General features: G+C 64.2%; 82 protein-coding genes, 1 tRNA gene and 1 pseudogene. 38 read left to right on the top strand and 46 right to left on the bottom strand.

What is annotated here, in order from left to right; translation table 11 throughout:
• The first annotated feature begins 245 nt into the window (after positions 1-245).
• Complete coding sequence (locus tag CAG33_RS24855; RefSeq protein WP_085583951.1) at positions 246-470, top strand: hypothetical protein; 225 nt, start codon at positions 246-248, stop codon at positions 468-470.
• 25 nt (positions 471-495) lie between these two features.
• On the opposite strand, the gene CAG33_RS24850 is transcribed toward CAG33_RS24855, so the two are convergent.
• The 10 genes from CAG33_RS24850 to CAG33_RS24805 form a co-directional block, all read right to left on the bottom strand.
• Positions 496-762, bottom strand: coding sequence for a hypothetical protein (locus CAG33_RS24850; protein ID WP_085583949.1), 267 nt, complete (start codon positions 760-762; stop codon positions 496-498).
• Between the two features lie 95 nt (positions 763-857).
• Complete coding sequence (locus CAG33_RS24845) at positions 858-1103, bottom strand: hypothetical protein (RefSeq protein WP_085583947.1); 246 nt, start codon at positions 1101-1103, stop codon at positions 858-860.
• Positions 1104-1337: 234 nt separating this feature from the next.
• A complete protein-coding gene (locus tag CAG33_RS24840; protein ID WP_085583945.1) occupies positions 1338-1568 on the bottom strand; it encodes a hypothetical protein in 231 nt (76 codons plus the stop codon).
• Between the two features lie 131 nt (positions 1569-1699).
• On the bottom strand, positions 1700-1930 hold the full coding sequence (locus tag CAG33_RS24835) for a hypothetical protein (RefSeq protein WP_085583943.1): 231 nt from the start codon (positions 1928-1930) through the stop codon (positions 1700-1702).
• A gap of 91 nt (positions 1931-2021) precedes the next feature.
• Positions 2022-3056: a DNA topoisomerase IB gene (locus CAG33_RS24830; RefSeq protein ID WP_085640899.1), complete on the bottom strand. Its 1035-nt coding sequence runs from the start codon at positions 3054-3056 to the stop codon at positions 2022-2024.
• A 74-nt stretch (positions 3057-3130) separates the two neighbouring features.
• Complete coding sequence (gene modC, locus CAG33_RS24825) at positions 3131-4210, bottom strand: molybdenum ABC transporter ATP-binding protein (RefSeq protein WP_085640897.1); 1080 nt, start codon at positions 4208-4210, stop codon at positions 3131-3133.
• Positions 4211-4213: 3 nt separating this feature from the next.
• Positions 4214-4894 (bottom strand): molybdate ABC transporter permease subunit, encoded by a 681-nt coding sequence (gene modB / locus CAG33_RS24820; RefSeq protein WP_085583937.1) that lies wholly within the window; start codon positions 4892-4894, stop codon positions 4214-4216.
• Positions 4895-5662 carry a molybdate ABC transporter substrate-binding protein gene (gene modA / locus CAG33_RS24815; RefSeq protein WP_085640896.1) on the bottom strand — a complete coding sequence of 256 codons (768 nt, stop codon included), beginning with the start codon at positions 5660-5662 and terminating at the stop codon, positions 4895-4897.
• A gap of 166 nt (positions 5663-5828) precedes the next feature.
• A complete protein-coding gene (locus tag CAG33_RS24810; protein ID WP_085640894.1) occupies positions 5829-6893 on the bottom strand; it encodes a nitronate monooxygenase family protein in 1065 nt (354 codons plus the stop codon).
• 95 nt (positions 6894-6988) lie between these two features.
• Positions 6989-9436, bottom strand: coding sequence for an autotransporter (locus tag CAG33_RS24805; protein ID WP_170930060.1), 2448 nt, complete (start codon positions 9434-9436; stop codon positions 6989-6991).
• Positions 9437-9610: 174 nt separating this feature from the next.
• On the opposite strand from CAG33_RS24805, the gene CAG33_RS24800 reads away from it, so the two are divergent.
• Together CAG33_RS24800 and CAG33_RS24795 are read left to right on the top strand one after the other, a co-directional pair.
• Complete coding sequence (locus tag CAG33_RS24800; protein ID WP_085583931.1) at positions 9611-10594, top strand: MDR family oxidoreductase; 984 nt, start codon at positions 9611-9613, stop codon at positions 10592-10594.
• Positions 10595-10655: 61 nt separating this feature from the next.
• The gene (locus CAG33_RS24795) at positions 10656-11114 is read left to right on the top strand and encodes a GyrI-like domain-containing protein (RefSeq protein ID WP_085640892.1); all 459 of its coding nucleotides are present in this window, start codon (positions 10656-10658) and stop codon (positions 11112-11114) included.
• Here CAG33_RS24795 and ada read toward each other — a convergent pair.
• The 5 genes from ada to CAG33_RS24775 all read right to left on the bottom strand — a co-directional run bounded on the left by ada (position 11111) and on the right by CAG33_RS24775 (position 14251).
• Positions 11111-12178, bottom strand: a complete 1068-nt coding sequence (gene ada / locus CAG33_RS24790) for a bifunctional DNA-binding transcriptional regulator/O6-methylguanine-DNA methyltransferase Ada (protein WP_085583926.1) — start codon at positions 12176-12178, stop codon at positions 11111-11113. The genes CAG33_RS24795 and ada overlap by 4 nt on opposite strands.
• 72 nt (positions 12179-12250) lie before the next feature.
• Complete coding sequence (gene alkB / locus CAG33_RS24785; protein ID WP_085640905.1) at positions 12251-12928, bottom strand: DNA oxidative demethylase AlkB; 678 nt, start codon at positions 12926-12928, stop codon at positions 12251-12253.
• A 5-nt stretch (positions 12929-12933) separates the two neighbouring features.
• Positions 12934-13650, bottom strand: a complete 717-nt coding sequence (locus tag CAG33_RS24780) for a 2OG-Fe(II) oxygenase (RefSeq protein WP_085640890.1) — start codon at positions 13648-13650, stop codon at positions 12934-12936.
• Between the two features lie 92 nt (positions 13651-13742).
• On the bottom strand, positions 13743-13913 hold the full coding sequence (locus CAG33_RS28600; RefSeq protein WP_170930059.1) for a hypothetical protein: 171 nt from the start codon (positions 13911-13913) through the stop codon (positions 13743-13745).
• Positions 13914-13948: 35 nt separating this feature from the next.
• Positions 13949-14251, bottom strand: a complete 303-nt coding sequence (locus CAG33_RS24775) for a DUF1883 domain-containing protein (RefSeq protein WP_085583922.1) — start codon at positions 14249-14251, stop codon at positions 13949-13951.
• A 212-nt stretch (positions 14252-14463) separates the two neighbouring features.
• Between CAG33_RS24775 and CAG33_RS24770 the strand changes: the two genes are divergently transcribed.
• Both CAG33_RS24770 and CAG33_RS24765 read left to right on the top strand, forming a co-directional pair.
• Positions 14464-14820 carry a hypothetical protein gene (locus CAG33_RS24770; RefSeq protein ID WP_085583919.1) on the top strand — a complete coding sequence of 119 codons (357 nt, stop codon included), beginning with the start codon at positions 14464-14466 and terminating at the stop codon, positions 14818-14820.
• 70 nt (positions 14821-14890) lie between these two features.
• Positions 14891-15121 carry a hypothetical protein gene (locus CAG33_RS24765; protein ID WP_085583917.1) on the top strand — a complete coding sequence of 77 codons (231 nt, stop codon included), beginning with the start codon at positions 14891-14893 and terminating at the stop codon, positions 15119-15121.
• Positions 15122-15123: 2 nt separating this feature from the next.
• Here CAG33_RS24765 and CAG33_RS24760 read toward each other — a convergent pair whose 3' ends face one another.
• The gene (locus tag CAG33_RS24760) at positions 15124-15414 is read right to left on the bottom strand and encodes a hypothetical protein (protein ID WP_085633680.1); all 291 of its coding nucleotides are present in this window, start codon (positions 15412-15414) and stop codon (positions 15124-15126) included.
• A 142-nt stretch (positions 15415-15556) separates the two neighbouring features.
• Entirely contained in the window at positions 15557-15745 is a 189-nt protein-coding gene (locus CAG33_RS24755) for a hypothetical protein (protein WP_085583913.1), read from the bottom strand.
• 224 nt (positions 15746-15969) lie between these two features.
• Between CAG33_RS24755 and galU the strand changes: the two genes are divergently transcribed.
• Together galU and gorA are read left to right on the top strand one after the other, a co-directional pair.
• Positions 15970-16809 (top strand): UTP--glucose-1-phosphate uridylyltransferase GalU, encoded by an 840-nt coding sequence (galU, locus tag CAG33_RS24750; RefSeq protein ID WP_085583911.1) that lies wholly within the window; start codon positions 15970-15972, stop codon positions 16807-16809.
• 132 nt (positions 16810-16941) lie between these two features.
• The gene (gene gorA, locus CAG33_RS24745) at positions 16942-18300 is read left to right on the top strand and encodes a glutathione-disulfide reductase (RefSeq protein WP_085640888.1); all 1359 of its coding nucleotides are present in this window, start codon (positions 16942-16944) and stop codon (positions 18298-18300) included.
• Here gorA and CAG33_RS24740 read toward each other — a convergent pair.
• Positions 18297-19313: a DNA-binding protein gene (locus CAG33_RS24740; RefSeq protein ID WP_085640886.1), complete on the bottom strand. Its 1017-nt coding sequence runs from the start codon at positions 19311-19313 to the stop codon at positions 18297-18299. The two genes, gorA and CAG33_RS24740, sit on opposite strands and share 4 nt — an antisense overlap.
• Before the next feature lie 177 nt (positions 19314-19490).
• On the opposite strand from CAG33_RS24740, the gene CAG33_RS24735 reads away from it, so the two are divergent.
• The 3 genes from CAG33_RS24735 (at position 19491) to ahpF (ending at position 22828) form a co-directional block, all read left to right on the top strand.
• Positions 19491-20429 (top strand): site-specific integrase, encoded by a 939-nt coding sequence (locus tag CAG33_RS24735; RefSeq protein WP_139833036.1) that lies wholly within the window; start codon positions 19491-19493, stop codon positions 20427-20429.
• 138 nt (positions 20430-20567) lie between these two features.
• A complete protein-coding gene (gene ahpC / locus CAG33_RS24730; protein ID WP_085583902.1) occupies positions 20568-21131 on the top strand; it encodes an alkyl hydroperoxide reductase subunit C in 564 nt (187 codons plus the stop codon).
• Between the two features lie 134 nt (positions 21132-21265).
• Positions 21266-22828: an alkyl hydroperoxide reductase subunit F gene (gene ahpF, locus CAG33_RS24725; RefSeq protein WP_085583900.1), complete on the top strand. Its 1563-nt coding sequence runs from the start codon at positions 21266-21268 to the stop codon at positions 22826-22828.
• 63 nt (positions 22829-22891) lie between these two features.
• Here the strand turns inward: ahpF and gloA are convergent, their stop codons facing one another.
• A complete protein-coding gene (gloA, locus tag CAG33_RS24720; RefSeq protein WP_085583898.1) occupies positions 22892-23413 on the bottom strand; it encodes a lactoylglutathione lyase in 522 nt (173 codons plus the stop codon).
• Positions 23414-23552: 139 nt separating this feature from the next.
• Between gloA and CAG33_RS24715 the strand changes: the two genes are divergently transcribed.
• On the top strand, positions 23553-24071 hold the full coding sequence (locus CAG33_RS24715; protein ID WP_085583987.1) for a DUF4946 domain-containing protein: 519 nt from the start codon (positions 23553-23555) through the stop codon (positions 24069-24071).
• A 206-nt stretch (positions 24072-24277) separates the two neighbouring features.
• Here the strand turns inward: CAG33_RS24715 and CAG33_RS24710 are convergent, their stop codons facing one another.
• The 3 genes from CAG33_RS24710 to CAG33_RS24700 form a co-directional block, all read right to left on the bottom strand.
• Positions 24278-24643 (bottom strand): histone-like nucleoid-structuring protein, MvaT/MvaU family, encoded by a 366-nt coding sequence (locus CAG33_RS24710; protein ID WP_085583896.1) that lies wholly within the window; start codon positions 24641-24643, stop codon positions 24278-24280.
• 235 nt (positions 24644-24878) lie between these two features.
• A complete protein-coding gene (locus tag CAG33_RS24705; protein ID WP_085640882.1) occupies positions 24879-26414 on the bottom strand; it encodes an EAL domain-containing protein in 1536 nt (511 codons plus the stop codon).
• 103 nt (positions 26415-26517) lie between these two features.
• Positions 26518-27390 carry a LysR family transcriptional regulator gene (locus tag CAG33_RS24700; protein WP_085583892.1) on the bottom strand — a complete coding sequence of 291 codons (873 nt, stop codon included), beginning with the start codon at positions 27388-27390 and terminating at the stop codon, positions 26518-26520.
• Between the two features lie 76 nt (positions 27391-27466).
• On the opposite strand from CAG33_RS24700, the gene CAG33_RS24695 reads away from it, so the two are divergent.
• Both CAG33_RS24695 and hppD read left to right on the top strand, forming a co-directional pair.
• Positions 27467-28414 (top strand): DMT family transporter, encoded by a 948-nt coding sequence (locus tag CAG33_RS24695; RefSeq protein ID WP_085640880.1) that lies wholly within the window; start codon positions 27467-27469, stop codon positions 28412-28414.
• A 246-nt stretch (positions 28415-28660) separates the two neighbouring features.
• On the top strand, positions 28661-29737 hold the full coding sequence (gene hppD, locus CAG33_RS24690; protein ID WP_085583888.1) for a 4-hydroxyphenylpyruvate dioxygenase: 1077 nt from the start codon (positions 28661-28663) through the stop codon (positions 29735-29737).
• A 177-nt stretch (positions 29738-29914) separates the two neighbouring features.
• On the opposite strand, the gene rarD is transcribed toward hppD, so the two are convergent.
• The 3 genes from rarD to CAG33_RS24675 all read right to left on the bottom strand — a co-directional run bounded on the left by rarD (position 29915) and on the right by CAG33_RS24675 (position 33053).
• Positions 29915-30796 (bottom strand): EamA family transporter RarD, encoded by an 882-nt coding sequence (gene rarD / locus CAG33_RS24685; protein ID WP_085640878.1) that lies wholly within the window; start codon positions 30794-30796, stop codon positions 29915-29917.
• Between the two features lie 275 nt (positions 30797-31071).
• Entirely contained in the window at positions 31072-32085 is a 1014-nt protein-coding gene (locus CAG33_RS24680; RefSeq protein ID WP_085640876.1) for an aldo/keto reductase, read from the bottom strand.
• A 68-nt stretch (positions 32086-32153) separates the two neighbouring features.
• Entirely contained in the window at positions 32154-33053 is a 900-nt protein-coding gene (locus CAG33_RS24675; protein WP_085583882.1) for a LysR family transcriptional regulator, read from the bottom strand.
• Between the two features lie 100 nt (positions 33054-33153).
• Here CAG33_RS24675 and CAG33_RS24670 point away from each other — a divergent pair, with 100 nt between their 5' ends.
• Complete coding sequence (locus tag CAG33_RS24670) at positions 33154-33864, top strand: SDR family oxidoreductase (RefSeq protein WP_085583880.1); 711 nt, start codon at positions 33154-33156, stop codon at positions 33862-33864.
• Entirely contained in the window at positions 33861-34226 is a 366-nt protein-coding gene (locus tag CAG33_RS24665) for a hypothetical protein (protein WP_085583878.1), read from the top strand. Before CAG33_RS24670 ends, CAG33_RS24665 begins: the two co-directional genes overlap by 4 nt.
• Before the next feature lie 72 nt (positions 34227-34298).
• Here the strand turns inward: CAG33_RS24665 and CAG33_RS24660 are convergent, their stop codons facing one another.
• Entirely contained in the window at positions 34299-35609 is a 1311-nt protein-coding gene (locus CAG33_RS24660) for an MFS transporter (protein WP_085583876.1), read from the bottom strand.
• A 170-nt stretch (positions 35610-35779) separates the two neighbouring features.
• On the opposite strand from CAG33_RS24660, the gene CAG33_RS24655 reads away from it, so the two are divergent.
• The 4 genes from CAG33_RS24655 (at position 35780) to CAG33_RS24640 (ending at position 41433) form a co-directional block, all read left to right on the top strand.
• Positions 35780-36889 (top strand): sugar diacid recognition domain-containing protein, encoded by a 1110-nt coding sequence (locus tag CAG33_RS24655; RefSeq protein ID WP_085583874.1) that lies wholly within the window; start codon positions 35780-35782, stop codon positions 36887-36889.
• Positions 36890-37148: 259 nt separating this feature from the next.
• Positions 37149-38291, top strand: coding sequence for a glycerate kinase (locus CAG33_RS24650; RefSeq protein ID WP_085583871.1), 1143 nt, complete (start codon positions 37149-37151; stop codon positions 38289-38291).
• Positions 38292-38578: 287 nt separating this feature from the next.
• Positions 38579-40204 carry a methyl-accepting chemotaxis protein gene (locus CAG33_RS24645; protein WP_085583869.1) on the top strand — a complete coding sequence of 542 codons (1626 nt, stop codon included), beginning with the start codon at positions 38579-38581 and terminating at the stop codon, positions 40202-40204.
• A 41-nt stretch (positions 40205-40245) separates the two neighbouring features.
• Positions 40246-41433: a pyridoxal phosphate-dependent aminotransferase gene (locus CAG33_RS24640; protein ID WP_085583867.1), complete on the top strand. Its 1188-nt coding sequence runs from the start codon at positions 40246-40248 to the stop codon at positions 41431-41433.
• Between the two features lie 181 nt (positions 41434-41614).
• Here CAG33_RS24640 and CAG33_RS24635 read toward each other — a convergent pair whose 3' ends face one another.
• The 6 genes from CAG33_RS24635 to CAG33_RS24615 all read right to left on the bottom strand — a co-directional run bounded on the left by CAG33_RS24635 (position 41615) and on the right by CAG33_RS24615 (position 47101).
• Positions 41615-42592, bottom strand: a complete 978-nt coding sequence (locus tag CAG33_RS24635; RefSeq protein WP_085640903.1) for a D-glycerate dehydrogenase — start codon at positions 42590-42592, stop codon at positions 41615-41617.
• 21 nt (positions 42593-42613) lie between these two features.
• On the bottom strand, positions 42614-43912 hold the full coding sequence (locus CAG33_RS24630; RefSeq protein ID WP_085583865.1) for an MFS transporter: 1299 nt from the start codon (positions 43910-43912) through the stop codon (positions 42614-42616).
• A gap of 59 nt (positions 43913-43971) precedes the next feature.
• Positions 43972-44994 (bottom strand): sugar kinase, encoded by a 1023-nt coding sequence (locus tag CAG33_RS24625; protein WP_085640874.1) that lies wholly within the window; start codon positions 44992-44994, stop codon positions 43972-43974.
• Positions 44987-45769 (bottom strand): TIM barrel protein, encoded by a 783-nt coding sequence (locus tag CAG33_RS24620; RefSeq protein ID WP_085640872.1) that lies wholly within the window; start codon positions 45767-45769, stop codon positions 44987-44989. Before CAG33_RS24620 ends, CAG33_RS24625 begins: the two co-directional genes overlap by 8 nt.
• Positions 45766-45930 (bottom strand): hypothetical protein, encoded by a 165-nt coding sequence (locus CAG33_RS28595; RefSeq protein ID WP_170930058.1) that lies wholly within the window; start codon positions 45928-45930, stop codon positions 45766-45768. Before CAG33_RS28595 ends, CAG33_RS24620 begins: the two co-directional genes overlap by 4 nt.
• A gap of 142 nt (positions 45931-46072) precedes the next feature.
• Positions 46073-47101 carry a LacI family DNA-binding transcriptional regulator gene (locus tag CAG33_RS24615; protein WP_085633707.1) on the bottom strand — a complete coding sequence of 343 codons (1029 nt, stop codon included), beginning with the start codon at positions 47099-47101 and terminating at the stop codon, positions 46073-46075.
• 227 nt (positions 47102-47328) lie between these two features.
• Here CAG33_RS24615 and CAG33_RS24610 point away from each other — a divergent pair, with 227 nt between their 5' ends.
• The 3 genes from CAG33_RS24610 (at position 47329) to CAG33_RS24600 (ending at position 52737) form a co-directional block, all read left to right on the top strand.
• Positions 47329-48120, top strand: a complete 792-nt coding sequence (locus CAG33_RS24610) for a hypothetical protein (protein WP_085583857.1) — start codon at positions 47329-47331, stop codon at positions 48118-48120.
• Positions 48121-48198: 78 nt separating this feature from the next.
• Complete coding sequence (locus tag CAG33_RS24605) at positions 48199-50208, top strand: hypothetical protein (protein ID WP_139833035.1); 2010 nt, start codon at positions 48199-48201, stop codon at positions 50206-50208.
• A gap of 201 nt (positions 50209-50409) precedes the next feature.
• The gene (locus tag CAG33_RS24600; protein ID WP_085640868.1) at positions 50410-52737 is read left to right on the top strand and encodes an autotransporter outer membrane beta-barrel domain-containing protein; all 2328 of its coding nucleotides are present in this window, start codon (positions 50410-50412) and stop codon (positions 52735-52737) included.
• A 75-nt stretch (positions 52738-52812) separates the two neighbouring features.
• Here the strand turns inward: CAG33_RS24600 and CAG33_RS24595 are convergent, their stop codons facing one another.
• From CAG33_RS24595 to CAG33_RS24575, 5 genes are all read right to left on the bottom strand, one after another.
• Positions 52813-53262, bottom strand: coding sequence for a hypothetical protein (locus CAG33_RS24595; RefSeq protein WP_085640866.1), 450 nt, complete (start codon positions 53260-53262; stop codon positions 52813-52815).
• 276 nt (positions 53263-53538) lie between these two features.
• Complete coding sequence (locus tag CAG33_RS24590) at positions 53539-54180, bottom strand: DUF1345 domain-containing protein (RefSeq protein ID WP_085583849.1); 642 nt, start codon at positions 54178-54180, stop codon at positions 53539-53541.
• 274 nt (positions 54181-54454) lie between these two features.
• On the bottom strand, positions 54455-54877 hold the full coding sequence (locus CAG33_RS24585) for a hypothetical protein (RefSeq protein ID WP_085583847.1): 423 nt from the start codon (positions 54875-54877) through the stop codon (positions 54455-54457).
• 330 nt (positions 54878-55207) lie between these two features.
• Positions 55208-58303, bottom strand: a complete 3096-nt coding sequence (locus CAG33_RS24580) for an efflux RND transporter permease subunit (protein WP_085640864.1) — start codon at positions 58301-58303, stop codon at positions 55208-55210.
• A 15-nt stretch (positions 58304-58318) separates the two neighbouring features.
• The gene (locus tag CAG33_RS24575; RefSeq protein ID WP_085583843.1) at positions 58319-59476 is read right to left on the bottom strand and encodes an efflux RND transporter periplasmic adaptor subunit; all 1158 of its coding nucleotides are present in this window, start codon (positions 59474-59476) and stop codon (positions 58319-58321) included.
• A gap of 259 nt (positions 59477-59735) precedes the next feature.
• On the opposite strand from CAG33_RS24575, the gene CAG33_RS24570 reads away from it, so the two are divergent.
• Both CAG33_RS24570 and CAG33_RS24565 read left to right on the top strand, forming a co-directional pair.
• Entirely contained in the window at positions 59736-60437 is a 702-nt protein-coding gene (locus tag CAG33_RS24570) for a response regulator transcription factor (RefSeq protein ID WP_085583841.1), read from the top strand.
• A 4-nt stretch (positions 60438-60441) separates the two neighbouring features.
• Positions 60442-61743, top strand: coding sequence for an ATP-binding protein (locus tag CAG33_RS24565; protein WP_085583839.1), 1302 nt, complete (start codon positions 60442-60444; stop codon positions 61741-61743).
• A 221-nt stretch (positions 61744-61964) separates the two neighbouring features.
• On the opposite strand, the gene pncA is transcribed toward CAG33_RS24565, so the two are convergent.
• The 4 genes from pncA to CAG33_RS24545 form a co-directional block, all read right to left on the bottom strand.
• Entirely contained in the window at positions 61965-62591 is a 627-nt protein-coding gene (gene pncA, locus CAG33_RS24560; RefSeq protein ID WP_085633713.1) for a bifunctional nicotinamidase/pyrazinamidase, read from the bottom strand.
• Between the two features lie 52 nt (positions 62592-62643).
• Complete coding sequence (locus CAG33_RS24555) at positions 62644-63402, bottom strand: anti-sigma factor (protein ID WP_085583835.1); 759 nt, start codon at positions 63400-63402, stop codon at positions 62644-62646.
• Complete coding sequence (locus CAG33_RS24550) at positions 63399-63884, bottom strand: sigma-70 family RNA polymerase sigma factor (protein WP_085583833.1); 486 nt, start codon at positions 63882-63884, stop codon at positions 63399-63401. Before CAG33_RS24550 ends, CAG33_RS24555 begins: the two co-directional genes overlap by 4 nt.
• A 62-nt stretch (positions 63885-63946) precedes the next feature.
• Positions 63947-64480 carry a tetratricopeptide repeat protein gene (locus CAG33_RS24545; protein ID WP_085583831.1) on the bottom strand — a complete coding sequence of 178 codons (534 nt, stop codon included), beginning with the start codon at positions 64478-64480 and terminating at the stop codon, positions 63947-63949.
• A gap of 143 nt (positions 64481-64623) precedes the next feature.
• Between CAG33_RS24545 and CAG33_RS24540 the strand changes: the two genes are divergently transcribed.
• From CAG33_RS24540 to nudC, 3 genes are all read left to right on the top strand, one after another.
• Complete coding sequence (locus CAG33_RS24540; protein WP_085640862.1) at positions 64624-65397, top strand: class I SAM-dependent methyltransferase; 774 nt, start codon at positions 64624-64626, stop codon at positions 65395-65397.
• 220 nt (positions 65398-65617) lie between these two features.
• Positions 65618-66430: a crotonase/enoyl-CoA hydratase family protein gene (locus tag CAG33_RS24535; RefSeq protein WP_085640860.1), complete on the top strand. Its 813-nt coding sequence runs from the start codon at positions 65618-65620 to the stop codon at positions 66428-66430.
• Between the two features lie 6 nt (positions 66431-66436).
• Positions 66437-67267 carry an NAD(+) diphosphatase gene (gene nudC / locus CAG33_RS24530; RefSeq protein WP_085634133.1) on the top strand — a complete coding sequence of 277 codons (831 nt, stop codon included), beginning with the start codon at positions 66437-66439 and terminating at the stop codon, positions 67265-67267.
• Here nudC and CAG33_RS24525 read toward each other — a convergent pair.
• Complete coding sequence (locus CAG33_RS24525; protein ID WP_085583823.1) at positions 67235-68014, bottom strand: TSUP family transporter; 780 nt, start codon at positions 68012-68014, stop codon at positions 67235-67237. The two genes, nudC and CAG33_RS24525, sit on opposite strands and share 33 nt — an antisense overlap.
• A 256-nt stretch (positions 68015-68270) precedes the next feature.
• Complete coding sequence (locus tag CAG33_RS24520) at positions 68271-69428, bottom strand: MalY/PatB family protein (RefSeq protein WP_085640858.1); 1158 nt, start codon at positions 69426-69428, stop codon at positions 68271-68273.
• A gap of 406 nt (positions 69429-69834) precedes the next feature.
• Between CAG33_RS24520 and fdnG the strand changes: the two genes are divergently transcribed.
• The 8 genes from fdnG (at position 69835) to CAG33_RS24475 (ending at position 82948) form a co-directional block, all read left to right on the top strand.
• On the top strand, positions 69835-72900 hold the full coding sequence (fdnG, locus tag CAG33_RS24510; RefSeq protein ID WP_139833034.1) for a formate dehydrogenase-N subunit alpha: 3066 nt from the start codon (positions 69835-69837) through the stop codon (positions 72898-72900).
• Positions 72901-73836 carry a formate dehydrogenase subunit beta gene (gene fdxH / locus CAG33_RS24505; protein ID WP_085583815.1) on the top strand — a complete coding sequence of 312 codons (936 nt, stop codon included), beginning with the start codon at positions 72901-72903 and terminating at the stop codon, positions 73834-73836. It begins immediately after the preceding gene.
• Entirely contained in the window at positions 73833-74486 is a 654-nt protein-coding gene (locus CAG33_RS24500; protein WP_085583813.1) for a formate dehydrogenase subunit gamma, read from the top strand. The genes fdxH and CAG33_RS24500 overlap by 4 nt, the downstream gene beginning before the upstream one ends.
• 3 nt (positions 74487-74489) lie before the next feature.
• Positions 74490-75416, top strand: coding sequence for a formate dehydrogenase accessory protein FdhE (gene fdhE, locus CAG33_RS24495; RefSeq protein ID WP_085640856.1), 927 nt, complete (start codon positions 74490-74492; stop codon positions 75414-75416).
• A 51-nt stretch (positions 75417-75467) separates the two neighbouring features.
• The gene (gene selA, locus CAG33_RS24490) at positions 75468-76880 is read left to right on the top strand and encodes an L-seryl-tRNA(Sec) selenium transferase (protein WP_085640853.1); all 1413 of its coding nucleotides are present in this window, start codon (positions 75468-75470) and stop codon (positions 76878-76880) included.
• The gene (gene selB / locus CAG33_RS24485) at positions 76877-78796 is read left to right on the top strand and encodes a selenocysteine-specific translation elongation factor (RefSeq protein ID WP_085640851.1); all 1920 of its coding nucleotides are present in this window, start codon (positions 76877-76879) and stop codon (positions 78794-78796) included. The genes selA and selB overlap by 4 nt, the downstream gene beginning before the upstream one ends.
• Before the next feature lie 7 nt (positions 78797-78803).
• Positions 78804-78899: transfer RNA gene (locus tag CAG33_RS24480), tRNA-Sec, on the top strand.
• 221 nt (positions 78900-79120) lie between these two features.
• The gene (locus tag CAG33_RS24475; RefSeq protein ID WP_085640849.1) at positions 79121-82948 is read left to right on the top strand and encodes a hypothetical protein; all 3828 of its coding nucleotides are present in this window, start codon (positions 79121-79123) and stop codon (positions 82946-82948) included.
• A 155-nt stretch (positions 82949-83103) separates the two neighbouring features.
• On the opposite strand, the gene CAG33_RS24470 is transcribed toward CAG33_RS24475, so the two are convergent.
• From CAG33_RS24470 to CAG33_RS28850, 3 genes and pseudogenes are all read right to left on the bottom strand, one after another.
• On the bottom strand, positions 83104-84135 hold the full coding sequence (locus CAG33_RS24470; RefSeq protein ID WP_085634050.1) for an NAD(P)-dependent alcohol dehydrogenase: 1032 nt from the start codon (positions 84133-84135) through the stop codon (positions 83104-83106).
• Between the two features lie 140 nt (positions 84136-84275).
• Positions 84276-84782 carry a GNAT family N-acetyltransferase gene (locus tag CAG33_RS28855; protein ID WP_256576753.1) on the bottom strand — a complete coding sequence of 169 codons (507 nt, stop codon included), beginning with the start codon at positions 84780-84782 and terminating at the stop codon, positions 84276-84278.
• 3 nt (positions 84783-84785) lie between these two features.
• A pseudogene (locus tag CAG33_RS28850) lies at positions 84786-85343 on the bottom strand (HD domain-containing protein); the annotation flags it as partial.
• A gap of 191 nt (positions 85344-85534) precedes the next feature.
• On the opposite strand from CAG33_RS28850, the gene CAG33_RS24460 reads away from it, so the two are divergent.
• From CAG33_RS24460 to CAG33_RS24450, 3 genes are all read left to right on the top strand, one after another.
• Positions 85535-86509, top strand: coding sequence for a quinone oxidoreductase (locus CAG33_RS24460; RefSeq protein WP_085640845.1), 975 nt, complete (start codon positions 85535-85537; stop codon positions 86507-86509).
• Positions 86506-87432, top strand: a complete 927-nt coding sequence (locus CAG33_RS24455; protein WP_085640843.1) for a LysR family transcriptional regulator — start codon at positions 86506-86508, stop codon at positions 87430-87432. The genes CAG33_RS24460 and CAG33_RS24455 overlap by 4 nt, the downstream gene beginning before the upstream one ends.
• A gap of 82 nt (positions 87433-87514) precedes the next feature.
• A complete protein-coding gene (locus tag CAG33_RS24450) occupies positions 87515-87859 on the top strand; it encodes a cupin domain-containing protein (protein WP_085640901.1) in 345 nt (114 codons plus the stop codon).
• The last annotated feature ends 9 nt before the right edge of the window (positions 87860-87868 follow it).

Below are 87868 nucleotides of genomic sequence, written 5' to 3'. Positions count from 1 at the left end.
GGGTGGGTGGGGATAAGCAGGCATGGCGGCATCTCCAGATGAACGACGGGACTTGACGATCCGTTCAATTGGGAGCCGGGCGGCGTGAATTAAGTTGAGAATTATTGGCAAAACAGCGACGGACGGTCGAGATGCAGTCCTGGGCTTTAGCGGATGCCGGAAAGCGAACACCGCACGTCGTGCATCGGGAACACCTGCCTCTGCTCGTGCCTCAACCGGTGAAACGGGCACAAGAGGGCAAGGCAATGTTCGATGAAACCAACAGAAAGAAAGCCATGGCCGAATGGCTGCACATGCTGCGTGAGGCAGAGATCAGGATGTCCGCACAGGAGCAGTATGACGAGCTGCTGAAAATGGCCGACGCCATGCAGGCAGAGGGATTGATCACCGGCCAGGAGTGGCGGCAGCTGACGCGCGATGCCGGGGTGGTCTTCGCCCAGACCCGAACGGATCTCGGCGGATGGGCCTAGGGCGGCAGCGGCAGGACGGTCTGACTCAGCTTCCGTCCTGCTGACTCCCTTCGTCCGACGATTCGGCGTCCTTTTTCTGGGCGTCCGGGTCGGCTCCCGAGTTCGATCCCGAGGCTTCCTCGCCTTTCTTATCGGCTTTGTCGTCCCCGGCAGCCGAGCCGCCTTGGTTCAGGCCCGGCACGGCGCTGGGGGGAACGGCGGATTCTTGAGCGGCTTTCTCGGCCGCCATCGCGAACAGCGGGCAGGACGACAACAGACCGGCCAGCGTCAGCACCGTGATTTTTCTGTTCATGGGGCACCCCTTTTTTTCAGCCTCGGGCATACCGCGTTGGAACGCCGGGCGAAGGCAAAGGTGCGGGTCGGCTGACCGGCGGCAGGACGCAACCGTCAATGGAGATGGGAGGTTTGCCGCGACAGGACCATTTCCTGGAGGATTTCCCGGGCCAATCTGGTGATACCGGCGTCGTCCCGGTACTTCGCTCGGTCGATGCTGGCGATGGTGAACTGGTGGCCGTCCGGCCCTGTCACCTCGACGGACAGGCTGCCGTCCTCGTTGATCGAGCAGGCGACGGCGCACTGCGGGAGGCGATCCAGCAGCACGCTTTCGAGTTCATTCTTGTTCAGGGTGTCCATGTTCCGTTCATCTGCGCTGCCCACGGCAAGGTAAGGCTAGACGCTGAGGGGGCGATGTAAAGAGTGGCGCAATGATTCCATCGGGCCGGCCCATTTCGGCCGACCGTGCAGCAACAGCCGCGCTGCCTGGGCGGTCATGACCGCCGCCAAGCCATAAGGGTGCGGGTGTTGCCCCCGGGCTGACAAATTGCGCCGCCCGGTCAGGCATCCACGGGCGACATCTACACGCCCGGATCACCTGAATCGTGGCAACGGCCGATCCACCGGCTTGAGCGCCGAGAGGGTGCTGCGGATCAGCGGCGTGTCCTTCTCGATGTCGTTCAGACGGTCGCGGATGCGCAGGGCGGTGGGGTGGCCGCCTTGGTGGTCGACCCAGTCGGCGATCTCTTTGCAGGCCGCCGCCAGGCGCGCCTGCCGCGCGTCGAGCAAGGTGAGGAGGGTGGTGATGGACTCTTTTTCGGACATGGAGCACCTCCGTTCATGAAACCGCTGCGCAGCAATGGAGAGTCAGCAAAAAAGCCCGCGACGCGCGAGCTCTCCGCCATGGGGCGCCGCTCCTTCAGCTGGTTTCAGTATAGACCCGCAAACGGGCGGCATCAGCCGCGGTTCTGGCGGGCCGGTAACGGTGAACTGGCTGCGTTGAGCCGGCGGCATTCGCGCCGGGCGTCTTCCTCAAGGTCGTAGCCGTCGCCGATGAATCCGCCGGTGCGCGTGTCGCAGATGCGGAACCAGCCGATGGCCTCGGCGGGTTCGTGCAGGCTTTCCCCGGCGCGCCGACCGTGGATGATGATCCGGTTGCAGCGCTTGACGATGAAAATGTCTTCCATGGCGTCACCACAGCGAATTCGTGTCAGATCAACTATAGAACCCTGTGCCGAACGTGCAAAAGACGGACAGGCCGGTTCGTCGGCCAGCGGCTCAAACCGCCTCCGTCATGCCTTCGTGTTCCAGGAACATCGCCAGCGCGACCTCATCGGCGCGCAGGCCCTTGCGCACCCGCGGGCGCGGCAGCCCGTTCAGTTCGCCGAGCATGAACCGCTCGATCAGCGCCGGGTGGATGTAGCACTTGCGGCACACCGCCGGCGTGTTGCCCAGCGCGCGGGCGACTTGCTTGATCATTTCCACGACTTGACGTTTGGCCTCGGCTTCGGACTCCCACCGCAGTTCACGCAGGATCGCCAGCGCCAGGGCGCTGCCGGCCCAGGTGCGGTAGTCCTTGGCGGTGAACTCCGCGCCGGTCAGGGCTTGCAGGCAGGCATTGACGTCGGAGGACGTGACGGTGTGCCGCTCGCCGTTTTCGTCCAGGTACTGGAACAGGTTCTGGCCGGGCAGCTCAAGGCAGCGTCGGACGATTCGCGCCAGGCGCCGGTCCCTGACGGTGATCCGGTGCTCGATGCCGCTCTTGCCGCGGAACTGGAACAGGATCGCGCTGCCGTTGACCTCGACGTGCCGGTTGCGCAGGGTGGTCAGGCCGAACGAGCGGTTGTCCCGGGCATACTGCGCATTGCCGACGCGGATCAACGTGGCGTCCAGCAGCGTGATCACGGTGGCCATGACCTTGTCGCGGCTGAAGCCGGACGGCAGCAGCATGGCTTCCAGCCGTTTGCGCAGTTTCGGCAGCGCCAGGCCGAACGCGCGCAGGCGCCCGTACTTGTCGGCGTCGCGCACTTCCCGCCAGCGCGGGTGGTAGCGGTACTGCTTGCGGCCCCGGGCATCGCGTCCGGTGGCTTGCAGGTGGCCCTTGGCGTCGGGGCAGATCCACACGTCAAGGTAAGCCGGCGGTATCGCCAGGGCGTTGATCCGGCGGATCTCGTCGGCATCGGTGATGCGCCGGCCTGCCGGGTCGAAGTAGCAGAACGTGCCGCGCAGCTTTTTGCGGGTGATGCCGGGGCGGCTGTCATCAACGTAATGCAGGTCAGGGGGCAATGTGTCGGTTGGCACGGTCTCGGCCATGGCGGGCTTCCTGGTGACGGGTCAAGGGCTGTCATGGCGATTGACAGCGGGCCCCGTCCGTCGTGCCCGGCCGTTTACGCCAGCACAGCGACGGCCTTGATCTGCGCCCACAGCCGTTGGCCGGGGTGCACGCCCAGCTGATCCCGGGAAAACCGCGTGATCCGCGCCAGCAACGGTGTGCCGCCGGCGTTCAGGCGGATCAGGACGTGCGCGGCGTTGTCCCCGGCCAGTTCGCTCACCACCGTGACCGGCAACCGGTTGAGGATGCTGCTGTGCTCCGGATCCTCTAGCGCGAGGCTGATGTCCCGGGCCTGCACCTTGCAACGCAGCGGCTGGCCGATGTCCATCGGCGCATGGGCCACGCGGATGTTCATCCGGGTGTTGGGCAACTGCAGGCTGAGCAATTGGTAGTTGGCGTCGTAGGCACTCACTTGGCCTTCGATCACGACGCCCGCATCGTCGCCCTGGGCCAGCGGCAGGTCGAGGCGGGCCAGGGTCTCGCCGATCGGCCCGCTGGCCAGGGCCCGGCCGTCGCTGAGCAGCACCAGGTGATCGGCCAGCCGCGCCACTTCGTCCTGGGCATGGCTGACGTACAGCACCGGAATGTCCAGTTCGTCGTGCAGGCGTTGCAGGTAAGGCAGGATTTCGTTTTTGCGCTGGCTGTCGAGGGCGGCCAAGGGCTCGTCCATCAACAGCAACTTCGGGCTGGTCAGCAGCGCCCGGGCGATGCCGACGCGCTGGCGTTCACCGCCGGACAGGTTCTGCGGATGCCGATCCAGCAAGTGGCCGATCCCCAGCAGTTCGGTGGCCTGGCGCAGATCGACCCGGCGCAGCGGCCGGGCGATGCGCTTGAGGCCGAACTGCAGATTGGCCAGCACCGACAGGTGAGGGAACAGGCTGGCCTCCTGGAACACGTAGCCCAGCGCGCGCTTGTGCGGGGGCACGAACAGGCCGTTGTCGCTGTCCTGCCAGACTTCGTCGTTGATCCGGATGAAGGCGTTCTCGGCGCGTTCCAAGCCTGCGATGCAACGCAGGCAGGTGGTCTTGCCCGACCCGGACTGGCCGAACAGCGCCGTCACACCGCGGCCGGGCAAATGCAGGTCGACGTCCAGGCTGAAGCCTGCATAGGAGAGGTTCAAGCGCGCATCGATCATCCGTCAGCTCCAGCCGGCGCGGGTCTTGCGGCTGGAATAGAGCGCCAGCAGCACCAGGAACGAAAACACCAGCATGGCCCCGGCCAACCAATGGGCCTGCGCATATTCCATGGCCTCGACGTGGTCGTAGATCTGCACCGAAACCACGCGGGTCTTGTCGGGAATGTTGCCGCCGATCATCAGCACCACGCCGAATTCGCCGACGGTGTGGGCAAACCCGAGGATCGCGGCGGTGATGAAGCCAGGGCGGGCCAGCGGCAGGATCACGCTGAAGAACGTGTCCCAGGGATTGGCGCGCAAGGTCGCGGCCACTTCCAGCGGGCGGGTGCCGATGGCGGAGAAAGCGTTCTGCAGCGGCTGCACCACGAACGGCATGGAATACAGCACCGAGCCGACCACAAGGCCGGTGAAACTGAACGTCAGGGTGCCGAACCCCAACCATTGGGTGAACTGGCCGATGAAGCCGTTGGGCCCCAGCGCCAGCAACAGATAGAAGCCGATGACGGTCGGCGGCAGCACCAGGGGCAGGGCCACCACCGCACCGACGGGACCGCGCAGCCAGGAGCGGCTGCGCGACAGCCACAGGGCGATCGGCGTGCCGACCACCAGCAGGATCGCGGTGGTCAGGGACGCCAGTTTCAGCGTTAGCCAGATCGCCGCGAAATCGGCGCTCGTCAGCGACATTTACAGCTGATAACCGTAGGACTTGATCACCGCAGCGGCTTTCGGGCCTTTGAGGTAATCCACCAGGGCCTTGGCGGCGGCGCTGTCCTTGCCTTTGTTCAGGATCACCGCGTCCTGCTTGATCGGATCATGCAGGCTGGCCGGAACGATCCACACCGAACCGCTGCTGACCTTGCCGTCCTTGTAGATCTGCGACAGGGCGACGAAGCCCAGTTCGGCGTTGCCGGTGGACACGAACTGATAGGCCTGGGTGATGTTCTGGCCTTCGACGATCTTGGCCTTGGTGGCCTCGGTCAGTTTCAGCTTCTCCAGCACCTGGGTCGCGGCCAGGCCGTAAGGCGCGGCTTTCGGGTTGGCGATGGACAGGTGTTGGTACTCGTTCTTCTTCAGCACGTCACCCTTGGCGTCGACGTAACTTTCCTTGGCCGACCACAGCGCCAGGGTGCCGACGGCGTAGGTGAAGCGCGAGCCCTTGACCGTGTCGCCTTCTTTTTCGAGTTTTTCCGGCGTGGTGTCGTCGGCGGACAGGAACACTTCGAACGGCGCGCCGTTCTTGATCTGGGTGTAGAACTGGCCGGTGGCGCCATAGGCGGCCACCAGTTTGTGCCCGGTGTCTTTCTCGAAATCGGCGGCGATGGCCTGGATCGGCGCGGTGAAGTTCGCCGCGACGGCCACTTGCACTTCATCGGCCTGGGCGGCGCCCACGGTGAAGACGGCGATCAGGGAAGCCAGGCAAGCGGGGGCAAGACGTGAGGCACGAATGGTCATGTAACAGCTCCGTGGTTGGCGTGTGCAGTGGGCAGTGGTTGTTGGAGGGGGACTGCGCCGATGCGAGGGGGATTCGCTATATAGTCGACTATATAGCGAAATGCCTCCAAACGGAATGCGTGATTCGGTGCCGGGCGAAGGGTTGGAGCCTCCGCCCGCCCCCGGATCACCGGCCTGCCAGTTTCGCCAATGCGCCTTCGGCCAGTTGCCGGGTCAGCTCGGCGGTGCCGATCTCCCGCCCGAGCGTGAACGCCTGGCCGGCCCACAGGTTGCTGAACTCCGCTTCGGCCTTGGCCCGCAGCGGCATCAGCGCACCGCCGGCCAGCGGAAACGCCGGCGCCATGGCCGACATCGGGCCCACTTCGCGCATCACCCGGTTGAGGATGCCCCGGGCCGGGCGGCCGGTGAACAGGTTGGTGATGGCGGTCTCGCTTTCCTTGGCGGTGCGCAAGGCCTTGTGGTGCGAGGCGCTGATCCTGGCCTCCGGCGTGAACAGATAGGCGGTGCCCACCTGCGCCGCCGAGGCGCCCAGCATGAAGGCGGCGGCAACGCCCCGCGCGTCGGCAATCGCGCCGGCGGCGATCACCGGCACGTTCACCGCGTCCACCACTTGCGGCACGAGGGCGAAGGTGCCGACCTGGCTGCTCAGGTCATCGCTGAGGAACATCCCGCGATGGCCGCCGGCCTCGTAGCCCATGGCGATGATCGCATCGCAGCCGTTCTGTTCGAGCCAGACGGCCTCATCGACGGTGGTGGCCGACGACAGGATCTTCGCGCCGGTGGCCTTGACCCGGTCCAGCAGCGTTTTTTCCGGCAGGCCGAAATGGAAGCTCACCACTTCAGGCTTGAACTCTTCCAGCACCTCGCACGCCGCCGCATCGAAGGGGGCGCGGTTGGAGACCGGGGTCGGTGCGTCGAAATCGACGCCCAGTTCGCGGTAGTAGGGCTCAAGCAGGTTTTTCCAGTCCCGGGCGCGCTGCTCGTCGGGGGCCGGCGGCTGGTGGCAGAAGAAGTTGACGTTGAAAGGCTTCGACGTGCCTTGGCGGATGTTTCTCAGCTCTTCACGCAACTGGTCGATGCTCAGCATCGCGGCAGGCATCGAGCCGAGGCCGCCGGCGTTGCAGGCGGCGATCACCATGGAAGAGTTGGTGGCGCCGGCCATCGGGCCCTGGATGATCGGCAGTTCGATGCCGAAGAGGTCAAGAATGCGGGTGTCTGGCCATTGGCTCATGGAAAGGGTTCTCCGAACGACAAAACGGGCAGGGACGGCAGAGCCGGTTTTGTACCAGCAAAACCGGCTGCAAGGCCAGCCGGGATTTGCGGCCCTCAGCGTCGGTGGAACCCGCCGCCACCGCCGCCGCCGAACGAACGGTTCATGACCCGCGAGGAATCGTGGAATTCGTTCAGGCGCTGATTGCCGAAGTTGCGGGCGGCGGACTCGCGGTTGAGGTTCTGCAGTTGCGCCGTGTTGTTGACCGGCGCGCGGGTGGCGCCGCCCTTGACCATCGATTGCCAGCCGTCGTCGGTTTTCTTGTAGACATTGCCGTCGTGCCCGGCATACACGTTGTCGCCGATGCGCGCAGCGCCGCCGTCGCGCCCGCGGATCCCGCCGTACTGGGTGGTGTTGCCGGTGTTGGGGTTGTACACGGCGCCCCGGCTGGCGGTGACCTGGGTGCCGGTGCGCGCATTGCCGGCCGTAACCCGCTGGCCGGCGATGGCGCCGCCCTCGGGGCCCACCGCCGCGCCGCTGCGCCCGGCGGCGTAGTTGCCGGTGTAGACGTTGTGCACCGCGCCACGCTGGCCTGCCGCCGAGACGCCGGTGCGCGAGTTGTAGGAGGCCCCGACCTGTCCCGCCCAGCGGTTGCCGGTCCAGGCGTTGTAGCCGCCGCCGTAGCGGCTGACCGTCGCCCGGTCGCCCCATTGCCTATAGATATTGCCGGTGGTGCCCGCCCAGCCGCCCGGGCCCCAGGCTACGGCGCCGCCACGGTAGCCGTAGGCGGCACCACCCCAGGCCAGTGGCGCCGGATACAGGTGCGGGCCCCAGGCATAGCCCCAGCCGTAGTTGCCCCACCACGGATAGGCGCCCCAGCCCCAGCCCATCGCCACGGTGCTGCCGCCCCAGCTCCAGCCGAAGCCGAAACCGAAGGTCCAGCCGGTCCACGGTGTGTAGCGGATGGCGACGCCGAATCCGTACGTCACCGGCGGCCCGTACCACACGCTGCCGACCCAGGGCGTGTACGGATACCCCGTGCCGTAGACCACCACGCCGGTGGCCGGATCCAGCGTGGAGCCCTGGTAGCCGGGGGTGTAGCCGACGACCACGGTGTCGCCGCTCGATTCGTAGACTTTGACGTAGGTGAGGTAGTGCATGGGCGAACTGGGCGGGATCGAATAGATCACCGCCGGCACTGACCCTGCGACCGTCCACGGCCCGTTGACGCCGGTGGCCGTGAACCAGATGCCGTTCTCCACGGCGTACCAGCTGTTGGCGTCGACCCGGATGATCGGCGTGGCGCTGTTGATCACATATTGCAGCGGGGTGCCGGTGATGGCCTTGAGCTGAGGTTCGCCGTCGAAGGCGGGGGCGGTCATCTTGACTGCGCTTTTCTTGATCGCCGAGGTCTGCGGGATGGTCGCGGCGATGGCCGCTTCCTTGGCCTGCGGCGTGCCGGCCACCGAGGCCTTGACGTTTTCTTTCGGGCTGTCGTCGGGAATGTTGGCGAAGTCCGCCGGCAGCTTGTCGGCCGGGGTAAAGGTCCAGGGGCCGTTCATGTCGGCGGCGCGGAACCAGCGTCCGGAAATCAGCACGTAGCTGTTCTGGTCACCGATCTCCTTGAAGATGTGCCCGGTGGTGTTGCTGACATACAGCAGGCGCGTGCCCTGGATCGGCTGCCACTGCGCGGCGCCGTCGGTGACGATCAGTTCGGTCGGCATGGTGGCGACGAAGATTTTCGGCTGCGGCGGTTTGGCCAGGCTCGGCGCCTTGCCCTTGGGATCGCCCTGGCCGGTGAGCAGGTCCACCTGGCGGCTGTCGATCGCGGCTTTCTTGGCCTTCTCCAGGTCGGCGGGCGGCGAGGGGAGGCGCGAATAGTCGCCGTTGAACCGGTCGGCGGCCATCCAGCCGTCGAACACATGCAGGTAATGCTTGCCTTGATCGTCCTTGAGCAGCAGCGGCCGGGTGTTGATCACCCGTTGCAGGCCGGTGCCTTCCACCGGTCGGTAGGCCGGTTCGCCGTCGATGTACACCAGCAGCGCCGGGACGTCCGAGCTGAGGATGGCGGGCGGGGTGTTCTCCAACGGCGCGGCGTCGGCCTTCTGCTCGGCGGCCAGCACCCCGACGGCGGCCTCCAGTTGATCGAGGGAAATGGTTTTCTTGCGGTTGGCGGCATCCTTCTGCAGCGCCGCGACCCAGGTGTCGGCCTGGCTCGCGTCGGCCGGAAAATCGGCCTTGATGAGGTTGTACTGATCGAGGGCGACCCAGCGCGTGGCCTTGTCCACCAGCGTGTGGGCGCTGAACTGGACGATGCCGTAGATGGATTTGCCGTCGGCGCCGGTGGCCTCGACGGCGGCGCGGGCCTTGAGGGTGTAGCCGTCCCAGCTGTCGAGCTGCGGCTGATAGACCGTCAGCTTGGCGTTGCCGCTGGTGATGACCTGCGGCCATGTCGGCTCGACCGTGGAGGTGTCCGGGCCTTTGGCCGCGGGCGCGGCCCAGACGCTACCCCAGGTGAACAGGCAGAGCATCAGGCAGGCAAACAACCGGCGGAAAGGGATCATGGTCAGTTCCATCGACGGGGCCTTAACGGGCGAAGGCGATCGTCGAAAAAGCATAGCCGCCCGCGATGGAATCACCCGGCGGATTCGCCGATTGGCGGAAAGTCGTGTGTGGCAATGTGTTGCAGTGTGGTATTTGAATGCCACGACCCCGAAACCCTTCCCAGCGAGGCAGTCATGTTCAACGGCATTCTGATCGACAAAGACGACAGCGGTTACCGCGCCAGCCTGCAATCCCTCGAAGACGGACAACTGCCGGACGGCAATGTGACGGTGCGCGTGGCGTACAGCACGCTGAACTTCAAGGACGGGCTGGCGATCACCGGCAGCAGCCCCGTGGTGCGCCAGTTCCCGATGGTGCCGGGGATCGATCTGGCGGGCACCGTGGAGGTCAGCTCGCACCCGGACTACAAGGCCGGCGACCCGGTGCTGCTCAACGGCTGGGGCGTGGGCGAAAGCCATTGGGGCGGCCTGGCGCAGAAGGCGCGGCTCAACGGCGATTGGCTGATTCCGCTGCCGAAGGCGTTTTCCGCCGCGCAGGCCATGGCTATCGGCACCGCTGGCTACACGGCCATGCTGTGCATCATGGCGCTGGAGCGCAACGGCGTGACGCCGGCGCAGGGCGAGGTGCTGGTGACGGGCGCCAACGGCGGAGTCGGCAGTTTCGCCATCGCCTTGCTGAACCGGCTCGGGTATCGCGTGGTGGCGTCCACCGGCCGTGTCTCCGAGCACGAATACCTGAAACGGCTGGGGGCCGGCGAGATCATCGACCGGGCGACCTTGTCCGAGCCCGGGCGGCCGCTGGCCAAGGAGCGCTGGGCCGCCGTGATCGATTCGGTGGGCAGCCACACCTTGGCCAACGCCTGCGCCAGCACCCGCGCCGAAGGCACGGTCGCCGCCTGCGGACTGGCCCAGGGCATGGATTTCCCGGCGTCGGTGGCGCCATTCATCCTGCGCGGCGTGACGCTGGCCGGGATCAACAGCGTGACCCAGCCCAAGGCCCGACGGATCGAAGCCTGGAACCGCTTGGCCAAAGACCTGGACTTCGCCCTGTTGCCGCTGATCAGCCACGAGATCGCCCTGAGCGAGGCCATCGCCGCAGCCCCCAAACTGCTGGCCGGCCAGTTGCGCGGACGGGTTGTGGTGGACGTCAATCGCTGACACAGTAAGCGCCTTCACGGCCCTGCGGGGCCGCGTTCAGGCACATGGAGCGGCGCACTCAATGGATCTCAAGCAACTTTACGTCAATGGTTTCACGGTCGCGGGGCTGCGGGTGCGTACCACCAACCTCGCCGAACAGGGCGGGCACACCGCGAAGATCGCCCCGATGTGGGGGCGTTTCCATCAGGGAGGGCTGGCCGCCGTCATCCCCGGTAAGCAGACCGAATCACCGGTCTATGGCGTGTATTCGGCCTATGAGTCGGATGCGTCGGGGGCGTTCGATGTGACGGCAGGCGTCGCGATCCTCGATCCGCAGAGCGAGTTCGAAACGGTGCGGATCGAGAGCGGCGAGTACCTGGTGTTCGAAGGGCGGGGCGCGCTGCCGGAGGCGGTCATCGCCACGTGGGGCCGGATCTGGCGCTATTTTGAAGAAAACCCTCAAGTCGAGCGGCGTTACACCACCGACTTCGAGGCCTATACCGGCCCCGGCTCGGTGGCGGTCTACATCGGCATCCGCTAAGACTGCGCTTCGCGCTCAAGCAGCGCGCGCTTGCGTTCCACACCCCAACGGTAGCCCGACAGGTTGCCGTCGCTGCGCACCACGCGATGGCAGGGAATGGCTACCGCGAGGCTGTTGGCGCCGCACGCCTGGGCCACGGCGCGCACGGCCTTGGGTGCGCCGATGCGCTGGGCGATGTCGGCGTAGCTGGCGGTGCTGCCGGGCGGAATGTCCCGCAGCGCCTGCCAGACCCGCTCCTGAAACGCCGTGCCGCGTACGTCCAGCGGCAGGTCGAGGCCCAGCGCCGGCGCCTCGATGAAACCCACGACGCTGGCGATTAGTTGCTCGAATCCGCTGTCCGCGCCGATCAGGTTGGCTTGGCGGAATTTGTCCTGCAGGTCGCACACCAGTTGGTGCGGGTCGTCTCCCAGCAGGATCGCGCAGACCCCGCGCTCGCTCTGGGCCACCAGAATCGCCCCGAGGGAGCATTGGCCGACCGCGAAGCGGATGTCGTTGTTCTTGCCCGCCGCGCGGTAATCGCCGGGTTTCATGCCCAGCATTTGGTCGGCGCTTTCGTAGAAGCGGCTGTTGGAATTGAATCCGGCATCGTAGAGCGCATCGGTGACCGTGCCGCTGTCCGCCAACCGCTCCCGGACCTTGCGGGAGCGATGGGCCGCGCCGTATCCCTTGGGCGTCAGGCCGGTGACGGCTTTGAACACCCGGTGAAAGTGGAACGGGCTCAGGCCGGCGGCCTCGGCCAATTCATTGAGCGGCGGCAGGTGTTCGGCCGACTCGATCCGCCGACACGCCGCCGCCACCGTCGCCGCATGCTGGGCGGCCATGCTGCTCTGATCCTTGCCCGCCCGTTTGCTGGGGCGATAGCCCGCCGCCTCGGCCTCTTGCGCGGTGTCGAAGAACTCCACGTTCTGCGGCTTGGGCAGGCGCGCCAGGCTGCTGGGGCGGCAGTAGACGCCGGTGGTTTTCACGGCATACACGAACTGCCCGTCCGCCCGGGGATCGCGGGCGAGGACGGCGGCCCAGCGTGGATCGTCTTCAGTGTTCGGTGTCGCGCAAAGTGTTTTCATGATGATTCGTCCGTTGACCTGTTTGATTCAGGTTAACCAGCCTGGCTTTCGGCAACACTCCGGGGCTTGCGGTCAAATTCTGCGTGACGGCCCGGCGCAGCGGAAGGTCAGGTTCAGCCGTTGCTCGCCCAGGCGCGGGTGATGTCCGGGCTTGACCGGCAGCACACCGTGGTAGCGCAGCCGGTCGACACCGCCCCAGATCACCATGTCGCCGTGCAGCAGCGGGATGCGCCGGGTGCCGTCGGCGCGGGCGAAACCGCCGAACAGAAACGTCGCTGGCAATCCGAGCGAGAGGGAAACGATCGGTTCGGCGTAGTCCTTTTCGTCTTTGTCCTGGTGCAACGACATCTTCGCACCGGGTATATAGCGGTTGATCAGGCAGGAATCGGGCGTGAATCCGGCAAATCCCGCCTCTGCGGCCGCTGCGTGCGCCAGGTCGGTGAACGCCGCCGGCATTGCCGGCCAAGGCTGCCCGCTGAGCGGATCCACAGGGGAGTAGCGATAGCCGCTGCGGTCGGTGATCCAACCCAGTGCGCCGCAGCTGCTGGTCGCCACGGACATGCTGAAGCCGCCGGGCGTCATCATGTGGCGCAGCGGCGCGTCCTTGAGGATTCTGTCCAGCGCGACGAGCAAGGGTTCGACACAGGGCAGGGCGAACCCCCGCAGCAACCACGACTGCTCGCCGATCTGCTCGGTGCGCGGCGGTTGCGGTTCGGTGTCGGCGAACAGGTCGAGGGTGGTCGGTTGCATGGCCGTCATGTCGCGTCGTGAAAGATGATCCCGAGAGTATGCCGTCTGCCGCTGTGCAGGCGACTGACGCCGTGACGCATGGTCACCCGGTAGTCGCCGCGCACACCTTTGACCGGTCGCTGGTTGACGGCGAAGATCAAGGCGTCGCCTTGCCTAAGGTCCATGACCTGCGGACGGGACTGCATGCGCGGGCGTTGCTCGGTGAGGACAAATTCGCCGCCGGTGAAATCCTGCCCGGGCTCCGACAGCAGAATCGCCACTTGCAGCGGAAAGACATGCTCGCCGTAGAGATCCTGGTGCAGGCAGTTGTAGTCCTGCGGGCCGTATTGCAGCAACAGCGGCGTAGGACGACATTGACCGGCGGCATGGCAGCGCTCCAGAAACTGCGCGTGCTCGGCCGGAAATCGCTCCGTGAGCCCCATGCGTTCGCACCAGCGGTTGGCCAGCGGCACGAGGTGCGGATACAGGGCGCGCCGCAGGCGTTCGACCGGCGGCGGCAGCGTATAGGCGAAGTACTTGTATTCGCCGCGCCCGAAACCGTGGCGGGCCATGATGACCTGCGAGCGGAACGGTTCGCTTTGCGGATAGAGCGCGCTCAGGCGAGCGCAGGTCTCGGGGCGCAGCAGCGTGCGGATGATGGCGCAGCCGTCTTGGTCCAGCTGCCGCTCAAGCTCGGGCCAGTCGAGCGAATCCAGCGGGGAAGGGGTGGGCGGGTTCGACATTCCGGCTCCTTGGCGCAGTTCGGGGCGGTCAGTCTGTACGCAGGCCCGTCCCGCAGCACTCCGTTGCTTGCGGTCGAATGTGCGCCGGCGCCTTAAAGCGCCTTGCTGACTTTGATCTCGCTGATCACGTCGCCGCTTTGCCCGTGCAGGGCCTCCAGGGCGGCCTTGGCCTCGTCCGGCGTGCCATTTTCCAGTTGCGCGAATTCGAAGCGACGCTCGCCGTTGAGTTTGTACTTGATGACGTATTTGGTCGTTTGGGCCACGGAAGTCTCTGCCTGTCCAGGAATGAAGGGGCGGCTCAGCTGAGTTTGGAGCTGGAGCGGCGGATGATCTTGATCGAATGCGTCAGGTTCGGCTTGCGGGTTACGCTGATCGCCCGGCGGCTGACGGTGTCGATGGTGATGTTCCAGTAGCCGGTGCTGGGAGCGGTGATGCGTGCCGGGAATTTGTCGAAGGCGCCGCCGTGATAGGTGTGACGGCCGCCGTTCTTGAAGCTGCGGAAGTTGGCGTCGTTCATCAGGCGGATGTTGCAGGTCTGCGAGCACTGGATGACGACGATGTCGTCTTCGTTGAGGTGCTCGCGCTGGTGAATGAATTTCATGGGCGCCTCCAGAAGGGCTTTTTCTGCTAAATCAAAACGATAGCATGGGCTAGGGGCGCAGTTTATCAGCCCGGACGGGTTATTATCCCGCCGTCGGGCGCTGCTTTGACAATTTAAAACGGATTTTCGCGGTGCAATGCGCGATAAACGCAACAGGCCCCCGGAGAAAAACGGCATTCGTGCTGTCGGAGGGGCTTTATTGGAGGATATGTATGAAGTGGGGTGCGGTTTGGCTGCCGGCGGTGTTGGCAATGAGCGGTTGCGCGAGCGTTTCGGAGATCGACGCCACGTTGCCGACCATGAACGTGATTTCCGGCAAGAAACCCCATGAATTTGCCGGGTGCCTGGCGCAAAAGCTGGCGGACACCCGTGGCGCCTTGCAGGTCGAGCCCCAGAAGGACGGCGTGCGGGTGATCGTCCCCGGCAAGCTGTCTTCAGGTCCTGCGGCGGTGTTCGACATCGAGGATCGCTCCGGCGGCAGCAGCATCAAGCTGCACGAGCGCATGTCCAACGTCCCTGTGCGCCCCCGGGACGTGCGCAACGCCGCCAACGCCTGCATCTCGGGCTGATAGACTGCCGGCGGTCGGCATCGAAGCCGTCAAGGAACCCTTGGCGGCTTTGTCATTTCTGGAGAGAGGCATGAAGCGGGAACAAGTGCGCGAACGGCATGCAGAGGGCCTGATCTCTGCCACCCACGTGATCCAGAACCCGGCGAACCTGGGGGAGTGGATCGTGTTCTTCAAGAAGAGCGGCGGACGCAGCTACTTTCTGGTGGACGACAACGATGAGGTCGAGTCCTTCAGCCGGCTCGACGACCTGATCGACGTCGTGCGCGGATTGGGAGTCAAGTTCGCGGAAATCCACCTGTAGGCTTATTTGCAGACCACCACGACGCTGCGCGTCTTGTAGTTGCCGACGTCGAGCCCCAGGGTCTTGTCGCTGTCCTGGGCGGAGGGCGTGCCGTCGGTGCCGACGATGCGGTAGCCGGTGCCGGCGCAGGAGTCATCGGCCTTCTCGTAGCAACTGGCCCATGAGTTGGCTTCGCCGGAGCAGTCGATGCTCAGGCCTTGTTCACCGTTGTCCAGGTAGGTGGGCTGCGAGGAGGCGCAACCGGCCAGGGCCAGCAGGGCGATCAGCGGCAGGGTTCTGAAGAGGGCGGTCATGACACATTCATCCTTGCTAAAAGGGGCGGCCAAACGATCTGACAGCGTTGGCGCGAAAAGGTTATTGCGATTGGCCATTCCCCCCGAGGGGCGGCACAAAAAAGCCCTGCGCAACGGCAGGGCCTGGGGACTTCGATGCAAGTCAATCCTGATCGTCGCCGCGGCGTTTAGGGCCTGGCGGAGTGTCCTCGAACACGGCTGCCACCTCAGACGCCATCGCCTCGGTGGGCAGCGGGCCGACGACCTGCTCGCCCTTGGCGTTGCTGATCCACCACTGGCCGTCCTTCGCTTGGCTGACCAAATACCCGTTGATGCTTTTTGCTGCGGCCATCTCTTTGTCTCGTCGGCTGGTTCAAAGGTGCCATGATACCGGCAAAACGGCGCCTCGGCTGATTTGAGCTACGCTCAACGCGCAGTCTTGAAGCGGCTATGGAACTATCGGCCGGAATATTTCTCTATGTTGGCATCGGTTAGCCAGTGCGGGGCATTGTAAGGTGCACGCCGCCTGATTAGACTGCGCCGAAACTCGTACACACAGCCCTTTCAAGGACTTATATGATCAAGAAATGCTTGTTCCCAGCAGCCGGTTACGGTACTCGCTTCCTGCCAGCGACTAAAGCCATGCCCAAGGAAATGCTGCCGGTGGTAAACAAGCCACTGATCCAGTACGGCGTCGAAGAGGCCCTGGAAGCCGGCCTGACCGAAATCTCCATCGTCACCGGCCGCGGCAAGCGCGCCTTGGAAGACCACTTCGACATCAGCTACGAGCTGGAAAACCAGATCAAGGGCACCGACAAGGAAAAATACCTGGTCGGCATCCGCCGCCTGCTGGACGAGTGCTCTTTCTCGTACACCCGTCAGACCGAAATGAAAGGCCTGGGTCACGCGATCCTGACCGGCCGTCCGCTGATCGGCGACGAGCCGTTCGCCGTGGTGCTGGCGGACGACCTGTGCGTCAACCTCGAAGACGACGGCGTACTGACCCAGATGGTCAAGCTGTACAAGCAGTTCCGCTGCTCCATCGTTGCGATCCAGGAAGTCGATCCTCAGGAAACCAACAAGTACGGTGTGATTGCCGGCGAGATGATCCGTGACGACATCTACCGCGTGCACAGCATGGTCGAGAAGCCGAAGCCGGAAGATGCGCCGTCGAACCTGGCGATCATCGGCCGCTACATCCTGACCCCGGACATCTTCGACCTGATCGAGCAGACCGAGCCAGGCAAGGGCGGCGAGATCCAGATCACCGACGCCCTGATGAAGCAGGCCCAGAACGGCTGCGTCATGGCCTACAAGTTCAAGGGCAAGCGTTTCGACTGCGGCGGCGCCGAAGGCTACATCGAGGCGACCAACTTCTGCTTCGAGAATTTCTACAAGACCGGCAAGGCTTACTGATAAGCGTCTGTTCGCGTCTGCACGAAAAAAACCACCTTCGGGTGGTTTTTTCATTTTCCGGCCCCATTTGGATGGCAGCGCTTGCCCAATGAACGACTGCGGGTATGCTGGTGAGCTGTCAAGGAGAGAGATATGGCCTACGATTTTGACCTTTATGTGATCGGCGCCGGTTCCGGCGGTGTGAGGGCTGCGCGCTTTGCGGCGGGGTTTGGCGCGAAAGTCGCCGTGGCCGAGAGCCGCTACCTGGGCGGCACCTGCGTCAACGTCGGCTGCGTGCCGAAGAAGTTGTTGGTCTATGGCGCGCATTTCGCCGAAGACTTCGAGCAATCGTCGGGCTTCGGCTGGAATCTGGGCGAGGCCGATTTCGATTGGGCGACGCTGATCGCCAACAAGGACCGCGAGATCAATCGCCTGAACGGCATCTACCGCAACCTGCTGGTCAACAGCGGCGTGACCCTGCACGAAGGCCACGCGAAGATCGTCGACCCGCATCAGGTCGAGGTCAACGGTGAGCGTTTCACGGCGAAGCACATCCTGATCGCCACTGGTGGCTGGCCGCAGATTCCGGAAATTCCGGGGCGCGAGCATGCAATCAGCTCCAATGAAGCCTTCTTCCTCAAGGACCTGCCGAAGCGCGTGCTGGTAGTGGGCGGTGGCTACATCGCGGTCGAGTTCGCCGGCATTTTCCACGGTCTGGGGGCGGACACGACGCTGCTGTACCGCGGCGATCTGTTCCTGCGCGGCTTCGACGGTTCGGTGCGCAAGCATTTGCAGGAAGAGTTGACCAAGCGCGGGATGGATCTGCAGTTCAATGCCGACATCGAACGGATCGAAAAGCAATCTGATGGCAGTCTGAAGGCCACCCTCAAGGATGGTCGCGTCCTGGAAGCCGATTGTGTGTTCTATGCGACGGGCCGGCGTCCGATGCTGGACAACCTGGGGCTGGAAAACACCGGCGTCACACTGGACGACAAGGGTTTCGTCAAGGTCGATGAGCTGTTCCAGACCAGCGAGCCGTCGATTCTCGCCCTGGGCGATGTGATTGGTCGTGTGCAGCTGACGCCTGTGGCGCTGGCCGAGGGCATGGCGGTGGCGCGGCGCCTGTTCAAGCCAGAGCAATACCGTCCGGTGGATTACAAGATGATCCCGACGGCGGTATTCAGCCTGCCGAACATCGGCACCGTCGGTCTGACGGAGGAGGAGGCGAGGAGCGCCGGGCATGACGTGGTGATCTTCGAAAGCCGCTTCCGTCCGATGAAGCTGACCCTGACCGATTGCCAGGAGCGCACGCTGATGAAACTGGTGGTCGACGGCAAGACCGACAAGGTGCTCGGCTGCCACATGGTCGGCCCGGACGCCGGCGAGATCGTGCAGGGGTTGGCCATCGCCCTGAAGGCCGGCGCCACCAAGCGCGACTTCGACGACACCATCGGGGTTCACCCGACGGCGGCCGAAGAGTTTGTCACCATGCGTTCGCCGGTCGGCGCTTAAGCGCCTTTCGGTTTGGCTGCGTCTGCCGCTGCCGCCACGGTGGCGGCCAGGCGCAGGCTGTCCTCCAGGCTCGCCTGTGCCTGGGTCAGTTCCTTTTCCAGTCCCTGATTGAGTTGCGCCTGTTCGTCGAGGCTCTGTTTGAGCGTCTGGCTTTCCAGGGTGGCGACGCGCAAGCGTTCCTGGAGGAGGGTGCGTTCGCTGTCGGCGCGGGACGCTTGCTCGAACAGCTGGTCCTGGCGCTGGTTGCTGTGCTTGAGCTGATCCTGCAACAGGCTGAGCTCGCGCAATGAGCCGCGGTTTTCGGTCAGCAGGCGTTCGTTGTCGCGGTGCAGTTGGGTGATTTCGTCCTGACGCACCAGTGCGCTTTGCTGGGCCTGGCGCAATTCCATCTGCAACTGCTGCACTTGCCCTTCGTGGCGGCTCTGCTCCTGTTCGCGTTGTTCCTTGATGGCGTTGCGGTAGTGCTCAAGGGCGTCGCGGGCGTGCAGGTGCTTCTCTTCCAGCGAGCGGATCTGCTCGTCCTTGTCCTTTAGGCGCAATTCAAAATCCGCCAGTGCCTGGTTCAGGCCGGCGTTGCGGGTCTGTTCCGTCTGAAGCATCGACCGGGTGTCGGTCAGCGCTTCGGATTCGCGGGAGAGTGCTGCACTCTGGATTTCATGTTGCTGTTCCAGCTGGGTGAGCGCCTGGCGCGTCTGATTCAGCTCGGTCTCCAGCGCCTGGCGCTGTTCTTCGAATGCCTCGCGGGCCTGTTCGATCGGCTCCTGTGCCTGTTCTTTCAGGCGTTGCGCCAGACGCGCAACGAGCGCGGTCAGTTCGTCGTCGATGGGTTCCGACGGCACTTCGACCGGTTCTCGGCCGTCATCCAGCTCCTTCAGATAACGATGGATGGTGGTTTTTGAGCCGGTATTGCCCATTTCAATGCGTACCGCATCGATGCTTGGGTGTTCTCCGCGAGCCAGAATCGCCAGCCGCGCCGCTTTAACCAATGCCTTGTTGATGCCGCCACGGGCCATGAGTGATCCTACCTTTACGTACTGTGGTACGTGCCACAAAAATAGCAGTGTACCACGGCAAGAAAAATCTTAAATGTTTGATTTTCAAGAGGCGGGATATACTCGTATTATCCCGCGTGAAGCGCTGAATTGCGCTTGATGCGCAGCCCGTCAGTACACCCCGTGAGAAACCCGCCCATGAGCGATCTGGATCGCTACCTGCAAGCCGCCACCCGTGACAACACACGCCGCAGCTACCGTGCGGCCATCGCTCATTTCGAAGTGACCTGGGGTGGTTTCCTGCCCGCGACGGCGGAAAGCGTCGCCCGCTACCTGGTGGCCCATGCCGGTGTGTTGTCGATCAATACGCTGAAACTGCGCCTGTCGGCGTTGGCGCAATGGCACAGCAGCCAGGGGTTTGCCGACCCGACCAAAGCGCCGCTCGTGCGCAAGACGCTCAAAGGCATCCGTGCGTTGCACCCGGCCCAGGAGAGACAGGCCGAGCCCTTGCAGCTGCAACACCTGGAGCAGGCGGTGGCTTGGCTGGATCAGGAGATCAGCGAAGCCCGGGCGCAACAGAACCGGCCGCAGTTGCTCAAGGCTTGCCGTGACCGGGCGCTGATTCTGCTGGGCTTCTGGCGCGGCTTTCGCAGCGACGAGCTGTGCCGCCTCGAGGTCGAACACGTCCAGGCCCATGCCGGCAAAGGCATCACCGTGTACCTGCCGCGCAGCAAGGGTGACCGGGAGAACCTGGGCAAGACCTATCAGGCGCCGGCACTGCTCAAGCTGTGCCCGGTGCAGGCGTACATCGAGTGGGTCACCGAGGCAGCCCTGGTGCGCGGCCCGGTCTTTCGCGGGGTGGATCGTTGGGGGCATCTGAGCGAGGAAGGGCTGCACGCCAACAGCGTGATTCCGCTGCTGCGCCAGGCGCTCAAGCGCGCCGGCATCGAGGCCGAGCATTACACCACCCATTCGCTGCGCCGCGGTTTCGCGACCTGGGCGAATCAGAGCGGCTGGGACCTCAAGTCACTGATGAGCTATGTGGGCTGGAAGGATATGAAGTCCGCCATGCGCTATGTTGAAGCCAGCCCCTTTGAAGGGATGGTTCGGATCACGGATAAGCCGCCGTCGCTTTAGATATCGTTTTCTTCTATTAATACAGTCAGCTAATAGCGAAAACAAATCAGCAGCATCAGGTTTGCCAATGAGCCATCCGTCGAGCGAGTGGGTAGGATTCACCCCATCGAGTTCACAACCCCTGACGGAGAGTCATCAATGCCTATCATCAACAGCCAAGTAAAACCGTTCAAAGCCACCGCGTTCAAAAACGGCGACTTCGTGCAAGTCTCGGACGCTGACCTGAAAGGCAAGTGGTCGGTCGTGTTCTTCTACCCAGCCGACTTCACCTTCGTTTGCCCGACCGAGCTGGAAGACCTGGCCGACAACTACGCAGCCTTCCAGAAACTGGGCGTAGAGATCTACAGCGTTTCCACCGACACCCATTTCGCCCATGCTGCCTGGCACAACACTTCGCCAGCCATCGGCAAGATCCAGTACACCATGATCGGCGATCCGACCCACGTCATCTCCCGCAACTTCGACGTGCTGATCGAAGAAGCTGGCCTGGCGGATCGTGGCACCTTCGTGATCAACCCTGAAGGCCAGATCAAGATCGTTGAACTGAACGACGGCGGCGTTGGCCGTGACGCTTCCGAGCTGCTGCGCAAGATCAAGGCCGCTCAATACGTCGCTGCCCACCCAGGCGAAGTCTGCCCGGCCAAGTGGAAAGAAGGCGAGGCCACTCTGGCTCCGTCCCTGGACCTGGTCGGCAAGATCTGATCCTGTGACACCGCAACACTCAGGGCGGAACTCCGCACCTACCTAAGTAAGCTGCACCGCCCAATGAAAACGCCCGGGCGAGATTCGCTCGGGCGTTTTTTTTCGCCTCAAAGAAAGTTCAGGAGATCGCCCGTATGTTGGACGCCAATCTTAAAGCCCAGTTGAAATCGTACCTGGAACGGGTCACCCAGCCGATCGAGATCGTCGCTTCTCTCGACGACGGTGCGAAATCCCGTGAAATGCTTGAACTGCTGAAAGACGTTGCCAGTCTTTCGAGCCAAATCACCCTGATCGACAGCGGCGACGATGTCCGCAAGCCGTCGTTCTCGATCAACCGCCCCGGCGCCGACATCAGTCTGCGTTTCGCCGGCATCCCGATGGGCCACGAATTCACCTCGTTGGTGCTGGCCCTGCTGCAGGTCGGCGGTCACCCTTCGAAGGCCAGCGCCGAGGTGATCGAACAGATCCGTTCGCTCAAGGGCGAATTCAGCTTCGAAACCTACTTCTCGCTGTCGTGCCAGAACTGCCCGGACGTCGTCCAGGCGCTGAACCTGATGGCCGTGCTGAACCCGAACATCCGCCATGTCGCCATCGACGGCGCGCTGTTCCAGGACGAAGTCAACGACCGCAAGATCATGGCCGTGCCGAGCATCTACTTGAACGGCGAGAACTTCGGTCAGGGCCGCATGGGCCTTGAGGAAATCCTCGCCAAGCTCGACACCGGCGCCATCGAGCGTCAGGCCGAGAAGATCAGCGCCAAAGAGGCCTTCGATGTGCTGGTGGTCGGCGGTGGGCCGGCCGGCGCTTCGGCAGCCATCTACGCAGCCCGCAAAGGCATCCGCACCGGCGTCGCCGCCGAACGCTTCGGCGGTCAGGTGCTGGACACCATGGCCATCGAGAACTTCATTTCCGTACAGGAAACCGAAGGCCCGAAACTGGCGGTGGCGCTGGAAGAGCACGTCAAGCAATACGACGTGGACATCATGAACCTGCAACGCGCCGACAAGCTGATCCCGGGCCAGAACGGCGAGCTGCATGAAGTCCGTTTCGCCAGCGGCGCGATCCTGAAAGCCAAGAGCGTGATCCTGGCGACCGGTGCGCGCTGGCGCGAAATGAACGTGCCGGGCGAGCAGGAATACCGCAACAAAGGTGTGGCGTACTGCCCGCACTGCGACGGCCCGCTGTTCAAGGGCAAGCGCGTGGCGGTGATCGGCGGCGGCAACTCCGGCGTGGAAGCGGCCATCGACCTGGCCGGGATTGTGGCCCACGTGACCTTGCTGGAGTTCGACGTGCAGCTGCGTGCCGACGCCGTGCTGCAGCGCAAGCTGCACAGCCTGCCGAACGTGACCGTGATCACCAGCGCGCAAACCACCGAAGTCACCGGTGACGGGCAGAAGGTCAACGGCCTGCGCTACAAGGATCGTCAGTCGGATGAGTTGCGCAGCGTCGAGCTGGAGGGGATCTTCGTGCAGATCGGTCTGCTGCCCAACACCGACTGGCTCAAGGGCACCATCGAGTTGTCGCCGCGTGGCGAGATCATTGTCGACAACCGCGGCGAAACCTCGATCCACGGCATCTTCGCCGCCGGCGACGTGACCACGGTGCCGTACAAGCAGATCGTGATTGCGGTGGGCGAGGGCGCCAAGGCATCGTTGAGCGCGTTCGATCACTTGATTCGCACGTCGGCCCCGGCATAAGCCTTGAGCCTGAAACGACAAACCCCATGATCGCTCATGGGGTTTGTCGTTTTCGGGTGTTGCTTACAGCGGTGCCGGCTGGATGATTTCGACCCAGTAGCCGTCCGGATCCTTGATGAACGCCAGGCTCTTCATGCGGCCGTCGGTCAGGCGCTTCTGGAAATCGCAGCCCAGTTCCTCGAAGCGCTCGCAGGCGGCGACGATGTCCGGCACCGAGATGCAGATGTGGCCGAAACCGCGCGGGTCGGTGTTGCCGTTGTGGTACGCGAAGTCCGCGTCGTTTTCGGTGCCGTGGTTGTGGGTCAGTTCCAGGATGCCGGGGATCGACTTCATCCACTCGGTGCGGGCTGCGGCGTCCGCCGGGATCTGCGCCTTGTCGACCAGCGCGAGGAAGTACAGGCTGAATTCGGCTTCCGGGAAGTCGCGCTTTTCCACCAGCGAGAAACCGAGCACGCGGGTGTAGAAGTCCAGCGACCGGGTGATGTCCTTTACGCGCAGCATGGTGTGGTTGAAGACGAAGTTGCGGGTTGCGCTGTCCGGGGTGGCGGTCACGCCAGGGAAAGTGTTCAGTTCGTGCAGGCTCATGGGCCCTCCGTGACGAATGGGGCGAGTGAATGGCGCAATGATACGCATGCCTTGGGACATCGCCAAACCTCACGTGCAGGCTTGCCCTGCCAGGAGGCTGGGCTCAGACTGCTCGGCTCAGTCTGCCGGTGTCCTTCGAATGATCCGACCGTTCAAATCGCTGTTCGTTTTCCTTTGCTTGTCGTTGTGCGCCGCGGGCGCGTCGGCCCAGGCGCCGGAGATAGCCTGGCCCGCCGGCTGGCAGGTTGAGGCCCTGCCTGACACATCGCCGCAGGTGTCGCGTCAGCGCGGGGTGAAGACCGATGCCGAAGGGAATCAGGTGATGGTGATGGAGTTGACCATGACCCGAGTGGAAACCGGCCATCAAGTCAACCTGCAAGGGGTGCTGCTGGAAATGCGCAAAGCGGTGCAGAAGGACTTCTTCCAGGGCGGCTACCAGAGTGTGTGCAACAGGATCCACTCATCCGTCCTGGGTTCGCTGTCGGCACTTGAGACCACCTGCACGGTCACTGAAAACGGCAGGCACGTGTTGTCGCAAACATTGGTCGCTGCCCTCGACGCTCAGAACGCCTATGTACTTTCGTATGCGGGAGAGGCCGAGATGTTCAAACAGAGCACCGACGAAATAGCGTCGATACGAAACAGCTTGAAACTTTAATCCTGACCGGGCGGTCTGCACCGTTATAGATGCCCGAAAGCATTAAGCACAAAGATAACTGCGAGCCGGCCGGCAATATTCTGCTGCAAATTCGTACTGCGTCTGGCGCAAGGCCGATCAACTTTTCAGACGGGGCTCGTTGCATTTGTTAAATATTGTCCACAAAAAAGCCCTGCATCGGCAGGGCTTTTTCTGTTGGCGCAAGATCAGCCGCGCAACCAGGAATCGACGGTGGCTGCCCCGTACTGTTCTTTCCAGGCTTTCAGGCCGCGGTGGTTGCCGCCTTTGGTCTCGATCAGTTCGCCGGTGTGCGGGTTTTGGTACACCTTGACCACGCGGGCGCGGCGGGTCTTGGGTGCTGCGGCCACTTGCTGGCCGGATTTCGCCGGGTTCGGATCGAGGATGGCGATGATGTCCTTCAGGCCTTTGCCGTAGGTTTTCATCAGTCCCTGGAGCTTCTCTTCGAATTCGATTTCTTTCTTGAGCCCGGCATCGTTCTTCAGCGATTCCAGCTGCTTGAGCTGTTCCTGAAGGGCTTTTTCAGCTGCACGAAATTCAGCGAGTCTGGACAATATCGTTACTCCAATAGTGTGTTTGGCTGATACCAACCGCAAACAAAGCCTTCGGACGTCAGCCTTGAAGCGACTCGGTGATAATTGGCTCACCTGCCTATCTTGCAACAGGTAAGAAAAATTGTAGTAGTTAATGCCGCAAGAGTAAATCCTGACTTTTTCTTCATGTAACAATCGCGTTGTTTTGTTTCAAATTGGTGCGCCAGGCCACAGGGGGAAGGATGAGAACGCCTAATTAACGGTGAGTTAATGCGTTAATGAATTCGGTCGCCGGCATGGGTTTGCCGTACAGGTAGCCTTGCAGGAAGTTGACGTGATGTAACGTCAGGTATTGGCTTTGTTCTTCGGTCTCCACGCCTTCGGCGACGATGCCCAGGTCCAGCTTGGCGCACAGTTCGATGATGCTGTCCAGGATGTGCCGCGACAACGCATCGAGACCGATCATGGCGACGAAGCTCTGGTCGATCTTCAGGAAGTCGACGTTGAACGTGCGCAAGTAAGTCAGGCTCGAATGGCCGGTGCCGAAGTCGTCGATGGCGATCCTCACGCCCGCTTCGCGCAGTTCGCTGAAGAGGCGGTGGGTGATGTCGGTGGGCTCGACCAGTTCGCGTTCGGTGAGCTCCAGCACCAGGTGGATGCTGCCCGGCTCGAACGCGGCGAGGAATTCGCGGCAGTCCTGTACCAGTTCCAGGTTCTGGCAGTGACTGGCGCTGATGTTGATGCCGATGTGGAAGGGCGTGACGAAGGTAGACGAAACCGGCCCCAGCAGGGCGGCGGTCTGCTGCATCAGCGAGCGGGTCATCGGTACGATCAGGCCTGAATGCTCGGCAAAGGGGATGAACAGGTCGGGGCGGACCAGGCCTTCTTTCGGGTGGTTCCAGCGCATCAGCACTTCGGTTCCCGACCATTGCTTGCTGTCGCCGTGGACCACCGGCTGGAAGTAGGGAATGAACTCTCCGGCTTCCAGTGCGCGGAGCATTTCATGGCTCGGTGACGTGGAGCGCTTCTGCACGATGTAGCCGATGGCGCCGGACACCGCGCCGAAAAAGATCAGCAGGCTGAACAAGGGCGGGTATTCGTCCGCCATGTAACGCCACACCTTGCCCTCAGGAAACCCCGCCGACACCGAAAAGGCATAGCGCGATGAGTTCAGCGTGCTTTGCGCCACCGGCAACGGTGGGAGGGCGCCTTGATGCACTTTGCCGTCGGCGGACAGCCAGTTGTTGCCCACCTGCAACAGCAGCAGGGTCTGCCGCCCGATCAGGCGCAGGATGTTGCTCAGGTGGTAGCCGTCCAGCGTAGTCAGTGCGCCGCCCCGGCCTCCGCTCAGCCGATAGACCAGCAGTGCGGTGTCGGGCGTCACCGGGTTGCCGTTCATGAGCCACAGTTTGCCCTGGGTGTAGTCGCCGGGGTTGACGGCCTCCTTGAAGTGGCCGAACAGCGAGCTGCAATAAAGGTTGTCGTCCCACACAAGGTTGGTCGAGCGGACGAAGGGGCGGCGGGTGACCTGTTCGCGCAGGGCCAGTTGCGCCGTGTCGCAGGGCTGGCCGGCCAGAGGCAGCAGTTCGAGGGCTGCCTGGGCCGTGTTGTCGAGCATCAGTTCGAACTGACGCAGCGCTTCTTCGGCGGTCTGCTCCGCGCTCTGCTGCAAGGTACGCTCGGCCTGCAGGTAGAGAATGGCGGTGCCCGACAGGATCGGCAGCAAGCCGCACAGCAGGGTCACGATGATCCGGGTGCCGGGCTTGCGGCGGGATCGGGCGGTCAGCGGCATGGGGGCATCCTGTCGCGGGGGAGAGCCGCCCTTGAATGCAGGGCGCCCTCCGGTAAGTGAGTCGTCAACGCCCATGATAGATGGCTGTCGGTGCCTGTGCCGTTCAAGGGCGATGTCGCCGGGTCGCCGACGCTATGAAGGCGAGGGTGGCGGGCGACGCCTGGCGGCTGTCCAGCACGGCCAGCCCCACCTGTCGGCGCACGGCGGGGGACAACGGCCGTTTCACGTAGCGGCCGGCGGTGTCCGCAGGCAATGAGCCTTCGGCCACGAGGCTGACCGCGTCGCCACGGCCGACGACATCGAGTGTGCTCAGCAGTTGCGAACAGCGGTAGCGGATGTTGGGGCTCAGGCGGGCCGCGCTGAAAAGGCGCGAGACCAGTTCCGAAGAGCCGGCCTCGGTGAGCACGAAAGGATCGTCGCACAGATCCTTGAGGCTCACGTGCGCCCGTGCCGCCAACGGATGGCCGGCCGGGAGCAGGGCGACCATCCGGTCCTCGATCAGGGGGAACGTGTCGAAGCGCTCTTGCGGCAAGACCACGAAACCGATGTCGATCCGCCGCTCTTCCAGCCACTGGATCACTTGTCGGTCCGGCCCTTCCTCGATGTGCACCTCGATGCCCGGATGGGTCTGGCGGTATGCCTCCAGGATGCCGGGCAGCAGCGTGACCGAAGAGGTCGGGCCGAACGAACCGATGCGCAGCGTGCCGCGCTTCATTCCCCGGGCATCGGCCGCCTCCTGACGCAAGGTGTCGGCCAGCCCGAGCATGGCCCGGGCGCGCAGCAGCAATTGTTCGCCGATGTCGCTGAGCTCCACTTGGGCGGCATGCCGACGCAAGAGTTCGACGCCCAGTTCCTGCTCCAACGACTTCAGGGCATGGGACACCGCCGACTGGGAAATGCCCAGGCGATTGGCGGCGAGGGTGAATCCGCGCAATTCGGCCACCCGCGAAAAGATTTCCAGTTGAGTCAGGGTCATGAGCTTTTACTCATTTTACGATGATGAACAATCGAACAAATGATACGGCATCCGTTCTCTTTGTCTCGGGAGTGTTATGTCCGGTTATGAGCAAATCCGCCCGGCGCCTTCGGACGTGCCGGTGTACGTGAACCTGGCGCTGGTCACCATGGTCTGGGGCGGCACCTGGGTGGCCGGTCGGCTGCTGGCCGGCCAGCTGAGCCCGATGTTTGCCGCCAGCCTCAGGTTCCTGCTGGCCAGCGCGGCGCTGCTGGTCTTTCTGCGGCTGGCGCGGATCCCGCTGGCCCGGCCGAGCCGCCGGCAATGGCTGCAACTGACGGTGCTGGGGTTCTTCGGGATCTTCCTTTACAACCTGTGTTTCTTTTACGGCCTGCAATACATCAACGCGTCGCGGGCCTCGCTGATCGTGGCGTTGAATCCGGCGGTGATCGGCCTGGCGTCCTGGCTGCTGTTCAAGGAACGGCTGGGGCGAATGAAAGTCCTCGGCATCGCGGTCTGCATCGCCGGCGCGGTAACGGTGATCGTCAGCCGCGACCCGCAATCGCTGGCGGCATCGCCGCAGGCCTGGATCGGAGATCTGCTGATCTTCGGCTGCGTGCTGGGCTGGGGCGTGTACTCGCTGTTTTCCCGCAGCCTCAGCCAGAGCCTCGGCCCGGTGCAGACGGTGACCTACTCCATCCTGCTCGGCACGGGGATGTTGTGGGCGTTGGCGGCCCTGCGCGGAGAACTGGATTGGGCGAGACTGGCCGACCTTGGCGCAGAGCAGTGGTGGAGCCTGATCTACCTCGGCGTGCTCGGTTCGGCGCTGGCCTACATCGGCTACTACGACGGCATCCGCAAGATCGGCGCGACGCGCGCCGGCGTGTTCATCGCCCTCAACCCGCTGACGGCGGTGATCCTCGGTGCCCTGTTGCTCGGCGAGCGGCTGACGCCGGCCATGTGCCTGGGCGGGGCGGTGATCCTGGCGGGGATCTACCTGTGCAACAAACCCTTTGCAGCGACGCGCAAAAGGCGGATTTTATAGAGAGGGCAGACAATCCGTTTTACGCTGTGTAGAATCCGGTTACGCATACAATAATAATCGTCTTCTGGCAGCAGAAGCCTCGCCCGCAAGAGCCTTGGGTCGACAATGAAGATATTCGGGTTACAACTGATCTACGGTGACTTCCTCGCCCGCAGCGTGCGTGGCGTCTCCTGCGCACCGCCCCGCGCCCTCAGCATGACTGGCAACTAACTTTGGTTAATTGATAAGAATGATGAGGCGCCTACCATGGCAGATCTGTACGAAAACCCAATGGGCCTGATGGGCTTTGAGTTCATCGAATTCGCGTCGCCGACGCCCGGCACCCTGGAGCCGATCTTTGAGATCATGGGCTTCACCAAGGTCGCGACCCACCGCTCCAAGAACGTGCACCTGTACCGTCAGGGCGCGATCAACCTGATCCTCAACAACGAACCCCACAGCGTCGCCTCGTACTTTGCCGCCGAGCACGGTCCGTCGGTGTGCGGCATGGCGTTCCGGGTCAAGGATTCGCAGAAGGCCTACAGCCGTGCGCTGGAACTCGGCGCCCAGCCGATCCACATCGAGACCGGCCCGATGGAGCTGAACCTGCCGGCGATCAAAGGCATCGGCGGCGCGCCGCTGTACCTGATCGACCGTTTCGGCGAAGGCAGCTCGATCTACGACATCGACTTCGTGTTCCTCGAAGGCGTCGACCGTCATCCGAAAGGCGCGGGCCTGAAGATCATCGACCACCTGACCCACAACGTGTACCGCGGCCGCATGGCCTACTGGGCGAACTTCTACGAGAAGCTGTTCAACTTCCGCGAGATCCGCTACTTCGACATCAAGGGCGAATACACCGGCCTGACCTCCAAGGCGATGACCGCTCCGGACGGCATGATCCGCATCCCGCTCAACGAAGAGTCGTCCAAGGGCGCCGGCCAGATCGAAGAGTTCCTGATGCAGTTCAACGGCGAGGGCATCCAGCACGTGGCGTTCCTCACCGACGACCTGGTCAAGACCTGGGACGCGCTGAAGAAGATCGGCATGCGCTTCATGACCGCGCCGCCGGACACCTACTACGAAATGCTCGAAGGCCGCCTGCCGAACCACGGCGAGCCGGTCGACCAGCTGCAGGCACGGGGCATCCTGCTCGACGGTTCCTCGGAGCCGAACGACAAGCGCCTGCTGCTGCAGATCTTCTCGGAAACCCTGATGGGCCCGGTGTTCTTCGAATTCATCCAGCGCAAGGGCGACGATGGCTTCGGCGAGGGCAACTTCAAGGCGCTGTTCGAGTCGATCGAGCGTGACCAGGTGCGTCGTGGCGTGCTGACCGCCGAGTAAGCTTCAACGATGCAAAAAAGCCCGGCCTGCAATCCTGCAGGCCGGGCTTTTTCATGCCTTCACATTCCCTTGCGGGAGCGAGCCTGCTCGCGATTGCGATCGTTCGGTCGATATCCATTTCGAGTCTGAAGACGTCATCGCGAGCAGGCTCGTTCCTACAGGTTTTTGGTGCGGGGACTACGGGCGGCGTTGGCGCATCAGGTGCTTGAAACCTTCGAACACCAGCACCATCACCGCCATCCAGATCGGGATGTAGGTCAGCCATTCGCCGGACTTGATGCTTTCGCCCAGCAGCAGCGCCACGCCCAGCAGCAGCACCGGTTCCACGTAGCTGAGCAGGCCGAACAGGCTGAACGGCAGCAGACGGCTGGCGATGATGTAGACCACCAGCGCCGAGGCGCTGATCAGGCCGAGCAGGGGGATCAGCCAGGCCAGGGTCGGGTATTGGTCGAACACGCCGAAGCCTTGCTCGCCGCCCCGCACGAACCAGTAGGCCACGGGCAGCATCAGGGTCATGTCGACCCACAAGCCGCCGAGGTTGTCCGTCTTCAGGCGTTTGCGCAGCACGAAGTACAGCGGATAGCCGACCACCACCACCAGCGTCGCCCAGGAGAAGCCGCCCACCTGGTACAGCTCGTTGAGCACGCCCAGGCTGGCGAAGAACACGGCGACCTTCTGCAGGTACGACAGGCTCTCGCCGTAGGCGATCCGGCCGGTCAGCACCATGGCCAGCGGCAGCAGGAAGTAGCCCAGCGACACATCGAGGCTGTAGCCGTTGAGCGGCGCCCACATGAATAGCCACAGCTGCACGCCGAGCAGGGCGGACGACAGCGCCAGGCCGCCGATCAGCTTCGGCTGCCCGGCCAACCGGCGCAGCAGTTCCGCCACCCGGCGCCACTCGCCGGACAGCAGCATGAACACGGTCATGCAGGGCACGGTCAGCAGCATCCGCCAACCGTAGATTTCCACGCCGCTCAGGGGGCTGAGCAACGAGGTGTAGAAATACATGACGGCAAACAGCGTCGAAGCCGTCACCGAGAGAGCGATACCTTTAGCCAAACTGTCCTCGCGGGTTGCAGGTCAAACGGGGCGCGCAGGATACGTGGTTTTTGTGCTGAATATTGGCCGAGTGCTCAATATTTCCCACATCGTGAAGATAAGCACAAAAAGCGGCGGAGTGATTGTCTTGATCCTGCCCCGGGGCGGCCTCAGTGACGCCATCGCCAGCAGGATGGCTCCCACCTTGTTTTCAGGTGACCGCAGAACCTGCATTCACCTGAATCCCTGTAGGAGCCAGCCCGCTGGCGATGGCTTCAGTCGAGGCAAAACAGCCCTCAGGCCGAACGCGGCCGGCGCCCCGACACGAAATGGCTCACATCGTTGAACCCCGGCGTCGAGGCATGCCCCGGCGTGACCAGCGAATCGATGAACGCCTCGTCCTCGGCGGTGATCTTCACCGCCTGGGCCTTGGTGTAAGTATCCCATTGCGCTTCGGTGCGCGGCCCGACGATGGCGGAGGTCACGGCGCCGTTGTTCAACACCCAGGCGATGGCGAACTCGACGATGCCCACCCCGCGGTCCTGGGTGTACTGCTGGATCTGCTGGGCGATGCGCAGCGACTCCACCCGCCATTCGGTCTCCAGGATGCGTTTGTCCTGGCGGCCGGCGCGGCTGTCGGCGTCGGGTTTGACGTCCGGCGCGTATTTGCCGCTGAGCACGCCACGGGCCAGCGGGCTGTAGGGCACCACGCCCAGCCCATAGGCCTGGGCGGCGGTGATCTGCTCGGTCTCGGCCTGGCGGTTGACGATGTTGTACAGCGGCTGGCTGATCACCGGACGGTCGACGCCGAGCTTGTCGGCGATGCGCACCACCTCGGCGATCCGCCAGCCCCGGTAGTTCGACAGGCCCCAGTAGCGGATCTTGCCCTGGCGGATCAGGTCGCCGATGGCCGAAACCGTCACCTCCAGCGGCGTGCTGTGGTCCTCTCGGTGCAGGTAATAGATGTCGAGGTAGTCGGTGCCGAGCCGGGTCAGGCTGGCCTCCAGGCCGTTGAACAGGTGCTTGCGGCTCAAGCCGCTGCGGTTCGGCACGCCTTCGGTCGGGCCGAAGCCGACCTTGGTCGCCAGCACCCATTCGTGGCGACGGCGGGCGATGGCCTCGCCGACGATCTCTTCCGAGCGGCCGTTGGTGTAGACGTCGGCGGTGTCGATGAAATTGATGCCCTGGTCCCAGGCCTTGTCGATGATGCGCAGCGAATCTTGTGCGCTGGTCTGTTCGCCGAACATCATCGTGCCCAGGGTGAGGGTGGACACCTGCAGACCCGAGTGCCCCAAAGTGCGATAGCTCATGCCGAATTCCTTTTGCCGGAGGGAAAGCCTCCATCAAATACCAGAAGCGCCTGGCGCGGCAAAGTGAATTATCGGCTCAACGTTTTGCAGCGCTCGCGCAGGAACGCCTGCAACACCTTGACCCGCTCCGACACCTGCACCCGGTGCGGGCACAGCAGATTGAACGGCACGCTTTCGCCGTGCCAGTCGTCGAACAGCGTCACCAGCCGGCCGGCGCGCACGTCCTCGGCCACGTCGAGCCAGGCCTTGTAGGCGATCCCGTGCCCGGCCAAGGCCCAGCGCCGGGCGACTTCGCCGTCGTCGCTCAGATAGTCGCCGTGGACTTCGACCTCCAGGGTCTCGTCGCCGCGGCCGAAACGCCAGGTGTTGTACGGCCGGCCGTTGCGCAGGTAAAGCAGGGCGCTGTGTCCGCTCAGTTCGCCGGGGTGCTGCGGCGAACCGTGGCGCGCCACATACGCGGGGCTGGCGCAGGCCACGCGACGGTGCTCGGGCAGGATCGGCAGCGCCACCAGCGTTGAATCGCTCGGCACGCCGAAGCGCAGCGCCACATCCACCGTTTCGCGAAACAGGTCCGCGTGACGGTCGTTGAGCAGCAGCTGCAGCTGGATGTGCGGATGCTCGCGCTTGAAATCGTCCAGCCACGGCAGCAGCACGTTGCGCCCGAAGTCCGACGGTGCCGCCAGCTGCAGGACGCCGCTCAAGCCTTCGGTCTGCTGCTTGAGCGCCAGTTCGCCCTCGGCCAGCGTGGCCAGGGCCAGGCGCACGCTTTCCAGGTAGCGCCGGCCCTCTTCGGTCAGGCGCATGCTGCGGGTGGAGCGGGCGAACAGGCGGATGCCCAGGCGTGTCTCCAGACGCTTCAGCGCGATGCTGGCGGCCGCCGGGGTGAGCTCCAGCGTCCGGGCGGCGGCGGAAATGCTGCCCGAATCGGCGGTGCGGACGAAGATCTCCAGATCGAGTATCGAGCTCATTGGTAAAAATCCTTTAAAGATCCTTCCGATTTACCGGGATTTTTCTTCGATTGGCAACCCGTGAATATGGAATCTCCTTAAGCCCAGCGGAGCCACTGTCATGAAACCACTCGAATCTTCCTTGCGCGATCAGACCGTCGTCGTCATCGGCGGCAGCAGCGGCATCGGTGCCGCCGTCGCATCCGGCGCCGCCGCGCGGGGCGCCCGCGTCTACGCAGTCGGCCGGCGGATCGATGCCGGCGCCGGCGACGTCCGTCAGGCGTCCGCCGACATCACCGATGATGCGTCGCTGCGCCAATTGTTCGAACGCATCGGCGCCTTCGATCACTTGGTGATCACTGCGGGCCCGAACGTCAGCGCCAAGCCCCTGGCCGACAGTGACCTGCTGCTCGCGCAACAGGCGTTCGACGTGAAGTTCTGGGGCGCGGTGCGTTCGATCCAGCAAGCGCTGCCGTACCTGAGCGAGCGGGGCAGCATCACCCTGACGTCCGGCCTGCTGTCGCGCAAGTTCGTGGCCGGACAGTTCATCAAGACCACCCTGAACGCCGCGCTTGAGGCGCTGGCCAAACAGTTGGCCAAGGAGCTGGCGCCGCGCCGGGTCAATGTGATCAGCCCCGGCGTGACCGACACCGAAGCCTACGCCGGCATGGATGAAAGCCAGCGTGCGGCGATGTTCGCCCGCACCTCGGCGGCGTTGCCGGTGGGCCGGATCGGCACGCCGCAGGAGTTGGCAGACGCCTTCACGCTGGTGATGGAAAACGGCTTCATCAGCGGCAGCATCATCGACGTCGACGGAGGCGGACTGTTATGACCTGGCATTTCGACCACCTGGCGTTCAGCACGCCGGACGGGCCAGCGGTGCAGGACGCCTTCGATGGATTGCTGGGGCTCAAGCCCGGCCGGCGGCCGCCGTTTCCGTTTCCCGGCCGATGGCTGTACCAGGATGCCCAGGCGTTGGTGCATGTGATCGAGCAGCCTGCGCTAGAGGATACGGTGCTGAGCCACATTGCCTTTCGTACCGATGACGACGCGGCCCTCGTGCTCAAGCGGGTGCAGGCCAGCGGTTTGCCGTATCAGGTGGCGCAGGTGCCGGAGGACGGGATCTGGCAGATCTTCGTGCAGGTGCCCGGCGGGCTGGTGATCGAGCTGGATGCAAAAGCGCGCGTTGCTTGAGTGCGCTCGATGCAGGCAGTGGTTCACCCATGAAAAACGGCCCGAAAGGGCCGTTTGTGCATCGCTCGCGAATTACGCCCGCAACGTGCGCGTCATGCGCAGCGCCAACAGGCTGCCGCCGACGATCACGGCCGCCAGCAGGTACAGCGCCGCATCGGTCGACCCGGTGCTGTCCTTGACCCAGCCCACCAGGTACGGGCTCAGGAAACCGGCCATCTGGCCCATGGAGTTGATCAACGCCAGGCCGCCCGCCGCCGCGCCTGCGCTGAGCATCGCCGTCGGCACCGGCCAGAACATCGGCAGGCCGGTGAGGGCGCCCATGGTGGCGAGGGTCAGGCCGAGGATGGCGAGGGTCGGGTTGGCGGCGAAGTTCACCGCGATCAGCAGGCCGGCGGCGCCCATCAGCATCGGCACCACCAGGTGCCAGCGGCGTTCCTTGCGCAGGTCCGCCGAGCGGCCGACCACCAGCATGAACAGTGCCGCCAGCAGGTACGGGATCGCGCTCAGCCAGCCGATCACCAGGTTGTCGCTGAAGCCCAGGTTCTTGATGATCGACGGCAGCCAGAAGTTGATCGCGTACACGCCGCTCTGGATGCAGAAGTAGATCAGGCCGAACGCCCAGATCGCCGGGTTCTTGAACACTTCGGTCAACGAATCGGAGGCGGTCTTGGGCTTGTTCGCCAGGTCTTCGGCCTGGTCGGCCTCCAGCACCTTGCGCTCCTGGGGGCTCAGCCACTTGGCGTTGGCGAAGCTGTCGCTGAGCAGGAAGTACGCGAGCACCCCCAGCACCACGGTCGGAATGCCTTGCAGCAGGAACATCCACTGCCAGCCGGCGAGGCCGCCCTGGCCTGCGGCGAAGTGGTTGAGGATCCAGCCGGAGAACGGGCTGCCGAGCAGGCCCGAGACCGGGATCGCCGACATGAACAGCGCCATGATCCGCCCGCGGCGGAACGTCGGGAACCACTGCGAGAGGTACAGCACCACACCGGGGAAGAACCCGGCTTCGGCGGCGCCGGTGAACAGGCGCAAGGTGTAGAACTGGGTCGGGGTAGTGACGAACAGCAGGCAAGTCGACAGCGTGCCCCAGGTGATCATCATCAGGGCGATCCAGCGCCGCGGACCGAACCTGGTCAGCGCCAGGTTGCTCGGCACGCCGCACAGCACGTAGCCGATGAAGAAGATCCCGGCGCCGAGGCCGTAGACGGTTTCGCTGAACTTCAGCGCGTCGAGCATCTGCAGCTTGGCGAAGCCCACGTTCACCCGGTCGAGGTAGTTGAACAGGTAGCAGATGAAGATGAAGGGGATCAAACGCAGGGTGATGCGTTTGTAGACGGCATTCTTGTCGTCAGCGATGGCCTGGACAGCTGCGGCGCTCTGTGACATGGCGACTCTCTCTTTATTATGATTTTTTGCGATGCAAGGGTAACGTTGATCGCCCTGAGAGTCTCGGCCACCTTTGGCCGGATTGTCTTTGTGCCTGAGCACAGGGTTTGTCGCCGGACCCTGTGCGGGTGAACAACCGTCCGCGCCCGTTTTCAAGGATTTTGCCCACTATGTTCGAACTCGATCACGACCTCGCGCAGGACATCGTCGACCGGGCCATGGCCATTCTGCCCTACAACGTCAATGTCATGGACAGCCAGGGGCTGATCCTGGGCAGCGGCGAGCCGGAGCGCATCAACACCCGCCACGAAGGCGCGCAACTGGTGCTGGCCAACGGCCGGGTGGTGGAGATCGACGCCCAGACCGCCGTGCACCTCAAAGGCGTGCAGCCGGGGATCAACCTGCCGCTGATGCTCGATGGTCGGCTGATCGGCGTGCTCGGCATCACCGGCGAGCCGGAGCCACTGCGCACGTACGCCGAACTGGTGCGCATGACAGCCGAAATGCTGGTGGGCCAGCGCAACCAGCAGGCTGAGCAGCAGTGGCGGCGCCAGCGCTGCGATGACCTGCTGGCGCTGCTGCTGAGCGAGGCGGGGGATTCGCCGAGGCTGGTGGACGAGGCGCAGCAGCTGGGGCTCAAGCCGCAGTTGACGCGGGTGCCGTACCTGTTCGAGCTGGGCCTGGAGCAGGGCGCGGGGCAAACGGTCGAGGCCCTCGGTGCCTGGCTGATGTCGCGCTACCCGGACAGCTGGTGCGTGAGCTCGGCCAAATCGTCGCTGCTGTGGTGCCGTCCGGCGGGGCAGGCCCTGGAGCATGACCGCCTGCTGGAAAAGCTCGACGGGCAGGGCTGGAACATCCTGCGCATCGCCGTGGGCGGGCAGGCCGACGGTTTGGCTGGACTGCGCCGCTGCTACCGGCGGGTCGGCGATTTGCTGGCGTATGGCCGTGAGGTGCTGCCGAATTCGCGGCTGCTCAAGCTCGACCGCTATCGCCTGCCGGTGATGCTCTGGCGGCACCGCAACGACGACGCCCTCGATGAACTGCTCAAGCCGCTGCGCAAGGTGATCGCCAAGGACAGCAACGGCCAGTTGCTGGCGACGCTGCGCAGCTGGTGCGAGCACGACGGCCAGAGCCAGGCCTGCGCCGACGCGCTGGGCATCCACCGCAACAGCCTGCGTTACCGCATGGAGCGGATCGCCGAACTGAGCGGGGTGGATCCGCTGCGGCTGGACGGAATGCTCGCGCTGTACCTGGGGGTGCAGCTCTTGCCGCAGACCTGAGGGCTTTTGAGGACGCACCGCCAAACTCTGTAGGCGCTTGCTTGCAAGCGATGAGGCCCGTTCTGCCGACCTCTCTGTTGCCTGACCCGCCGCCATCGCTGGCAAGTCGAGTCGTCGCACCGCAGCTCCCACAATGTCATTCGCAGAGCCCCGGTTTTGTGGAATTGAACAATAAACGCCCCCGCCGCTTGTGCAGCGGACAGGCGTCAAGGGCACTGGGGGCTGGCAGCATGGACGCCATTGCAACTGGAGAATTCGCATGAAGATCGTCATCGCACCCGATTCGTTCAAGGACAGCCTGAGCGCCCAAGGCGTGGCCGAGGCCATCGCGGCGGGCCTGACGCAGGTCTGGCCTGAGGCGACGCTGGTCAAGTGCCCCATGGCCGACGGCGGCGAGGGGACGGTGGAGTCGATCCTGGCCGCCTGCGAAGGCGAGCTGCGCCGCACCCAGGTGCGCGGCCCGTTGGGGGTGCCGGTCGACGCCGCCTGGGGTTGGCTTTCGCACAGCCGCACCGCGATCATCGAAATGGCCGAGGCCAGCGGCCTGCAATTGGTGCCGCCTGGGCAGCGCGACGCCTGCGTCAGCAGCACGTTCGGCACCGGTGAGCTGATCCGCGCGGCGTTGGACGCCGGGGCGCAGCGGGTGATCCTGGCCATCGGCGGCAGCGCCACTAACGATGGCGGCGCCGGGGCGATGCAGGCGTTGGGCGTGAACCTGCGAGATGCCCAAGGGCAAGCGCTGGCGCCGGGCGGCCTCGCCCTGGCGCAGTTGGCGCAACTGGAGCTCGACGGGCTGGACCCGCGCCTGGCGCAGGTGCGTTTCGACATCGCCGCCGATGTCAACAACCCGCTGTGCGGCCCCCACGGCGCCTCGGCGATCTTCGGCCCGCAGAAGGGCGCCTCGCCGGCACAGGTGCAACAGCTGGATCAGGCCCTCGGGCATTTTGCCGACCTCTGTGCCCAGGCGCTGGGCAAGGATGTGCGCGACGAGCCCGGCAGCGGCGCGGCGGGCGGCCTGGGGTTTGCGGCCAAGGCGTTTCTCGGTGCGCGCTTCCAGGCGGGCGTCGAGGTCGTGGCGGAACTGGTGGGCCTGGCGGACGCCGTGCAGGGCGCGGATCTGGTCATCACCGGGGAAGGGCGCTTCGATGCCCAGACCCTGCGCGGCAAGACGCCGTTCGGCGTGGCGCGCATCGCCAGCCAGCGCGGCGTGCCGGTGATCGTCATCGCCGGCACCTTGGGCGAGGGCTATCAGGCCCTCTACGACCACGGCATCGACGCCGCCTTCGCCGTGACCGGCGGGCCGATGCCGCTGGAGCAAGCCTGCGCCGAAGCGCCGCGCCTGCTGCGCGAGCGGGCCTGCGACATCGCCAGGGTGTGGCGACTGGCCAAGCGCAACGCCTGACCAGAGCACCCCAGGGGTGAGGGAGCTGCTCCCGCTGAGTTGCCCGGCGCCCCTCTCATCGAGGTGAGTGCTGCGCGGTCGGACAACTCCCTCACGGCAGGCGGTGTTTCATCGCTGCAACACCTTGAAAAATATTTCATCCTCGCCCGAAAAAATCCTCAAGCCTGGCCGATACAGCGGTCAGGCGCACAAAGACTCCTTCGAACAGTGGCGCCGCACCGGATCCGACCACGGGCCAGTGATAAGCGCAAGGACGCTCGCCGTTACCCTCATTCGAGAGTGCTCCTATGTCTTTGCGTAATCTGAATATCGCGCCCCGTGCCTTCTTAGGTTTTGCCTTCATTGCCCTGCTGGTGGTCGTGCTCGGCGTATTCGCCGTCAACCGCATGTCGATCATCCGCCAGGCCTCCATCGACATGGAAACCACGCAACTGCCCAGCGTGACCCAACTGGCCGTGGTGACGGAAAACGTCCTGCGCCTGCGCATCCTGTCGTTCCGCATCCTGGTCAACCGCGAGCCGGCCGGCCTGCAAGAGGCCCAGACCCGCATCGGCGTGCTGGTCGAGAAAGTGCGCACCGCCCAGGCCGCCTACGCGGCATTGCCGGCCGGCGCCGAAGAGCGCGCGTTGTATCAGTCGTTCGCGAACACCCTGGACAGCTACCTGCAAGCGCAGAACCAGATGCTGGATCTGTCGCGCCAGGACAAAGTCGACGAGATGCGCACCCTGATCAACACCAAGATCAAGGACGGCACCGACCTGATGGGCGAGCAGCTCAACAAACTGATCGCGATCAACGCCGCCGATGCGAAGACCGCCTCGACCCAGGCCGGCGAGCATTACGACAGCGCCATCACCGGGATCGTCGTCGTCGCGCTGATCGCGGCCGTGGCCACCGTGCTGTTGGCCCTGCTGCTGACCCGCAGCATCGTCACCCCGCTGAACCGGGCGGTGACGGCGGCGCAGACCATCGCCGGCGGCAACCTGACCAAAGCCATCGAGGTCGACGGCAAGGATGAACCGGCGCGCCTGCTCGAAGCGCTGGCGCAGATGCAGGCCAACCTGCGCAAGACCATCGAACAGATCGCCGGCTCCGCCACGCAGTTGGGCGCCGCCGCCGAAGAGCTCAGCGCGGTGACCGAAGAGGCCTCCCGCGGCCTGCAGCAGCAGAACGATGAAATCGAACAGGCCGCCACCGCCGTCAACGAAATGACCGCAGCGGTGGAAGAAGTGGCGCGCAACGCGGTGTCCACCTCCGAAGCCTCGAACCAGTCCACCCACGCCGCCCGTGAAGGCCGCGACCAAGTGGTGAAAACCGTCGACGCGATCCAGACCATGACCCACGACGTGCAGAACACCGCGCAGATGATCGAAGGCCTGGCCGCCCAGGGCCGTGACATCGGCAAGGTGCTGGACGTGATCCGCGCCATCGCCGAACAGACCAACCTGCTGGCGCTCAACGCCGCCATCGAAGCGGCCCGTGCCGGCGAGGCCGGACGCGGCTTTGCGGTGGTGGCGGACGAAGTGCGGGCCCTGGCCCACCGCACCGCGCAATCGACCCAGGAAATCGAGAAAATGGTCGCCGGCATCCAGAACGGCACCGGCGAGGCGGTCGAGTCGATGCAGCAGAGCAACCAGCGCACCCAGTCCACCCTGGAAATGGCCCGCGCCGCCGGCATCGCCCTGGAGCAGATCACCCAGTCGATCCATCAGATCAACGAACGCAACCTGGTCATCGCCAGCGCGTCGGAAGAGCAGGCGCAAGTCTCGCGGGAAGTGGACCGCAACCTGGTCAACATCCGCGACCTGGCCACCCAGTCGGCCGCCGGGGCCAACCAGACCAGCGCCGCGACCCACGAACTGTCGCGTCTGGCGGTGGATTTGAACGCCATGGTGGCGCGTTTCGTGATTTGAGATACGGTGAAGGCTGGAGACCGCGCAACCAGGAGACGTACATGCGCTATTCAGCCTTGACCCAACGGATCGCCGGGGAGGGAGCAGCGGCCTGGCGGATTCACGACCGAGCGCTGGAGTTGCGCGCCGAAGGCGTCGATGTCCTGCTGCTGACCGTGGGCGATCCGGATTTCGACACGCCGCTGCCGATCATCCACGGCGCCATCGACAGCCTGCTGGCCGGCGATACGCACTACTCGGAGGTGCGCGGCCAGCATGCCCTGCGCAGCCTGATCGCCCGGCGCCACCAGCGGCGCAGCGGTCAGGCGGTGGACGCCGACCATGTGATCGTCATGCCCGGCGCGCAATGCGCCGTGTATTCGGTGGCGCAGTGCCTGCTGGATCCGGGCGACGAGGTGATCGTCGCCGAACCGATGTACGTCACCTACGAAGGCGTGTTCGGCGCTTGCGGGGCGACGGTGGTGCCGGTGCCGGTGCGGCCTGAGAACGGCTTTCGTGTCGACCCGGCGGACGTCGCGGCGCGGATCACCGCCAAGACCCGCGCCATGTTGCTCAACAGTCCCAACAATCCTTCGGGCGCCAGCCTGCCGCTGCTGATCTGGCAAGAGTTGGCGGCGCTGTGCATCCGTCATGACCTGTGGCTGATCAGCGACGAGGTGTACAGCGATCTTTTGTACGAGGGCGAGCATGTCAGCCCGGCGAGCCTGCCGGGCATGGCCGAACGCACGGCGACGGTCAACAGCCTGTCCAAGTCCCACGCCATGACCGGCTGGCGCATCGGCTGGATGATCGGGCCCAAGACCTTGGCCGAGCATTTGGTGAACCTGTCCTTGAGCATGCTGTTCGGCCTGCCGGACTTCGTGCAGAAAGCGGCGCAGGTGGCGCTGGAGAAAGACCTGCCGGAGGTGACCCGGATGCGCGAGGAATACCGCCTGCGGCGGGACCTGGTGTGCGACCGTCTGCGCGGTTGCCCGGGCCTGCACCCGGTGCGCCCGGACGGCGGGATGTTCGTGATGGTCGATGTGCGCCAGACCGGGCTCGGCGCCCAGGCGTTCGCCGAGCGGCTGCTGGAGGGTTACGGGGTGTCGGTGCTCGCCGGAGAGGCCTTCGGGCCCAGTGCGGCGGGGCACATCCGCATCGGGCTGGTGGTGGACCGGGTGAAACTGGCCGATGCCTGCGCGCGGATTGCGCTGTGCGCGGCGCAGCTGTTGCAGGCGCGTACGGCCTGACAGTCATGTGCTGTCTGTGTCGGCCCTATCGCTGGCAAGCCAGCTCCCACAGGTTTTTGGTGTGGCCTCAGATGCTGCTTACAGCCGCGATGCCTGTGGGAGCCAGCCTGCTGGCGATGGCGGCAGTGAAGACGCCGCAGGGCGGGATCCCTCACCCTTCGGGTGACAGGCACAGCAGCCCTCAAGCCTGCCAGGCCGAGGGATTCACCAGGTTTGCAGGCTTCTCTCCCCTCAGCGCCGCCAGTAGGTTGTCCACTGCGCACCGGGCCATGGCCTCGCGGGTTTCGTGGGTGGCCGAGCCCATGTGCGGCGTCGCCACCACGTTGCTCAACTGCAGCAGCGGCGAATCGTGGCTCAGCGGCTCACGTTCGAACACGTCCAGCCCCGCGGCGCGGATGCGCTTGTGGCGCAGGGCTTCGATCAGCGCCGCTTCGTCCACCACCTTGCCCCGGGCGATGTTGATGAAGATGCTCTCGGGGCGCATCAGCGCGAACTGCTCGGCGCCGATCAGGCCTTCGGTCTGCGCGGTGAGCGGCAGGGTCAGGCAGATGAAGTCGGCTTCCCGCAACAGCGCCTCAAGGCTGCGGTATTGCGCGTCGAAGCGCTGCTCCACCGCCGGCTTGCGCGACTGGCTGTGGTAGAGCACCGGCATGCCGAAGCCGAAATGCCCGCGCTGGGCCAGCGCCTCGCCGATCCGGCCCATGCCGATGATGCCCAGGGTCTTGCCGTGCACATCGGTGCCGAAATGCGCAGGGCCGAGGCTGCGGTGCCAATGGCCGCCGCGCACCATGTTCGCCAGTTCCACCACGCGCCGGGCCGTGGCCAGGATCAGGGCGAAACCGGTGTCGGCGGTGGTTTCGGTGAGCACGTCCGGGGTGTTGCTCAACAGGATCCGGCGGCGGGTCAGGTAGTCGATGTCGTAGTTGTCGACGCCCACCGACACGCTCGACACCGCCTCCAGGCGCGGCGCCCGGTCGAGCAGCGCCGCGTCCAGTCTCAGGCTGGCGCCGAGCAGGCCATGGGCGCCGGGCAGGGCGTCGCGCAGCTTCATCAGGCCATCGGCGTCGAGGGTGTCGATCAGCGTCACGTCCACGTGCTCATGCAGCCGGGCCATCAGCGGCGGCGACAGTTTCTTGTACAGCACAACCTGCTTTTTCATCGCGTTCATCTCTCTTTCGAATCAGGAATGGGCCGGCAACGGACGTCGCGCCGCAGGCCTGGGCGTCACCCGGTCGCTGGCGCCGGGGTTGAGGAATGCCGTCAGCAGTACCGACAGCAGCAGCGCGCCGCTCATCAGCAAGTACGAAGCGCCGGGCGAGCCGGTGGAGCCGTTGAGGTAGCCGACCAGGTAGGAGCCGCCGAACGAGCCGAGGGCGCCCATGCTGTTGATCAGTGCCATGGCGCCGCCGGCGACGTTGGCCGGCAGGATCTCCGGCACGATGGCGAAGAACGGCCCGTAAGGCGCGTACATGCAGGCCCCGGCGATCACCAGCAAGGTGTAGGACCACCAGAAATGCTCGGCGCCCAGGGCGTAGGAGCCGTAGAACGCCACTGAGGCGATCAGCAGCGGCGGCCAGACGAAACGCTTGCGCTTTTGCAGCTTGTCCGAGCCCCACGACACCAGCAGCATGCCGACCACCGCCGCCAGGTACGGCAGCGCCGACAGCCAGCCGGCCTCGACCATGTCCATCTGCGCGCCGGCCTTGAGGATCGACGGCAGCCACAGCACGAACCCGTAGACGCCGATGCTCCAGCAGAAGAACTGCAGCGCCAGGATGATCACCTTCGGCGAGCGGAACGCTTCGGCGTAGTTCTTCACCGCTTTGATGCCGACCTGCTCGGCGGCCAGGGCGCTTTCCAGGTCGCGCTTCTCGCCGTCGCTCAGCCAGCTGGCCTGGGCCGGACGGTCATCCGCCAGCCGCCACCAGATGAACGCCCAGAGCACCGCCGGCAGGCCTTCGATGATGAACATCCAGCGCCAGCTGAAATGCTGCACCAGATAGCCCGACACCACCGACATCCACAGCATCGTCACCGGGTTGCCGAGGATCAGGAAGGTGTTGGCCCGGGAGCGCTCGGCGCGGGTGAACCAGTGGCAGAGGTAGACCAGCATCGCCGGCATCACCGCGGCCTCGACCACGCCGAGCATGAAGCGGATCACGATCAGCCAGTAGGCGTTGGAGACCACCCCGGTGAGAGTGGCGAGGCCGCCCCAGAGGATCAGGCTGACGAAGATGAGTTTCTTCACGCTGTGCTTCTGCGCATAGATCGCGCCCGGCACCTGGAAGAAGAAATAGCCGAGGAAGAACAGCGCGCCGAGCAGGGACGACAGGCCCGGTGTGATCATCAGGTCCGCGGCCATGCCGGAGGCGGCGGCGAAGCCGTAGTTGGCGCGGTCCAGGTAGGCCAGGCTGTATGTGATGAACACGATGGGCATGATGTACCACCAGCGGCGGGCGGCGAGGGTTGCGGTTTTCATGGGTCTTGCTCCTGAGCTTGTTGTTTTTGTCGCAGCAGGTTCAATGGGTGGTTTGTCTGTCAGGGCCTCATCGCTGGCAAGCCAGCTCCCACAGGATCTGCGGTGTACACAAAATCTGTGGAAGCTGGCTTGCCAGCGATGGCGGCCTCAAATTCGGCGCACAGTTCAGCCCGGGTCGGCAGCCCCTCCATGTCGCCACGGCTCTGCACCGCACGGCTGCCGATCCAGTTGGCGCGCCTGACCGCCTCGGCGAAGCTCTGGTGCTCAAGCAAGGCACTGATCATCCCGACGGCGAACCCGTCGCCGGCGCCGACCGTATCGACCACCGTCGCCACCGGCACGCCGGCCACAAAGCCTTGATCCAGTTGCGTGCGGTAATAGGCGCCTTGGGGCCCGAGCTTGATCGCCACCGCTTCGGCGCCCCGGTCGAGGTAGAACGCGGCGATGTCCGCCGGGTCGTCGAACCCGGTGAGCAGACGGCCTTCGGCCAGGCCCGGCAGCACCCAGTGGGCGAGGGCGGCGAGACGGTTGATCTCGGTGACCATCTCCCGTTCGCTGCCCCACAGGCTCGGGCGCAGGTTGGGGTCGAACGACACGCTGCGCCCGGCCTGGCGCATGCGCGTCATCAGGTCATGGGACATGGCCCGGGCCGAGGCCGACAGCGCCGGCGGAATGCCGGTGGCGTGCAGGTGCCGGGCATTGAGCAGCTCTGCCGCGATCGCTTCGGGCGACAGATGGCTGGCCGCCGAGCCCCGGCGAAAGTACTCGACCTGCGGGTCGCTGCCGTCGTCGCTGCGGGACTTGAGCTGGAAACCGGTGGGGTGTGCCGGATCCACCGCCACATGGCTGCAGTCCAGGCCCTCCCGCGCCAGGGATTCGACGACGAAGCGGCCCAGGGAATCGGCGCCGACCCGGCTCAGCCACGCCACATTGAACCCCAGCCGGGACAGGCCGATGGCGACGTTGCTGTCGGCCCCGGCGATGCGCTTGTGGAACTGGCCCACCGACGCCAGGTCGCCGCTGTGTTCGGCGACGAACATCGCCATGGTTTCGCCGAACGAAAGAATGTCGATCTCAGGCATGGGCAGGCTCCAGGCAGGATTGGCCGAGGCGGGCGAGGGCGGCGACGTGGTCGCGGGTGAGCTGCACCAGGTCGTCGCCTTGCAGCGGGTATTCGGCGGCGCGCATGACGCCTTGATCCATGTGCCGCAGCAGTTGTTCCCAGTGATGCAGGTCGTTGGCGACGGGCGGCACGGCGACGAGCTTGCCGTCGGCGCGGCGGGCCACGGCCTTGCAGTGCACGTAGCCGACCTGCCTGCCCAGTACGCGTGCGGCCTGGACGGCGGACTCGCCTTGCCACTGCCAGTTGCCGATGTCGAAGGTCATGCGCACCGGCAGTGCGTGATGCTCGACGGCGGCGAAGAAGCGCTGGAACGGCTCGATGCGGCCGCCGTGCGGGGTCTGGTCGTTCTCCACCAGCAGCCGCACAGGGCTTTGGCTCAAGCAGTGGGCCAGCGCGCTGAAATCGTGGCCGTCGGCGAAGTGGCCCAGCGAGACTTTCAACCAACGGGCGCCGAAGGCCTCGGCGTTTTGCAGGGCGGTGTCCAGTTGCGGGTTCGGTAAGGCCTGGCCGGCGCGCCACAGTTCGGTCGGCGACGAATAGATGCTTTGCAGCCGTGCCGCTGCGCTGGCCTGTGCGAGTTGTGCGGGCACCTCACCGGTGAGCAATTCCTCGCGCCATTCGATGCGGCTGGCGCCGGCGGCGGTCAGCACATCGATGAAGAAGCCTTGGCCCCGTTGGCGCACCAGGTCGGCGCCGTAGCTGGACAGGCTGATGGAAACGGCAGGTTCATTCATTGTTGTTGTCCTCTGAAACCGGTTTCATTCTTGTTCAAAAAAAAGGTTGCGGTGGGCTTATGGAGCTCTGCGCGGGCCAGTCGAATCGTCGCCTGTCGGAGTGTCTTGAAGATGCCGTGCGGCGCCAGGACGGCCGCCATCGCCAGCAGGCTGGCTCCCACAAGGGATCCGGCTCGCCAGCAGGATCCCGGTACACCCCAAAAATCTGTGGGAGGCTGGCTCCCACAAGGGATTCCGGTTACCCGCAGGATCCCGGCACACCCCAAAACCTGTGGGAGCTTGCCTGCAAGCGATGAGGCCCAATCAGTCACCACAAACCCCACAGGTCGATCCGCGCTCAATCAGCACCGGCGCAAAATCCACCACCCGCGCCGCCTCGTCATCTCCCCGCAAGCGCTTGAGCAGGCATTCGAACGCTCGGGCGCCGATGTCCGCCGTCGGCTGGGCGAGGGCGGTGATGCCGCTGCCCACCAGCGGATACCAGTCCAGGTCATCCAGCGCGATTAGCCCGGCGTCCTCGAACAGCCGGCTGCCGATCTCGCGCAGGGCACGGGTGCAGGCCAGCGCCGCCACACCGTTGGCGCAGAACAGCGCCTTGGGCCCGGCACCGGGTTGGTTCAAAAAGGTTTGCAGGTCGGCGGCGAGGGTTTCGCCGGTCTCCAGCACCGCGCCGCTCAGGCCGCTTCGCTGGCCGATCTGCTGCTGGAAGCTTGCGACCCGCTCGATCCGCGAACTGGTGCCGTCGAAGGGTTCGGTCACCAGCAGCAGATCGCGGTAGCCACGCTGCTCAAGGTGTTCCAGCGCCATTTGCACCGCGCGGGGGTTGTCCAGCCCGACCATGTCGCTGTCCAGCCCTTCGACCTTGCGGTCCACCAGCACCAGCGGCATTTCCCGTTTCAGCTCATGCAGTTCGTCCCGGTGATGGCCGAGGGTGTTCACGATCAGGCCTTCGATGTTGTAAGAGCGCAGCAGCGCCAGGTGCTGGCGTTCCTGTTCGTCGTCGCGGTCGGTGTTGCACACCACCAGGCTGTAGCCGTACCGGCGGCAGGCGGTTTCCACCCCGTGCATGACGGCGATCGAGTAAGGGTTGCGGATGTCGGCCACCAGCATGCCGATCAGGCGGGTGCGCCCGCGTTTCAGGCCTCGGGCCATCTGGTTGGGGCGGTAGCCCAGTTCGGCGATCGCCCGCTCGATGCGTTCGGCGGTGGCCTCGGAGAGTAGGGCGCGGTCGTCGCCGATGAAGCGCGAGACGCTGGCCTTGGACACGCCGGCGTGCTCGGCGACGTCGAGCATGGTCACGCGGCTGCGCTGGGCGGCGGAGAAGTCGTTCACGGGGTTGAGCCTTATTGTTGTAGGTGTTGAAACCGGTTTCAGAAAACACCATCCAGCGAAAGCCGTCAAGGGCACCGTTGGAGAGCGGGGCTGCATCGAACGACGAACGGTAGCAAGACCTGTCAGATATGACAGTAGGCAACCTCTCGGCCGGGGCGCTTAATCGACTCATCAACTTTTCCCGGAACACCTGAAGCAAGAGCGCTGCTTCAGGAGAGGATCTTGACATGCCCACACTCAAGAACCAGATAACAGCGGCCCCATTGACGATAGACGGGGTCAGCGAACTGGATCCGGACGGCCATATTCCGAGAGATGTTTTGATCGCCGGCACGATCGGCAGAATACCTCGGTGGCCCAACTTTCCGGCCGACCCCGACGACTTCACGATCCTCCGTGTCTATTGGCGGCAAGACGGTGCGACGGACGAAATATTTACCGCTACTTATACCCAGGCGGATGACCGGCCGGAGTTCACCTTTCCGATCACTCCTGAACAAATGAGTGTCGACGGAACGGCGGTCATCTATTACGAACTGGAGGGGTTCAATGGCAATCTGGATCCCTCACCCGAGCGTAAGTTGACGATCGACCATGAGTTGGCACCCACCCTCAGGGCGCCTGAGTTTCCTGACGTCAACTTCTATGGCTACATCAATTGCAGTTCTGCGCCGCCGGTCTGGGAAAGGATCCGGGTCAAGATCCTGAGCGAGCCGGTGTTCCTCAACGGAGACGAATGCGTCCTGCAATGGCAGGGGTTCGATTCTCTCAACGGATCTCCGCCGGCATTGACGCCGGTGCACGAATTCAGAAGAACCCTGAGCCCTGCTGATGTCAGCAACGGCTTCGTCATCGACATTCCGTTCGATCCCTATGTCCGGCCCATGGTGGACAACGATTCGGCCCTCGCTCAATACACCCTTTTTCGTGCAGGTGTCTCCTTCCGCAAATCCCGCAAGGGGCTGGTCAAGATCGACCGCACATTGCCGGGATCTCCGCCTTGTGGGGGTGAGCCCTGAATGATTCCGATGTTTTACCCATGGCTGCATCTGTTTGTGAGGTGGTTGTTCAATATCGCTCAACGTGGAGAACATGAAATGACCGTACAAAACATTATCGGTAAAGGCGCAAGGTTGACATTGCAGGAAATCGGCGAACGTGCTCGCTTGTCCTTGCGCACATCTGGACAGGTTTCCGGCGTACTGCTGGAAAAGCCCGAAGTGGTGGGAAAGATTGTCGATGACCTGATCCCCAAGACCATTTTGGACTCCGGAGACCTGATCATTCGATTTCACACCAACACGATCCTGGATCCACAGGATAATGACGAGTATGAGCTTTGGCAGCGCAAAGGGCCTTCAGATGCACCAGAAATGGTGGCCGACGGTAACCTGGGCCAAGCCGCAGGTCGCCCGGCGACGGTGGACATTGAAGTGCCCACAGTCGCTCTTGTGGACGACGATCTGGCGCAGGCTTCAACGTTGTGGGAGTTTGAACTGGTTGTGTATAGGGGGGATAACGGCAACCCGGACAGCTCGGACTGGTTCCCTGTCCAGATCGACCGTAACGCTCCGGAGCAAGATAAGGCGTCAGGTCAGAAGTTCAAGCCGGAGACCGCCACGCTCATCAACCTGCCGGCGCCCGGCATCATTGATGATGAGTGGCTGAGCACCCACGACTCGCTTGATATCGACGTCAATATCTCTTATCAGTTCTATCGTCCGGATGACACCATCATTGTCTATCTCTCGACCAACTATGGTGTGGGGATGCCGGTATTTGAGCAGACGCTGTCAAACAGTTCCGTTGCCATTCCGACGGACGACATCCCGCAATTGGATGGACAGTACTTTCTCTGGTACGAATTGCGCGACATCGTAGGCAATGTCAGCGACCCCTCACTTGCCAGAGGCTTGCGAGTGTCTCGCCGTCCGGCACCGGTACTGTTGGATTGTGTGTTTCCGAAAGGGATCCTGCCGGATGTGATCGACCTGGCGGACCTGGAAACCCCTGTGTTCCTGGAAGTTCCCTACTCCACAAACGGGCAGCAGACGGACCGGATCACCCCGACCGTCAGCAATGGAACACTGGATGTGCCGTTGGGCAGCAAAGCCTTGGGGATCGGACCGGCCAATCTGCAATTCACTCTCAGCAACAGCCGGTTGCTGGCGCTCTGGAACAATGCGACGGCTGAAGTGCCCATCACCGGCACCTATGTCTTCACCCGCGGCGTTCAACCCCCGCAGGATTCAAGGTCGACTTCGTCCGCGCTTGACTTCACGTACAGGGGGCCCATCAACCCCATTTTCCCGGGACGGGAAAACCCGAACATGGTGAGGGTCACGGTCGTCGGCAAATCCGGTACGCCCAATCACATCACGGAAGACGATCGTCTGGACGTGGTGACCATCAGCACGCCGATGGTGGCGGCCCCCAACCCTTGGGTACCGCTGGGAGACGAGACAGCGAAACTCTGGTTCGACGGCAAAGAGGTGCACAGCGAACTGCTGACGGCCGGCACCGTGACCGTACTGACCGCGCCCATTCCGGCGGCGGTGATCGAGGCGGCCGTACCCGGCAAGAAAATCGCCTACTGGACGATCGAGGAAACGGGCGGCCGCAATGTGATGAAGTCATTCGACACCGAAGTCCAGCTCGACGCCGTCCGGCTTATCTTGCCGAAACCGACGGTGCGGCTCTTCAACGGCTTTGTGTCTTGCCGTTATCTCACCCGGCCTGACTTCCAGTTGCCGGTGACAGTGCCGATTCACCCCACCGCGATGCCGGTCGGAACCGTAGTCACATTGCGATCCATCGGCACGACCGACAGCCAGGGATTGATGCCGATTCCGGGCACAGACTTTGCCGACACTTACACGATCACCGGGGCGGAAGCCGATGGCGTGTTCATCCAGAACATTCAGCCATACCTGACAAAACTCAAACCCATTCAGCCTCCGGCCAGTTCCAGTCTACCCAACGGTTACATCAAGATCTGGTACGAAATCACGGTTGCAGGCGCACCGCTGCCGTCGATGGAGTTCCTGAACGAAGTGTCGCTGCTCAATGCCAGTAACAACTATTGCGAGGGGACACCGACCGACTGAAGGCGTTGATGAATGCCGAAGAGAATTCTCTTCGGCATTGTTGATTCAACTGCGTGTACAGACCTTTCCCGCATAGCTGCCGGATAAGTCCTACATATCTTCCTACTACGGAACTGTAATTTACGCGCCGTCTTGGGCGTGGGAGCTATGCCCGCGAATTCAGCTCCGTGCTCCTGCGGGAGCCATTCAAGGGAATTTCTTATGTTGTCATCTTGTATTGATGCGAAGTCCGGCCTCAGGAGGCTGATCAGTCTTTCATCACTGTCCCTCTTGTGGCTCCCCGATCTTTCCTCTGCCGGTACATTGGTCGGTGGGAGTCAGACCCTCACCAACGGCGCACCTGTGGAAGCATGGACACTTTCCCAAGGCGCAACATTGAACGTTGAGCAGGCGCAGACGCTGGGCATCAACGCATCGCATTCCACCCTGAATGCGACCGGTGCGACAACCCAGCAGATTTCCGTCAGCCAGGGTTCAGTGGTCAACCTCAGCGACTCGACCGTCAACGGCGGGAATGCCCGGGCCGGTGTGGAAATCATCAACAGCACCGGCACCATCAATGCCAGCACCGTCACAGGCAACCGCCTGGGCCTGCAGGCGGCCCGCAATGTCAGTACCGCCAGCGGCTCTTCGATCAGCGTGACGGACAGCCGGATCACCGGCGCTTCGGGCGGTGCGCGCGCCACAGCGTTCAGCAGCCTCGATTTTTCCAGCTCCCGAGTGGAAGGCACCGGTGCCGGCAGTGCCGGCGTGTCCCTGTTGAGCGGCAGTGCCTCGGCCCGCAACGGAACGCAAATCGTCGGTGGCCAGAACGGCGTGACCCTCGGTCTCGAAGGCGCAGGCCTGCCTGCCAGCCAATTGACGTTGGACGGGGCGAGCGTCGAGGGCAAGAGCGGTTCTGCGGTGTTGGTCGACAACAACGGTCGTGCCGCACCGGTCACACGCATCGATGTGCTTGACGGCTCCACATTGACGGGCGGCAACGGGATCGCCGTGGAGGTCAAGGGCGCCGCCGATGCCGCGATCAACGTGGAACGCAGCGACCTCGTCGGCAATGTTCAGGTGAGCGACGGCAGTGTGGCTGCACTGACCCTCACTCAAGGATCGCTGACCGGCAACGTGACAGGAGACGCCTCAAGCGCCGTATCGGTCGGGCTGCAGCAGGGCTCGCAACTCAAGGGTGTCATGACCGATGTCGCCAAGGTAGACATCGGTGGGCAATCCCGTTGGGCACTGACAGGCGACAGCAAGGTCGGTGACCTGAACCTCGATGGAGGGACCGTCAAGCTGGGTTCGGACGACGGGTTCCATCAGTTGAACGTGAACAACTTGTCCGGCAACGGCCTGTTTGAAATGAGCGTGGATTTTGCGACCCTTCAATCGGACGTCCTCAATGTCACCGGTGTTGCGACAGGCAACCATCAACTGTTGATCGCCAGCACCGGCACCGAACCTCCCAGCGGCCAGCCCGTCACGGTCGTTCACACCGCAGGCGGGGATGCGGCGTTCTCTCTTGCCAATGCCGACGGCAAAGTCGATCTCGGCGCGTTTTCCTATGGGTTGAAGGCGGACGAGAGCCGCAACAACTGGTTCCTGGATCCGTCCGGGCGCACGGTCAGCCCCTCGACCCGCACCGTCATGGCCTTGTTCAACACCGCGCCGACGGTATGGTACGGCGAGCTGACGTCGTTGCGCAGCCGCATGGGGGAAGTGCGCTTCAATCAGGAAAAGTCCGGGGCATGGGCGAGGGCCTACGGCAACAAATACAACGTCAATGACGCGTTCGGGGACGGCTACCGACAGACCCAGCAGGGATTCACGTTGGGGGCGGACGCACCGTTGCACTTTTCCGACGGGCAATGGCTGTTGGGCGTGATGGCCGGCTACAGCACATCCGACCTCAATCTGCACACGGGCAGCAGCGGCACGATCAAAAGCTATTACGCCGGGACCTACCTGACCTGGTTGGATGAAGCGAGCGGTTACTACGTCGACAGCGTGTTGAAGGTCAACCGGTTCCGCAACGATGCCAAGGCCGGCCTGAGCGACGGGACGCGCGCCAAGGGCGATTACGACAACAGCGCTGTGGGCGGATCGGTGGAAGTGGGGCGGCACATCAAGCTGGACGACGGCTACTTCATCGAACCGTTCACCCAGTGGTCGGCCGTGGTGATCCAGGGCAGGGACTTCGACCTGAACAACGGACTGCGGGCCGAAGGGGACCGCACCCGTTCATTGCTCGGTAAGGCTGGCGCCACGGCAGGGCGCAAGATGCAGTTGAGTGACGGCACGCAGGTTCAGCCCTACGTGCGCGCGGCGTTGGTGCATGAGTTCTCCAGAAACAACGAAGTCAAAGTCAACAACAATGCCTTCGACAATGACCTTTCCGGTTCGCGTGCCGAAGTGGGAGCCGGCATCGCCGTCAATTTGTCGGAGCGTTGGCAGGCCCATGCGGAAGTCGACTACATGAATGGAAGCAACATCGAAATGCCCATCGGCGGCACGTTGGGCGTTCAGTTCAAATGGTAGGGGCATGACGCGGATCAGCGTTTGAACCTGACGCAAAAAAAGGCCCCGATCTGAGTCGGGGCCTTTTATTCAGGCTCAGTGGCCTAGCACCGTATCAAACTCACCTTTGGACAGAAAGCTGTGACCACTGTTGTCGGCCTTATCGATATGGGCATTGAAAGTGCCGATGAAATGGAGGGTTTGCGGATCAAGACTGTATTGGATGTTTCCCGACCTGGCTTTCTGCAAGGTCGGGTGATCCGGGTCGCTGTAGTCGTTGAAGAACAAACCGACTTCACCCTCAACGTCATTTTCGGTAATTTTTCCGATGGCCTGATCGATGCTTTTGGAAAACACGATGGTGAAGCTTTTGGCGGCATCGCCATTGAACTCAGTGGCGATGACGACCCAAAGGTCACCGCGGCCGGGTGAGTTCGAGCTTTGGATTTCCGTGAGCGTGGCTGAGAACTCCGAGCCGTCTTCCAGGATCGCAGTGAAGACTTCCAGCGGGTCAGTGTCGGTCACTTTCAGGGCTGAACTGTTCATGAATCATCTCCGTAGGGTTAAACGAATGATCCATGCACTGCGGTAGGCCAGCGGGGCATGGATAGAGTCATGCAAGAACCAATGTTGGTGCTCGTGTACTGGCACTTATGACATGTGCACGGCGCACCGCCTTCAGTGTTCAGTACACGGTTTTCACCACTCGTGCGAGTTGGGTTGTGTGTTGCACGAGTGCGGGGTCAGCATAATGGAGCGAGAACACCTGAGTAACTGTCAGAGTTGACAGGTGTGTCTATATACAGGCGGTCCCTGTGCAGATCAGCCAAACAACCCCGCCGCAATGTTGATCGAGAACCCCAGGATCGCCGTATTGAACACAAACCCGATCAACGACTGCGCCAGCACGATCTTGCGCAGCTCGCGGGTGGCGACGCCGACGTCGGAAGTCTGCACCGCGACGCCGATGGTGAACGAGAAGTACAGGAAGTCCCAGTAGTTGGGCGTGGTCAGGCCTTCGGCGAAGCGCAGGGCCGGTTCCTGACCGTCCCAGGTGTAATAGAGGCGGGCGTAGTGCACGCTGAAGATCACCCCGATCAGCAGCCAGGAGCCGATCACCGTCAGCGCGGTGAAACCGTAGTGCAGCAGCTTGCGGGTGGTTTCCAGGTCCTTGCTGCCGACCAGTTCGAAGGTGATGGTGGCGAGGCTGGCCAGGGCGGCGATGCTCACCATCAGCAGGACGAGGCCGGCATTCTCGTCTTCCATTTCCGCGATGCGTTTGACGTCCGGGGCCTTGGCCCGGGCGGTGAGCCAGAGCATCAGCGCAAGGTAAGTCCAGACGCCGGCGTTCCAGCCGATCAGGACCTTGCTGACGAGAGAGGCGTTGGGCGTGAGCAGGCCGACAGCGATGCCGAACAGCGCGGCGGCGGAGAGGCGAGGGTGGGTGCGGGCGAGAAAGCGCATGGGGGCTCGTAGGGTCAGGGTTTGCTGACACCTTAGCTTATTTGGGCTGTGCTCAAGACCCATATTGCCAGGGAGATCCGTGGAAACCGGCTTGCCAAGCGACCGTCGAGTCGATGCAAGGATTGATTGCATTGGCAGGCACCTGCCGCAGGCAGCGGTGGTGGATAGACGCTTAATCAGGACGGCTGTTTCACACTTCTGCGCCTCTGCGTAAAAAAACAGTCACCCGCAGGTGACTGTTTTTTGCTTCGCTGTGTATCTCGTTTGTGCCTTTTCACTTGTGCACTTCGAAATCGCCATGATCGATTACGAGACCGGGATTTGTTTTGGAGTTGTTGAAACGGAATGTTCCCCACATTTTATGAAGCTTTTCGTCGTAGTGAATGATTGCCGATCCCGTCGCCGAAATCATATCTACGACACCTTCGGCCGTTAACTCCAAATATCGTCCGGTGGCTTCGTTATTCCCTTGCGGGTGTTCTCTCAGACCCAAGTTTATAGGCTTGCCATCTTTCGGAATGCTGGGAGGAATTGACATAAGGTAGAGGGCTGTCTGGTCGCCACCGTGGTTCATGACCGCTCTTAAATCAAAGCCTCGCGGGGTCTCCACTAAGGAGAAGGAAGAGTCGGCAACGAAATGTGTTTCTTTGTCATTTTGAGTGATGGTCGCCGTCATCTTTTGTTTTTCTTGTTTCATCTGCGTTCTCCGAGGGCTTAAGCCCTAGCGAGTGCAACCGACAGGATGTCGTCTGCTTGCCCGGAGTCTAAGGATGAAAAAAAATTGAGATAACTGTCAGGGTTGACAGGTGTATCTATATACATGCTGCTGTTCAGTTGAACGGAGTCAAGCAGCCCCACCGCATTTTTGACCGAAAGCCTCAGTGCGTTGTTTGCGGGAGCGACAGTCAGGCTCCCACAGGCTCATTGCCACACACGGGTTGGTAGGGCGGGCTTTGCTCGCGACGGTGTCATGTCAACCGACCTTTCTCGGCACACCGTTTTCGCGAGCCAGTCCGCCCTACAGGGATCAGTGACGGCTGGAGCGCCGCACCAGCTTCATCACCACCACAAAGAACACCGGCACGAAGATGACCGCCAATGTCGCCGTGATCATCCCGCCGATCACCCCGGTGCCGATGGCTTGCTGGCTCGCGGAGCTGGCGCCCGTGGCGATGGCCAGCGGCACCACGCCGAGGATGAACGCCAGTGACGTCATCACGATCGGCCGCAGGCGCATGCGGGCGGCCTGCAGGGTCGCGTCGAGCAGGTCGTGGCCGTCGTCGTACAGGCTCTTGGCGAACTCGATGATCAGGATCGCGTTCTTCGCCGACAGGCCGATGATGGTGATCAGCCCGACCTTGAAGAACACGTCGTTGGGCATCCCGCGCAACGTCACCGCCAGCACCGCGCCGAGCACGCCCAGCGGCACCACCAGCAGCACCGAGGTCGGGATCGACCAGCTCTCGTACAGCGCCGCCAGGCACAGGAACACGATCAGCAGCGACAGCCCGAGCAGGATCGGCGCCTGGCTGCCGGACAACCGTTCCTGCAGCGACAGCCCCGTCCATTCCTGGCCCAGGCCTTTCGGCCCCTGGGCCACCAGCCGCTCGATCTCGGCCATGGCTTCGCCGGTGGTGTGGCCGGGCGAGGGCTCGCCGGAGATGGCGATGGCCGGGTAGCCGTTGTAGCGGGTCAGCTGGGTCGGGCCTTGCGTCCACTTGGCCTGGACGAACGCCGACAGCGGCACCATTTTCCCGGCGTCGTTGCGCACGTGCATCTTCAGCAGGTCGTCGACCTGGCTGCGCCGGTCGCCTTCGGCCTGCACCACCACCCGCTGCATGCGGCCCTGGTTGGGGAAGTCGTTGACGTAGGTCGAGCCCACGGCGCTGGCCAGCACGTTGCTGATGTCGGCGAACGACACGCCCAGCGCGTTGGCCTGCCGGCGGTCGACCTCCAGCTGCACCTGCGGCGCTTCGGCCAGGGCGCTCTCGCGCACGTTCATCAGCACCGGGCTCTTCTCGGCGGCGGCGAGCAGTTCGGTGCGCGCCGCCATCAGCGCGGCGTGGCCGAGGCCGCCGCGGTCCTGCAGGCGGAACTCGAAGCCGCTGGAGGTGCCGAGGCCGTCCACCGGCGGCGGCAGCACGGCGAAGGCCACGGCGTCCTTGACCTGGCTCAGCGCGGCGTTGGCGCGGTCGGCGATGGAGGCGGCCGAGTCGTCGCTGCCGCGCTCGGACCAGTCCTTGAGCGTGGAGAAGGCCAACGCGGCGTTCTGCCCGCTGCCGGAGAAGCTGAAGCCCAGGATCACCACGCTGTCGCTGATGCCCGGCTCGCCGGCATTGTGCGCCTCAAGCTGTTCGGCCACCTGCACCGTGCGGTTCTGGGTCGCGCCCGGCGGCAGCTGGATGTCGGTGATGGTGTAGCCCTGGTCTTCCGTCGGCAGGAACGAAGAGGGCAGCCGCACGAAAAGGACGCCCAGGCCGATCAGCAGCACAACGTAGATCAGCAGGTAGCGCCCGCTGCGCTTGAGGGCGTACCCCACCCAGCCCTGATAGCGCGCCGTCAGCCGTTCGAAGCGGCGGTTGAACCAGCCGAAGAACCCGGCCTTCTCATGGTGTTCGGCCTTGGCGATCGGCTTGAGCAGCGTGGCGCACAGCGCGGGCGTCAGGGTCAGGGCGAGGAACGCCGAGAACAGGATCGAGGTGGCCATCGACAGCGAGAACTGGCGGTAGATCACGCCCACCGAGCCGTGCATGAACGCCATCGGAATGAACACCGCCACCAGCACCAGGGTGATGCCGATGATCGCGCCGGTGATCTGCCCCATCGCCTTGCGGGTGGCTTCCTTGGGCGACAGGCCCTCGGCGGCCATGATCCGCTCGACGTTCTCGACCACCACGATGGCGTCGTCCACCAGGATGCCGATGGCCAGCACCATGCCGAACATGGTCAGCACGTTGATCGAGTACCCCAGCGCCAGCATCGTGGCGAAGGTGCCCATCAGGGCGACCGGCACCACCAGGGTCGGGATCAGCGTGTAGCGCACGTTCTGCAGGAACAGGAACATCACCGCGAACACCAGCAGCATGGCTTCGCCGAGGGTGTAGACCACTTTGGTGATCGAGACCTTCACGAACGGCGAGGTGTCATACGGAATCTTGTACGCGACGCCCGTCGGGAAGTAGCGCGACAGTTCGTCCATCTTCGCCCGGATCAGGGTGGCGGTGTTCAGGGCATTGGCCCCCGGCGACAGCTGCACGCCCACGGCGGTGGACGGCTTGCCGTTGAGGCGGGTGCCGAACTGGTATTCCTGGCTGCCGACCTCCACCCGCGCCACATCGCCGATGCGCACGGTGGAGCCGTCGGGGTTGGCCTTGAGCACGATGTCGGCGAACTCTTCCGGGGTCGACAACTGGCCTTTGACCAACACGGTGGCGGTGATCTCCTGGGCCTTCGGCGCGGGCAGGTCGCCGATGCTGCCGGCGGACACCTGCGCGTTCTGCGCGGCGATGGCGGCATTGACGTCGGCCGGGGTCAGGTTGAAGCCGATCAGCTTCTGCGGGTCGATCCAGATCCGCATCGCCCGCTCGGCGCCGTACAGCTGGGCCTTGCCGACGCCGTCCAGGCGCTTGATCTCGTTCATCACGTTGCGCGCCAGGTAATCGCTGAGCGCCACGTCGTCGAGCTTGCCGTCGCTGGAGGTGAGGGTGATCAGCAGCAGGAAGCCTGCCGACACCTTCTCGACCTGCAAGCCTTGTTGGTTGACCGCTTGCGGCAGGCGCGACTCCACGGCCTTGAGGCGGTTCTGCACGTCCACCTGGGCCAGCTCCGGGTTGGTGCCCGGCTGGAACGTGGCCTTGATGGTGGCGCTGCCCAGGCTGCTTTGCGACTCGAAGTACAGCAGATGGTCGGCGCCGTTGAGCTCTTCCTCGATCAGGCTGACCACGCTTTCGTCGACGGTCTGCGCCGAGGCGCCGGGGTACACGGCGTAGATTTCGATCTGCGGCGGCGCGACGTCCGGGTACTGGGCCACCGGCAACTGCGGAATCGACAGCGCGCCGGCCAGCAGGATGAACAGGGCGACCACCCAGGCGAACACCGGGCGGTCGATAAAGAACTGCGGCATAAAGAGGTGTCCTGCTTACTGCCCGGAGGTCTGGGCGAGTGGAAGAGGGGTGTCGTCGATCTGCACGGTTTCGCCGGGACGGGCGTGCTGCAAGCCTTCGACGATGATGCGGTCGCCCGGCTTGAGGCCGCCGGTGACGATCCAGCGGTCGTTCTGCACCGCGCCGAGCTGCACCGGCTGCTGTGCCACGCGCAGGTGGTCGTCGAGGGTCAGCACCTGGGCGATGCCGGCGCTGTCGCGTTGCACGGCCCGTTGCGGCACGGTGAGGCCTTCGCGGATGACCGCCTGCTCCAGGCGTACGCGCACGAAACTGCCGGGCAACAGATCCAGGTCCGGGTTGGGGAACTCGCTGCGCAGGATGATCTGGCCGGTGCCCGGATCGACGGTGATGTCGGCGAACAGCAGCTTGCCCGGCAACGGGTAGAGGCTGCCGTCGTCCTGGATCAGCGTGGCCTTGACCTGATCCTGGCCGACCTGCTGCAACTGGCCGGAGCGGAAGGCGCGGCGCAGTTCGTTGAGCTCGCGGGTCGACTGGGTGACGTCGGCGTGGATCGGGTTGAGCTGCTGGATCAGTGCCAGCGGCGTGGTTTCGTTCTGGCCGACCAGCGCGCCTTCGGTCACCAGCGCCCGGCCGATGCGTCCGGAGATCGGCGCGGTGACGGTGGCGTAACCCAGATTCAGCTTCGCCCGTTCGACGGCCGCCTTGTTGGCGGCGACCTCGGCGGCGGTCTGCCGTGCGTTGGCCCGGGCGTTGTCGTAGTCCTGGGCGCTGATGGCCTTGTCGCCTATCAACTGGGCGTAGCGCTGCTCTTGCAGCGAAGCCTGGAACGCATTGGCCTCGGCCTTGCGCAGCGCGGCTTCGGCACTGTCCAGGTCAGCCTTGAACGGGGCCGGGTCGATGCGGAACAGCACGTCGCCCTTTTTCACGTCGCTGCCTTCGCGGAAGGTGCGCTGCAGCACCACGCCGGCCACCCGCGCCCGCACTTCGGCGATGCGCGGCGCGGCGATGCGTCCGCTCAGCTCACTGCTCAGCGATAGGGGATGGGCCTTGAGGGTCTCGATCCGCACCGTGGCCGGCGGCGCCTGCTCTTCGCTGTCCGAGGACGCACCACAGGCGCCGAGCGCCAGCGCCGTTGCGATCAGGCCGAGCCCGGCCAGCAGTTTCTTCGACATGTACTACCCCCAATGTTGATGGGCGAATCCTACGGGTAGCGACCGCCGGCAGCGGTGAAGCTTTGTAGGCGCTGTGTGAAATTGTGTAAGGGTTTTAGTCAGGGACGGGTGAGGGCGTATATCCTTTATGCCTTGAATTCTTTTGTGACAGTCAGGCCGCCATCGCGAGCCGGCTCGCTCCTACAACGAACAAAACCTGTGGGAGCGAGCCTGCTCGCGATGGCGGTTGTCCGGTCGCCAGCACTTTCTGGAACACCCCATGCCCAACATCCTCCTGGTCGAAGACGACACCGCCCTCGCCGAACTGATTGCCAGCTACCTGGAGCGCAACGGTTATTCCGTCAGCGTGATCGGCCGCGGCGACCATGTGCGCGAGCGGGCGCGGCTCAGCCCGCCGGACCTGGTGATCCTCGACCTGATGCTGCCGGGCCTCGACGGCCTGCAGGTGTGCCGCCTGCTGCGCGCCGACTCGGCGACGCTGCCGATCCTGATGCTCACGGCCCGCGACGACAGCCACGATCAGGTGCTGGGCCTGGAGATGGGCGCCGACGACTACGTCACCAAACCCTGCGAGCCCCGGGTGCTGTTGGCCCGGGTGCGCACTTTACTGCGTCGCAGCAGCCTGGGCGAGCCGTTGACGGTCAACGACCGGATCGTCATGGGCAACCTGTGCATCGACCTGTCGGAGCGCACCGTGACCTGGCGCGGGCAGGCGGTGGAGCTGTCCAGCGGCGAATACAACCTGCTGGTAGTGCTGGCCCGCCACGCCGGCGAAGTGCTGAGCCGCGACCAGATCCTGCAGCGCCTGCGCGGCATCGAGTTCAACGGCACCGACCGTTCGGTGGACGTGGCCATCTCCAAGCTGCGGCGCAAGTTCGACGACCACGCCGGCGAGGCGCGCAAGATCAAGACGGTGTGGGGCAAGGGCTACCTGTTCAGCCGTTCCGAGTGGGAATGCTGAGCCGATGTTCAGAATCCTGTTCCGCCTCTATCTGGTGACGATCGTCTCGTTCAGCGCCGCGACCTATCTGATGCCGGACCTGGTGGTGATGGTCTTCCGTGATCGTTTCATCACCTACAACCTGGAATTCTCGCGGGGCTTGCAGTCGCTGATCACCAAGCAGTTCCGCGCTGCGCCGCCGGAGCGCTGGCCGGAGGTCGCGGCCTCGATGGACAAGGACTTCCAGCCGCTGCACATCGTGCTGGCGCGCATCGATGACGCCGATTTCACCGCGCCTGAGCGCGAGCGTCTGCTCAAGGGCGAAAACGTGGTGCGCATCGGCGATTGGGGCTGGCGCACCCTGGCGGTGACGCCGCTCAACGACGAGATGGCGGTGCGAATGGTGGTGCCGCCGGATCCGATGGACGTCAACCTGCTGTACTGGAGCATCAACGTGCTGATCGGCGCGACGATGCTGGCGTGCCTGCTGCTGTGGCTGCGCCCGCACTGGCGCGACCTGGAGCGCCTCAAGCGTACCGCCGAACGGTTCGGCAAGGGCCATCTGAGCGAGCGCACGCAGATCGCCCAAAGCTCGAACATCGGCAGCCTGGCCTACGTGTTCGACACCATGGCCAGCGATATCGAAAGCCTGCTCAACCAGCAGCGCGACCTGCTCAACGCGGTCTCCCATGAATTGCGCACGCCGCTGACCCGCCTGGACTTCGGCCTGGCGCTGGCGCTGTCCGACGACTTGCCGGCGGCCAGCCGCGAGCGCCTGCAAGGGCTGGTTGCGCACATCCGCGAGCTGGATGACCTGGTACTGGAGCTGTTGTCCTACAGCCGCCTGCAGAATCCGGCGAAGCTGCCGGAGCAGGTCGAGGTGTCGCTGGACGAGTTCATCGACAGCATCCTGGGCAGCGTCGATGACGAGCAGGAGTCCTCGGAGGTCGTCATCGACGTGCTGCTGCACGGTCAGCTTGAGCGCTTCACGCTGGATCCGCGCCTCACCGCCAGGGCCTTGCAGAACCTGCTGCGCAACGCCATGCGCTACTGCGAGAAGCGCATCCAGGTCGGCGTGCAGGTGTGCCCCAAGGGTTGCGAGATCTGGGTGGACGATGACGGCATCGGCATTCCGGACGACGAGCGCGAGCGGATCTTCGAGCCGTTCTACCGGCTCGACCGCAGTCGCGATCGGGCCACCGGCGGCTTTGGCCTGGGGCTGGCGATCAGCCGCCGGGCTCTGGAGGCCCAGGGCGGCACGCTGACCGTGGAGAGTTCTCCGCTGGGCGGGGCGCGGTTCCGGCTGTGCCTGCCGACCCCGGCCTGATGGCGGTGCCTGGGCCGAGGATCCCCCTGTGGGAGCCAGCCTGCTGGCGATAGCGTCAGTCCGGACACCACAGGCCCGGCGCAAGACAGTGGTTCCCACAGGGTAGGCGCACGGCGTAGATCCAATGTTTCAGGCAGGCCGCCATCGCCAGCAGGCTGGCTCCCACAGAGTATGTGCAAGGCTTAGATCCACTGTGGGAGCGGGCTTGCCCGCGAAGCCAGTCAGAGAAGGTCTTTGGACTGGATCAGGCCGACGCCCGCCACCTGCATCCGTTCGACCGCTGCGGCCAGCGAGCCGTTGTGGTCGATGGCCCGGCAGGCGTCCATCACCACGAAGGCATTGAAGCCGGCCGCCCGCGCATCCAGCGCGGTGAACATCACGCAGAAGTCCAGGGCCAGCCCGACCACGTAAACGGTGTCGACGCCGCGCTCCTTCAGGTAACCGGCCAGGCCCGTGACCGTGGCCCGGTCCGCCTCCAGAAACGCCGAATAGCTGTCGATGTCGGGATTGCAGCCCTTGCGGATGATCAACTGCGTGTGGGGCAGGTCCAGCCCCGGGTGAAACTCGGCCCCCGGCGAGCCCTGCACGCAATGGTCCGGCCAGAGGGTCTGCTCGCCGTACGGCAAGTGGACCACATCGTAAGGCCCGTGGCCGGGATGGCTTGAGGCAAACGACGCGTGGCCGGCCGGGTGCCAGTCCTGGGCGGCGATGACTTGCTTGAAGCGGGCGCCGAGACGGTTGACCAGCGGGACGATCAGGTCGCCTTCGGGTACCGGCAGCCGGCCGCCGGGAACGAAGTCGTTCTGGACGTCGATGACCAGCAATGCAGAGCGTGGTGAGATCGGCATAAACAGTGTTCCTCCCTGGATAATCACTTACCCAGCATAGCGGCCGCTTCGGTCAGGCGCCGAGCCGGTCCTTAAACATTTTCGCCAGCGCCTCCAGATCGGCGGGCGGATTGTGGCCGATCAGCATCCACGCGTGTTCGCGCTCCGTCCAGTACACCACGTTCAGGGTGTGGCGCCGCTCGTGGGCCAAGGGCCGGCTGCCGCTGTTGGAACGGATGACGCACAGCGCCAGCGGGCCATGGGCGGCGTCCAGCCAGGTCAGCTGGGCGATGGGCATGCCGTCGTATTCCAGCAGTTGCGCGCGCTTGAGCTCGGCGCCGGGCAGTTTCAGCTGCGCGGCGGTCAGGTTCAGGCCCAGCCGCGCGTCGACGGTGCGCAACTGGGCGCGTTGGGAGGCTTCGTCGGTGGGCAGATGTTCGAGGGTCTGCGGCACGTACAGCGCCATGTAGTCGCCGACCATCGCCCGCCAGTTGTGCGGCTGCCGCGCCTGCCAGCCGAGGAACAGGCGGTCGGCCGCCACGCCGCCCAGCGCGAGGGCGGCCGCGGCGGCACCGATGAACCAGCGCCGGCTGATGCCGGGGCGGGCCGGGGAGGGGGCGGCGTCCAGCCGGGCTTGCAGGCGATCCAGCGGCGCCTGCCGGGCCAGTTCGTCGTAGGCGTCCCGGAACGGCAGGTTGCTGCGGGCCAGCCATTGCACGCGCAGGCTCAGCAGCGGGTCGTCGGTGATGGCAGTGTCCAGCAGGTCGCGTTGTTCTCGGTCGATCTCGTCGTCCAGGTACGCCACCAGTTGCTCGTCTGAAGGCGTGTTCATTGGCGGTCTCCTGCGGGGGTGTTCGGCACCGCTTGCAGCGGCGGGTATTCGGCCAGTTTCAGGCGTGCGGTGGCCAGGCGGCTCATGACCGTGCCGATGGGCACCTGCAGGATCTCGGCGACTTCGCGGTAGGACAGCCCTTCGACATAGGCCAGGTAGACGGTTTCGCGTTGGGTCTCGGGCAGCGCATCGACCCGGCGGATCACCTGCGCGGCCATCACGTGGGTCTGGGCGGCGTATTCGCCGTCGAACGCCAGTTGGCCGTCGGCGTCGCAGGTGCCCTGGCCCTGGCGCACCCGGCGGGCGCGCACTTCATTGAGCCAGATCGAATGCAGGATGCTCAGCAGCCAGCGGTCCATGCGCGTGCCGGCCACGTATTGGCCGGAACGCTCCAGGGCGCGCACGCAGGTGGCCTGCACCAGATCCTCGGCCACGTGGCGGTTGCGCGACAGCAGCAGGCCGTAGCGCCACAAGCGCGCCAGGTGTTGCCCCAGTTCGGCTCTGAATGCCTGTTCGCTGAAAATGATCGCCTCCGCGTGTCGTGTCAGGTTTTCGATGAATCGTTGATGGCTTCGGCCAGGTCGCGGTACTCCTCGCAGGCCGTGCCGCAGATCGCCTTGATCTGTTGCAGCTGTTCCTGCGCCAGGTCGATGCGGCCCTTCACCACGTAGGCTTCGCCCAGGTACTCGCGCACTTGCGCGTACTGCGGATCCAGCTTCACCGATTGCAGGTAATAGCCGATGCCTTCGTCGGTGCGCCCCAGTTTGCGGGTGGCGTAGCCGCGGTAATTCAGGGCCTTGGCGGTGTTCGGCTGCCGCAGGGTGTCGAGCAGCGCCAGGGCCTCTTCATAGCGGCCGGCCTTGGCCAGCCGGTAGGCGTAGTCGGTGCGGTCGGCGTCCGGCAGCAGGTGGCTGGTCTGCATGACGCACTTCTGCGACTTGCTGTCGTACACCTGGCCTTTGGGGCAGTTCGGTGCCTTGACCGGCTCGTCCTCATCGCCATGGGCGAGGGCCAGGGGGCTGGCCAGAACGGCGGCCATCAGCAACGGGGCGGCGAACATAACGGAACGGATAGTCATGGGCAAGGCTCCACTGTGGGTCACGTTTCACTTTGAACACCCCAGGGTGAATTTTTATTCATCGCTTTGTCAGGGTTCGTTCAAGGTAAGCCCAATTCCGGACGCTATGCTCGTCGGCGTCCGTCGTCTTTTTGGAGTGCGCCATGAAAGATCAGGTCCATCACTCAGCCACCGCCGGCTACAAGAGCGCCGCCGACCTATACGTCAAAGGCCGTCCGGACTACCCGCCCCAAGTGGGGGACTGGCTGAGCGACACGCTCGGGCTCGACGGCCACAAGACGGTGATCGACCTCGGCGCCGGCACCGGCAAGTTCACCGGCCGGCTGCTGGCGACCGGTGCCCAGGTGATCGCTGTGGAACCGGTGGCGCAGATGCTCGACCGGCTCGCCGTCACCTGGCCCAAGGCCTTGGCGGTCAGCGGCACGGCGACCGACCTGCCGTTGCCGGACGCCTCGGTGGACGCGGTGGTCTGCGCCCAGGCGTTCCACTGGTTCGCCACCGCCGAGGCGCTGGACGAAATCGCCCGGGTGCTCAAGCCCGGGGGGCGGCTCGGTCTGATCTGGAACCTGCGCGACACGCAAGTGAGCTGGGTGCCGAAGCTCGACGCCATCGTCAACGCGCTGGAGGGCGACACCCCGCGCTACTACACCGGCGCCTGGCGCCAGGCGTTTCCGCATCCGGCGTTCGGGCCGTTGCAGGTGCAGCGGTTTCACCATGGCCATACCGGCTCGCCGGAGGACGTGATCTTCAACCGGGTGCGCTCCACCAGTTTCATCGCCGCGCTGCCGGCGGCGCAGCGGGCGAAGGTCGATGAGCGGATCCGCGCGCTGATCCTCTCCGAGCCCGAGCTGCGGGGCCGGGATGTGGTGACGGTGCCTTATGAGACGGCGGCGTTTGTGGCGGTGAAGGGCAGCTGAACCTGTAGGGGCCAGCCTGCCGGCGATGGCGTCAGCCCAGCCTCCACAGGGCGCAACCCTGTGGCGCGCTCACCGACCTTATCGCCAGCAGGCTGGCTCCCACAGGGTTCGGGGCGAGGCCGGGTCAGTCCCGCTTTTGGCCGAACCGCTGCCTTACTGCGGGTCAAGGTGCCTTGTTATAGTGCGGGCCTCATTCAATGCCCGGTAAAGGATTTCTGCCATGACCCAATACACCGCCTTCAGCGTCGAACTGGCCGACAACGTCGCCCATGTGCAGATCAACCGTCCGGAGAAGATCAACTCGATGAACGCTGCGTTCTGGAGCGAGATCGTCGAGGTGTTCCAGTGGATCGACGACACCGACGCAGTGCGGGCGGTGGTGCTCAGCGGTGCCGGCAAGCATTTTTCCTCCGGCATCGACCTGATGATGCTGGCCGGCGTGGCCAACGAACTGGGCAAGGACGTCGGCCGCAACGCGCGCGTGCTGCGGCGCAAGATCCTCACCCTGCAAGCCTCGTTCAATGCCGTGGACAATTGCCGCAAACCGGTGCTGGCGGCGATCCAGGGCTATTGCCTGGGCGGGGCCATCGACCTGATCGCCGCGTGCGACATGCGTTACGCCGCCGAGGACGCGCAATTCTCGATCAAGGAAATCGACATCGGCATGGCCGCCGACGTCGGCACCCTGCAACGGTTGCCACGGATCGTCGGCGACGGCATGCTGCGTGAGCTGGCCTACACCGGCCGTACCTTCGGCGCCGAGGAGGCGCGCAGCATCGGCCTGGTCAACCGCGTCTACGGCGACAAGGACAGCCTGATCGAAGGCGTGTTGGACATCGCCCGGGAGATCGCCGCCAAGTCGCCGATCGCGGTCGCCGGCACCAAGGCCATGATCAGCTACATGCGCGACCATGGCATCGACGACGGCCTCGAGTACGTTGCCACCTGGAACGCCGCCATGCTGCAATCCACCGACTTGCGCGTGGCCATGGCCGCCCACATGAGCAAACAGAAACCCGAATTTCTGGATTGAGAAACCATGACATCTCGCTGGACCACTGCAGTACTGGACACCGACCAACCCGGCGGCTGGGCCGTGGCGCGCAGCCCCGAGGGCTTTCTGTTCGACGACAACGGCGCGCTGTTCCCCCGGGAATGGCTCAAGCGCCAGGACCTGGCGATCCTCGCCGAACACGGCATCGGCCACCTCGACGGCGAGCCGGTGTACCTGCTGGAACTGCGCAGCCACAGCGAGGTGCCGGGCTGCGGCTGGAAGGGCTTGCGCGCGTTCATGCTCGACGGTGACCACACCGTCTACAAGGTGCTGGGCTATGCGGCGCAGATCGGCACCTGGGCCCGCGAACACCGGTTCTGCGGCAACTGCGGTCAGGCCATGACCCAGGTGCCGCGGGAGCGGGCGATGTACTGCCAGCCGTGCGACCTGCGCAGCTATCCGCGCATTTCGCCGAGCATGATCGTGCTGGTGACCCGGGGCGATGAAGTGCTGCTGGCGCGCTCGCCGCGTTTCGTCACCGGGGTCTACAGCACGCTGGCCGGGTTCGCCGAGCCGGGGGAGTCGGCCGAGGATTGCCTGATTCGCGAAGTGCGTGAGGAAGTCAGCATCGAAGTGAAGAACATTCAGTACATGGGCAGCCAGTGCTGGCCGTTCCCGCATTCGATGATGCTGGGCTTTCATGCCGAATATGCCGGCGGGGAGATTGTCTGCCAGGAAGACGAAATCGAAGACGCCCAGTGGTTCAACGTGCACGATCTGCCGCCGTTGCCGGCGTCGAAATCGATTGCACGTTACCTGATCGACGTCTACGTGGCCCGCCGCTTAGGCCACGCTGAACCAGTGCTGCCAGGCTAGCCGTACGGTCAGCCCCAGCACCACGGTGATGAACACCGGACGGATGAACTTGGCGCCGCCGCTGATCGCGGTGCGCGCCCCGAAGAACGCGCCGACCATCACCGACAGGCCCATGCACAGGCCGATGATCCAGTCCACCTGCCCCGAGAACACGAACACCGCCAGCGCCGCGACGTTGCTGACGAAGTTCATGCTGCGCGCCACACCGCTGGCCTTGACCAGGTCGATGGGGTAGAGCAGCAGGCTGCTGACCGTCCAGAACGCGCCGGTGCCGGGGCCGGCCACGCCGTCGTAAAAGCCCAGGCTGAAGCCTTGCGGGCCTTGCCAGGTCTTCTTGATCGGCGCGTCGCTGTCCAGCGGCGCCTTCGGCGTGCCGCCGAACAGCAGGTACAGGCCGCAGGCGAACACGATCACCGGCAGCATTTTGTTCAGCCACTCCGCCGGCAGGTAGTGGGCGACGATGGCGCCGGTCAGTGCGCCGACCAGGGTGCCGACGATCGCGTGCATCCATTGCCTTGGGTGGAACAGCTTGCGCCGGTAGAAGGTGAAGCTGGCGGTGGCCGAGCCGAAGGTCGAGCTCAGCTTGTTGGTGCCCAGCACCAGGTGCGGCGGCAGGCCGGCGGTGAGCAGGGCCGGGGTGGTCAACAGGCCGCCGCCGCCGGCGATGGCGTCGATGAAACCGGCAATGAACGCGACGAGGGCCAGGATGGCCAGGGTGGTGAGGTCAACGCTGAGATCGAAGGGCATGGAATCGGCTTATTCGGCAGGGCGCAGACGGGCTGCAGGGACGGGCGGTCATGTTACTCATTTCCGGATGTTGCGGCGACCCGTCTGACGCTATCGCGGGCAAGCCCGCTCCCACAGGTTCTGCGGTGACCACCGATTCCGAACACCCCCGACCCCTTGTGGGAGCCAGCCTGCTGGCGATGGCGGTGGAGCAGTCGACATAGATGTCGGCAGTGCCGGCCATCGCTTGCAGGCAAGCGCCTACAGGTTTTGCGGGTTAGGCGCCGCGTCGCTGCGCCAGGCTGTGTTCCATCCGGGCAATGCCTTCTTCGAGCATCGAGCGTGGGCAGCCGAAGTTCAGGCGCACGAACGGTTGGCTGTGGTCGCCGAAATCCGAACCGGCGCTCAGGCCGACCTTGGCGTGTTCGAGGAAGAACCGCTGCGGGTCGCCCAGGTCCAGCGCCGAGCAGTCGAGCCAGGCGAGGTAAGTGCCTTGCGGCACGTTGATCGAGATGTCCGGCAGACGGCTGCGCACTGCCTCGACCAGGTAATCGCGGTTGGCCTGCAGATACTGTTTCAGCGCCTTGAGCCACGGCCCGGCCTCGCTGTAGGCCACGCGGGTGGCTTCCATGCCCAGCGGGTTGACGCTGTCGACCATGCCGCAGCGGGCGTGGTTGACCCGCTCGCGCAGGGCGGCGTCCTGGATGATCATGAACGAGGTCTTGAGGCCGGCGATGTTGTAGGCCTTGCTGGCCGACATCAGGGTGATGGTGCGCTTGGCGATGTCGGCGCCCAGGGACGCGGTCGGAATGTGCACGCGGCCGTCGTAGCACAGCTCGGCGTGGATCTCGTCGGAGATGATCCAGGCGTCCTGCTGCACGCAGAGGTCGGCCACCGCTTGCAGCTCTTCGCGGCCGAACACCTTGCCGATCGGGTTGTGCGGGTTGCTCAGCAGCAGCGCGCCGCCGCCTTCGAGGGACTGGCGCAGGGCGTCCAGCGGGGTGGCGTAGGTGCCGTCGTCCTGCGCGAGGAATTCCAGTTCGACCTTGTTCAGGCCCCAGTGGCCCGGCGCGTGGCGCAGCGGCGGGTAGTTCGGGGTCTGCACCACGACGTTCTGCTGCGGCTGCACCAGCGCCTTGAGCGCCATGTTGAAGCCCGACTCCACGCCCGGCAGGAACACCAGCTCCTGGGGCTGCACGCGCCAGGCGTACTTGGCCCACAGGTCGGCGACGATGGCCTGGCGCAGGTTGTCCTGGGCCACGCTGTAGCCCACCAGCGGGTGCAGCAGGCGTTGCTGCAACGCTTCGATGACCACCGGCGGCGCGGCGAAATCCATGTCAGCGACCCACATCGGCAGCACGTCGGCCGCATAGCGGCTCCATTTGGTGCTGCCGGTGTCGTGGCGGTCGAATACCTGATCAAAATCGAAAGTCATGCGGGGTCTCGTGAAGGCGGGGTCGTTGATGGGCGCCATGATAAGCCACTGCCTGCCCTTGCGCGACCGGGCGGTCATCGCGGTGTGCCAGGCAGGCCGCCATCGCCAGCAGGCTGGCTCCCACAAAGGCATCGGCAGACGACCGTGTGTTCCGGGGTGCACATACATTCCCCTGTGGGAGCCAGCCTGCTGGCGATGGCGTCAGTCCGGACATCACCGGCCCAGGGCAGGGCAGTCGCTCCCACAAGGGGAATCGGCGAATGACCGCGTGCCACCGACGGTCGGTTGGCGCGCCGGCCGTCGGTTCGTTGGCTAGAGTGAAAGGATCGGCAGTGCGTCTGCCGCAACCGTGATTGTCCAGAACAGCCCGGCAACGCACCGGGTTCCACCTGATCAGGAGTGCACGATGGATCTCAGCCGTCGTCAGTTCTTCAAGGTCGCCGGCATCGGCCTTGCAGGCTCTAGCCTGGGCGCGTTGGGCATGGCCCCGACGCCGGCCTTCGCCGAGCAGGTGCGCCACTTCAAGCTCGCCCACACCCATGAGACCCGCAACACCTGTCCGTACTGCTCGGTCGGGTGCGGGCTGATCATGTACAGCCAGGGCGACGCCGGCAAGAACGTGGCGCAGAACATCATCCACATCGAGGGCGACGCCGACCACCCGGTCAACCGCGGCACCCTGTGCCCCAAAGGCGCCGGCCTGCTGGACTTCATCCACAGTCCGGGCCGCCTGCAATACCCGCAGGTGCGCAAGCCGGGCTCCAACGAGTGGACGCGGATTTCCTGGGACGAAGCGCTGGACCGCGTCGCCGACCTGATGAAGGCCGACCGCGACGCCAACTTCACCGAGCGCAACGCCCAGGGCCAGACGGTGAACCGCTGGCTCACCACCGGGTTCCTCGCGGCGTCGGCGGCGTCCAACGAAGCGGGCTACATCACCCATAAGGTGGTGCGCAGCCTCGGCATGCTGGGGTTCGATAACCAAGCGCGTGTCTGACACGGCCCGACGGTGGCAAGTCTTGCCCCGACGTACGGCCGTGGAGCCATGACCAACACCTGGACCGACATCGCCAACGCGAACCTGATCCTGGTGATGGGCGGCAACTCCGCCGAAGCGCATCCGTGCGGCTTCAAATGGGTGACCGAAGCCAAGGCGCACAACGCTGCGCGGCTGATCGTGGTCGACCCCAGGTTCACCCGCACCGCATCGGTGGCCGACTACTACGCGCCGATCCGCACGGGAACCGACATCGCCTTCATGGGCGGGCTGATCAATTACCTGCTGACCGAGGACAAGATCCAGCACGAATACGTGCGCAACTACACCGACCTGTCCTTCATCGTGAAGGCCGGCTTCGGCTTCGAGGACGGCCTGTTCACCGGCTACGACGCGGCCAAGCGCAGCTACACCGACAAGTCCACCTGGGGCTACGAACTGGGCGAGGACGGTTTCGCCAAGGTCGACCCGACATTGCAGGACCCGCGCTGCGTCTATCAATTGATGAAGGGCCACTACAGCCGCTACACCATCGACCTGGCCAGCCAGATCTGCGGCATGCCGGTCGAGGCCATGAAGAAGATCTGGGAGGAGATCGCCACCTGCTCGCAACCGGGCAAGACCATGACGATCCTGTACGCGCTGGGCTGGACGCAGCACTCCATCGGCTCACAGATCATCCGCAGCGCGGCGATGGTGCAGCTGCTGCTGGGCAACGTCGGCATGCCGGGCGGCGGGGTCAACGCCTTGCGCGGGCACTCCAACATCCAGGGCCTGACCGATCTGGGCCTGCTGTCCAACTCGCTGCCGGGCTACCTGACCCTGCCGCTGGACGCCGAGCAGGACTACGACGCCTTCATCGCCAAACGCACACAGAAACCGCTGCGGCCGGGGCAGCTGTCCTACTGGCAGAACTACAGCAAGTTCCACGTCAGCCTGATGAAGGCCTGGTACGGCGCCAACGCCACTGCCGAGAACCAGTGGGGCTACAGCTACCTGCCCAAGCTCGACATCCCCAACTACGACATCCTCAAGGTCTTCGACCTGATGGGCCAGGGCAAGGTCAACGGCTACATGTGCCAAGGCTTCAACCCGATCGCCGCGCTGCCCGACAAGAACCGGGTGATGAAAGCGCTCGCGCGGCTCAAGTGGCTGGTGGTGATGGACCCGCTGGCCACCGAGACCTCGCAGTTCTGGGAGAACGTCGGCCCCTACAACGACGTGAAGACCGCCGACATCCAGACCGAGGTCATCCGCCTGCCCACCACGTGCTTCGCCGAGGAGGACGGGTCGCTGGTCAACAGCAGCCGCTGGCTGCAATGGCACTGGAAAGGCGCCGACGGACCGGGCGAGGCGCGCACCGACGTGCAGATCATGAGCGGGCTGTTCCTGCGCCTGCGCCAGCGCTATCAGGCCGAGGGCGGCGCCTGGGCCGAGCCGATCCTGAAGCTGTCGTGGCCGTACAAGATTGCCGACGAGCCGTCGCCGGAGGAAATCGCCAAGGAGGTCAACGGCTACGCCACCACCGACTTCACCGATGCCAGCGGCCTGGCGGTCAAGGCCAACGCGCAATTGGCGGCCTTCGCCCAGCTCAAGGATGACGGCAGCACCGCGTCCGGCTGCTGGATCTTCTGCGGCAGTTGGACGGAGGCCGGCAACCAGATGGCCCGGCGCGACAACAACGACCCTTACGGCATGCACCAGCATCAGGGCTGGGCGTGGGCATGGCCGGCCAACCGGCGGATCCTCTACAACCGCGCCTCGGCCGACCCCCAAGGCAAGCCGTGGGATCCGAAGAAACGCCTGGTGTGGTGGAACGGCAAGGCTTGGGGCGGCACCGACGTGCCGGACTACAAGGCCGACGTCCCGCCGGAAGCGGGGATGAATCCGTTCATCATGAACCCCGAGGGCGTGGCGCGGTTCTTCGCCGTCGACAAGATGAACGAAGGGCCGTTCCCCGAGCACTACGAGCCGTTCGAGACGCCGATCGGCATCAACCCGCTGCACCCGCAGAACAAGAACGCCACCAGCAACCCGGCGGCGCGGATCTTCGATTCGGTGTGGGACAGCCTCGGCCAGGCCAAGGACTTCCCGTACGCTGCCACCAGCTACCGGCTCACCGAGCATTTCCACTTCTGGAGCAAGCACTGCCGCTTGAACGCCATCGTCCAGCCGGAACAGTTCGTGGAGATCGGCGAGGTGCTGGCCAAAGAGAAGGGCATCGTCGCCGGCGACCGGGTGCGGGTCAGCAGCAAGCGCGGGTTCATCGAGGCGGTGGCGGTGGTCACCAAACGGATCCGGCCGCTGCAGGTCAACAACCAGGTGGTGCACCAGATCGGCATTCCGCTGCACTGGGGCTTCACGGGCCTTACGCGGCACGGCTACCTGACCAACACGCTGGTGCCGTTCCTCGGCGACGGCAACACCCAGACCCCGGAATCCAAGTCGTTCCTGGTCAACGTGGAGAAACTGTAAATGGCCAGCCAAGACATCATCGCCCGCTCGGCCACCACCACGCCGGCGCCGTCGGTGCGCGGTCAGCAAGAGGTCGCCAAGCTGATCGACACCACCAAGTGCATCGGCTGCAAGGCCTGCCAGGTCGCGTGCTCGGAATGGAACGAGCTGCGCGACGAGGTGGGCCACAACCACGGCACCTACGACAACCCGCAGGATCTGACCGCCGACTCGTGGACGCTGATGCGCTTCACCGAGCACGAGACCGACGCCGGCAACCTGGAATGGCTGATCCGCAAGGACGGCTGCATGCACTGCGCCGAACCCGGCTGCCTGGCGGCGTGCCCGAGCCCCGGCGCGATCATCAAGCACGCCAACGGCATCGTCGATTTCGATCAGGACCACTGCATCGGCTGCGGCTACTGCATCACCGGTTGCCCGTTCAACATCCCGCGCATCTCCCAGAAGGACCACAAGGCCTACAAGTGCACCCTGTGCTCGGACCGGGTGGCCGTGGGCCTGGAGCCGGCCTGCGTGAAGACCTGCCCGACCGGTGCCATCGTGTTCGGCAGCAAGGAAGACATGAAGGTCCACGCCGCCGAACGCGTCGTCGACCTCAAGAGCCGCGGCTTCGGCCAGGCCGGCCTGTATGACCCCGAAGGCGTCGGCGGCACCCACGTGATGTATGTGCTGCACCACGCCGACACGCCACGGCTGTACGCAGGCCTGCCGGACGCGCCGGCGATCAGCCCGCTGGTGGGCCTGTGGAAAGGCATCAGCAAGCCGCTGGGACTGCTGGCGATGGGCGCGGCGGTGCTGGCCGGGTTCTTCCATTACGTGCGCGTCGGGCCCAACCGCACGGAAGAGGATGAGCATCCGCAGCCGCCGGACACCTCGGTGCATGTCGTCGATCCGGCGGTGCACACCTTCGACCCCCGCGGGGAGGGCAGGCCATGAGCGACAAACCGATCCTGCGCTACACCGCCAACCAGCGCACCAATCACTGGCTGGTGGCGATCCTGTTTTTCATGGCCGGGCTGTCGGGGCTGGCGCTGTTCCACCCGGCGCTGTTCTGGCTGACGAACCTGTTCGGCGGCGGGCCGTGGACGCGGATCCTGCACCCGTTCATGGGCGTGCTGATGTTCGTGTTCTTCATGGGGCTGGTGTTCCGCTTTTGGCGCTCGAACTTCTTCATCGACAACGACTGGAAGTGGCTGCGGCGCATCGACCGGGTGCTGGTCAACGACGAGGAGACCGTGCCGCCGGTGGGCAAGTACAACGCCGGGCAGAAACTGCTGTTCTGGACTTTACTGCTGTGCATGCTGGCGTTGCTGTTCACGGGGCTGGTGATCTGGCGGGCGTACTTCAGCCACTGGTTCGGCATCACCACGATCCGCTGGGCCATGCTGCTGCACGCGCTGGCCGGGTTCGTGCTGATCCTGAGCATCATCGTGCACATCTACGCCGGGATCTGGATCAAGGGCTCGGTGGACGCGATGATGCACGGCCGCGTCAGCCGCGCCTGGGCCCGCAAGCACCACGCGCTGTGGGCTCGCGAGGTGGAAGGCGAGCCTGCGCCGAAACCGCCGATCACCAAGAAGGGCTGACCGTTGCCGACCATTCTGGAACCTGGGGAAATCGAAGCGGCGGCCGGTTCGCCGCCGTTCCTGCATTTGCCGCCGCACGATCTGTTCACCTTGCGGGCCCTGCGGCTGGAGCATCTCGCCGAGGGGCATCCGCTGGCCGCGTACCTGCGCCTGATCGCCGGCCTGTGCCGGGTGCAGCAGCAGGTGCTGGACGATCCGCCGCTGGCGGTGTCGCCCGATGCGCAGCGGCTGGAGACGTGCCACCAGCACGGTTTGCCGCCGTTCGCCGCCGACACATTGATCCGCGAGGACGCCTGGCAGGCTTACCTGGACGCTTTGCTGCAACGCTATGACGCACCCGAACAAGCGGCGGTGGTCGAGTCCGTGGCCACCTTGCGCACGGCCAGCCCCGGCCAGCGCCGCGCCTGGGCGGTAGCGCTGGTCAGCGGCCAGTATTCGCTGGTGCCGGCGGCGCTGGTGCCGTTTCTCGGCGCGGCCCTGCAAGCGGCGTGGAGCCACTGGCTGCTCAGCGTGCCGAACCTGCGGCTCACCCCCGGCGACAGCCTCAGCCAATGCCCGGCCTGTGGATCGCCGGCCATGGCCGGGGTGATCCGCCACCGCGGCAAGCACAACGGCCTGCGTTACCTGGTGTGTTCGCTGTGCGCCTGCGAATGGCACGTGGTGCGGGTCAAGTGCGTGTACTGCGAGCAGAGCAAAGGCCTGGAATACATGAGCCTGGCGGACGACCGCCACACGGCGGAGCGGGCGCCGCTGCGGGCGGAGGTGTGCCCCACCTGCAACACCTACCTCAAGTTGGTCTACCTGGAGAACGACCCCGACGCCGAAGCGCTGTCGGCGGACCTGACCAGCCTGCTGCTGGACATGCGCCTGGCCCAGGACGGCCATCAACGGCTGGCGCCGAATCTGCTGCTGGCCCCCGGAGACGAATGACGGCAGCGTCTACACTCAGGCCCGACGATCTGTTGATTTCGGGAGAGCCGGATGTCTGTGAGTGTCGCCCCGCGTTTGCCTTCCATCGACAGCCTGTTGCGTCATCCCGCCTGCCGGCCGCTGAGCGAGCGTTTCGGGCGGGAGGCGCTGCTGGCCTGTCTGCGCCAATTGCTGGATGAACTGCGCCCCGAGGCCCTGAGCGGGCAGGTGGCGGCCATCGAGATCGGCCCCGAGGCGCTGGCCGGCCGCGCCGCCGAGCGGTTGACGGCGCAGCGGCGCAGCCACGTGCGCCGGGTGTTCAACCTGACCGGCACGGTGCTGCACACCAACCTGGGCCGCGCCTTGCTGCCGGAGGAAGCGATCGAGGCGGTGCAGGTCGCGGCGCGCTATCCGCTCAACCTGGAATTCGACCTGGCCAGCGGCAAGCGCGGCGACCGCGACGACCTGATCGAAGGGCTGATCCGCGAACTGACCGGCGCCGAGGCCGTGACCGTGGTCAACAACAATGCCGCCGCCGTGCTGCTGACCCTCAACAGCCTGGGCGCGCGCAAGGAAGGCATCATTTCCCGCGGCGAACTGATCGAGATCGGCGGCGCGTTCCGCATTCCCGACATCATGGCCCGCGCCGGCGTGCGCCTGCACGAGGTCGGCACCACCAACCGCACCCACGCCCGCGACTACGAAGCGGCGCTCGGCCCGCGTAGCGGCCTGATCATGCGGGTGCACGCCAGCAACTACAGCATCGAGGGCTTCACCGCCCGGGTGCCCACCGCCGAACTGGCGGAACTGGCCCACCGGCATGGCCTGCCGCTGCTCGAAGACCTGGGCAGCGGCAGCCTGCTGGACCTGACCCGCTGGGGCCTGCCGGCGGAGCCGACCGTGCGCCAGGCCTTGCTCGACGGCGCGGACATCGTGACCTTCAGCGGCGACAAACTGCTTGGCGGGCCCCAGACCGGGCTCATCGTCGGGCGCAAAGAGCTGATCGCGAAGATCAAGAAGAACCCGCTGAAACGGGCGCTGCGGGTCGACAAGCTGACCTTGGCGGCGCTGGAAGCGGTGCTCGGCCTGTACCGCGACCCGGACCGCTTGGCCGAGCGCCTGCCGAGCCTGCGTCTGCTGACCCGGCCGCAGGCGGACATCCTGGCCCAGGCCGAACGCCTGCAACCGGCGTTGGCCCAGGCGTTGGGGCCTGCCTGGCAGGTCAGCGCCGAACCGGCCCTGGGCATGATCGGCAGCGGCAGCCAACCGGTGGCGCGGCTGCCCAGCGCCGCCCTGTGCGCACGCCCGCAGGTGTCCAAGCGCCTGCGCGGTCGCTGCCTGCTGAACCTGGAAGCGACGCTGCGCCGCTTGCCGGTGCCGGTGCTCGGCCGTCTCGACGACGATGCCTTGTGGCTGGATCTGCGGCAACTGGACGACGAACCGGCGTGGCTGGCGCAGCTCGGGCATCTGCAGGTGCCTGAATGATCGTCGGCACCGCCGGGCACATCGACCACGGCAAGACCTCGCTGCTTCAGGCGCTCACCGGCCAGGCCGGCGACCGCCGTCCGCAGGAGCGCGCGCGGGGCATGACCATCGATCTGGGCTACCTGTACGCGGAGCTCGCGCCGGGCGCCGGACTGACCGGTTTCATCGACGTGCCGGGCCACGAGAAATTCACCCACAACATGCTGGCCGGGGCCCAAGGCATCGATCTGGTGCTGCTGGTGGTGGCGGCGGACGACGGCGTGATGCCCCAGACCCGCGAGCACCTGGCAATCGTCGAGCTGCTCGGGATCCCGCGTGCGTTGGTGGCGATCACCAAAACGGACCGGGTCGAACCGGCCAGGGTGGACGCGGTGCGGCGGCAGGTGAGGGCGCTGCTGGCGCCGGGGCCGTTCAGCCAGGCGCCGATGGTGGCGGTGTCGAGCGTGACCGGGCAGGGCGTCGAGGCGCTGCGTGAGCAACTGCTGCTGGCCCAGGGCGAGGTGCAGGCCCGCAGCCTGGAGGGCGGGTTTCGCCTGCCCATCGACCGGGCGTTCAGCGTGGCCGGGGCGGGCATCGTGGTCACCGGCACGGCGCTGTCGGGGACGGTGGCGGTGGGCGACAGGCTGGTGCTCGGACCATCCGGCAAGTCGGTGCGGGTGCGTGGCCTGCATGCGCAGAACCAACCCGCCGAACACGCCTTCGCCGGTCAGCGGGTGGCCTTGAACCTGAGCGGCGAACGCCTTGAACTCGGGCAGATCCACCGAGGCCAATGGCTGTCGGCCGACTGGCTGCACGCGCCGACCCAGCGGCTGGACATCGAATGGCGGCTGCTGCCCGACGAGACCCGCACCTTCGAGCACTTCCAGCCGGTGCACCTGCACCTGGGCACGCAAGACGTGATCGCCCGCGTGGCGCTGCTGGAAGGGGCGCGGCTGAATCCCGGCGAGCGCACGTTCGCGCAATTGCTGACGGCCTCGCCGGTGCAGGCCGTCAAAGGGGACCGGTTGATCCTGCGTGATGCCAGCGCCCAGCGCACCTTGGGCGGCGGACAGGTGCTCGATCCGTTTGCCCCTACGCGCCAGCGACGCAGCCCCGAGCGCCTGGCGCAACTGCGGGCGTTGGCCGGCAGCGAAGCGATGGAGGCGGCCTTGCCGGCATTGCTCGACCACAGTTCCAGCGGGTTGGCGGCGCAACGGCTGGAGCGCCAGTTCAACCGTCCGCAGGCCGGTTGGGCGTTGCCGGAGAACGTCCGGCAGATCGACACCCGCCAAGGGCCGGTGCTGTTCAACGCCCAGCGCTGGGGCATCCTCAAGTTCACCCTCCTGGAAAAGCTCGCCCGCCTGCATGAGCTGGAGCCCGACCAGATGGGCCCCGACCGCGACCGCCTGCGGCGCTTCAGCGGCTTGGAGGTGGAGCGTTCGACCTTCCTCAGCCTGCTCGACGAATTGCGCGCCGCCGGCTCGATCACCGCCAGTGGCCCGTGGCTGCACCTGCCGGATCATCAGGTGCGCCTGAATGCCGACGACGAGGCTTTGTGGCAAGTGCTGCAACCGCTGTTCGAAGCAGCGGGATTCGATCCGCCGTGGGTGCGCGACGTGGCGGCGGTGACGGGCAGGGACGATGCTGCCGTGCGCCTGCTGCTGCGCAAGCTGGCGCGGCTGGGGCTGATGCATCAGGTGGTGCGCGACCTGTTCGTCACCGACCTCACGCTGCGGCAGATGGCGGCGGTGCTGCTGCGACTGGGCAAAGAAAATCCGCAGATCCAGGTCACGGCGTTCCGTGATGCGCTAGGCTTGGGGCGCAAGCGCAGCATTCAGGTGCTTGAGTACTTCGACCGCCTGGGCCTGACCCGGCGGGTGGCCGATCACCGGCAAATCCGCTTCGACAGCGCGCTGGCCAGCGCCGACGCACACTGAGTTCAAAGGAAGGCAATCGCGCCCGGTGGCGCGGCCGGGCTTCAAACCCGGTTGGGGACGGCATCCGTTCCCGGGCAGGTTCGACTCCGGCTGCCTTCCGCCATTTCGCAAGCAAAAGATCTGTTCTCCCGTGAACCATAAAGGGTTGGCCTTGATTTGATTGATGGCATAATCATGGCGCCTGAAGGGTTGTTGACTATCCGCACGCCAAAGTCTCATGAAATGGCGAATTATTTAAGTTCATCGTGCGGGTGGCTGTTTTTGTAGTGATGTGTTTTTTGTTTTTTGCATAAATTTATATTTGTTTTTTTACATGGAGTTCAGATGTCGATCGCGACGGTAGGGCCAAAAAAGTACGATTTTCAAGACTTGGTTTGCGTTGATGTCTTTCTACGTCATCAGGGTGAAGAAAGCGTCGAACTGTATATAGAGCCAAAGGCCGGTGAAGACGCGAAAGTCATCATTCCATCCGCCAGTGGAAAGAAAGTCATTGAGATACAAGTCAAGGGCGCTCTGGAGGGGGTGACGCTGGCGGAGTTCGCAAAATGGCTTTCGCACTTTGAAGAAAGAAAGGCTGTGAATACGCTGCTGGAACGATTGTGTGACGATCTGGATACGCACGTCGTATTTGTGGTGTCGGCAAGGTGCAGCGATAAGATTTCGGTGCTTTGCAAGAGCGCCACCGCACCCTGGGATGTGCAGGGCAAAAAACTTTCCAGGGAGGTTGCCGGCGAACTGTTGGGCGAGCTTGAAAATTACGCCAGTACGTTGGAGGAAACCGAGTCATCCCTCGATGACGAAAGGGCGCTTCACCTGCGTAAGTTCGTCAAGGGTGCAAAGGTGGATCAGATCCGAAATGCTTTGGCTCGTCTGACCATTGTCGAAAATGTGTTGGAAGATGAGTTGCGGGACGCCTGTGAAAGGAAACTGCGAAAGCTGAGGTTGCCGCTTGACAGGTGTGAAGTTGTTGTTGGCAAGCTGGTTGCGATAATCAAAAAGGCAAAAGAGAGTAAGGGGAATATTCATTCTGATCTGTTGGCGGAGTTGAACAAGAATCTTCCCGAACAGATTCGACCCAGGAACTACGTGCTTCGAGGATTCGAAGAGGATTGGAAGAAGGAACTGTCAGAGAATAATATCCTTCTGCTCTCTGGCTCGCCCAGGGTAGGTAAGACAAACGCCGGGCGTTGGATGGCGGCTGAATTTGAAGCGTTGGGGTATCAGTTAAAGCTGAGCAGCAATCTCGACGAGGTGGAGCGCTTCCTGCTTGATCCGGCACCCGGCGAGCGGCTTGCTGTCGTGGACGACCCCTTGGGAGGGAGCTTTCTGAGCGATGATCCCGGCCGGGCGCTTTCTAAATTGCAACAACTGTCGGAAAGGTTGACACCGTCAAGGAAGCTTATTGTCTCTCAAGTGCAAGATCGGCTTTTGCAGTTTTCCGGAGATGCGCAGCTTGAGGATGTATGGCTGGGCAGGCGCCGATGGCACGATCTAGGCAAGTACCGCAGCAGTTTTCTGGTGGAGATTTGGCAAGAACTGCAGAATCTGTTCGACGTTCCGGATGTTTTGTCTGAGAACATGCTCGGGGCCTTGCGGAGCGGCTCCTTGAGTATAGAACCAGGTTGTCTGATGCACTTGGCGGCTTCATGCTACCGCCTGCACGAGCCTGCTGATTTGAACGCGGCGGTACGTCTTGCTCGTGAGGATTCGAAGTCATTGGCCTCGGCACTGGTTGGTGAAGGGCTTAGCCCTTTGTTGCAGGCACTGGCTGTGGTGACCTCTCATGAGGACTCCTGCTCGTTGCAGGATCTGAAGTATGTGCTGAATGGTGACGGAACGAAAAACCGTTATGCGGTCGCCAGCTACTTAGGCCTGTCGGCTAGTTTGGGAATGGCGCCGAAACCAGTGGATCGAGTGCCTGAAACCTATGGTGAGCTAACGTTCTCTGCGGAAGACGAAACGCTTTTTGAAATTCTGGAGCGTCGTCGAATAATCGTAGAAACGGGTGCAGAACGGTTCAACTTCTCTCACGAGTTTTACCGGTCGGCGGCGGAGCTCTCTGCCAGTGGGCGGGCAAGCGCTGTAGACAGAAGATTGTTGCAATACGCAGAGCGAGGTTTGTTCTCGCTTTCCTTTGAGTCTTCGCGGGCCACTGCGATTGCACTGCGTTGGATTTATGAGGCGATGAGGGCGTCTGTTCAACGGCACAAAGTCGTGGACTTTGCGATCGAAGGGCTCGAATCAAGGTATCTGGTAACAAAAGAAGCCTGTTTCTTTTTTCTTCTTCAGTCCATAGAGGATATTTCGGAAGGCAAGCGATCTCAGTTTAATAAGTGGGTCAACAAAGTGTCGTTTGTCACTCTGAAGCATGTGCTTTGGGAGAAAGGGCAGGCAATGCTGCCTGCCGGTGAGAATTTTACACTTGAAGGGAAGATTTTTGAGTTCTACGAAAGAGAAGAAGTCGAAGGGTTTCTAATTGCATTCAGTGGCGAGTCGGATGAAGAAATCAGCGCGGAAGATGCCTGGAAGACAATGTGCTACTTGGAGGGATGCCCGGAAGAACTGACTCAACCTATTGTGTTGCGCCTTCTTAGTTATGATTTGGGCGGTGTAAGGGCAGCGGCAGCAAAGGTATGGATCAGCAGTGTCCGGCACAATGACCAGGAAGTGCTGAAGAAGATTTTTTCGGATCAGCACCCTTCGGTGGCACAGGCCGCTTTGGAAGGTGCGGTACGTATATGGCCGGAATGCGATTCGGACAGACAGCGTGACTTGCTGGCTGGGTTGAAGAGGTGCGCTGCACTCCCAGCGTCAGCCTCAACAATGATAGCCATTATTCTAAAGATGGAACATCAGGCGTACGGTAATGAACTGCCCTGGGGACTGTTTGGTGGGTTGCTTCCTGATATTTTGTCCGCATTGCCCGAAGGCGCCAACCTGAACGACGCCAGATTGCATGCGGCGGTCGAGAAAAGTTTGAAGCATATTGCTCAGTCGGACTTTATCAATATTGCCGATGCCTGGATTGGCTTGCTTGAGAGAGAAGCGTTACGAGCGATTCCGAGCGACTACGCAATGGCGGTCACTGACTTGCTGATCAGAGGGACAGAGGCTGCGCCTGACCTAAGGGGTACAAGGCTGGATCGTTTGTTTAAGGTAAATGGTACAGGCGCTCAGATAAGGGTCGTGCTGGAGCTTGTGGATGGATGGGACTTGCTGACTGCGGCAGACCGAACTCAGGTGCTCGGCTATTTGAGCGAAGATAGAGTCGACCAAAGGTGGTTACATGCTACGGCAGTGACAAGGTACGCCGTTCCTCCGGAGGTGGTTGCGCTCGTGTTCCCTTCTGGGGCCCTGCCGACGGTTGTAACCCTGTCGGGGTTTGAATCGACACTCATTGAATGTGCATTGAAAATCTATATGGGGAATCCCGGAATTCTAGGCAATATCGGAGCACATCTTGCCGGAGGGAAGACTTGGGAGCCGATAGTAGAGTCTATCGCTTTGAATCCAGATCATGCGCTGTTCAATAAGGCATGGGCACACATTACATCTAGCTCCGATGATGAGAAAGTTTCAAACTTCGTTTCTAAGTTGGTTGGACAGTATCCGCAGGAGATGTTTGACAGGCTGCTTGAGCATAAGGTCCGTACGAACGGAGGGTTCATGCCCGGTGCTTGGGAGATTTTGCTTGATCATGCACCTGTTGGAAAACTAGATATCTGGCTTGCAGTAATGGCTACTCATGCTCAGAGAGTGCTTGATGAACTTGTAGAAGTTCGCGACTGGGTAGGGGAACGGTACGCAAATAGCCTATTAAGATTGTTTCCTGCCGATGTTGAATTGCTTAACACTGTTTATAGCCTGAAAGAAGCAGCTGCGGAGGCGTTCGCTGCGCTTGATGAGGTCAAGTCTGAGGGTGTTCGAAGATATGTGGTGAATGAGTTGTTGCGGAACTTTATGGATAAGTTTAAGGCTAAATTGCCAGTGCATTATTCGACGTGTGATGCTATTTGCAGGCTCTTCAAAGATATAGGTAGTGCCGATGCGGACTTGGAAGAAATTGAAGCCTATCGGCTAAAGCTGCTGAAGCTCGCGCATGAGTATACGTTTGAAGAGTATGGTGAAAAACTGGAATTTTGGGAGGCTTGACTTAACGGGTGGCCTATTGGCTGACAGCATAGTTCTACAAGTTTCTCAAGCAGACACTTTACACTGCCAAGGTCTGCCCAGACTCAAGTAGAACTACGTTTGAGAATCGAAGATAAAGGCGGGCGCGCCGGTCACCTCCCGACACGCCCCTCGGTTCACCGGCTCGCATCCAGCACAATGCGATACCGCGCCTTGCCGCTGCGCAAATGGTCGACGGCCTCGTTGACTCGGCTCATGGGGAACTGCTCGACCTGCGGCACGATCTGGTGCCGGGCGCAGAACTCCAGCATGGTCGCGGTGGCGGCGGGGGAGCCGACCGGCGAGGCGGACAGGACCTTTTGCTGGGGAATCAGTTCGAACACGTGCACCGGAATGGCGCTCGGCACGATGCCGACAAAGTGCAGGCGGCCCCGGCCGCGCAATGTGGCGAGCATCGCCGACCAGTCGAGGTTGGCGTTGGCGGTGACCAGCAGGAAATCCAGGGTGCCGGCGATGGCCTTGAGCGCGGCGCTGTCGGTGGAGGCCACCACGTTGTGGGCGCCGAGGCGCTTGGCTTCGTCCTGCTTGCTCAAGGATGACGTGAACGCCGTGACTTCGCAGCCCCAGGCATTGAGGAAGCGTAACGCCAGGTGACCGAGCCCGCCGATCCCCACCACGCCCACGCGGTCGGTGGGTTTGACGCCGAATTCCACCAGCGGGTTGAACACCGTGGAGCCGGCGCAGAACAGCGGCCCGGCCAGCGCCGGGTCGAGCCCAGCGGGAATCTTCAGGGCCCAGGCCCAGTGGCTGCGCACGCGGTCGGCGAACCCGCCGTGGCTGCCGATGATGGTGGGCCTGGCGGTGCTGCACAGGTTATGGGAACCGCCCATGCAGGACGGGCAGTGCATGCAGCTGCCCTTATACCAGCCGATGCCGACCCGCTGGCCGACCTCAAGGCCCCGCACCTGGGAACCGGTGCGCACGATTTTGCCGACCACCTCATGGCCGGGAATGAACGGGTATTGGCTGATGCCCCAATCGTTGTCGATCAGCGACTGGTCGGAGTGGCAGACGCCGCAGTATTCCACGGCCACTTCGACGTCTTCGTCGCCCAACGGGCCGGGATCGTAGCTGTAGCGTTCAAGCGGCGCGCCGGCGGCGGTGGCGGCCCAGCCGGTGAAGGACGAGAGTTCGGTACTGTTGCTCATGGGACACCTCCGGTTGGCGAAACGGGGGGACGACGACCCGAACGGCGAGCGCTGCGGGGACAGTCAGGGGAGCACATCGGAACATCGCGCAAAGCGTCGAGAGTGTAGCAGCCCGGCGGAACCGGGCTGCCGGTGGGGCATCATTCCGTGGCGTCGAAAGCCTCGTGGTAGCGCACCACGCCTGTCGGCACCGCGTCGCCCAGTGCCAGCGCCTGGAAGTACTCGGCCGGAACCCCCGGCAATTCCAGGCCCGGATGGGGCTTGAAACCGAAGCGGCCGTAGTAGCCGGGATCGCCCAGCAGCACGCAACCGGCGCCGCCCAGTTCCCGCAGTTCGCTCAGGGCCGCTTTCATCAGCGCCGCGCCGATGCCCTGGCCGTGACGCTCCGGCCACACGGAAATCGGCCCGAGGCCGTACCAACCCGTGGTGCCGTCCGACACCGTGACCGGCGACAGGGCCACATGGCCGACGATCGCGCCGTTCTCTTCCGCCACCAGCGACAGGCTCAACTGCCCGGCGCGGCGCAGGGCGTCGACGATGAAGTGCTCGGTGTGGCTGGAGTGCTCGGTGTCGCGGAACGCGGCTTCGGTGAGGCGGGCGATGGTTTCGGTGTCTTGTGGCCGTTCTTTGCGGATTGAGAGGTTCATGCCGATCCGTTCTTTGGTGTCCTGGTCGATCAGCGCGCGCAGGGTCTGAAACAGCGGCGTGGCGTCGGTGTAGCGCTTGCCGTAGGTCAGGTTGAACGCGTAGTTGAAGTCGGGCGGGTTGGCGCCCTGGGTGTGCTGCAGGATTGTCTCCAGCTTGTCCAGCGCCTTCACCGCCTGGGCCTCGGCGGAGCGCCCGTGTTCGTAGTCGTCCCACAGCGCGAGGATGTCGTCCCGCAGGGGCGCGTCCAGCGCCTGGGTCAACAGCAGCAGGTCGTTCTTTTCCTGCTCGCTCTTGTCGGGGAACGACGCCTTGTTGACGGCAGGAATGTCGCCGCTGATGGCTTCGCCCAAGTCATGGATGACGCACAGCTTGAGGATCCTGGAGAGGTCGAGGCCGGTCAGTTCGTCTTCGAAGGCAATGGCCATCAGGCACAGGCGCCAACTGTGTTCGGCGGTGCTTTCCGGGCGTCCGGCGGCGGTATGGGCGCTGCGCAGCACGCTTTTGAGCTTCTCCGCTTCGCGCAGGAAGGCCAATCGTCCTTTGATCTTGTCGAGGTTCATGCCCGTTTCTTTCATTCAGAGGTTCGCGGCGAATGTTCGATGCTTGGCCGGTTGAGGTCAATGTCCGGTTTGTTGGATTGCTGTAAAGGGTGCAGCAATGATCTGCACGAGGCCTCATTGTTGGCGCAGTAGCGAATTCCCATACTCGGCCCACCCTTTGATGACCGCTTCTGACAGCAAGGAAAACCCCCATGGTTTCAGCGATCCGTTTTGCCCAGGCCGGCGCGCCTGACGTGTTGACCCTGGAGACCCTCAACGAGCTGTCGCCCGGCCCCGGCGAGGTCTGGCTCCGCCAGGAAGCCATCGGCGTCAACTACCTCGACGTGACCCAACGCAAGGGCGCTGTGCCCGTTGCGCTGCCGTCCGGGCTGGGCCTGGAAGGGGCCGGGCGCGTAGCGGCGGTGGGCGAGGGCGTCGGCACTGTGCAGGTCGGCGACTGTGTCGCCTACGCCACCGGCCCGTTGGGCGCTTACGCTTCGGCTCGGCTGTTTCCCGCGCAGCGGCTGGTGAAACTCCCGGACACGCTGTCTTTCGATGAGGCCGCCGCCGTGCTGTTCAAGGGCATCACCGCCCAGTACCTGCTCAAGTCCACGTATCCGGTGGGGCTGGGCACCACGGTGCTGCTGTACGGCGTGGCGGGCGGTTTGGGCGAGATCATGGCGCCGTGGGCGAAACATCTGGGCGCCCGGGTGATCGGCGTGGTGTCGAAGCAGGCCAGCGTCGAGAAGGCCCGGGCGTCCGGTTGCGACGAAGTGCTGGTGTTCGACCCGGACACCTTGGCGGCGCAGGTCTCGCGCATCACTGACGGGCAGAAGGTGGACGTGGTCTACGACCCCATCGGGCGCGTGTCCTTCCAGGCATCGCTGGACAGCCTGCGCCCGCGCGGCCTGATGGTGTCGTTCGGGGCGTCGTCCGGCGCACCGGCGGCGGTGGAGTTGGCCACGCTCAACGCCAAGGGTTCCCTGTTCCTGACGCGTCCTTCGCTCGCGGCGCACACGGCCACCGACGCCGAGTACCAGGCGCGGGCGCAGGATGTGCTGGCGGCGGTCGGGGCAGGTATCATCAAGCCCCGGATCTGGGCGGCCTACCCGTTGGCCGACGCCGCGCGGGCGCACGCGGACCTGGAGTCCGGGCGATCATCGGGGGCGATCATTCTCAAGCCATGAATCTGGATGTCCTGAGTCATCAGCACAGCGACGAGGTCGCGGCGTTCCTGGCCGTGGCCGCGCAAGGCTCGTTCGTCGGCGCCGGCCGGGTGCTGCAGCGGCACCCGACCGTCGTCTCGAAACGCCTCGCCGCCATGGAGGCGCGCCTGGGCGTGCGGTTGGTCGAGCGCTCCACCCGACAGGTGCGCATCACCGAGGCGGGCCTGCGGCTGGAGCAGCGCCTGCGCGCGGCCATCGAGCTGCTGGAGGAAGCGCAGCAACAGACGGCAGAGGCAGCGGGGGAGGTGCGCGGCACCTTGCGCCTCGCGTTGCCGGCGGCCATGGGCCGGCGTTGGCTGGGGCCGATGCTGCCGGAATTTCTCAAGGCGTATCCGCAGGTCTCGGTCTACGCCGACTACAGCGAACGGCGGGTGGACATCATCGACGAAGGGTTCGACGCGGCCATCCGCATCGGCGCGCTGGAAGACAGCCGACTGGTCGCCAAAAAACTCTGCGACCACCGCCGGGTACTCTGCGCCTCACCGGCCTACCTGGAGCGGCACGGCGCGCCCGAAACGCCGCAGGACTTGCTCCGACACAACTGCCTGCGCTTCAGCGGCCTCGCGTCCTTTCCGCACTGGCGCCTGCACCGGGGCGACGAAATCCGGACCGTGACGCCCAACGGCAACCTGACCGCCAACGACAGCGAATCCCTGCTGGCGGCAGCCTGCGCCGACGAGGGCATCCTCGGCGCCGGCGACTGGCTGATGAGCCGCGACATCGCCGCCGGGCGGCTGCGCCAAGTGCTCGCCGACTGGCAGCTCGATACGCTGGGCGGCGTCTACCTGGTCAGGCCTTCGGCGCGGTTTCCCAGTGCGACGGTGGTCGCGTTCAAGCAGTGGATCGAGTCGAAGTTCGACCCTGCGGCGCCGTGGGCCGTCTGACCGGTTGTCGCTTATCGCCCGCTGAAGGCCTTCAAGGTGTCTACTGCTGATGAAGCCCTGTCTTTTTGCGGAGGACACCGAAATGAGCGACGAACGCACGGCCCCGGCAACCCAAGGTGTCACCGTGGAGCTGCTGGCAACCCTGGACCTGGGCCCGGAGATCGAAGGCATGGCAGGGCGCCAACTGCGCATGCGCCTGGTCACCATCGACCCCGGCGGCGTGTTCGGCCCGCTACACGACCACAAGGACAGGCCCGGCATGGTGTTCATTCTGCAAGGCACGATTACGGATCACCGCAATGGCATCGCCACGGACTACGGGCCGGGTGTCGGTTGGCCGGAGGATCGGAACACCACGCATTGGTTGGAGAACCGGGGGGCGGAGGTGGCTAGGGAGGTTTCGGTGGATGTTGTTAGGTTGGGGTGAGGTGGAGGG

Source organism: Pseudomonas sp. B3(2017) (genome assembly GCF_002113595.1).
In the GTDB taxonomy this organism is placed as follows: domain Bacteria; phylum Pseudomonadota; class Gammaproteobacteria; order Pseudomonadales; family Pseudomonadaceae; genus Aquipseudomonas; species Aquipseudomonas ekonensis.
This window is presented reverse-complemented; position numbering and strand designations above follow the sequence as displayed.

Coding starts and splice junctions, on each gene's coding strand:
- CAG33_RS24855 (WP_085583951.1), top strand. CDS start 246: ATGTTCGATGAAACCAACAGAAAGAAAGCCATGGCCGAATGGCTGCAC.
- CAG33_RS24850 (WP_085583949.1), bottom strand. CDS start 762: ATGAACAGAAAAATCACGGTGCTGACGCTGGCCGGTCTGTTGTCGTCC.
- CAG33_RS24845 (WP_085583947.1), bottom strand. CDS start 1,103: ATGGACACCCTGAACAAGAATGAACTCGAAAGCGTGCTGCTGGATCGC.
- CAG33_RS24840 (WP_085583945.1), bottom strand. CDS start 1,568: ATGTCCGAAAAAGAGTCCATCACCACCCTCCTCACCTTGCTCGACGCG.
- CAG33_RS24835 (WP_085583943.1), bottom strand. CDS start 1,930: ATGGAAGACATTTTCATCGTCAAGCGCTGCAACCGGATCATCATCCAC.
- CAG33_RS24830 (WP_085640899.1), bottom strand. CDS start 3,056: ATGGCCGAGACCGTGCCAACCGACACATTGCCCCCTGACCTGCATTAC.
- modC (WP_085640897.1), bottom strand. CDS start 4,210: ATGATCGATGCGCGCTTGAACCTCTCCTATGCAGGCTTCAGCCTGGAC.
- modB (WP_085583937.1), bottom strand. CDS start 4,894: ATGTCGCTGACGAGCGCCGATTTCGCGGCGATCTGGCTAACGCTGAAA.
- modA (WP_085640896.1), bottom strand. CDS start 5,662: ATGACCATTCGTGCCTCACGTCTTGCCCCCGCTTGCCTGGCTTCCCTG.
- CAG33_RS24810 (WP_085640894.1), bottom strand. CDS start 6,893: ATGAGCCAATGGCCAGACACCCGCATTCTTGACCTCTTCGGCATCGAA.
- CAG33_RS24805 (WP_170930060.1), bottom strand. CDS start 9,436: ATGATCCCTTTCCGCCGGTTGTTTGCCTGCCTGATGCTCTGCCTGTTC.
- CAG33_RS24800 (WP_085583931.1), top strand. CDS start 9,611: ATGTTCAACGGCATTCTGATCGACAAAGACGACAGCGGTTACCGCGCC.
- CAG33_RS24795 (WP_085640892.1), top strand. CDS start 10,656: ATGGATCTCAAGCAACTTTACGTCAATGGTTTCACGGTCGCGGGGCTG.
- ada (WP_085583926.1), bottom strand. CDS start 12,178: ATGAAAACACTTTGCGCGACACCGAACACTGAAGACGATCCACGCTGG.
- alkB (WP_085640905.1), bottom strand. CDS start 12,928: ATGCAACCGACCACCCTCGACCTGTTCGCCGACACCGAACCGCAACCG.
- CAG33_RS24780 (WP_085640890.1), bottom strand. CDS start 13,650: ATGTCGAACCCGCCCACCCCTTCCCCGCTGGATTCGCTCGACTGGCCC.
- CAG33_RS24775 (WP_085583922.1), bottom strand. CDS start 14,251: ATGAAATTCATTCACCAGCGCGAGCACCTCAACGAAGACGACATCGTC.
- CAG33_RS24770 (WP_085583919.1), top strand. CDS start 14,464: ATGAAGTGGGGTGCGGTTTGGCTGCCGGCGGTGTTGGCAATGAGCGGT.
- CAG33_RS24765 (WP_085583917.1), top strand. CDS start 14,891: ATGAAGCGGGAACAAGTGCGCGAACGGCATGCAGAGGGCCTGATCTCT.
- CAG33_RS24760 (WP_085633680.1), bottom strand. CDS start 15,414: ATGACCGCCCTCTTCAGAACCCTGCCGCTGATCGCCCTGCTGGCCCTG.
- CAG33_RS24755 (WP_085583913.1), bottom strand. CDS start 15,745: ATGGCCGCAGCAAAAAGCATCAACGGGTATTTGGTCAGCCAAGCGAAG.
- galU (WP_085583911.1), top strand. CDS start 15,970: ATGATCAAGAAATGCTTGTTCCCAGCAGCCGGTTACGGTACTCGCTTC.
- gorA (WP_085640888.1), top strand. CDS start 16,942: ATGGCCTACGATTTTGACCTTTATGTGATCGGCGCCGGTTCCGGCGGT.
- CAG33_RS24740 (WP_085640886.1), bottom strand. CDS start 19,313: ATGGCCCGTGGCGGCATCAACAAGGCATTGGTTAAAGCGGCGCGGCTG.
- CAG33_RS24735 (WP_139833036.1), top strand. CDS start 19,491: ATGAGCGATCTGGATCGCTACCTGCAAGCCGCCACCCGTGACAACACA.
- ahpC (WP_085583902.1), top strand. CDS start 20,568: ATGCCTATCATCAACAGCCAAGTAAAACCGTTCAAAGCCACCGCGTTC.
- ahpF (WP_085583900.1), top strand. CDS start 21,266: ATGTTGGACGCCAATCTTAAAGCCCAGTTGAAATCGTACCTGGAACGG.
- gloA (WP_085583898.1), bottom strand. CDS start 23,413: ATGAGCCTGCACGAACTGAACACTTTCCCTGGCGTGACCGCCACCCCG.
- CAG33_RS24715 (WP_085583987.1), top strand. CDS start 23,553: ATGATCCGACCGTTCAAATCGCTGTTCGTTTTCCTTTGCTTGTCGTTG.
- CAG33_RS24705 (WP_085640882.1), bottom strand. CDS start 26,414: ATGCCGCTGACCGCCCGATCCCGCCGCAAGCCCGGCACCCGGATCATC.
- CAG33_RS24700 (WP_085583892.1), bottom strand. CDS start 27,390: ATGACCCTGACTCAACTGGAAATCTTTTCGCGGGTGGCCGAATTGCGC.
- CAG33_RS24695 (WP_085640880.1), top strand. CDS start 27,467: ATGTCCGGTTATGAGCAAATCCGCCCGGCGCCTTCGGACGTGCCGGTG.
- hppD (WP_085583888.1), top strand. CDS start 28,661: ATGGCAGATCTGTACGAAAACCCAATGGGCCTGATGGGCTTTGAGTTC.
- CAG33_RS24680 (WP_085640876.1), bottom strand. CDS start 32,085: ATGAGCTATCGCACTTTGGGGCACTCGGGTCTGCAGGTGTCCACCCTC.
- CAG33_RS24675 (WP_085583882.1), bottom strand. CDS start 33,053: ATGAGCTCGATACTCGATCTGGAGATCTTCGTCCGCACCGCCGATTCG.
- CAG33_RS24670 (WP_085583880.1), top strand. CDS start 33,154: ATGAAACCACTCGAATCTTCCTTGCGCGATCAGACCGTCGTCGTCATC.
- CAG33_RS24665 (WP_085583878.1), top strand. CDS start 33,861: ATGACCTGGCATTTCGACCACCTGGCGTTCAGCACGCCGGACGGGCCA.
- CAG33_RS24660 (WP_085583876.1), bottom strand. CDS start 35,609: ATGTCACAGAGCGCCGCAGCTGTCCAGGCCATCGCTGACGACAAGAAT.
- CAG33_RS24655 (WP_085583874.1), top strand. CDS start 35,780: ATGTTCGAACTCGATCACGACCTCGCGCAGGACATCGTCGACCGGGCC.
- CAG33_RS24650 (WP_085583871.1), top strand. CDS start 37,149: ATGAAGATCGTCATCGCACCCGATTCGTTCAAGGACAGCCTGAGCGCC.
- CAG33_RS24645 (WP_085583869.1), top strand. CDS start 38,579: ATGTCTTTGCGTAATCTGAATATCGCGCCCCGTGCCTTCTTAGGTTTT.
- CAG33_RS24640 (WP_085583867.1), top strand. CDS start 40,246: ATGCGCTATTCAGCCTTGACCCAACGGATCGCCGGGGAGGGAGCAGCG.
- CAG33_RS24635 (WP_085640903.1), bottom strand. CDS start 42,592: ATGAAAAAGCAGGTTGTGCTGTACAAGAAACTGTCGCCGCCGCTGATG.
- CAG33_RS24630 (WP_085583865.1), bottom strand. CDS start 43,912: ATGAAAACCGCAACCCTCGCCGCCCGCCGCTGGTGGTACATCATGCCC.
- CAG33_RS24625 (WP_085640874.1), bottom strand. CDS start 44,994: ATGCCTGAGATCGACATTCTTTCGTTCGGCGAAACCATGGCGATGTTC.
- CAG33_RS24620 (WP_085640872.1), bottom strand. CDS start 45,769: ATGAATGAACCTGCCGTTTCCATCAGCCTGTCCAGCTACGGCGCCGAC.
- CAG33_RS24610 (WP_085583857.1), top strand. CDS start 47,329: ATGCCCACACTCAAGAACCAGATAACAGCGGCCCCATTGACGATAGAC.
- CAG33_RS24605 (WP_139833035.1), top strand. CDS start 48,199: ATGACCGTACAAAACATTATCGGTAAAGGCGCAAGGTTGACATTGCAG.
- CAG33_RS24600 (WP_085640868.1), top strand. CDS start 50,410: ATGTTGTCATCTTGTATTGATGCGAAGTCCGGCCTCAGGAGGCTGATC.
- CAG33_RS24595 (WP_085640866.1), bottom strand. CDS start 53,262: ATGAACAGTTCAGCCCTGAAAGTGACCGACACTGACCCGCTGGAAGTC.
- CAG33_RS24590 (WP_085583849.1), bottom strand. CDS start 54,180: ATGCGCTTTCTCGCCCGCACCCACCCTCGCCTCTCCGCCGCCGCGCTG.
- CAG33_RS24585 (WP_085583847.1), bottom strand. CDS start 54,877: ATGAAACAAGAAAAACAAAAGATGACGGCGACCATCACTCAAAATGAC.
- CAG33_RS24580 (WP_085640864.1), bottom strand. CDS start 58,303: ATGCCGCAGTTCTTTATCGACCGCCCGGTGTTCGCCTGGGTGGTCGCC.
- CAG33_RS24575 (WP_085583843.1), bottom strand. CDS start 59,476: ATGTCGAAGAAACTGCTGGCCGGGCTCGGCCTGATCGCAACGGCGCTG.
- CAG33_RS24570 (WP_085583841.1), top strand. CDS start 59,736: ATGCCCAACATCCTCCTGGTCGAAGACGACACCGCCCTCGCCGAACTG.
- CAG33_RS24565 (WP_085583839.1), top strand. CDS start 60,442: ATGTTCAGAATCCTGTTCCGCCTCTATCTGGTGACGATCGTCTCGTTC.
- pncA (WP_085633713.1), bottom strand. CDS start 62,591: ATGCCGATCTCACCACGCTCTGCATTGCTGGTCATCGACGTCCAGAAC.
- CAG33_RS24555 (WP_085583835.1), bottom strand. CDS start 63,402: ATGAACACGCCTTCAGACGAGCAACTGGTGGCGTACCTGGACGACGAG.
- CAG33_RS24545 (WP_085583831.1), bottom strand. CDS start 64,480: ATGACTATCCGTTCCGTTATGTTCGCCGCCCCGTTGCTGATGGCCGCC.
- CAG33_RS24540 (WP_085640862.1), top strand. CDS start 64,624: ATGAAAGATCAGGTCCATCACTCAGCCACCGCCGGCTACAAGAGCGCC.
- CAG33_RS24535 (WP_085640860.1), top strand. CDS start 65,618: ATGACCCAATACACCGCCTTCAGCGTCGAACTGGCCGACAACGTCGCC.
- nudC (WP_085634133.1), top strand. CDS start 66,437: ATGACATCTCGCTGGACCACTGCAGTACTGGACACCGACCAACCCGGC.
- CAG33_RS24525 (WP_085583823.1), bottom strand. CDS start 68,014: ATGCCCTTCGATCTCAGCGTTGACCTCACCACCCTGGCCATCCTGGCC.
- CAG33_RS24520 (WP_085640858.1), bottom strand. CDS start 69,428: ATGACTTTCGATTTTGATCAGGTATTCGACCGCCACGACACCGGCAGC.
- fdxH (WP_085583815.1), top strand. CDS start 72,901: ATGGCCAGCCAAGACATCATCGCCCGCTCGGCCACCACCACGCCGGCG.
- CAG33_RS24500 (WP_085583813.1), top strand. CDS start 73,833: ATGAGCGACAAACCGATCCTGCGCTACACCGCCAACCAGCGCACCAAT.
- selA (WP_085640853.1), top strand. CDS start 75,468: ATGTCTGTGAGTGTCGCCCCGCGTTTGCCTTCCATCGACAGCCTGTTG.
- selB (WP_085640851.1), top strand. CDS start 76,877: ATGATCGTCGGCACCGCCGGGCACATCGACCACGGCAAGACCTCGCTG.
- CAG33_RS24475 (WP_085640849.1), top strand. CDS start 79,121: ATGTCGATCGCGACGGTAGGGCCAAAAAAGTACGATTTTCAAGACTTG.
- CAG33_RS24470 (WP_085634050.1), bottom strand. CDS start 84,135: ATGAGCAACAGTACCGAACTCTCGTCCTTCACCGGCTGGGCCGCCACC.
- CAG33_RS28855 (WP_256576753.1), bottom strand. CDS start 84,782: ATGAACCTCTCAATCCGCAAAGAACGGCCACAAGACACCGAAACCATC.
- CAG33_RS24460 (WP_085640845.1), top strand. CDS start 85,535: ATGGTTTCAGCGATCCGTTTTGCCCAGGCCGGCGCGCCTGACGTGTTG.
- CAG33_RS24455 (WP_085640843.1), top strand. CDS start 86,506: ATGAATCTGGATGTCCTGAGTCATCAGCACAGCGACGAGGTCGCGGCG.
- CAG33_RS24450 (WP_085640901.1), top strand. CDS start 87,515: ATGAGCGACGAACGCACGGCCCCGGCAACCCAAGGTGTCACCGTGGAG.